The organism is Gaoshiqia sp. US2, from assembly GCF_059705485.1.
On sequence record NZ_AP048550.1, the window covers coordinates 57672 to 173014 of the forward strand.

Here is a 115343-nt window from a genome sequence, read left to right on the forward strand (position 1 = left end):
TTCCGGTATATAATCCATCTGTTAATATTATTGCATTAACACGAACCAAACCAGATTTAATTTCCTGTGAATTACTTAATGTATGCGCAAAATCAAATATTGGAGAAGATTCTTCAATCTCGTTAACGTAATCTTTGTAAATTCCCTTTCTGAAAAAATTGGCAATTCTTTTTGATGAAGTGTCAATCTCATCTTTTGAAATTTTTGCAGGTTCATCTGTGCCCCTGAAAACTGTAATGAATAAATCAATCGTTTCATAATTATCAGAAATAGAATAGGCATTTATTTTATGCTGATTCTTCGTACCTAAAGCTTTTTCATCGTATGCCACCCTTACATTTTCTGTTTCACCTGCTTCCGCCAGCAAATCAACAGCCCATTCAGTAAATAACTCTTCCATACTACCACCTTCATCGCGACTAACCTGAAGGTTTTTTATTTCCTGAAGTGTATTTTGATAAAATCTGTTTAGTTCGGAGTTTTCGTAAGTTGCCATGTTTAGTTTAGATTATTATATATTTCTGTTTCGGTTGTTAGGTATTTTTGACAATTATCGACAATGATTGAATACTTGACATCACCGACACCGGGCTTTATTTCATTTTCCTCAATTCTTGGAAATTCTCCTTCAATTTTATAAAAGGAATCTTGTCTGATGAAATAACCAGTATCCTTATATATATCACGATGATGATTAAAATAACCAACATCTAAAAGCTTGTTATTAAAGCTATTTAAAGCACTATAATCTGTTCTTAACAATTCTGAAATTGAATCAACTATCTGATTTAAAGATTCACCATCCTGATGCCGGACATCAAGCGAGATATGATATAAATAAAGATTTTGAATATTACTTAAATCAAGTTGTCTTTCGCTGCTTATATGAATTTTCTGGTGATTATTCCCATGTGTAGTTTTAACTTCCAGCGCTGTAATTCCAATTTGAAAGTCTCTGATTTCCTTTGCAGGTCCGGTCCATGAATTTAATACTTTATAAAAGTCGGGATTTGCAATTAAAAAATTTCTTAGGAAGTATAATTCACCATATAATCCTCTTTGTTCCTGAGGCGTAAGCCCAACCGAATTTAATTTATCAAATAGCGATTTCCATTTCTCAAATCTATTTAATATTGCTTTTAAAAGCTGAATTTGGTTGGTAAATGAAGAAATACTCAAAATCAAATCCTCGCATAGAACCGAAAAAATATCCCTGTGTTCAGAATTCACCAATTTAAAAATCAGATAATTCTTTTCAATATTGGCTTCATCGGGTATAATTTCAACATGAATATCCCTCAAATTTGAAAATGACGACAGATTTATATGAATTGAATTGTTTAAAGAGGCGGCAACACATCGAAAATTTTCCGGTGATTTTAACGCCACAAAAACATCCGGCAGCACATTTCCAGAATATCTTCTAATGAGCAATCCATGTGTAAATGACCTGTCATTCTCAAGATCATTCCAAATTTGTTCAATCTTCGTCATCGTCTTCTTCTTCAGATTCATAAACATCTTCTAAATCAAAGTTTTGTAGCAACTGCCGATTAACAGCATACGTTACAGCATCATCATTGTCAGTTCCGGGGAAACTGATTGCATAGCCAACTATAGGTTTGGATAAATCCGCTATTTCTGCACCTTCAGGATTTAAAAAATACAGTAAGAGTAGTACCTTGTCCGGTTTTCTTATTTGATTCCTAACCCAATCACCGTTTAGCGTTAATGGCTCACCAGTAGTAACACCTTTCTTTTCTCTCCAGATTCTGATGGAAGCTTGACTGGCTATTTCTTTTTCATTTTCTGTCAAATCGATAAATTCATCATCGGGACTTATTATGTGTGACTTTTTAATGTAATAAAGGTTGTCAGTTGATTCCTGAGCCTGAGTTCTTTTGATCAGATTAATATTAACCTGTTCATTAACCATAAAACTGATGCCTTGTTGTTTCGTAATTAATCCTATATTCCACGATTTTAGTTCACTATTACGATATTTAAAATCTATAAACTTCAATAAATTTTGCGGGGCAGCCGATTTTAAATTGTCATATAATTCAAATCCGGAAAGAAATTGTTTTACGGAGTCAATATTGATATTTCGCCATAAGTAATAATTTGAATCACGTTCAAAATTATTACCCATAGAGTTTATAAAGGCGACTGTATTTTTTAGATTCTTTTCAATGATTTCCGGCTTTTTACTTAACTCATAACTTTCAATCAATCTCCCTGACCAAGAAATCCTTACTTCTTCTGCTCTCCTGATTTTATTTGATGCTGAAATTTGTAATACTCCCGGATGAGTGCGGACTCGTAATGCATATTGTTCGGGAGTACTACCCGCAACATCGGTCATATAATCAAATTCATTTCTAAGTTCTTCACTGGCAAGGGCAATATGGCAGAACCATTCATTCAGCTCCCGACTTGTAAATAATCTGCACAAATCAACATATCCAGGCCGGTACCCAAACCATCTACCCATTTGCATGAGTGTATCGTACATTCTTGATGCCCGTAAATAGTAACTAACAGAAAGACCTTCCAATGTTAATCCTCGTGATAATTTATCCCCTCCGATTGCGATTACAGATAATCCATTCTTATTATCAAAGTAATTCAAGGCATCTGCTGAACCACCATTAATTTCTCTAACCTGAATTTTTGAGGCTGCACTGTTAAGGTGAGGAATTACTTCTTCCCAATTGTGAACTTGAATGTGTGGGTCAATCTCTTCCAGTTGAGAATCAAGTATCAATTGGGAAGTTGTAGGATATGATTTGTATGTTTCAATATCTGTTTCAAATGCATGTTTTATTTCCTCAATAACTGAAGGAATGTTCATTTCAATACCTCTCCGATAAAAATCGAAAATATTTTGGACAATATCTCTTATTTGTCGTTGCCAGTTAACAAACCTGCTAACATGAATAAGCATTGAATTGTGCACATTTTCCTGCCCCCTTAATCTTCTAATTGCACATGTAATAATAAAGCATTTTATTGCCGTCGATAAAGAATCCGGGGCATCGTGAGGTAATAGATCCGAGCTGCGGTGACCATTTGGAACAAAATTTTGAAAATCATCGATTCTTCTTACTATTGGCAAAACCGTATCAGATAATTCATCTTCTTCAACAAGTTGAAAACCAAAAACTTTATCTGGTCCGACATAATTAGAAGGAGCAGGTAAATTAATTATAAAATCTCTAGGGAAAAGTTCATCCTCCTGTATTGGAATAAAGAGATTTGCAAAAGGAGTTGCTGTATATCCTACATAACCGCTTTTATCAAATAGCCGGATTATTTCCCTTATTAATCCATTTATTCTGGTTGTACCATCATTTTCAGGTCTTGTATTTATTGACGCATTGTCTGCTTCATCATCAATTAAAAGCAATGACTTGTTTCTTATAACTCTTCTACCATCCACTTCGATTGTTTGTGCAGTAAGCCATTGTAACAAACGGTCGAGTATTCTTCCATTCTTTTTAACAACTGCAATTATTGGTTCATTTGTATTAAAATTCAATCCCAGTGAATTAAATGCTCCCTGACTAAAATCTCCTTTGTCCAAACATGACGTAATCGAATGAGCAACTTCCTTCTTACTGATTCTTCCTACTCCAATCCAAATATCCTCTTTATCAATTTTATTAAAGACCTGAGCAAATTTTGTATTAAAACCCAAAAATCCTTCATCAAGTCTTAATTGGGTTTGGCTTCTTAAATTATTATGTATCCCGGCTAAAACGATAATCAGTTTATATCCCGCATCGGTTGCCTTGCATATAAGTCCAGTGTAGTTGGATGTTTTTCCGGATTGAACATGACCAACTACCATTCCTTTTTTATCAATTACAGCATTAATAGTTGGATCAAATAAACCATCTAATGTCCTGTCGGTTAATCGGTCTAACTGATTTACCACAGTTTCAGCATAATTTTTTTCCACTGACAAATAATCCCTGTACCTGTTCCAAAAATCCCAACTTATTGAACTTTTTTTATTATTAATCCACGGAATTCGAAGTTCTGAATTTTCCAATACCCGGAAATCATCAATTCTAATATTGTAAATTGATTGAATTTCTCTTAAAAGTTTTTCTTTTTCGATATTTGAATATTGAGGAATTGAAAGTGCAATATTTATTGCAATATCTATTTGTTCAGGTGTTACACTGCCAGTATTGGGAAGCAATGTTCTTATAGTTCTGATAGCATGCCGTATCATAACAGTTTAGTTTAGAAGGTCAATTAAATGTGGAAAACTGTTGAATGGTTCAATATTTTTAATAATTGATTTAGCTTGTGAATCTGTTTTACCATTTTGAATAATTGAAAAATACATTTGTTTCATTAGATTCAAAACAGGTTCTGTATCAATTCCTTCAAAAGGTTTGGCCTGTGAATCTGCTTCCTCAGCCTCTTTGATATAAATTGACTTGGCAGGAATTGTTTCTTCAATAAATTTCAATAAAGTTTCAATTGCTTTATCAGGATCTGTTATCGCCTGTTTTTTTATATTTCCAAGGATTGGATGTTCTCTGTTAATAACATGTAACCACTTATCACCACGTTTATTTTCTTTCCAGAATGGAACAAAACTTTGTCCAGGCAAAAGACGGACAGTTTTTCCGCGATGGCGATATACTTCAACTGACTGAGAACGAACGTTTACAGCATAAGCTTTTATTTGATCTCTAAGAATTACAGGAGGTCGTGCAACTGACTTTTTTATATCAATTTGCCAGTCAGAGTCAAGACTATTAGGAAGATCAATACTTATCCGGGTGAGTTTGTAATGTTCTTCTTTTTTGAACAAACCCAACCAATCCCCGGAAACAAGCAACCTGTCATTCCGATAAATATAGAAACCTTGGTGTCCGTTCCAACCTTTAACTCCTTCAGCAATTTTGAATTTTTCAGCAGATAATTTGGATTTATGCGGAAGTATATATCCTTTTAAAACCACTTTCCCTGCATTTAAAGGTTCCGCAGGAAAAGACTGTGTAGCTTGTTCTTCCAGCATAAAAGGATTCCATGCTTCCAATATTCGCCCCTGAAAACAAATCTTTATTTTCCCTTTTTCAATAATACGATGAAATACGATTGACAAATGCTTTTTTACAAATTCCATTGTTTGCAGAAATTTATCCAAAGCTTTTCTATCATTTTCATCTGCATCTTTGACCAGTCTGTCAATATCATTCCAGATAACAATTGTTCCTGAATTCAATGTTTTCAAATTATTCTCAAATTCGTTGTCAGGCAGGTATTTTATCAATTCCCATTTGCTGGTTTGATTTACGAAATCTAAGTCCCAAGTCCAGTAAGAAATTTCAGATTCTTTGCTTTTACTTACAACTGAAAGTTTTCTACACTGCGAAAATGATGCTGTCTTAAGGCCTAATCCATATCTTCCCAAGTCATTGGCATTTCTTTCATCCAAAGGATTTTTACTACCAGGGCGCATAGCATTTATTAATTCCTCATTGTCCATCCCCCAACCATCATCCTTGATCGAAATCCACGTCTTGGAACCTTTCCATTCAAAATCTACCCATACATTTTTTGCATCAGCAGAAATTGAATTATCGATAACATCAGCAACAGAAGTTTCAATGCTGTACCCAATTGCCCGAAATGTTTCAATCATTGAGGAAGCATCAGGGATAGCAGATGCGGTTTGGAATTTGGAATAATTCATAAGTGGGCTTAAATTATTTTCCTAATAGCTTTTGCTATCTGCTCTGCTAAGAGTGGTGGTACAGCGTTCCCAATTTGCTTAAACGCTGAGGTTCTGCTTTGTCTGCTCCCTTCTCCTTCGAAGAAGAAATCATCAGGAAAACTTTGTAATCGTGCGGCTTCTCTAGGCGTCAGGGATCGGTTTTGTTTAAGGTCGGGGTGTATGTAATAATGTCCGTCTTTTGCTATATGTGCAACAATAGTTTGTGAGTATGGCTTATTTGCTGCAACAACTTTAAAACGGTCAACAAACGAAGCAGTGTTTTTGTGTGTTTTCAAATGATCAAATAAATCATTATAGTTTAAGCGTTCGCCTTTTTCCCATCTTTGAATAGCGATCCTGTAAATCTCTTTATCCTGATCGTTATGAGGGCGTGCTATATGTTGCGTTGTAAAGTCCAGGCCATTGCGTATGTGTGCTTGATAAAGGTAGTCACCCTCATAAATTTTATATTTCGATGCGTAATAATTACCCTCTCCCGCTTGGAGTGGGTTCAAGTCGTTCAGCACTTCGGAGACAGTAACATTTGGATTCCATTTTTCAAACTCAGGATAAAAGCCTTTCTCTTCCCCTCTTTTCCCAATCAGAATAACCCGACGACGATTCTGGAGGACACCAAAGTCTGTTGCTTCCTGTACTTTATATTCGGTTTCGTACCCAACATCTTTGAAAAGTTCTCGCATCTTGTCGAGATACCATTCACCATCTTTTTTTGCAGATAGTAAACCGATAACATTTTCAAAAACAAAGTACCTTGGTTGATAATATTCCAGATATTTGGCATACTGGCGAAATAAATAATTACGAGGGTCACCTTTCATCCGGTTTTTGTCTCTGGAACGCCCTACAAGCGAGTAAGCCTGGCAAGGCGGACCGCCAATAATTAAGTCAATAGTTTTGTCACCCTTTAATTCGTCGATCTGTTGAAATATTTGCTCGTTAGTTTCGTCACTAACAGGAAGGTTTATTACCGATTTCCGTTTTTCCTCAGGCAACAACTCATACAGTTCATCTCTTGTTATTCCCTCACCTTTAATGTAAGAAATGTACTTTTCAAAGTCAGCCGTATTTTTTACATGATGATATACTGTTCTGGTCAATAGCGTATTGCAAGCTGCTTTATCCATTTCGACATGTGCTATTGGATTAAAGCCCGCCCGTATAAACCCTTCGGAAAGACCACCGGCACCAGCAAAAAGATCAATAAAATTCATGCGTTTTTTATGTTATCAGTAACCTTTGAAGAACTCTTCGAAAGTTGTCTCCAAGGCGCGAATAATTCTGTCAATAAGTACGATCGATACATTTCTTTTCCCATTCTCCACACTGGTCATATAAGTTCGATCGATATCTGCTTTCAATGCCAACTGTTCCTGAGACAACTTTTTTTGAAGCCTCAGCTCCTTGATTCGCAAACCAATTTTTTGTTTCGCATTCATACCATTAAATGTATTTTTATGTTGACTATCGCACAACGGACTATAAGTCACATTGAGTGTTCGTCACCAAACACACAACAGACTATGAATCACATTGATTATCCGAAGTATATTAGTACCTTTTATTCAAGGCAAGGGCGTAAACGGAGACTATTAAATGAAGAGTATCTGCCAAAAATTCAAGATTTTCACGGAGATGTTAATTGAGAATCAACTGCCATTTTTGATTTCGTAAGTCAGATTAGCAAGGGTAGTTTCTCTTTTTTCGGGTTTCAATTCGCATTGCCAGACGGTAATCACTTTCCAACCATGAATGTTCAGGGCAATTTCGGCTTCTTTATCACGCCGTTGGGTTCCTTTAATTTTTTGCAGCCACCATTCGGTGCGGGTTTTGGGAAGAACAAAATAACGACAGCCTTTGTGCCCATGCCAGAAGCAACCGTTAATAAAAATGACGGTTTTGTATTTCGGAAGGACGATATCGGGTTTCCCGGGCAGCGATTTTATATTCAGCCGGTAACGAAAGCCGTTGGCAAAAAGGAATTTCCGTACCAGCAGTTCGGGCTGGGTGTCCCTCCCCCGGATACGGCTCATATTGTAGCTTCGGGTTTGTTTATCGTGTACATCGGCCATCATTCAAAATTAGAAATTTTATACGGCCAAAAAAGAAATCATCCAGGCAAACTAAAACCATGATAACCAACGGGCACTTGCAACTGACCTTTAAACCCTCCGGGATTTTTTATGGAAGAACAGGTTTTGAAAAGGGGGGCAGGCCATCAATACTTGTCCCGATAAAAATCAGGAATGCCCGGCCGGAGGATAATAACATAAACCAATAAAGAGCCTGCTCCGAAGAGTTACCAAATATAAATTCAATACGAAGACGCGAAGGTTTTTGATAATTTTTTTTTTTGTTGTTTATCAGCTATTTGAAATAAATACGTTCTTCGTGACTTTGTGTCTTTGTGTTGAAAACCACTTTTCGGAGGTGGCTGTTTTTCTGAGTCCACGAAAGGTATGCAGGGATATTAATGAGCTTTTGCCGGACAGTAATGATAAAATACAAAGTGCAGGCATTCTTTGAATTGAATACCTGCACTGCTTAGATCGGGATCAGAAGTTCGCCTTACGCTTCTTTACTTCATCTATTAACTTTGAAAAGGATTTACCTCTTTTACGTTTTTCATGTTCCGAAGTCGAAAAGTGCCATGCTTCCCGTTGAAGTTTCAGATAACTCTCATAAACTTTGTGGTCTAACAGGCCGCTGTTTACCGCTTCTAAAACAACACAACCGGGTTCGCTGATATGGGTGCAATCTTTAAAACGACACGATTTTGCGAAGTCGGAAATATCCAGTACTTCTGCAAGTAAATCCGGATTGTCGATAGCCAGGCCAAATTCGCGAACGCCCGGGGTGTCGATTAAAACACCTGAACGGTCCATCACAACCATTTCCCGGCGGGTCGAAGTGTGCCGTCCTTTTCCTGTGGACTGGCTTATATCGGACGTGAACAATACCGATTTTTCGCAAAGCGCATTTACCAGAGAACTTTTCCCGACACCCGAAGAACCGACAAACACAACTGTTTCGCCTTCCGATATCGACTCCCGCAACAGGAGAATAGTTTCGGGCTGACGGACACTTGTGATCAATACAGGCATTTGACGGGTAACATGTTTGATTGCTTCATCCACTCTCTGTTTATCAAAACCTAAATCGGCTTTATTGAGTACCAATACCGGTTTGATATTTGCTTCCAAAATCTGAACCATGAAACGCTCGGCCCTGCGAACATTGAAATTATCGTCAAGGCTTTGCACAATAAATGCCTTATCGACATACGAAGCGATGGCTTGTTTATCGGCAACTGTTCCGCTTTTCCTGCGATACAAGGTCCGTTCACGGGGTAGCATATCAACGATAATCCCTTTATTTTCGTCGAATGCCTGAAAAATGACCCAGTCACCAGTACAGGGTAATTCAAAATCCGCTTTCCCATACATCATATTTCCCGTTAGTTCACACTGAAACAGTCCGTTTTCGGAAACGATTTCGTAACATGTCCGGTGTACAATGGATACACGACCATGAGCAAGGGCACGATGCGTTGATTCTTGTTTTAGCTGGTTTAACCGATCATTCCAACCATAAGTATTTAAGTTAATCATTACGCTGTCTTTTTTGCGATGTAAAACACGTAGCCATAGAATTCATTATACTTGCGATACATCTCCGCTTCATAACGTTGAAAAGCGATGAATTCTTCGGCGGCTTTATTCCCGGCATACTTATTAAGAAATATCTCCCGGGCTGTATCCAGTGGGGCATAATAATGCTCTGTCCAGCAAGTTGAAGGCAGAATAAACGTGGCAACGGGAATATAGCCCGCTTTCTGTACCTGGCTTACTTTCCTGGGAATCGTATCCATCTCCGGATAAAGTTCCATCCAGTAACGATCAATTTCCGCAGGACGCTTTTCGGTAAACCACGAGCTTTCAGAAATAGCAACATATCCTCCTGTTTTCAGATATTTACGCCACTCTTTCAACCCTCGTTCAAAGCCGATGTGATAAATAGCTCCTTCCGACCAAATCAGGTCTAATTCTTCATTCTGAAAAGGAAGATTGTCCATTGAACCGACAATCCCTTTCACTTTATCCTGAAGATCCAGTTTCCCGGCATTCGTGTTTAACCGGTCGATAAATCCCGGAAAAAGGTCGAGACCTGTAAGATGCCCCGGTGCATGCTGTGCCAATACCATGGTCTGACCGCCTGTTCCACAACCGATATCGGCTATAAGGGATTTGTCGGTAAGGTTATCGATAAAGCTCAATGCTTTAAGGGTCACTTCGGGACTACCGGGGCCCTGCCGTTCTGTATTTAAAAAAAAGTTGCAAATAAAATTAAAATCGAATTCGTGAATGTTTGTGATATTCTCGTTACTCATTGTTTTAATGCATTTTGCATACACGAAAAGCAGGACAATGCTGTCATCGTTGTACGCAGATTAAAATTGAAATTATAATAACATAGAAACTGTTCCCGAGAAGAGTTATCCGGGAACAAATGAAAGGACAATCTGTATCAGAAGCACAGATTGTTTATTACACCAAATCCGATTCAAATAAAGTCTTTAACATGATGCAAAGGTATGTAATGTTTTATTTTATTGAAAACATGTTGCTAATTATTTGTTGTTCAACAGACAAATTTCAAATCTTCTCCTGCCAGGGAGGAGTACCCGTGTAGCGGGGGAGGTGGTTTGTTTGTTCGTTTGATTGAAGCGGTAACGAGGGCCGTCGGCAGTTGTTTGTAACGACCTCCACAACAGGCGTCTTCATTGTGTCATCCCGAATTCATTTCGGGATCTTTAGCGCTAACTACGAAATCAACAAATGGCAATAAATGCTGAAACACATTACCATTGACTTTTTTTGTTTACTTTTTTGTGTCAAGACAAAAAAGTAAATCCCGTCCGGAAGGACACAATCCTCTGCTGGCCTGCTTTTGTATGGAGAACCAGGTTTTGAAAAGGGGTAGGCAGGCTGGTTCGCTCCGGGTGTGCCGGTTTTTAACCGGCAATGACGAATGCGCGGTTAAAAACCACGCCACCCGGCTGGTTCGCTTGTTAGTAGCGTCACGTCAAGTTTAAAATGACGGTCCGAATCAGAACAAGGGATTTACCCTGTCGTTCGGCTGCGGCCTACGGGGATTTTGAACCCGGAAAACAAGGGAAGGGAATCCGGGCTGGGACTGGTAAGCGGCCCTGTTTGAGGAGGAACGACGAGTTGGGGCCGTGTGGCATTCGCAACCCGTCGTTTTCATTCAAAATCACCGTCAGCCTTGACTTTTTTTGTTTACTTTTTTGTGTCAAGACAAAAAAGTAAATCCCGTCCGGAAGGACACAATCCTCTGCTGGCCTGCTTTTGTATGGAGAACCAGGTTTTGAAAAGGGGTAGGCAGGCTGGTTCGCTCCGGGTGTGCCGGTTTTTAACCGGCAATGACGAATGCGCGGTTAAAAACCACGCCACCCGGCTGGTTCGCTTGTTAGTAGCGTCACGTCAAGTTTAAAATGACGGTCCGAATCAGAACAAGGGATTTACCCTGTCGTTCGGCTGCGGCCTACGGGGATTTTGAACCCGGAAAACAAGGGAAGGGAATTCGGGCTGGGACTGGTAAGCGGCCCTGTTTGAGGAGGAACGACGAGTTGGGGCCGCGTGGCATTCACAACCCGTCGTTTTCCTTCAAAATTACCGTCAGCCTTGACTTTTTTTGTTTACTTTTTTGTGTCAAGACAAAAAAGTAAATCCCGTCCGGAAGGACATAATCCCTGCTGGCCTGCTTTTGTATGGAGAACCAGGTTTTGAAAAGGGGTAGGCAGGCTGGTTCGCCCCGGGTGTGCCGGTTTTTAACCGGCAATGACCGAATCTGCTTAAACCCGGCTACAAGGTAATTTCGAATTTGGCGCGAAAGCCGAATGATGGGGCCCCCACCACCGAAGCGGGATGCACGCGCCAGATCGCTTGAATCTGAAACATGCTGAGAATGTTTTCAATACCGGCTCCCAATTCCAGATACGGATTTTGCATGGGTGTGAGCGTCGCCGGAAAATCAACAGCCTCCCGGTGTTTTTCATTCACCGAACCTACCATACATTTGGCCGAAAGCACCTCGCGCAGACGTGTTTGTTCCAAGCCCGGAATACGGCGGAAGAAAAATCCGTTCAAATGGTACTCCAGGTACGTCCGGATGTACTGGTCGTGCACAAATTCGAGGTAATTCAGCAGGTTGAAGTCGAAGGTATACAAACCATAGGTTTCGTTGCCCCGGGGGATACTCAACAGGGTGTATGGAAGTTTTCCAAAATATTTTTCGGCTTCAATGGCATAATCAAAGCGGGTTTGTCCGAAATAGGGATGCTGCTCCCAGGTGGCGATCACCCGCCCGTACCAATTGGACTTGCCGGCATAAAACGCCTGGCCCCCGGCCAGGGTAACATGAACGACCGGCTGCTCCGATTCCATGTAATACCGGTAAAACCGGTTGTCGACCACCTTTTGCTGCTTCGAAAAGCGTGTATCTAAACCCACTTCGAAAGCCGACACCGACTTTAGCGGAAGCTGGTCGCGGGTAAACGGGAAAAACTCGGGCGAATCGTGCGAGGTATAATTGGCGGTGAGCTTATTGATCAGGCCGGGAAACCATTCGTGTTCGTAAGCGGCCACGGCTTTCTGTTCCCTGAAAATCTCCAGCAGTTCCTTGTGTTTGAGCATTTGCGACACCAGGTTGTTTTCAGTGGCGGTCGAAGCATTTTCGTACAAATACAACAGCTTGTCGCTTTCGCCGTACCGGATCATCTTATCGTCATACGAAATCTTGAGCATGCGCCTGTTGACGGCCGGAAATTTGTATCCCACCCCCGCCATACCGCTGAGCTGTTCATTTCTGAAACCATAGCCCAGCCCGCCCCAAAACATCCAGTGTTCGCTGATTTCCGTACTGGTGCGGGCCCCCATAAACACATGAACCCCTTCCACCTCGTTGGTGTTAAAAAAACTGGTGTAAGGTCCCAGTTCCACCTTACCAATATCGTAGTAACCGGTCATCGACATCCGGGCCAGGTTGTTGATAAAACTTACGGCCCGGATCTGTGAAATGGAGTCGATCACGCCCGAAATCATCTGCTCTTTACCGGTTAACGGTTCCAGCCGGTGCAGGTCCCAATAATCATCTTTTTTGAAGGTGGCATCCGGCAGCTTAATGGTTTCGAACCGGGCACCAGGGGTACTCAGCCTGATGGGTTGGGCCGGGTCAATGGTCACCTGGTCGATGGTAGCCGCCTGGGTATAAAACAAACTGAGGCGTTGGGGCTGTTTGTTGTTCCGGTTGTTAAACGGAATATAATCAAACAAGGCATCAATCTGGTTGCGTTTGTAAAAGGGGGTCGAATCATTCACAAAGAAATAATTGCTTTTCAGCCTCAGGCTTTTCAGAAAGTTCAGGTTGCTGGTGTTCGACAGCTTTGCATCGATCTCAAGCACCGAATAATGGCGGTCTTCGACCAGGAAATAACCTTTGAAGGTATTCTCATATTTCCGCCGGGGCTGATAGTTTACGCGGTAAACCTTGTAACCGTCGGCCACCGAGCTGTCGGCCAGAAAGTAATTGTAAAAGAACCAGCCGTTGTCGGCAATGGGACTGATAAAGTTTTGGGTGAACAGGTTAATGCTGTTATCGTAAAAGTTGACTTCCATATCCAGCGCGCTGGTGTAACCCGAAATCTCCAGCTCATCCAAGATGCCCACGCCGGAGGTTCTGTCGGCCAACACCGTCGACTTTTGTAGCGAAGGTTCTTTCTGAACTTCGTTAAATACCAGTTGTTCTGAAAAATAAAGCGGCAGGTATTTCGAACTGTCACCTTCTTCTGTTTTAAACAACGACTGGTTATTGCTGAACGGTTTCGATTGGATGATCTTGTCGCTTACCTGGTTCAGCTGGTATTCCCATTTCGTGTATTTTTGGTACGAATAGCGGTTGTACTGATCAGGATTATTCTGCTTTTTTCGTTCAACCACCTGTTTCAGAAGCCTTCGGATGGGTCCTTCATCGGGCGCTACCCGGACTTCCGAAATATCCATGGTTTGTGGTTTCATACGCACCGAAAGCATGCCGGCTCCTGATTTCGACAGTAAACGCTCTTCGGGGTAATAGCCAACTGCCGAGAACTGAATACTATCGGCCCCGGGAAATATTTTTAGTTTAAAATATCCCAGCGTGTCGGTGATTGTTCCAGCCATGGTGCCTTTAAACGCAATATTGACATAAGGGATGGGGTGCCCGGTCTGATAATCGGCAACGGTGCCCGCCAAAAATCGGCTTTGTGCCAAACTATTTCCTGTTAACAATAAAAGCAGGAAAAGCAAATAAATATTCAGGTTGAATGAATAGCTATCCGACAAGCTGTTTTTACGCATATTCAGTTTTCTGTTTCTGTAAAAAGATCCCGTGTTCAAATTCACCGCTGGCTTTCTGGGCGCTTTTCGTTATGAATGTGTAAAATTGAAGAAAAAAACAGTCGGATGACTTCAAGGCTTCGTTTTTTAATCTAAAAAATAACATTGAGCCTGCTCCCGGTTGGCTCAAAAGGAAAAAGACTTTTGCTCCCAACACTGATCTGTAACCGGTTAGACAGAACTTTACCAAAAGAAAGTTATTGACTTTATGTTGATTTATTCTTAAATTGCACCTGCTCCGATACCGGCCGCAGTGGTCTGCCCAAACCAAAACCCGTCAATAACCTTTCCATTTTACGCGGATAACCCTTAACATCTGACAAAATATGGAATCACAGTTTATCGATTTGCACATTCATCCGGCCATCAAGGCCCTGGGAAAAAGTTTCAACCGGAAGCCGGGAATCAACAACCCGAACAAAAACCGGCAGGACAGCCTGTGGTATGCCGATTCTCCCTCGGTTACCGACAAACTGGCCAACATTACGGCCACGCTCACCAAGTTCCGCCAATCCGATTTTACCACCCTAGCCAAAGGAGGGGCACAGGTGGTCTTTGTGTCGCTGTGCGGCCTCGAAAAGGGCTTTGTAATGACCAAAATCGGCACCAAACTGCCGGGCGACCTGGTCAACAACCTGGTCATCGGCATGGGAAAAAAACGCATCGACTATGTCCAGAAAATGGATAATTACTTTACCGACCTGGAGATGGAATACAACTTCTACAAGCAACTCGACGGCCACAAAATCCGGATCGACGGCCGCTGGTACCAATACAAGCTGGTCTCGGCCTTTCACGAAATGGAAGAAAACCACGAGGCCGGGGTTACCAACATTTATGTGATCCTGACCATCGAGGGGGCGCATGTGTTCAACTGCGGCCTCGGGATGATGGGGAAAAAGGCCGATCCGGATGAAGTGCTGGCCCATGTCGACAAAGTAAAGCAGTGGGATAAACGACTGTTTTTCATCGGCATGACCCATCATTTCAACAACGAACTGGTCGGCCATGCACAAAGCCTTCACGGAATGGTTCGTAAAATATGCGATCAGTCTGAAGGCTTAAACGAGGGCTTTCACGACCTGGGATGGAAGGTCGTCCGCAAGTTGCTCGACAACACCGACGGAAAAAGAGTGCTGATCGACCTGAAACACATGAGCGTAAAAGCCCGCAACGAGTATTACCGCTTCCTCGAAGAGGAATTCCCCGACGAGATCATCCCCTTGCTGGTGAGCCACGGCGCCGTGAACGGCATGCGCTCGCACAAGGAAAAGGTGGAAGACGATTTGTTTAATTACGGCAAATTTCAGGGTACCGACATCAATTTCTTTGATGATGAACTACTTCGGGTGGCCCGTTCGGGCGGCTTATTTGGCATCCAGTTCGACGAACGCCGGGTGGCCAGTGAACTCGAACTAAAGAAAAGCGGGCCGTTTTTGGAGCGGCGGAAAATGCTGTTTCATAAGTCGAAACTCATTTGGAACCAAATTGAACACGTCGCCGAGGTACTCAACCGCAACAAGCTGTTTGCCTGGGGAATCCAATGCATTGGCTCCGACTTCGACGGGATGATTAACCCGCTGAACGGGTTCTGGACAGCCGAAGATATGCCACTGTTTGACAGCTACCTCGAAAAACACGCGTATAATTTCCTGGTTTCGGAGCAGGCAAATAAGTTGCATGATTTTAACCGCCTAAAGGCAAATGAAATTGTTGAACGTTTTATGAGAGGGAATGCCTACGGGTTTTTGAAGAAGAATTTTTAAGCGTGGAGCCAAAAAGTGGTTTTAAACACAAAGGCACAAAGAAAGTATTTATTGCAAATAGCTGAAAAACAATTATTAACAACCTTCGTGTCTTCGAGCCTTCGTGTTGAATTTACATTTCCAGGGCTTATTTCAACTCCCAGCTAAAGCCTTCTTTGGTGTCTTTTACCACGAAACCCAAATTGGCCAGTTCGTTCCGGATCCGGTCAGCCATCGCCCAGTCTTTATTGGCTTTGGCTTCCTGGCGTATCTGCAACAGCAGGTCAATGGCTGAACTGTAAGCTTTGTTTTCCCCCGCCGTTGCCTGTTCCTGTTTTTTCAAGCCAAACAGATCGAAAATGAAGGTGGCATACAAGGATTTCAAGTCAGACAGATCGGCTGCTGAAATATGGGCTTTCCCATCGGCAACCGAGTTAATCAGTTTCACCCCGTCGAACAACTGGGCAATAGCCACCGGACTGTTCAAATCGTCGTTCATGGCCGCGTAGCACTTTTCTTTTAGCCCGGCAACATCCACCGTCGACTGGTCTCCGGCCGCAAGCTGCTCAAGGGTTTCGGTCGCTTTCAGCAGACGTTCCAAGCCTTTTTCGGCCGCCAGCAGCGCTTCGTTCGAGAAGTCGAGCGTGCTGCGGTAATGGGCAGTCAGCATAAAAAAACGGATGGTCATGGGGCTGTACGCTTTTTCGAGCAGGGGATGATTCCCCTCGAAAAACTCGTCGAGCGAAATGGCATTTCCGAGTGATTTTCCCATTTTTTGCCCGTTCAGGGTGATCATGTTATTGTGCATCCAGTAACGCACGGCGTCGTGCCCGTGAGCAGCTTTAGCCTGGGCTATTTCGGCTTCGTGGTGCGGGAAAGTTAAATCCATGCCGCCGCCGTGAATATCGAAGGTCTCGCCCAGGTATTTGCAACTCATGGCGGTGCACTCGAGGTGCCAGCCCGGGAAGCCGTCGCTCCAGCGCGACGGCCAGCGCATGATGTGTTCGGGAGAGGCTTTCTTCCAGATGGCAAAATCGAGCGGCGAACGCTTTTCACCTTGCCCGTCCAACTCGCGGGTATTCGCTTGCAAATCTTCGATCTTCCGGCCCGAAAGTTCGCCGTAAGGATAGTTTTTAGCGTACTTTTCCACATCAAAATAAACCGATCCGTTGCTTTCGTAAGCATATCCCGAGGCCAGAATTTTTTCCACAGCCTCAATTTGCTCAATGATGTGGCCGGTTGCACGGGGCTCAATACTTGGAGGAAGCACGTTTAGCTTCTCCATTTTCTGGTGGTAGTCGTTGGTGTAAATCTGAACAATTTCCATGGGTTCCAGCTCGTCAAGCCGGGCTTTCCTGGCAATTTTATCTTCGCCCTCGTCGGCATCGTTGGCCAGGTGCCCCACGTCGGTGATGTTGCGCACATAACGGACTTTGTAACCCAGGTGTTTCAGGTAGCGAAACAACAGGTCGAAAGTAATGGCCGGACGGGCATGGCCCAGGTGGGCTTTACCGTAAACGGTAGGTCCGCACACGTAAAGTCCGGCTTTACCCGGGTGAAGAGGTTTAAAAACTTCTTTTTTACGGCTTAATGTGTTGTAAACCTGAAGTTGATTTTCCATGAATTACAAAATTTATGCAAAGGTAGAAATTTCCAACGAAACCGGGTTTAGGTTTTTTGAGCCGGTAAATCACTTGTTCTGATTCGGACCGTCATTTTAAACTTGACGTGACGCTACTAACAAGCGAACCAGCCGGGGGGCGTGGTTTCTAACCGCGCATTCGTCATTGCCGGTTAAAAACCGGCACACCCGGAGCGAACCAGCCTGCCTACCCCTTTTCAAAACCTGGTTCTCCATACAAAAGCAAGCCAGCAGAGGCTTATGTCCTTCCGGACGGGATTTACTTTTTTTGTCTTGACACAAAAAAGTAAACAAAAAAAGTCAATGGTAATGTGTTTCAGCATTTATTGCCATTTGTTGATTTCGTAGTTAGCGCTAAAGATCCCGAAATGAATTCGGGATGACACAATGAAGACGCCTGTTGTGGAGGTCGTTACAAACAACTGCCGACGGCCCTCGTTACCGCTTCAATCAAACGAACAAACAAACCACCTGCTCCGACAAGTGGTTTTAAACATAAAGTCACAAAGAACGTATTTATTGCAAATAATTGATAAACAGAAAAATTAATTATAACCTTCGTGTCGTGTTAACTGATATTTGGCAAATTTTCGGAATCAGAAAAAGAGAAATCCGGTTCTGCTTGTCACCTGCCTGGCCGGCTCAGTGCTGTTTTCCCCTCCTTACTGAAAGAAGGGGTGGTTTTGAGTCTGTTCGATATCAACCCCCGAAATATGATTTTCCTTATTTCTTTTCCGTTGAATTAGCTATAAATTGGCACATGTTAATTCATATGGAAAAATGAAAGCTATTGTAAAAAGTAAACCCGAACGCGGCCTTTGGATGGAAGAAGTTCCGATACCAAAAATTGGCCCGAACGATGTATTGATCCGCGTGAAAAAAGCCGCCATTTGCGGTACCGACCTGCATATTTACAAGTGGGATGAATGGGCTCAAAATACCATCAAACCACCCGTTGTGATTGGTCACGAATACATGGGCGAGGTGGTTGAAACGGGCTCGGAAGTCGACCGGGTTCATGTGGGCGAACGGGTCACGGTTGAAGGACATATCTCCTGCGGGTTTTGCCGAAACTGTCGCAGAGGCCGTCAGCACATCTGCGACCATACCTTGGGAATCGGCGTTCAGCGTGACGGCGGTTTTGCCGAATACATCGCAGTACCGGCCAAAAACGTGTTAAAAGTAGATCCGCGCATTCCCGACGAAATTATGGCTATCATGGACCCGCTGGGAAATGCCACACACACGGCCCTCTCCTTCCCCCTGCTCGGCGAAGATGTGCTGATTACCGGCATTGGCGGACCTATTGGCGCCATGGCCGCTGCAGTTTGCCGTTTCGCGGGCGCCCGGAATATTGTAGGTACCGATATTTCGAAATACCGAAGGAACCTGGCCCGCCAAATGGGAGCCACCAAGGTGATCGATCCGCTGAGAGACAGTGTAAAAGATGCCATGGGACGGCTTGGCATGATCGCGGGTTTCGACATCGGACTGGAATGCAGCGGTTCGCCGGTTGCATTTAAGGATATGGTGGAAAATATGTACAACGGAGGCAAAATTTCCTTGCTGGGATTACTCCCGGGCAATACCACAATCAATTGGAGTAAACTCATTTTCAAAGGATTAACCCTTAAGGGGATCTACGGACGTGAGATGTACGAAACCTGGTACCACATGGAAATGATGCTGACCACCGGACTGGATATTACACCAGTGATCACCCACCGTATGAAAGCTGCTGATTTTCAGGAAGCTTTCGATATCATGGAACAGGGAAACTGCGGAAAAATCATCCTGGATTGGGAATAAACAAGAATCAAAATAATACCGGATAAATCACATATCCGGTAAAGCAAAAAGGATCAGACACTTAAAGTTTGATCCTTTTGCTTATATTGAATTCAATAAAATTTGTCCCGTTCAGAATGCTTAACTTACGATACTGGACCCGTGAATTTTGCTGGTAGCGGATAAAACTTGTCCCAATAAAAAATTTTGGGAAATAATAGCCGGCCGATAGCTGGAAGACGTCGCCCCGGCTTAGTTTAGTCTGGTAGTTGGTATCCTCCCCGCTCATGTGCCACACATTTTGCTGCAAGCCCAGGCTAAAGCGGTACGAGCCGGTAATAATCCAGTTTTTGGTGGGTACCAGCGAGTAAGCATAGCCCAAATTTGCATTCAGCGTTGAAACTTCCAGATGATTCTGTTCGCGTGCGGTCTTAAAATAAGAACTTCCGATTTCGGAAGGTATAAAGGCCGAATCAGCTTCCACCTTGAGCAGGTGTATCCCTCCGCCAAACACCAGCGAGCCGGCGCTTTTAAGTTGAACATCCGTTTGTTTGAACGCCGCCTTATACGAAAACTTCCGGTTATTCAGTACATAATTCAAATTCACTCCGAAGTTTTTGGTAACCAAATCCCTGCGTTTGTAATACCGGTCTTCCCCGTGAACAAACAATTCCTGCCCGTCTTCCCGGTCGAGGTGATATCCGCGGGTTTTCAGCGCCAGAATATCGATCGTGAATTTACGGGTGTACAGGTAACTTTGTAATCCGTAGTTTGAGGTCCTGCCAAAACGGTCATCATCGCGGGAAAGAAAAGGAACTTTTGTGCCCAGCTTCAGTCCAAACCACTTGTAATCGAAGCCAAGCCCCAGATTGAAATAATCGTTCGGACGATATTTCAACCGGACCATCTCGCTCAGGTCGTGAAACTGGACAAAATTATTCTTATTGGCCGAGTATACCCTGATAATCAAATCATGATAGCCAGACTGAATATACGCGCTGTCCTGCTTTTGACCCGGAAAACGTTCCTGCTGCCGGGAAAAAGCCGGACTTACGCTTAACAGAAAAAGACAGCCAAGAGCAAACTTCTTCATAAATCCATTTCAACCCATACCGGACAATGGTCGGAATGTACGGCCCCGGGCACAATTCCGGCGTTTCTGATTTTTTCTTTTAACGGAGCAGTCACCATGTGGTAGTCGATCCGCCAGCCCTTGTTGTTTCCGCGCGATCCGGCCCGGTAGCTCCACCACGAATAGTGGTGAGGTTCCTGAACAATCTCGCGGAAACTATCGGTATAACCGTCTTCTGTGAACCGCTGAAACCATTCGCGTTCTTCGGGCAGGAAACCGGAAGTGGTTTGCTGCTTTTCCGGGTTGTGTATGTCGATCCACAAACGGCAGATGTTGTAATCGCCCGAAATGATCAGGTTTGGGCGCTCTTTTCTCAGCTCATTCAGATAAGTATGAAAATCGGCCAGAAAATCCATTTTGAAGGCCTGCCGGGTATCTCCGGTCGTTCCGGAGGGGAAATAGGCGCTAATGACCGAAAAAGCGCCAAAATCGGCGCGTATCACCCGACCCTCTTTGTCGTACTTCGGATTACCCATGCCGTATTCAACATAAACCGGCTTTTCTTTGGTTAAAAGAGCCACTCCGCTGTATCCCGCCTTTTCGGCCGAATAGCTATACATGGAATAACCAAGGGCCTCAAATTCATTCTCACTCATCTGCCCGTTTTGGGCTTTTGTTTCCTGAATACACAGAATATCCGGATCGGCTTGCTTCAGCCATGTTAAGAAATCTTTCTTTAAAGCGGCCCGGATGCCATTTACATTATAAGAAAAAATACGTTTCACAATTTTTCGTAATTTTGAATAATTAATTCCGGTTAAAATAGTTTATTTTTTTAAATCAGAAAGCAATTGAGCAAAGGTATCGTTATAAAATCAACAGGAAGTTGGTACCAGGTGAAAACTGAAACAGGAAAAATCCTTGACTGTAAAATAAAAGGTAATTTTCGCATCAAGGATATTAAAAGTACCAATCCGCTGGCGGTCGGTGATCTGGTTGAATACAGGCTAACCGATGAGGAAGAAGACCGTAAGGGTGAATTGGTTGGGTTAATTACCGAAATCGCCGACCGGAAAAACTACATTGTCCGCCGGTCGCCAAACCTTTCGAAGCAGTCTCACATTATTGCCGCCAATATCGACCAGGCGTTTATCGTGGCTACGATCAATTACCCGGTGACGACAAGCACATTTATCGACCGTTTTCTGGCATCGGCTGAAGCTTACCGCATTCCCTGCATCATCGTTTTCAATAAAATTGACCGCTATAACCACGATCAGAAACAGCAAATGGAAGACTGGATTGAGCTGTACCGCAAGATTGGCTACCGATGTCTGAAAACCTCGGTAAAAACAAAAACCGGTTTGGATGAGCTTAAAAATTTGATGGCAGGTAAAACCAATGTTTTTTCGGGGCACTCGGGCGTTGGTAAATCAAGCCTGATCAATTCGATTGAGCCCGGGTTAAACTTAAAAACAAAAGAAATATCCGATTATCATCAAACCGGAAAACACACGACGACGTTTTCGGAAATGTTTGAACTGAGTTTTGGCGGACACATTATTGACACCCCGGGGATAAAAGGTTTTGGGATGCTTGATATGGAAAAAGAAGAAATTGGTCACTATTTTCCCGAAATTTTCAAACGGCTTGAAAAATGCCAGTACTACAATTGCACCCATACACACGAACCGGCCTGCGAAGTTAAAAAAGCGGTTATGGAAGGCGAAATTGCCGAAAGCCGCTATTACTCTTACCTGGGTTTGCTGGAATCGGATGAAAAGTACCGGAATTGATCTGGTTCGCGACAATCGGGCACCTGTTTTCAGGGCCAAATTTCGCCATTTAAAAAGCTATTTTTCAACTCTTTAGATTGAAGTATTCGAAGATTTTGGCCGCACGAGAATCGCCTATTTGGGCGGCAACCGTATCGTAGGCTTGATTTTTCAGGTTCTCGAGGCTCTTAAATTCGCGCAAAAGCAATTGAATGGTCTTCTCCCCTATTCCGGGAATTTCTTCCAATTCTGATTTGATAAAACTTTTCGACCTTTTTTGCCGGTGAAAGGTAATTCCAAAACGATGGGCTTCGTCGCGGGCCTGCTGAATCACTTTTAAGGTTTCGGAATTTTTATCGAGGTAAAGCGGAACCGAGTCGCCCGGGAAAAAAATTTCTTCCAGTTTTTTTGCAATCCCGATGATCGAAATCTTTCCGCGCAAACCCAGTTTTTCGAGTGCATTTAAGGCGGCGCCCAATTGCCCTTTTCCACCGTCGATGATGATCAGCTGAGGTAAGGATTTTTCTTCTTCTATCAAACGTTTGTACCGGCGGTAAACAATTTCCTCCATCGATGCAAAATCATTCGGGCCCTCCACGGTTTTCACATTAAAGTGACGGTATTCTTTTTTTGCAGGCTTAGCCTGTTTAAAAACCACGCATGCCGCCACCGGATTTGTCCCCTGTAAATTGGAATTATCGAAACATTCGATTTGAACCGGCAATTCTTTCAACTGCAAATCTTTCTTTATGGTTTCGAGAATGCGATCGGTGTTTTGTTTCGGTTTCGACAAAACCTGTTGCTTTTCTTTTTCGAGCCTGAAATATTTGGCATTGCGCACCGAAAGGTCCATCAGTTTCTTTTTATCGCCCCGGACCGGAACTTTAAATTCGATACCGTTCAATGTTATCTTCGGTTTAAACGGCACCAGAATTTCTTTGGCGTTCGAATAAATTTTCTGTCGGATATCGGCTATCGAAAATTCAAGCAATTCTTCGGGCGATTCATCCAACACCTTTCTTAACTCGGTGGTATACGTTTGAACAATGGCCCCGTTAATCACTTTTAAGTAATTGACAAAAGCTGATTTTTCGACCACATCGATCCCAAAAACATCGACATCGGTGATGGTAGAACTGACAACGGTTGACCTGTTTTGAAACTTTTCGAGAATAATCAGTTTTTCCTTAATCTGTTCCGCCTCTTCAAAACGGTATTCTTCGGCCCTGCTTTTCATCATTTCGCGGAGGTATTTAATCACTCCCGAAATATTTCCCTTCAAAATATCTTTAATGTGATCGATGTACTGATGATACTCCTTTTCGGTTTGCAAACCTTCGCACGGACCCAGACAGTTCCCGATATGGTATTCGAGACAAACTTTGAATTTCCCCTGCCGTACATTTTCTTCCGAAAGATTGTATTTGCAATTCCTGAGCTTATACAAACGTTTGAACAAATCGAGCAAGGTGCGAACGGCGACCACCGAGGTATACGGACCAAAATAAGAAGAACCGTCGCGATAAACATTCCGGGTTTGAAACACGCGCGGAAAACGTTCGTTTTTGACAACAATCCAAGGGTAAGTTTTATCGTCTTTCAGACGAATATTATACCGGGGCTGGTATTTTTTGATCAGGTTATTTTCCAGTAAAAGGGCATCTTCTTCCGTTTCAACCACCATGTGTTTTATATCGGCAATATTCCGGACCAGCAAAGCTGTTTTCCGGCTGTCGTGGTTTTTGGTAAAGTAAGAAGATACCCGCTTCTTTAAACTTTTAGCTTTCCCAACGTAGATAATTTTTCCAGTATTATCGAAATACTGATAGATCCCCGGTTGGTCAGGAAGCACAGAAATCAGTTCTTTCAGTTGTTCAGCCCGATGATTCATACTGGAATATTTCAAACCAAAAGAAAGAAATTAGTATTCAACGATGGAATGTGTTTCGTAATTTGAAAGGATCTTTTTATTTCCGTTGTCAATAAATTTCAAATCACAAATAAAAGAAAAGTAAATCTTTTTCACATTTAATTGCTGAACAAGCTTCAACGCGGCCAAGGCGGTCCCTCCTGTTGCCAGTAAATCGTCGTGAATCAATACCACATCGTCTTTGTTTAATGCATCCAGGTGCATCTCAATGGTGTCGGTTCCGTATTCCAAATCGTACGATTCGCTGATGGTTTCTGCCGGCAATTTCCCTTTTTTCCGGGCCGGCACAAAACCTGCATTCAGGCAATAGGCCACCGCCCCGCCGACGATAAACCCCCTCGACTCCAATGAAACAATTTTAGTAATCTTCTTTTCTTTGAAGTTTTCACAAATCCGGTTCACCACTTCTCTGAATGCTGTCTCGTTTTTCAAAAGGGTTGTAATATCCTTAAAATTGATTCCCTTTTCCGGATAGTCCGGGATTTCGCGTATGATTTCCTTTAAATTCATATGTTTGTTTTATCAAAAACAGATTGCATAATTTTTTGTGATTTTAAGTGTTCCACGTGGAACACTATCTCCCGAGCATGATCAAAAGTACATTAATATCGGCCGGGCTTACTCCCGAAATACGACTCGCCTGCCCGATGGTTTTGGGCCTGATCCGGCTTAACTTCTGCCGGGCTTCCATCGAAATGGTATGAATGGCCTCGTAGTCGAAGCGGTTTTCGATATTCATATTTTCCAGTCGTTTAAACTTATCGGCCATCTGCTTTTCACGCTCGATGTAACCTGAATACTTAATCAGGATTTCGGCCGACTCCAGAATCTCATTAAAACGGTTTTCCGGTATCCTTTTCAGAAATTTATTAAAGGGAACAATTGGTTCCACCAAATCAAAAACAGACAACTGAGGTCGCGAAATTAGATCTTTCAGCTTTACCGCCTGCTTTAAAATCGAAGTGCCTTTCTCCTCCAAAATGGAATTGATGTACTGCGGTTTCACCGAGAAATCAGAAACAAAACCGATAATCTCATCCCGGTATTTCAACTTTTCTTCCAATAAGTCCATCCGCTCCTTTCTGGCCAAACCTAGCTCAAATCCTTTCGGAGTTAAACGCGCATCAGCATCGTCCTGCCGTAAAAGGATGCGGTACTCAGCCCGGGAAGTAAACATGCGGTAAGGTTCATCCACTCCCTTTGTCACCAAATCATCAATCAATACGCCCATGTAAGCTTCGTCGCGGCTCAATCGAAAATCGGGCAAACCAAAGGCCTTCTGATGGGCGTTAATCCCGGCCATCAGCCCCTGGGCAGCCGCTTCCTCGTAGCCGGTTGTCCCGTTAATCTGACCGGCAAAGAAAAGATTGCCAATCAACTTTGTTTCGAGCGTATGGTACAGCTGGGTAGGATCAAAATAATCGTACTCAATGGCATAACCAGGACGAAAAATCCGTGCATTCTCCAAACCAGGAATTAGCCGTAGGGCCTTATACTGGACATCCCAGGGAAGCGAAGAAGAAAATCCGTTCAAATAATACTCAATGGTTGTTTCACCCTCCGGTTCGAGGAACAACTGGTGCTGTGTTTTCTCGGAAAAAGTAACAATTTTTGACTCAATACTCGGACAGTATCTCGGACCTGTACCCAAAATAGTGCCATTGTACATCGGAGAATCATCAAAGCCTTCCTCCAGTAGTTTATGAACTTCTTCGTTGGTATAGGTAATCCAGCAACTGCGTTGTATTAAAGGAGATTTTTCATCCGGTAAATAAGAAAATTTATAGTGTCCTTCATCGCCTTTTTGTTCAACAAGGTTCGAAAAATCGATCGTTCTCCCGTCGATCCTCACCGGCGTACCTGTTTTCAAACGCCCTGTTACAAAGCCAGCTTCGGCCAACTGATCGCTGATAAAATAGGACGCAGACTCCCCGATCCTTCCGCCCTCCATTTGTGAACGTCCGATGTGCATCAAACCATTCAAAAAAGTACCGTTGGTCAATACCACCGTTTTCGATTTGAACTCGACGCCGATCTTCGTTTTAACTCCTTTCACCTCGCCGTCTTCAATCAGCAGGTGGACAACGGCATCCTGCCAAAGATCTAAATTACCGATCTTTTCCAGTTCATTCCTCCACATTTCGGAAAAACGCATCCGATCGCTTTGCGCACGCGGACTCCACATCGCCGGCCCTTTTGAACGGTTTAACATCCGAAACTGAATGGAAGTCCGGTCGGTAATGATACCGGTATAACCGCCCAAGGCGTCAATTTCGCGGACAATCTGTCCCTTGGCAATCCCCCCAATCGCCGGATTGCACGACATCTGGGCATACTTTCCCATATCCATGGTGATGAGTAATGTCTTCGATCCCAAATTTGCGGCCGCTGCGGCTGCTTCGCAACCGGCATGACCGCCTCCTACAACAATGACATCGTAATATGGTAACATCTCTTGAATTTTAAGCTACAAAATTAATAGAAAACCTTACATATGAAAAAGTTACCATTTAAACAGGTAATAATCTTCCTTCCGAGTCATCAATTCTCTCTCCTCCGGTAACTTGTCTTTATACCCGCATAAATGTAATACGCCGTGAATTATAATTCGATTTAACTCGTGTCCGAACTCAACCTGATACTGTTCTGAATTTTCAGCTACCCGGTCGACACTAATAAAAATATCACCTGAAATCAGTCGTTCATTTACATAATCAAAAGTGATAATGTCGGTGAAATAATCATGGTGCAGGTATTGTTTATTTATTTCCAGCAAGTACGAATCACTACAAAAAATGAAACTTAAATCGCCCGGAATTTTATCTTCTTCTTTGATTGTCGCCCGAATCCAGTCTTTAAGTTTCCTTTTCTCCAAATGAAGAGTCTTCACATCTTCACAATAAAAATTGATGCTCACGATTAAGTTTAAATTTTAATTGAACCAACGACCCGTTATTTTTGAAGTTAAGCTGATCGGCCAGATTACGGATAATAAACAAGCCTCTCCCACCCTCGTTCCTGATATTTTCCACCGCTGTAGGATCGGGCATTACGTGAAAATTAAAACCTTCCCCTTCATCTTCCACCTCTACAACTAAAAATTCATCGGCGAGCTCAGCGCGTATTCTCACCGTTTTTTCCTGATTTAATTTATTCCCGTGCAGAATCGCATTGTTCACCGATTCGCAGATACTTAAATTAATATAACCGGCAATCGAATCGGACACATGATAATGACGAAGTAATTCCCGGACAAATAAATCGACTTCCTTTAGATAAACAAAACTGGATGGTATGTTAAGCTCTCTATTCAAAATTAGTTTTTTAGTTGATTGATGTATTTTTTATATTTCTGATCATAATAATACCGCAATCTGTAATTGTCGTATCTAATCTCTTCCATCCTGTTATCGTCTTTCTGTTTATACTCAAAAAACTCCAGCGGGTTACTATAAAATAAATCGTCAGCAGTTTTCGATTCGCGCTCATCATCCAGTTCCCGTTCCATCTCCGCTTTTTCGGCTTTTAATAAGCGATCGAGAATCAAATTCTGCCGGTTGATCATCGAGTTGGTCACATTCTTATTAACCAAATCGCGTCTATTCTGTTCAATAAGATTTTCAACCTGTTTAAGTTGCTCTTTAGCAGAACTTCCCACCTCTGAGTCACTGAGCATCTCCCGAATCATCTGTTGAAGCATTTCGTGCTGCGCGAGCGATCTACCAATATTTTCATTCAATTTTCCATCGGCCCCGTTCTTCATCTGCTCAATCATCTTTTCCAATTGTTTTTTCAACGATTCCTGGGCATCCTTTAATTGGCTCATTCCACTTTTCCCCGAGCCCGGATTCTGACACTCCTGGTCGCCCGGCATCCCGTCGGCCATTTGCCTTTCCATGTTCTCAAGAACTTCGTTCAGAAACAAAGCCATTTCGTTGGCGGCAGTCAAAGCGTTCTGTTGAAACCGTTGCGCACTGCTCACCCTCCCCTCACTCAACTCCTCATTCACCTTCTCCATCGAAAAAGTCATTTTCATCAGTTCGCCGGTCACCTTTGAACTAATGGCCGGGGTGCGACCTGCAAGCGCATATAACGAATCCTTTACAACCTTACTTTGTTCAACCAGTTGTTCCTGCCTTAAGCGAACCCGGTTGATGATCGGATCACTCAAATTGAGTCCGAACGAACTGGTCAGAATTTGTTCCTGGTTCAACGACAAATATAAAAGGTTATTCAACAACTGCCGCAGATGATGAACATTTTCAGCCTGCTGCTGCTGCTGGTTATTTTCGGCCATCCGCCGGACCAAAAAAGCAAGATTTTCGAGCATTTTAGAATTCTCTTCCAAACTGCCTTTAGCCCGGTTAGTTCGTTTACCATTCAGATGATCCATTATTTCACCATATTGCCTGTAAATCTCCTCAAACTCAGGATCGAGAACAAACAAATTCATCGGCTTTTTAAGCGTCTGATTTAATTCAAACACCGCCTGCAATTCATCCCGAACCGATTTCAACAGCTCAAAATTACCGTTCTCTTTCGATAAAATATTCTGAAAATCTTTATTTCTATTCAACTCTTCACTGTTTTTTAACTCCTTTGCTGCCAAATCGTTCAAAACATCGGAAATCTGTTCCAGTTTTTGAATAATTTTCATCCGTTTCAGCAACTGTAAATTACGGTCCAACTGATCGGAAAGATCATCTAAAGGATATTTCGACTGATTTATAAGCTGATCTAATTTCTGCTGATCAAACTCACGGGCCAACTTATTAAACTCATCGAACAATTCTTTCAGCTCATCCGTCATGATCTCATCGAGCAACTGATCAATTTCCTGTTGTTGTTTAATCAGATCTGATTTTTCTTTCGAAAACGAATTCATCAGCCGGTTCATATCCGAATTTGTTCGTTTTAGCTGATCCAATTGTTTTTCAAGTTGATCTTTCTTATTCAAAATTTCCCGGATCAGTTGCTGCTTTTCCCAATCCGAAATATCTCCCACCGACTTAAATTTTAACTCTTCTATCGATCGCTTAAGCTCGTTGCTTAAATCAAAACTCTGCATCATCAAATTCTGCACGTCAGAAAACGACTGGCTATCGGCTGACAGTCGTTCATTAGCAGACGGAAAATTAAGCTGAAAAACGGCCGAATTTATTCCTTTAAAGGAGTGAAAGTAGTCGTTATCTTTCACTGTAAAATAATAGGATACCTTATCGGTAAATCCCGATAACTCATTAAAATTGAAGGTATAATAAAAATGTTGCTCGTTTAAATTCTTTAAAACAGGAAGCGAAATCAAACTGTCCGTCTTATTAAAATAAAGATTGAAAAACAAATCAGAAAATCCGTAATCGTCCGATATAGCTCCTTTAAAGTAGTACCTGAAGAAATCGAGCGAGTCGGCTAACTGAACCACATCTATCTGAGGATAAAGATCGGGTATCACATCAATTTTAAAGTGCAGATAATCTTTACTTTGAAAAAAAAGGTTAGCCAGCGAAACCGAATAGGGCACATTTCGCTTTGCCAGGTAATTAATTCTGAATCGACCGCCTTCATAATCACCATAAAGCATTTCATCATCCAATCTCACAGCGAGACTATCCGCATCCACCGTCTTAAAATTCCAGTGAATTGCCGTTCCGTATGGAACAGTTAAATCGCCGGTATTTTGAATAGTTTCTTCTTTATACCCAGTATAAGAAGGCGGAACAATATTAATTGAATACGCTATTACAGAGGGGTTTGGAAGAACTGTCAGCTGATATTTCCCCGACACATATACCAAATCAGTAAAATAAAAATCCAAGTCATTGTAAACCAACTCTAAAGGATACCTAAACAAACCTTCGTCCCCTTCCATTAAAAAATTATTTCCACCAATATTGATATACAAAACAGCAGGAACCTTTCTTCCCTCGCATTTGACTTTAATTTCAACCGAATCTCCTTTTCTGACACGCAGATCAGCATTTAATAACCGAAACGTAAAAGGACCCGGTTTTATAAATGCCTGATTAAAATGAACAATCCGGTAGCCCGCATTGGTATATAAACCCGGGAATAATGAAGAAAAAGAAAAAACAGCTAAAACTGTTACCACGAATACAAAACCAATCCATTTCAACTGTTTAAAATCAACAGCCTGCTTAAAATTAAACAGTTTAATCTGATCTATTTTCCGATCGATACTAGCCCAAACCAACGCGTTACCGCTTCCCCGCTCATCGGCCAATTCCAAAATATTGATCAGCTTATCCTCTATCGCTACAAAATGTTTACTGATGAGATCAGCCGATTGTTTATAAGACAAAGGTTTAAGCAAACCAAGCAGCTTACCTGCCGGAATCAAAATAAACCAAACAGTAATCACCGAAACAAACAGGAGGGAAATAAAAAAGAAAAAAGCACGTACATTCGTTGAAGCGTACTGAAAGTATTCGATCAGCGCCACAAAGCTGTAATAACAAAGAAACCAGACTAAAAAGCTGATTAAGCCTTTCAGAAAACGGTACAAATAAAACTTTCTTTTAAAAGTTTTCAGTTTATCAACAAGCTGTTCATAGTCTGCAGACATCTTTTCCTAAATTTCTTAAATACAGCTACAATATAAAACGTTTCATTGTTAATTATTCAAACAAAACTGTTCGTAGAATTTCTACAAAAAAGCGCTTTAAAATTTCCGGATCGGACAAATAATTTTAACGCAAATCATCCCGGTCCAAATCAAGAAAAATTAATGCGAAAGAACCAAACAAAAATAAACAGTAATCAGATAAACAACAGAGTTGAATAAACTAAAAACAAACGCTGTCAATAATTGTTAATTAAATTTGAAATTACCTTGATTTATAAAACGTAAGCCTGTTGATCGATCGTTCATAAAACTGAAAAACAAACAAGATTTCAAAATAGCAAGAATTCAAAAAAAAACTTTTCAAGCTTATCAACACCCTATCATTAAATACATATTTAATTTCATTTTAAAAGTATATAATAATACTTGATGATTTAAAGGTGCAGATGGGTTTCCTTTTTGTGAAAAATGGAATTAAATTTACACGCCAAGTTTGTGTCGTATGATGAATGAAAAGCTCTCCATACTGTTGGTTGAAGATAATGTGCTGAATCAGAGGATTGTTACATTCGGTTTGAAAAAATATAACCACGAGGTTAGTATTGCCAATAACGGTAAAGAAGCATTGGACATGTTCAAAAAAGGAAAGTTCGATGTGATTTTGATGGATATCATGATGCCGGTGATGGACGGTTTGGAGGCAACCTTAAAAATTCGCGAATACGAAAATTCGAATAATCATCCAGAACAAACACCGATTATTGCTATTACAGCGAATACGATGGACAATGACCGGGAAAAATGCCTGTCGTACGGCATGAATGAGTTTATGGCCAAGCCATTTGATGTTGAAAAACTCAAACAAATTTTCGAAGATCTCTCCATTTATTAAATAACTTACCGGTTTTCCGTTTACTCTTCCGGCTCCAATGTTGTTAACAATTCCTAACCGGAGGAAAAAATGAGAAAAAACTGTTACTTTCACTTTTTACCTAAAGAAATGAATGCAGTCTAAGTACATGCCTGTAATATGGTATGTGTATTTGTGTTCCTTTGTTTTTTACAGCTTTCGTAGTTTATGACCGAAAAAAACCAATTTAACCAAGATATAAGCGAATGAAAAAATCCATCCGTGTATCCATTACTGTTGTAACCCTGCTTTTATTGGGTGGAATCATTTTCTACCCGAAAATAAAACGCCTCTTTCAAACGAACGAAAAACAAAACGCGGCTGTTTCGCCAGCCCGCGGAGGAGGCGGTCAACAACTGTTTGCCAGTGGCTACATCATCGTTCCCACAAAAATGGACGAACTGATTTACAGTACCGGCTCGCTTATTCCCGATGAGGAAGTTGAATTATCATTTGAAACTTCGGGCAAAATAGTGGGCATCTATTTTTCGGAAGGAAGTCGGGTAAAAAAAGGCGACTTGTTGGCAAAAATGAACGATAAACCGCTTCAGGCTCAGCTTTTAAAGCTTCAGGCCCAGATAAAATTAACGAAGGAACGCGAATTTCGTCAGCGACAATTGCTCGACCGGGATGCCATCAGCCGCGAAAGTTACGACCAGGTATCGACTGAACTTCAGTCGCTGGAGGCGGATATTATGCTGATTGAAGCGCGCATTACCGAAACCGAGCTTCGCGCGCCTTTCGATGGCATTGTGGGCTTACGTATGATCAGCGAGGGAGCTTTTGCCACTCCGCAAACAAAAATAGTGCGCCTGGTAAAGGTAAGTCCTTTGAAAATTGAATTTTCGATTCCGGAGCGATATGCCGGCGAAGTAGAACCAGGCTTTCCGATCAGTTTTGTGTTGGATGGAACGCCTGAAGCATTTACAGCCAGGGTTTATGCGGTTGATCCTAAAGTAGATGTAGATACCCGTACCATCGTGGTGCGCGCTTTATATCCCAACCTGAATGAAGAGCTTAAGCCCGGACGCTTTGCCAGTGTACGCGCTCGTCTGTCGCAGATCGAACATGCCGTATCTATTCCCACCGAGGCCATTATTCCTGAAATGGAAGGTGAAAAGGTGTTCATCTACAAGAATGGGCGGGCCCAGGAGGTGAAAGTTACCATTGGATTGCGTACCGAATCGTACATACAGATACGCGACGGACTTCATTTTGGAGATACCTTACTTACTACGGCTATTCTTCAGCTCCGCCAAGGCCTTCCTGTTCAGCTTGATACGCTGATTACCAATGAACATTTAGTAAACACTACACGATGAGCTTATCCTCAGTCAGCATAAAACGTCCCGTATTGGCAACGGTGTTATCGCTGGTTATCCTGCTTTTTGGTATAATCGGAATGACCTACCTTGGTGTAAGAGAGTTCCCCAGTGTTGATCCGCCGATTATTTCGGTTGATACCTCTTATCCCGGAGCCAATTCCGATGTGATTGAAACACAGATTACCGAGCCGCTCGAACAATCGATCAACGGTATTCCGGGTATACGAACCCTTACCAGCCGCAGCAGCCAGGGCCGCAGCAGTATCACCGTCGAATTTGAGCTGTCGGTAGATATGGAAGCAGCTGCTAACGATGTGCGCGACAAGGTATCGCAGGCACAACGCCTCTTGCCGCGCGACTGCGATCCGCCAACCGTTTCGAAGGCTGATGCCGATGCAAACCCGATCATGATGATTGCCGTGAAAAGCCCCAAAAGATCGCTGCTTGAGCTATCGGAAATTGCAGATTTGACGTTTAAAGAGCAGTTGCAGACCATTTCGGGGGTGAGCGCGGTGATGATTTGGGGCGAAAAACGTTATGCCATGCGTATCTGGCTCGATCCGGCCAAGCTGGCCGGATACCAGATGACCCCGATTGATGTTAGTAATGCCATTCTTCGCGAAAATGTGGAACTACCTGCCGGGAGTATAGAAGGAACGACGACGGAACTGACGATTCGTGCCCTCGGTTTAATGACCAACCCCGAAGAGTTTAACAGCCTGATATTAAAACAAACAGGAAGTCAGGTGATTCGGGTTCGTGATATTGGGCGGGCTGAACTTGGCCCCGAAGATTTGCGTGGGATTATGAAAATGAACGGAATTCCAATGGTGGCAACCGTATTGGTTCCGCAACCGGGAGCAAATCACATCGATATTGTGGATGAAGTATACGAACGGCTGGAATACATGAAGAAAGACCTTCCGGATGATGTACAGATTGAAGTTGGTTTTGATAATACCCAATATATCCGGTCGTCGATAAAAGAGGTAAAAAGCACCATTTACCTGGCATTTTTTCTGGTAGTCATCATCATATTTATTTTTTTACGCGACTGGCGTACCACACTTATTCCCATCCTGGTCATTCCGGTTTCGCTGGTTGGTTCATTTTTCATCATGTACATGGCCGGTTTTACCATCAATGTACTCACCTTACTCGCCATCGTGTTATCGATTGGCCTGGTGGTCGACGATGCCATTGTGATGATGGAGAACATTTATGTGAAAATAGAAAAAGGGATGAGCCCGCTCGAAGCAGGCTTAAAAGGCTCGAATGAAATCTTCTTTGCCATCATATCGACCACCATCACCTTGATTGCTGTTTTTTTCCCGATTGTTTTTTTGGAAGGAATGACGGGACGTTTGTTTCGCGAATTCAGTATCGTGATTGCCGGAGCGGTAGCCATTTCGTCGTTCGTGGCGCTTACCCTGACCCCGATGCTGTCAACAAAGTTTTTGAAAACGAGGCACAAACGAAGTCGGGCTTACAATTTTACCAAAAAGTTTTTTATTGCCCTAAACAATGCCTATCAGCGATCGCTGAGTTCGCTTTTAAACCGGAGGTACCTCTCCCTGATGATCTTATTTCTGTCTTTGGCGCTGATATTCATCTTGTGGAAAAATATTCCGGCAGAGATGGCTCCGCTTGAAGACCGCTCGCAAATGAGTGTGAGCATGACTTATCCCGAAGGATCGACCTACGAATATAAACTGTCGTATATCGAGGAAGTAGCTGAAGTGGTTAACCGGTTTATTCCCGAGCGGGATAAGGTAACTACCATGATCAGGGGCGGTGGCGGTTTTGTTCGGGTAGTCCTCACAGATCCTTCGGAACGGGAACGTTCGCAGCAGGATATTGCCAACCAGCTGACCGCTGAACTTCGCAAAAAAACCCGGGCACGGGCCAATGTGATCCAGCAATCCACCTTTGGAGGACGACGCGCAGGCCTTCCGGTTCAATACGTGCTTCAGGCTCCCAACATCGATAAGTTGCGCGAGGTATTGCCGGCTTTTATGGCCGAGGTGAACGATAATCCCACCTTTGTTATGGCCGATGTGAACCTGAAATTTACCAAACCCGAGCTGCAGATTGTCATCAACCGCGATAAGGCTAATTTATTGGGCGTATCCACGCAAAATATCGGGCAAACACTGCAATTGGCTCTTAGCGGACAACGCTTTGGCTACTTCATTATGAACGGAAAACAGTACCAGATTTTGGGAGAGCTGGCCCGCGAAGACCGCAATAAACCGCTCGATCTGAAGTCGCTGTATGTCAGAAACAACTCGGGTCAGATGGTACAACTGGATAATTTTGTGACCTTGCAGGAATCTACTGCGCCGCCGCAACTATTCCGTTACAACCGTTTTGTGGCCGCAACGGTTTCGGCCGGCCTTGCCGAACGGAAAACAATCAGCCAGGGACTGGAAGAAATGGATCAGATTGCAGATAAAGTGCTTGATGATAGTTTCCGTACGGCCCTTGCCGGCGACTCGAAAGATTTCATGGAGAGTTCATCGAGCCTGATGTTTGCGTTCCTGCTTGCCATTGTGTTGATATTCCTTGTTCTTTCGGCTCAGTTCGAAAGCTTTAAAGACCCGGTTATCGTGATGATAACCGTTCCGTTTGCCCTTACGGGAGCCATGTTTTTCATGTGGTATTTCGATATTACCATGAATATTTTCAGCCAGATCGGAATCATTATGCTGGTCGGGTTGGTTTCGAAAAACGGAATCTTGATTGTTGAATTTGCCAACCAGCGGAAAAACGACGGACAAAGTAAACGCGAAGCTATCCAATATGCGGCATCGGCTCGTTTCCGCCCCATTCTGATGACCAGTTTATCCACAATTTTGGGTATCCTTCCCCTGGCGCTGGGTTGGGGCGAAGGTGCGCAAAGCCGTGTCGCCATGGGGGTAGCAGTGGTTGGAGGAATGAGTCTTTCCACCTTGTTGACCCTTTATGTGGTTCCATCGATTTATCTGATTATTTCAAGCGAAACAAAAAATACCGACCATGAAACAAACCAGTCAGACGGCCAGTAAATTCAATCCGATCATTCGCCGGTTCGTTTTGTTTTTTTTCATTTTATTTATTCTTAAACCAGCTCAGTCGCAGGAATTGTTTGATTTGAACAAGTGCATCAGTATTGGTTTGGAACGTAATTTTTCCATCCTGGTTGCCCGCAACCGCGAAGAGATAGCAGCCAATAATTACAGCCTGGGAAATGCCGGCCACCTCCCTACCCTGAGCATGACAAACCGTTACAGCGGAACGGTGAATCAGATCACGCAGAACTATACGGATGGCGAGAAAAGCACATCGTCGGGTGTGCATAACACAAGTGGAACCGCGGGCGTTAATCTGAACTGGACGATTTTCCAGGGATTTAACGCGCGGACAAGTTATCTGAAACTTAATGAACTGCAACAATTGGGAGAACTTGGAACCCAAACAGAGGTCGAAAGTTTGGTCAGCCAAATCGTTTCGGAATATTATTTCTATGTGCAACAACAACGGCTTTATCATAACCTGGCTTATGCTGTTTCCCTGTCGCGCGAACGGGTGCGTATAGACGAAGAACGCTATTTACTGGGCTCTTCTTCCAAGTTGGAACTCCTGCAGTCGATTGTATACCTGAATGCCGACAGTTCCCGTTACGCCCGGCAAAAGGAAGTGTTGCGCGCCTCTCAGGTGAGGATTAACGAGTTGATGGCTGCCGAGGATCCCGGAAGAAATATTCAGTTGAAAGACTCGGTGATCCATATCGATGAAACACTATTGTATGACCGCTTGCTCGACTTAACGCTGAACTACAATACCAGCCTGCAAATTGCATCAAAAAACCGGGTTATTTCCGAATTGGATTACAAGCTGATTGCATCGCGGGCTTATCCGTACCTTAATTTTTCGTCGGGTTACGCTTTGGCTTATAACACCTACGAGGCCAGCTCGTTAAGTAACCAGCGGACGCATGGTATGAATTACGGTCTCACCCTGGGGATGGATCTCTTTGACGGCTATAACCGCCGGCGCGAAAAAACCAACGCTACGCTTGAAATTGAAAACAAAAAATACCAGTATCAGGAAATTGAACAGCAAATCAGAGCCGACCTGATCACGATTTATTATGCATACGAGAATAACCTGCAACTGCTCAGACTGGAAGAACAAAACCTGAGTGTGGCCCGCGAAAACCTGGAAATAGCGCTCGAACGGTACAAACTCGGAAACCTGTCGGGGCTGGAACTTCGCGAAGTGCAAAAAAGCCTTCTTGATGCGGAAGAACGCCTGATTTCGGTGCAGTACCAGACCAAACTGGCCGAGATATCGCTGCAGCAGATTTCGGGCCGCATTATGAATTACCTGTAGCGGGGCCGGCAAATTATATTTTTCAAGCTTTGCAAATAAAACTATCTTTGTTTTTTCAAGCTTAAGAGTAGTTTTATGACTGATCGTTTGGATCCGCACCATCAATCATTTTCAGAGAAGGAAAACGAATTTGACAAGCAGCTGAGGCCTTTATCCTTTGGTGATTTTAAGGGACAGGCCCAGATTGTTGAAAACCTGAAAGTCTTCGTTCAGGCTGCCCGTATGCGGGGAGAGGCCCTGGATCATGCTTTGCTTTTTGGTCCTCCCGGACTCGGAAAAACCACGCTGTCGAATATCATTGCCAACGAACTGGGTGTGAGTTTGAAGTTAACTTCGGGTCCGGTGCTGGATAAACCGGGCGACTTGGCCGGCTTACTGACCAACCTCGAAGAGCGCGATGTTCTGTTTATAGATGAAATTCACCGCTTAAGCCCCATTGTCGAAGAATACCTCTATTCGGCCATGGAAGATTATAAAATCGATATCATGATCGATAAAGGGCCAAGCGCCCGCTCAATCCAGTTGGAATTAAATCCGTTTACGCTGATTGGCGCCACCACCCGTTCGGGATTGCTGACCAGCCCGCTCCGCGCCCGTTTTGGGATTAAAGCCCATTTTGAATACTACGACCTGAAGGTACTAACAGGCATCGTACAACGCTCGGCCCAAATTCTGAATGTGGAAATCGATGAACGTTCGGCTGTTGAGATTGCTTCGCGCAGCCGCGGAACTCCCCGTATTGTAAATGCTTTGTTACGCCGTGTCCGCGACTTTGCCCAGGTGAAGGGAAACGGTAAAATTGATCTGGAGATTACCCGCTATTCGCTTGAAGCGCTGAATATTGACAAACACGGGCTCGATGAAATGGATAATAAAATTCTGCGGACGATTATCGATAAATTTAAGGGAGGCCCGGTCGGATTGAGTACTGTGGCCACGGCTGTCAGCGAAGACAGCGGGACCATTGAAGAAGTATATGAACCTTTCCTGATCAAGGAAGGCTTTATCAAAAGAACCCCGCGTGGCCGCGAAGCGACCGACCTGGCATACAAACACCTCGGAATTGTCAGGTTTAACGAGAACCCGGGTTTGTTTTAACCAGCTTTACCTCGAATAATTTCGGCCAGAGTTTTCCGGTCACATACATTTTTCCGTTCCGGCGGTCAATGGCAATGCCATTCAGCACGTCAATCCGGTTATCCGGGTTGTACATGAATGATAAAAGTCCTTCAAAATTAATTTTGGCGATCACTTTACCGGTTTCCGCGTCAATTTTTACAGCATAATTGGTTGTCCAGATGTTGGCGTAAATGTAGCCGTCGTAGTATTCCAGTTCGTTTAAATATTTTACCGGACCTTTGTTGTCGTAAACAGGTAGTTTCTTTTCAAGCTGCATGGTTTCCGGGTGAATGAAATGAAGAAATTCGGAACCATCGGTTTTAATCAGGTATTTGCCGTCGTTGGTCAGCCCCCAGCCTTCGGGCGTATCGTAGCTAAAACTGTCGATCCAGGCAAAGGTGTTCAGCTCGTAAATAAATCCTGTTTTTTCTTTGTAGGTGAGCTGATAGAGTTTGTTGTTCAGGATGGTAATTCCTTCACCGAAATACTTGTCTTCCAGTTTGGCCGACTTTAAAATCTGTCCGGTTTGCAGATCGAATTGATAGATCCCGGATTTTTCGTATTCGCCGGTTCCTTCGTAAAAATTACCCTGATGAATTTCAAATCCCTGCGTAAAATGTTCGGTGTTATGCGGGTAGGTGTTTACAATTTCGTAGTTTAAAATTTCCGGTTCAATATCCGATAACACCTCGTAAGTCAAAAAGTTAACCCCTTCTACCCCATCGGTTTTTGTTGCAACCACCTTCAGCTGGTGTTTGCCGGGCGAATTTAACGTTCCGGCCGGATGAGAAAAATTCAACTCATCCGATGTTTTAACAAGTTCATTGTCCAGGTATAATTTGGCATTGTCCAGCGAACCTTCCTTTAACTTGATCTGGATGTCGAACCGGATGGAATCGCCCGTGTACAGGTTTTTCTTTTTTGGAAGAATTGAAATTTGTGATACCGGTTTGCGCGATTTTTTTGGCGGGTTATTACAGGCCGACGCGCTGAAGAACAGTAAAAGGATGATAAGAATACCAATGTTCCTGAGGTTCATGCTAAAAGGCTTAAATTTTGCCGTAAAAATAAGTAAAACTTAAAATACTGTTGTATTTTGCTTCGTTTTTAAAGGTGTGATCTGGGTGAATAGCTATCTTTGCTTAAAAAATTTCCCGTTTTGAACTCATTTAAAAAGCTTGTCGGCGAAACTGCCGTTTACGGCGTCAGCAGCATTGCCGGACGTTTTATCAACTGGTGGCTTGTACCCTACTATTCCCATATTTTTCTGACGGCCGAATATGGCGTGGTAACCAACCTGTATTCGTACATGGCTTTTTTGCTGGTTATTTTAACCTACGGAATGGAAACAGGTTATTTCCGTTACGCATCGGGCAAGGCGGATAAAGACCTGGTGTATTCCAGTTCGCTGATTTCGCTTTTTGTTACTTCGCTTAGTTTTTTACTGGTGGCATACAGTTTTTCCGATGTAATTTCGGGCTGGATGGATTATGAAAACCACCCGGAATACATCCGCTGGATTGCACTGATCATGGCTTTCGATGCCTTTACCTCCATTCCTTTCGCCCGGCTTCGGATTGAATCGAAAGCCATCAAATTTGCCGTTTTAAAGCTGATCAACATCTTCGCAAATATCTTTTTCAATATCTTCTTTTTAAGCATCTGTCCTGCCCTGCTGAAGGCCAACCCGGATCATATCGTCGGGCTGATTTATTCAGATCAGATTGGCGTGGGTTATGTCTTTATTTCGAACCTGATTGCTTCGGGGATAACCTTTGTCATGCTTTTGCCCGAACTTTGGGTGAAACTGCGCTTTGACGGCCGCTTGCTGAAAGAAATGGTTTGGTACTCTTTTCCGATCCTGGTGGTGGGTATAGCCGGAATGGTCAACCAGAATATCGATAAAATTTTAATTCCGGAATTGATTCCCGCCGACCAGGGGCCCATGGACCAACTGGGGATTTACGGAGCCAATTACAAGCTGGCTGTCTTGATGAATATGTTTATCCAGGCCTTCCGCTATGCCTTTGAACCCTTCTTTTTTTCGCAGGTAAAGTCAGAAAACAATAAACGCGGTTATGCCATCATCCTGAAGTACTTTGTGATTTTCGGACTGGTTATATTCCTGGGGATCAGTTTGTTCCTCGATTTGTTTAAAACCTTGAATATCATTGATGAAGCTTATTACTCCGGCCTGAAAGTCGTCCCCATTATCCTGATGGCCAACCTGTTCCTGGGCATTTATTACACCATTTCGCTTTGGTATAAACTGACCGATAAAACCCGTTTTGGAGCCTATTTCTCTCTGGTTGGCGCGGCCATCAGTCTGGCAATCAACATTATTTTTATCCCGGTTTATGGTTATATGGCATCGGCGGTTGCGGTGTTGATTTGCTTTATGGTTGAAACGGTTTTATGCTATATCTACGGACAAAAACATTTTCCGGTCGACTATCCCATCAAACGGATCTCCTTCTATTTTATTCTGGCCCTGGGCTTGTATTTTCTGGCGCTGCTCCTGCCTTTGGAGTCGTCGCGGGGATCGTACCTGCTGAACGCTGTGTTGCTTTTCGTTTTTCTGTTGACCGTTTACCTGCTGGAAAATAAAGAATTCAGAAAGTTTCTTCATTAAAATCAAATAAATACATTTAAGTATTATTTTTGTCCTGAAACAGGCGTACAAACTGATTTGGCCACTTATAAATTAATTGTTATGAAGATTGCATTGGCTTCCGATCATGCCGGCTTCGAACGAAAGCAGGTTGTGTTGAAATATCTGGGTGACGAAGGAATTGAAACGAAAGATTTCGGCGCGTATTCATCTGAAAGTTCTGATTATCCCGATTTTGCCCATCCCATGGCAGACGCGGTTGAAAAGGGCGAGTTTGATTTTGGTATTTCGCTGTGCGGCAGCGGAAACGGGATTAACATCGTGGCCAACAAACATCAGCAAATACGTTCGGCCATTTGCTGGAAACCGGAGATTGCCGCCTTGGCCCGCTTGCACAACGATGCCAATATTTGTGCTCTTCCGGCCCGTTTTATTACCGACGATGAGGCGATCATGATCGTGAAAACATTCATCAAAACAGAATTTGAAGGCGGCCGGCACTCTCGGAGGATCAATAAAATTCCAATTAAGTAGATCATGACTGGCGTGAAGAAGAACTTCCTGAAAAAATCGGATCAAATTGCTTTTGACAAAAAGCACCGCGAAACGATCCGGTTTAATATTTCGCGATACGACCAGGCCGTGGAGCGGGGCAAAATGCGTTATGCCGACCTGGAACTGGCCCGCGAAAGAGGTTCTTATGTGAAAGAACTGGCCATCAACAAGCTGTATGATTATTTGATCGAATTTGAGAAGAATATTACCGCCCGTGGCGCTGAGGTCGTTTGGGCCGAAGACGGAAATGAGGCCATCCGGGCCGTTCAGCAGATCCTGAAAGAAAACGGGGCAAAGTTGCTGGTGAAAAGTAAATCGATGACCACCGAAGAAATCGACTTCAACGAGCATGTGGAGGAAATCGGCGTGGAATCGCTTGAAACCGACCTGGGTGAATACATCGTGCAAATTGCCGGCGAGAAACCCTATCATATTGTAACGCCGGCCATGCATAAATCGAAGGAAGATATTGCTGAGCTCTTCCACGAAAAATTTGATACGCCCGAAAAAAGTACGCCTGAATTTCTGACGGCCTATGTGCGTAAATTGCTTCGCAATAAGTTTACCCGGGCCGAGGTGGGCGTTACCGGCTCGAACTTTTTAATTGCCGATGTTGGCGGTATCGCCCTCACCGAGAACGAAGGCAACGCGATGATGACTTTTTCGTTTCCGAAAGTGCATATTGTCATTGCCGGAATCGAAAAAATTATCCCGTCGATGAAGGACCTTGGTGTGCTTTGGCCTTTGCTGGCGGCGCATGGTACCGGACAGCAGATAACGGTGTATAATTCAATTGTTACCGGGCCCGGAAAAGCAGACGAAACCGACGGACCCGAAAAGATGTATGTGATTCTTCTGGATAATAAACGCAGCGAGTTGTACGGGCACGACGATCAGTACCTCGCGCTGAAATGTATTCGTTGCGGTGCCTGTTTAAATGCTTGCCCGATTTACAAAAACGTGGGCGGTTACACGTACGCGGCGACCTACAGCGGACCGATCGGCTCGGTGATTACGCCGTTTTATAACGGGTTTTCAGACTATAACTACCTGAGTTCGGCCTGTTCGGTTTGCGGAAAGTGTACCGAAGTGTGCCCGGTTAAAATACCTTTGCACAAGCTGTTGCTGTTTAACCGCCGCGATGCGGTCAATCAGGGAAACGGCGGCCTGATCTGGAATACGGGGATGAAAGCCTATGAATATGCCTTTATGAAACGCAGCCGGCTGGATGCCCTGAGCGGGGACATGAAGAATAAATTGAAAATTTTCGGGAAGAATGCTTTGGGAACACATAAGGAACTTCCTGAATTTGCCGAAAAATCGTTTAGCCAACAATGGAAATTAAAAAAATAAGATTATGCTTTCAAATACCTGTAAATATGCCTTGCGGGCATTGATTTACCTCGGGAAATTCAGCGACAACGGGGAAAAAATAGGGATCAAAAAGATAGCCGGCGATCTGGAAATCCCCACGCCTTTTCTTGGAAAAATATTGCAAAACCTGGTGAAACAAAAGATCCTGTCGTCAACCAAAGGTCCTAACGGCGGATTTGGCCTCGGAAAACCGGCCGAAGAGATCAGCCTGTACGAAATTGTCAAAACCATCGACGGCGAAGATTTCTTTCACAACTGCCTCATCAGTCTTGAGCCTTGTTCGGTCCATCACGAAAGCGGAAAACCTTGCGCCGTGCATGGGCGTTTCAGTGATGTTCGCGCCCAGTTGATGGAATTTTATTCGCAAACCAGCATTGCCAATGTGATTTCGGATATGAAAGGGCACGAAAACCTGATAAAAATGTAAGACCACCTGGTTGAACTGTCAGGCCATCGGTGTCTTGTAAGATGTTTTAATTTGAATAGTCAGCTATGGCCGGAATCTATATCCATATTCCTTTCTGTAAAACCAGGTGTCACTACTGTGATTTTTACAAATCAACCGATTTTGCTTCGCGGCTTGATTTTTTGTCGGCTTTAAAACAGGAAATGATACAGCGAAACCAGGAATTGGAAAACGAAAAAATTGAAAGCATTTATTTTGGCGGAGGCACGCCTTCTGTTCTAAAAATCAGTGAAATAGCTGAAATTTTGCAAATCATTTCCGACAGGTATGCCGTTAGCAGCGATTGCGAAATCACCCTGGAGGCCAATCCGGACGATTTAAACGAAACCTTTCTTTCGGACCTGAAAACCGGCCGGGTAAACCGCTTAAGCATCGGCACGCAATCGTTCAACAACCGCGATTTAAAAGGAATGAACCGCCGGCACCATGCCGAACAGGCGGTAGCGTCGGTCAGAACGGCGCAGAAAGTTGGTTTTCGAAACATCAGCATCGACCTGATTTACGGCCTCCCCGGCCAATCGCTTGATGATTGGAATCTCAATGTCGAAAAGGCCATCTCGTTGGATGTGCAGCACATTTCGGCCTATCACCTCACCTACCACGAAGGCACGGTTTTTTACGATTACCTGAAAAGCGGGAAAATAAAAGAATTGCCCGACGAATTGAGCTTTGAACAGTTTAAATTACTGAAAAACAAACTGGAAAGAGCCGGTTTCGAACATTACGAGATCTCTAACTTTGCCCGTTCATCCTTGTATTCGCGTCATAACAAGGCTTATTGGGAACGAAAAAGTTACCTGGGTTTTGGCCCTTCGGCCCATTCGTTCGATTTGAAAACCAGGCGCTGGAATGTGTCCAGTCTGCGAAAATACCTGCTGGCCTTCGAAACAGGCGCTCCGTACTGGGAACACGAGATTTTAAGCCGGCAGGACCAGTACAACGACTATCTGATTACCTCCCTGCGGACCACCTGGGGTACTTCGACTCGCTACCTGGCCAAGAATTTTGATGAGAAAATGCTGCTTCATTTTAAAAAAGAAGCAAAACCATACATCCAAACCGGTCATTTAGTTGTTGAAAATGAAAACTATAAATTATCGGCCGATGGATTGTTTATCTCGGATAAAATTATGGAGCAATTGCTTTTTCTGGAAGAGCTTTAAATATTGTTAATTGATTGAAATGAAGGCAGAGCCTTTGGATATTTCCCTATCTTTGCCGTTTGTAAAATACCGTTTTATGCAAGTAAAAATCGTCAATCGTTCAAAAAACCCGTTACCGGCATACAGCACCAGCCATTCGGCCGGGATGGATTTAAGGGCTAACCTCGATGAGCCAATCGTTTTAAAACCATTGGAACGGATTTTGGTTCCAACCGGCTTGTTTATTGAGTTGCCGGTAGGGTACGAGGCTCAGATTCGCCCGCGAAGCGGGTTGGCGTTGAAAAAAGGGATCACGGTGCTGAACTCGCCCGGGACAATTGACGCGGATTATCGCGGGGAGATCGGGATTATCCTGATCAACCTTTCAAACGAAGAGTTTAAAATTGAACATGGAGAGCGAATTTGTCAAATGGTTATTGCCAAACACGAGACTGTCAGCTGGCAGGATGTGGAATTGCTCGAAGAAACCAAGCGCGGTGCGGGTGGTTTCGGCCATACCGGGAAAAATTAACGATCAGGATATTAACGTACATATTTTCGCATGAATTTTAAAAAGAGCGGATATTTTTTATTGGTCGGTTTGTTAACAGCATCCTGTGCTGTTTCGAAAAAAGATTTGGTAAAAACGCCCGAGCCAAACAAAATAGAGCAAACACTGCTGACAGAAGATCAGCAGAACGAATTCGAATACCTGTTTATCGAAGGCTTGAAGCAAAAAAAACTGGGAAATCTGACCAATGCGGTTTCTATTTTTTCCCGATGCCTCGAAATCGATCCGAATTCGGCAGTATCGATGTTTGAAATGGCCAATATCCACTTTGCAAATAAAGACCTGACCAGCGCTGCCTTACTGCTTGAGAAAGCAACGTCCATCGATCAGGCCAATAGCTGGTACAAATTGTTGCTGGCCCAGGTATACCAGCAACGCAGGCAATACGAAGAAGCAGCGGCTTTGTACAATGAACTTTGCAAAAAAGAGCCCGAAAACCTGGAATACCTGTATTCGAAAGCGGTATTGCTGGGCATGGCCGAAAAGTACCCGGAGTCTATTGACGCCTATAACGAACTGGAAGCCAAACTGGGCCTGGTCGATCAGATTGCGGTTGCCAAGCAGCAGGCTTACCTGTCGATGGGAAAACCCGAGAAAGCGTTCAACGAAATTAACCGGCTGATTGCATCTGATCCCGACGAACCCCAGTATTACGGTTTGCTGGCCGAGTTGTACCAAACAACCGGAGATCGTGACAATGCGTTAAAAAATTACCTGAAAATACTTGAAATCGATCCGGATAACGGATTCGTCCATTTTTCGCTGGCCGGTTTCTACCAGGAAGACAGCAATTTTGAAAAAGCCTTTGAACACATTAAACTGGCTTTCGGGAATGAGGACCTCGACATTGATACCAAAATGCAATACTACCTGATGCAAACAGCAGATCCAACAAATTCAGACTGGACTGATGAACAGATCATGGAGTTGCTGGACATTCTGCACAAGGTTTACCCGGATGAGAACCGCATTTACCCGATTTATGCCGAGCATTTAATCAAACAAAACAAGCTCGAAGAGGCCCGCGAGGCTTTACGCCAGTATTTGGAAACCGATAAAAGCAGTTTTGAGATCTGGTGGCAGTTTTTGCTGATCAGTAATGATTTGCTCGATTTTGAAAGACTCTATACCGACAGCAAAGAAGCGATCGGCTTTTTTCCGAATCATGCTGCCATTTATGCTTTAAATGCCGTTGCCGCCCTTCAACTCGATAAATACCAGGAAGCGCTGGGCGTTCTCGAAGAAGGCGAGGCTTATGTGTTGGACAACCGTTCGCTGAAAATTCAGTTCGAAATTTATAAAGCGGAAGCCAATTATAAGTTAAACCGGGTTGAACAAGCGTTTAACGCTTTTGAGGAAGTGATTAAACTTGACCCGGATAATTTTATGGCCATGAATAACTACGCGTATTACTTATCGGTTCGGGGCGAGAGCCTGGAAAAGGCCGAACGCCTGAGTAACCGGGTCGTTCAGGCAAATCCGAATAATCCGACCTATCTGGATACACACGCCTGGGTTCTTTTTAAACGGAAAAACTACAGTCTGGCCAAATTTTACATCGAAACGGCCCTCGAAAACGGGGGAGATCAAAACGGGGTACTGCTCGAACACTATGGCGACATCCTGTTTATGCTCGACGAAAAGGATAAAGCCATGGAAAACTGGAGAAAGGCAAAAGATCTCGGCGAAGGTTCTGAGGCGCTCGACCAGAAAATAAGAGAATCACGCTATATTGAAAGTCAACAACCTTGAAAAACGTATTCATAAAAAACAGCCTGTTGCTCGGCGGAGCGCTTTTGTTGGTCATGGCTTCGTGTAAAGCGCCGAAAACACTGACGACTGTTGAAAAGTTAAGACCCGTCAGCGCCGGGAAACTTATCCGGAATATCGAAGAGAATACATTTAACTATGCCGGACTGGATATCAAACGGATTGCCTGTCAATACGAAACCTCCGACAGTAAAACCACCTTCAGGGCCAGTTTAAAATCGGTAAAAGATGATCATATTCTGGTTTCATTCAGCAAGCTGAATATTCCGGTGGGACGCTTGTTGCTTACCCCCGACAGTGTTAAAATGATCAATTACATCGACCGGACCTACTTTACGGCGAATTACGCTTATCTCGAAAGGTTCATCAGCGCCACGCTCGATTTTAATGTCGTTCAGGCCATTCTGGCCAATGATGTGTTTTCATTCAGGGACGATCAGCGCGAAAATTATTTCAGGGATTACGTGTCATACGCCGATTCGGGCATGTATGTGCTGCAGTCGTTCAAAAACCGGAAACTTGATAAGATTTCACGCAAAGGAAAAGAAGAAAAAATTGACCGTTACCTGAAAAAAACAGAGGAAGATGATTTTATCGTCCAGTATGTATATATCGATCCGAACACCTATAAAGTCAGGCGGTTGATCCTGGATGACGTGATGAACGAACGGAAGTTGCAGGTTAATTTTGATGAGTTCGAACGGGTTGAAGGGCAATTATATCCGGGCAGCATTGATGTTCATTTAAGCAGCCCTGAAAATAATTTGAAAATGAAAGTGAAACTCAGTAAATTTTCAACGGAAATAGACCCGGAAATTAATTTTAGTATTCCTGAAAAGTATAGCCGGATTAATTAGTTGAGACGGATATGAAGCAGTTTTTTTTCAGCCTGGTTCTGTGTTTTGCGGTTTGGTCGGTACAAGCCCAATCGCTGACAGAACTGCGCGCGAAAAAAAATGATACGGAACAAGCCCTTAAACTGACATCGGGTTTGCTGGAAGAAGCCCGGAAAAATGAAGCCGCTTCCCTGAATAAATTAAAACTCATCAACAGCCAGATTCAGAACCGCAATACGGTGATTCAAACCATCAATTCCGAAATAAGCTTGATCGATGATTATATCCGCAACAATACGGCTGTGGTCGATATGTTAAAAACCGATCTGGCCGGTTTGAAAAAAGAATATGCTTCGATGATCCGCTTTGCGCAGAAAAATAAAAACAGCTACGACATGCTGATCTTTCTGTTTTCGGCCGATAACCTGAATCAGGCCTATAAGCGTTTTCTTTACCTGCGGCAATATGCCCGGTACCGGAAAAACCAGGCGGTCATTATTCAGTCGTTAAGCGATTTGATTGATAAAAAGGTGCTTTCACTGGAAGCGCAGAAAAACCAGAAATCGTCGCTGCTGACGGGGAAAGTACAAGAGAATTTAAAGCTCGAAAAGGAAAAGAACGAACAAAACCAGAATATAAGCGCGCTGCAAAAACAACAGCAGGACTTACGCAAAAAACTTCAGCAACAGCAGAAAGTCCAGGATGAGTTGAACCGCGCCATTCAGAAAATGCTGGAGGAAGAAACCAAAAAATCGGCGACCAAGGGCGAGTTTCAGTTAACGCCCGAGCAAAAATTAATTGCCGCTGATTTTGAGCAAAACCGGGGCCGGATTCCCTGGCCGGTAGAGCGGGGTATTATTACCGACCGGTTTGGGGTGCATGCCCATCCGGTGTTGAAACAGGTACAGGTAAAAAATAACGGGATCGACATCAGCACCCAGCGGGGGACAAAAGCCCGCGCCGTGTTTAATGGCGAGGTAAGCCGCGTGTTTGCCGTATCGGGAGGGAATATGGCCGTAATTATCCGCCACGGAAGCTTTTTAAGCGTTTATTCCAACCTGGAGGAGGTGTATGTGAGGGCCGGGCAAAAAGTGGCTGTAAGGCAGGATATCGGCTCTATTTTCACCGATCAGGCTGACGGAAACAAAACCGTCCTGAAATTTCAGGTTTGGAAGGAAAACCAAAAACTTAACCCGGAAGATTGGATCAGTAAATAAAAAACCCGCCTCGAAGCGGGTTTTGTTCTATAGATTGGCTACTCTGGTCAATGCCTGAATGTCTAGTAACTTTATTTTCCGCCCCTGCAGCTCAATCAATCGGTCCTGTTTAAACTCCGAAAGCAGGCGAATCACGCTCTCGGTGGCTGTTCCCACCATGTTGGCCAGTTCTTCCCGGGTTAGCGAAATCTGAAGGGTATTGGCGTTATCGAGGTCAAAACTTTCTTTCAGCAGCAACAGGATTTCGGCCAGGCGCTCGCGAACCGTTTTCTGGGCAATATCGGTGATGTAGTCATTGGCTTCGCGCAACTCTTTGCAGACAATCTGCAGCATGTGATGCGAAAATTCCCAGTTGTTTTGAATTAAAAACAGCAAGGTTTGGTAGGGAATGTGACACAAAACGGCCTCCTCAATCACCTTGGAAGTGGTGCAGGCGAGTTCCTGGCTCAGCAACGAGCGATAAGCAACAATCTCTCCCTTTTTGGCAAAGCGGATAATCTGTTCCTTGCCGTCGATTCCTGTTTTGAAGATCTTCAGAATGCCTTTTGTGATGCAGTAAAAACCGGTTAGCCGGCTTCCTTCCCGGTAAATAATGCTCCCTTTTTTATACAGGGAACATGTTTTATCGTAGTTGAGCTGGGCTAGTTCCTGGTTCGTTAGTTTTTTAAAAAGCTGGAATCCGGATAAATCACATTCCTCTTCGGTTGGTCGTTTAATTGAACTTCTCATTGGCCCTGTATTATTAAGATTTAAATTATTTCACGGTAAATTTAACTTTAAATATAAAATGAACAGCTATATTTGCAAAACTATTTATTTAGATATTTCGATATTTAATTTTTCATCGAAATCCGCTTATAAAATTAAACATTCACACATAAAAATTAGCTTGTTATGAAACATATCGTTGATTTGGCCTGGAAACAAAACATGTCTTTTGAAACCGAGATGGATGGTCATCGGGTTGTTTTGGATGCCGGTACTGAATCTGGCGGCGACGACCTGGGCCCCCGGCCGAAAAAGTTTATGCTGACCGCGCTGGCCGGCTGTACCGGGATGGATGTGATTTCGATCCTGAAAAAGATGAAAGTTGAACCCGAGTCATTTCATATTGTTGTTGAGGGTGATGTGGCCGAAGACCACCCGAAAAAATACTATAAAATGAAGGTGATCTACCAGTTTAAGGGGAAAGACCTGCCGATGGATAAGCTGGGAAAAGCGGTAAAATTATCCGAAGAAAAATATTGCGGGGTGAGCGCCGTTTACCGCGATGCTCTTGAAATGTCAAGCGAGATACGCATCATCGAATAAGTGCGAAGAAACAAACCGACAGAAGAGGCTGTAAATTCGTTCATTTTACGAACAGCCTCTTTTTTCCCGAAACTTAGGGCCAGATTTCCGAAATTTGGTCGGGAAGCACATCCAGTCTGATCAGCTTAATTTCAAAATCGGTACGCTTTTGGCCCTTTACCTCAAAAACACCTTTAAAATTTTTCCCTCCCAGCTTCTTAAATGCTGTTTCAAACGGCTGAATACCGTCTTTATCGGTAAAATATTTGGCCAGGGCAATGTTGCCGATATCATTGTCGCACAGGAAAAAAACAATCCGGCGGCCGTCGTTCGTCACAAAACCGGCCACGCTGGCATATTCGTAATTCAGGTAATTATCGCTTCGGTTATCAAACTGAAGGACGGAGTCGTTCACCTGATATTCCAGCATACTTTGGTCAATGTGATACTTAATGCCCATTTTCTCCGTGGCAGGAACCAGAAACCGGAGGGTTTTAAACGAGCCGATAAAAATAACGTGGTGGCCCCTGAAATCTTCCATCCTGACCCGCGACGAATAGTTCATCACCGTTTGGGCCGATCCGCCGCCCAGGATATTCATGATGTAAAATAAGCCGATCGGCGCCTGGTTGTTGATGTAGGTGATATCCGATTTGGCCATTTCGCCGATTTTCGAAGGATTTAACTCCAAAAACTGTTCGTAATCGGTATCGGAGTTGATTTGATTATCGCGGACGGTACCCACTCGTCCCGTGGCAACCTGGCTGCGGAAGAAATAATGGTCTCCGAGCACCAAAAACACCGGGTAATCTTTCCTGGTGAAGGGTTTCCAGAAATCAATTGTTGCTTTCCGGGAAGGAAAATACAGCGCGATAAAAACGGACGAAACCAGTAACACAAAGCTGATGGCCAGCGCTGTAGGGGCCTTCAACAAAAGCTTCTTCCGGATAAGCCTGAGGGGTGAGTAATGAAATTGTACCCGGTATTCGCCTTTGGGAAGTTCCAGTACAAATTCATCGTTTCGGCCTTCCTGCTGGTAATATTCGTTTATTTTTTTGCGAAGGTTATGAATATACACCCGGATATTGAGCTCTTTTTCGTGGTCCATCTTCCGCCCGAAAACATCGGCAGCAATCTGGATCTCTTTGGGATTCTGACCTTTCAGCGATGCCTGGACCAGGTATTTCAGCAATTCCCGGTTAACGGTCGATTTACTGAAAGCCGAGCTTTCGAGGATTCGCTCAACACACTGCCTGATATGTTTCTGATTTGGTGCCAATACTTTGAAAATCAATTCGGTTAAAAGAAACTTTTAACCTCAAATTTACGTGTTTATAGACATATTTCTCATCAAAAGTAATAAGAAGACCCTATATTCAGTAAAAAAATAATAACAAACCAATTTTATTCATTTCATATGGACAAACTAAATCGACGTAAATTTTTAGGAACAGCCGGAGCTGTAACAGCCGGAGCTGTATTAACTAACCCGATGCAATCATTTGCCAGGCCTGCTGCAAAAAAAATGAAACTGGCCCTGGCCGGGACCGGAGTTCGCGGAACCAGTTTCTGGGGGAAAACCATTGTTGAAAATTACCGCAACGAAACCGAGTATGTTGCCCTGTTTGATCATAACCCGGGGCGGCTCGAATTTGCCAAACAATTCATGGGCGTTAATTGCCCGGTTTTTACTGATTTTGAAGAGATGATCGTCAAAACCAGGCCTGATGTGATTATTGTGACCACCGTTGATTCGACTCACCACCAATTCATCATCAAAGGATTGGAAATGGGTTGCGACATTATTACCGAGAAGCCAATGACCACGGACGAGGTAAAATGCCAGGCCATCCTGGATGCCGAAAGAAAAACCGGCCGTAAAGTGATTGTTGGTTTTAACTACCGTTACGGCATTCAGTTTACCCGGCTGAAAGAACTTTTGGCTAAAGAAGAAGTCGGGAAACTGACATCGGTCGATTTCCACTGGTACCTGAATACCTACCACGGGGCTGATTATTTTCGGCGCTGGCATGGCGAACGCGATAAGGGCGGAACTTTGCTCCTGCATAAAGCCACCCACCATTTCGACCTCTTAAACTGGTGGATCGATTCGGATCCGATGGAAGTAACGGCATACGGCGAACTGGAACACTACGGGCACAACAATAAATTCAGAGGGGCAAACTGCCGCTCGTGCGCCTATACCGACCGATGTAAGTTTTACTGGGATATCACCAAAGACAAACGGATGGTTGATCTGTATGTGAACAACGAAAAATACGACGGTTACATTCGCGATAACTGTCTGTGGCGCAACCGGATTGATATTTACGATAAAATGGCGGTTCAGATAAAATACGCCAATAACGTGCAGGTAAGTTATTCGTTAACCACTTATTCGCCTTACGAAGGCTGGACGATTGGCTTTAATGGCATGGATGGCCGGATTGACTCGTGGGAAGGTCTGCCCTGGAGACGCCAGGAAATGGTTAATCAGGCCCAGCTGCACGCACAGGAGATGAGCCAGGGCGAAAAAGAAAAATCGGAAGAATACGATGAGATCATGGTGATGAAAAACTGGAATCCTGAGCCTCAGCTGGTCAAAGTTCCCCGCGTTCGCGGCGGACACGGTGGGGGAGATGTCCGGTTACACGACAAGATATTTAAAGATCCGTCTATGGCCGATCCGTATAAACATTCTGCCGGCACCCGCGACGGGGCCATGTCGGTATTAATCGGTATTGCTGCCCGCAAAAGTATTGAAGAAGGGCGAATGGTACGGATTGACGAATTGACGGATTTGCCGGTTAGTCCGACAAGAGGTTCAGGGCAAACGCATCTAAAAAAACAATACGCCTAACTGCTTAATAATCAGTCGAATAAGTTGTTTTTGCGATGAAAAAATTGTATATTTATCTGATAATCAGATAGATGACAAAATGGATAGCAAAGGTAATTTATTGTCGTATTTTTCAGAAATGAAAGATCCACGTATTAACAGGACTAAACGTCATCTCATGGATGACATAATTTTCATCGCGATTGCTTCAGTGCTTTGTGGATGTGAATCATGGAACGACATGGAAGAGTACGGGGAGATAAAAAAGGAGTGGCTCAGCAGCTTCCTTGAGCTTCCCAACGGGATACCTTCCCATGACACGTTTAACCGCTTTTTTGCTGCATTAGATGCCGATGAGTTTGAGAATTGTTTTTTATCTTGGGTGAAGTCAATACATCAAAGAACCCATGGTGAGGTTATCAGTATTGATGGCAAAACCATGCGCGGGTCTCGCAAACAGGGATGCAAAACGGCAACCCATATTGTAAGTGCCTGGGCTGACGAGAATGAACTTGTTCTGGGACAAATTAAGGTAGAAGAAAAGTCAAATGAGATTACAGCTATTCCCAAACTGCTGGATGCCCTTTTATTGGAAGGGTGTATCGTTACGGTTGATGCCATGGGGTGCCAGAAAAATATTGCGCGTAAAATAGTGAAGAAAAAAGCACATTACATTCTTTCGGTCAAAGAAAACCAAAAGGATCTGTATGAAGATATTCAGGACAGTTTCAGGGTTTTGCCTGTAAACGATTATTTTGAAGAGCTTGATTACGGGCATGGAAGAATAGAGACAAGGCAATGTAGTATCATAGAAAACCTGAGCCTGGTAGAAAGTGCCGAAAAATGGAATGGGTTGGCCTCTGTTGTCAAAGTGGACCGTGAACGGTACTTTAAGGCAACAGGCAAAAGAGAAAACGAAACAAGTTTTTACATAAGCACATTAAAAAAAGCTGACATAATCGCCCATGGCGTCCGGAAACATTGGGGGATTGAAAACAAGGTCCATTGGGTGCTTGACGTTGCTTTTGGGGAGGACCTGAGCCGAAAACGCAGTGGCAATGCTGCTCAAAACTTCTCCAGCCTCAACCGGATTGCATTAAACCTTTTAAAAAAGGACGATACCAGGGTGGGGATTAAAAGCCGAAGAAAAATGGCCGGATGGGGCAATGAATATTTGTTAAAGCTGATTGGCAATTAAATTAGATGCGTTTGCCCTGACAAGAGGTTAATTTAGTTGAAAAATTACCTGAAAAAGGTCTATCTTTATTTCTTTTTTGGCGAGATTGTCCGCTGATCTAAGTACCGGTGAAGAGGCGATTGTACCAGGGCATCAAGATAAGGAAACATCAGAAACCTGTGATCCCGTTTTCGGGAGTGCCTGCCTCCTTGCGGCGATCTCGCTTTTTTATTTCTTTTAAAGTCAATTATCCTTTTTGTGCCGCAGGATGCTTACCGGCCCCAGCAAGCCCGAAGCAAGCAGGGGAGCATCTTGTTTAAATTCGATGTTTGTATTGGTCAGGCGTTGTCCGGGGGGCAATGCGGCGTCGCCGATCAGGCGGTTCGGCCAAAGATTGATCACTTCAATTTCGAGTTCATTGCCGGTTTCCCTGACGGCTTCAGAAATCGCCACCCGCCAGGGAGAGGTCCAGACAATTCCGAGCCTTTTCCCGTTCAGTTTTACGTCGGCGATGTTTTTCACCACGCCCAATTCGAGGAAAAGATTTTCTCCGGGCTTTTGAGCGAGGTCGAATTTTGTGCTGTACACCGCTTTTCCCGAATAATACCTGATGCGTTCGTCGGGATGTATGCTCCAATCGGTCAACTGCTTAAATTCGACAAATCCGGGGCCGCCCCATTCCGTATCAAATTTCACGGTCCACGACCCGCTGATTTCCTGAACCGCTTTTAAGCCGGAAGTATCCTGGCAAAGCAAGGCCTGCGGGCTTTGAGCCGCAGATTTTCCCGGTTTTTTTGGGAAAACGATAAAAAACGATTGAAACTCTGCGAATTCCAGCGGAATGGCTGTCCGGTCGTCAACGGCCGTAAATGCCGGCTTTAAAACCATTCCGGTAACCGCATCCCAGATTTCGGGAACGCGACCTTTCACCCGGAACAGGCATTCGGTTTTTGCCGCTTGTTTTTTTCGGTTGGCCAGGAAAAAAACTTCCGCATCGTTTGTTGTCCGGTGGATGAAATCAATCCAAACCTCTTTCCCGTTGGATTCGAAATCAGGTTTTATCCCATTCCTTAACAATACATTGCGAATGGTTTCCCCGCAAAAAACCCGGCCTTTCCCGTACCGGTTTTGTGTTATCTTTTCCCCGTCGATGTTACCCCAAACCTCAGATGCAACCCGTTTAATTTGTTCATCGCAGTGGGGGTAATCTTTCAAACCCGAATCTCTGGCCGGTTTTGGCCCGATTACCGTTGCGCCGGCCCTTACCAGTTCCCTGATTTTTTCGGCAACGGGCAGCGGCATCCGGTCGTCGTCCGGAAGCGCCAGGACACGGTAGCTCATGCCGTCGGGCAGCACGATGCGCCCTTTTTTCACCGAGAGGCGGGTCAACAGGACTTCTTCATTACAACCATCGTAATCATAACCGGGGCCGAGAGCCGGGTCGATGTGCTTTTGTTCGACCAGGTTTGGTGCTGAATCGCCGTTGTAAAAAAGCACATCGGCCATATACAAGCCCGCCTGGAGCAAGTGTTGGCACCTGGCGATATAATCGAAAAAAGGCCCGGATTTTTCCCACCAGGTCACATTGGGGTTGAAGTGGGTCCCTGCGCCGTATTCATAACCGGGCTTTCCGTCTTGCGGGCGCGTGGCCGTCGACGTATGAATGGCAATCCGGTTGATTCCTTCGCAGTAAGCCCTGTCGAGCGATTGTTTGAGCGAGCCGGGATAGTCGAGCCAATGCCTCATGGTGGTAAAAGCCTCGGCTGATGTTGTTTTTTTTCCGTAAACATGGGCCGCGGAGGCAACCATCTTCGTAACTTTATTTTGCCCGAAATCGAGGCGGGAAACGCCGTAAGTTTTATCGTCGGCCAGGGTTGACTGATCCTCGTGGTTGGGGCCCAGCCAGAATTCGCACATGGGCAGGTCGCTTCGGCCCAGGTTTTTCAGCCCGTCGAGGCAAATCGTTCCCGAACGGCTCGGGCCGGCTGCTTCGTTCTGCACCAGCAGGCCCTGTTCGTGGCATAATTCGGCAAAACGCCGGTAATGCCCGTCAGCCATACAGTCGGCGATGGTTTTGCGATAATCGGTCAGGAAGCGGTCCGACACTTCGGCATTTTCGATGATGTACCCTCTTAAAACCGGCAGGTAGGGAGTTGCCTCGTAGCCGCGGTAATCCTTGAACTTTTCAAGGATTCTGCCGGTCCAGTTCGGAAAGCCGTCTTCGAAACTGTCGTCGCAGAAATACGCCGGTTTTGCTTCTGCTTTGGCGGCTTCTTCAATCAGAATTTTCCCAAAATTTTCAAATTGAATTTCAACGCCTTTACGGTCAAACCAGTCGATGGACAATCCGTCGGCTTCCGGCTGGGCGATCATCAGGCGGGAGCCGGTCATGCGGTGGCCGGTTCGGACGATGGTCCAGTTTCCGTCAGGAACATTCCACGTCAGGTGTCCGTCGTTGGTTATTTTTGAAGTGAGGTCGATGACCCGAGTCAGTGGAATTGGCCGGTCGGCCGGATCGTTTTGCCAGGGCTCGCGGGTGGGGTTCATGATGTTGACCGCCAGCGCAAAATTGCTGGCGTCGCGGTGATTGGTTTTGGCGTCGAGCACTTTTGCCCGTTCGCCGCCGATACGGCCTGCCTGTTTGTCGGAATTCAGGAATGCCACGACGGCGGTATCGCGATAATCAAGTTCCTCCAGCGGTAAGTCGATGTATTCTTTGTAGCCGGGCGGGTTAAAAACCTTATCGTAGCCGTCGCGGTTAACGGGAAGCGGCAGTTTCGCCGAGAACTTTTGCGGCCCCTGAATATCCAGTTCCGACTGCAAATACCACCGGCCCGAATTTTCAGGCGAAATCCACGGCCCGCCCATGCACCAACCCGAACTTAAATTGATGCCCACTTCAATGTTTAGCCTTTTGGCTTCTTTCATGGCGTGGCGGTACAAGACTTTCCATTCGTCTGAAAAAAGCGTTGCTCCCTGCGGAAAAGGAACGCCTCCCAATCCGCCGGCCGAATTGACCAGCAGCACGCCTCCCATTCCTTTTGCCCGGAATTCTTCGAGGTCGCGGGTAATGCCTTCTTTGTTTACCAAGCCGTTAAACCACCACCAGTAGCAGGACGATTTGACCTTATCGGGCGGGGCCAAAAAGCCTTTCAAAAGCTCCGGATAAGCTTCGCCGGTTTCTGAAAATGCCTTCATTGCTGCCGTTCCGGCCGCGGGCAATATGGTTAAGTTTGCCGCCGTGAGCGAGCTTATTTTGATAAAAGTTCTTCTGTTTATAGCCATATGCTGAAGAATAGTTTTTCTTCTTTTGCCGTTTTTCACCTCACTGACCGGAACAAGACGATACAGGGACTTTTGCTGTACCGGAAACAACAGTGAATCTAAACGTAAAGCAAAAATAGATACGTTTCGAATAGCACAAACATAATAAAAAGATACAAAAAACAATCACTCAGTTTTGTTTTATTGATATTTCATTTGCTTTATAGAAAAATAGACTCAAAAAAGAAAGGTTAAAGAAGTAATTTGTTTGTCGCGGGGGAGTTGGTAAACCTTAAACATTTGCTTCCGGTTCATCCCTTCGCTCTTCTTTTCAGACTTACTCCCGGTTTTCGACGAATATCCCGTTGAAGGAACCACGTACCTATCTTTTCGACTACGTGTTGAATGTACAGGCATGATCAATCCGGAATACGCATGCAGCCTAACGAATCATAGTCTGTCCATTGTCTGATAGGTGATCTATCATTCGGTCATTGCCGGTTAAAAACCGGCACACCCGGGGCGAACCACAGGGCAAACGCATTTAAGAAAGTTTGGTTTAAGCCATAAGCTCCTGCCGAGGAGCTTGGTTTCCTCATAACTCTTCATTATGTTTGAATGATTAATATTTTTGAAAGGCGGGTTTTGCATGTTGTAAATGGCCCGCCTTTCGTTTTGCTAATATACTAAATATCTGTTGATTAGTTACATGATTGGATAAAAGATTTGCCAGTTTTGCTATATTAATAAGAAGACAGAAGAACAAATTTCAGAAGCATGGAAGAGTTCGCTTTTCCACCAGATTTTCAGCAAGGTGAGCGAACCAAGAAGGACAAACAGGGGTAATTTCCGGCACCAGTTGCATGACATCCTGTTGCTGGTACTGTCCGCCGTTTTGTGCGGAATGGACGAATGGGAGGAAATCGCGGACTTTGGCCTGGAACAGCAGCATTGGTTGCGCAAGTACGGCTCTTTTGTTTATGGCATTCCCTCGCACTTCTTGCAGTCAAAGGCAACCAGCCGTCGCTCGAAGAAGGTATTCTGGATACAATCCGGTTCAATAAATCCATCAGTTCCGATGTAGATGTTGATTGCGGGCATGGCCGGATCGAAACCCGCGAATGCTCTGCGTACAGCAACCTTGAGATGATCGAAGGCGCGGATCAATGGGAAGGGCTGAAAACAATTTTCCGGATCGATTCTCAAAGGGTTATCAAGTCAACCGGAGAAACTTCCCGGCAAACAAGATATTACATAGTCAAACGTGAAAAACCCTCATTTTTTCAAAAAGCGTAAAAATCAGGTTTCTGTTGAAGAGAAAAACTAAGTTTTCAAATAGCTCAAAAATATTTTTTGCTTCGGATTTTAACCTCCGGAGCATTTTTCTCAGGTTAAAACCGACTGCTGCCAGGATTGAGTTCATATTGTCCCCAATCTGGTCGAGCAGATAATTCCGAAGCATCCGGTGGTCGTGTTTCACGTGGCCAATGACGGGTTCTATCCCGGCCCTGGCCCTGAAGCGTTGCCTTGTTTTTTGTCGTTGGTATTTGTTGTGGCTTTCAAGTGGTTTCCCCGGGCAAATAATTTGTGTGCCATTTACTTGTTTGCGGCCCCGGTATCCCCTGTCAACAATTCCTGTTTCGGGCTTGTGACCGGTGATCCTTTCCACTTGCGTCAGTTGGGGAGAGAGGGTATCTCCATCGAAGGGGTTTCCGCAAAAGCTTATGATCCCGATAATGATTCCCGATTGACGGGTCTTTACGATTGATACTTTGTTCCCAAATTCGTATTTCTTGTGTTCTTTGCCTTTGGCAATGCAACTGACCTGTGGTTGATGAATGCTGTAAACCTTGTTCTTCGAACCCCGGGTTTGGGTCAGTACCCGTTTAAAAATACAGAACTGGTTTTGGTATTTCATTTTTTGGGCTTCTCCCATCTTGCGTTCCAGGTCACGAAAAATCTTTCCCGCAATCACTTTTATCCTTCGCCTGGCGGCCAACGCCTTCTTCTTTCTCCGGGGATGGTCATGGAAGCGCTGGTCGATCAGCAGTTGCTTTAATTCGCGTTGGTAGGTCTGCCTCAGGTGGATGCCTTCTTTCTTTGAGATTTTCCGGCACTTTTCGATGATTTTCTTCTGAAGTTTTACATCGGTGGGGAAGGTGATGTTTTTCTCCTGTACCGTGGTATCGATTAAAACTTCTTTTTCCCGGATTTCTTTGCTCCCAAACAAATCCACTGTTGCCTTCAAAATCTGTTCGGCTCCATTTTCCCCGATACGCCTGCGAAACTTGATCAACTCGGTCCGGTCGAACGGAAAATCGTGACGGAAATAAACTTCTCCGCAGAAATATTGCCAGTACGGGTTTTCGATCCAACGGTCAAGCACGCTTTCATCGCTCTGGTTATACATCCTGCGCAACATGACAACCCCAACGATCAACCGGATCGGGACAGATGGACGCCCGTTGTCGGCACAATAATAAACACTCAAATCATTCTCCAGACTTTTCCAGTCTATTTTCCCGGAAAGTTGAACCAGTTCATGGCTTTCATCAATAAATTGTTTCAACGGGACCCGGAACATACTTAATTGCGGATTTTTTTCTTTTTGACCTATCATTTCTACCAGCTTTTTCTCAAATTTGGCAAAAATCCGGTAGATTTTACTCCCCCAAAATCAAATTTAATCAACAATATTGTATTGATTATCAACAATGTGGAAGCATTATTTTGATTTTTCACGTTTGACTACATATCAAGTCTGGAAGCCCAGGCAAAACAGTTCAACACCTGGACACGCAACCACTGGGCTATCGAGAACAACCTGCATTGGACTTTGGATGTAGTCTTTGGCGAAGATCAATCCAGAAAAAGAAAAGGTTATGCCGCCCAGAATTTTAACACCATACGAAAAACAGTCATGGCTTTACTGGTAAACGAGCAACATTGGAAAGCCAGCAAAAAGAGAAAAAGATCAAAAGCTTTACAGAACGAAAAATACAGGGAAACTTTACTCAAAATTTAAATGCGTTTGCCCTGGGGCGAACCAGCCTGCCCACCCCTTTTCAAAACCTGGTTCTCCATACAAAAGCAGGCCAGCAGGGATTATGTCCTTCCGGACGGGATTTACTTTTTTGTCTTGACACAAAAAAGTAAACAAAAAAAGTCAAGGCTGACGGTGATTTTGAAGGAAAACAACGGGTTGTGAATGCCACACGGCGCCAACTCGTCGTTCCTCCTCAAACAGGGCCGCTTACCAGTCCCTGCCCGAATTCCCTTCCCTTGTTTTCCAGGTTCAAAATCCCCGTAGGCCGCAGCCGAACGACAGGGTAAATCACTTGTTCTGATTCGGACCGTCATTTTAAACTTGACGTGACGCTACTAACAAGCGAACCAGCCGGGTGGCGTGGTTTTTAACCGCGCATTCGTCATTGCCGGTTAAAAACCGGCACACCCGGGGCGAACCAGCCTGCCCACCCCTTTTCAAGACCTGGTTCTCCATACAAAAGCAGGCCAGCAGAGGCTTATGTCCGGCCGGACGGGCCCTTCCTTTTTCAGTCGATAAAAACGGAAGCAAAAATCTTTCCGCCACATGGATGCGTATTGGCGCATGCTGTCCGAATTGTCAGATACAGATAAATACAAGGCTCCAATATTTTCTCGGGATCTTCTCGCTTAGTTTTCAATTGTTATTTTATCGTTCCACCTGTTTGCCGGAACCCGGATGAAACATGTTCCTGCACCTTCATCCCATCTCCATGCTGCTTTTTCAATGTTGGCGGTAAGCTCTTCTTCTTTTTTTAGTTTGAAGGTTTTCAGTTTTTGCTCGCCCAACAAGACCGATGACGGCTTCTTGTTCATGTGAACCCGGTAAACCAGATTTCGTTGTTGCGGCTGGAACTCATTCGAGGCAACTTCTTCATAACTGATCTCCATCCCGCTTCGTTTTGTCAGACACTGAATTTTCCGCTTTACGAATACATCCGACTGATAATTATTGGTTTCGCCCTCGTCTTCGTAAATATCGAAAGATGCCTTTTTATTGATGCCAGCAGGAAACACATCAAGAAGCAACGGATAGTCCGGCTGCTCTCCAATGTACTGCATCACCGGCATCTGCGGGATAATGGATCCCTGCTTTACAAACAATGGAATGGTTTCGAGCTCGACAGGATAGTTCAACCACTGCCCGCCTTCGTAACTCTTTTGTGGCTGATTAAAATCGAACCAGATTCCTTTGGGCAGATAAACATGCTTGGTTGCAGCGCCTTCTTCAACTACAGGGGCTACCAAAAGCTCATCACCAAACAAGAACTGGCTGTTTAGGTTGAACGTTTCCTCCTCATCGGGATACTCCAAAACCAGCGCCCGGGCTAATGGCCAGCCAGTATCGTGAGCTTGGCGTGAGTACGAATAGATGTAAGGGAAAAGCCGGTATTTCAGCTCAATGGTCTTTTTGCTGATCGCCTCAGCTTCGGCGCCAAACAGCCAGGGTTCAACGGCATTGTTGCCCTCGTGGTGGATCCGGCTCAACGGGTTGAAAGCGCCAAACTGTAGCCAGCGAACGTACAACTCGCTCATGGCATCATAATCGTCAATGTCGCCGCAATAGCCGCTGATGTCGCAGCTCCAGAATGGAATCAATCCCATTCCCGACGATACCATGAGCGGGATCTGCGCTGCCAGCCGGTCCCAGCCATCGGTCACATCATTCCCGTTACCGGCATCGCCCGACCAGCCAAAAGTGTAACGTTGCATGCCTGCAAAAGCGGACCGGGTCATTTGAAAAACCCGGGTGTTGGGATTGCGTTTGTTGAATTGTTCAGTCACGACTTGATCCCAGGTGTACCCGTACACGTTGTGAATTTCATCGTGCATGCCCAGGTGATGCTGCTGAAACAGCCGATCGGCGCTTTCTTCGTTGCTCCAGGCGGGCTCGCCCATATCGGTCCAAAAGCCACGCACACCGGCATCGAGCGCCTTCTGCTGATACTCGCCCCACCAGTTGGCCACTTCGGGTTTGGTAAAGTCCACCACGCCACAATTGCCACCCCAGGGCCAAGACATGTCGTACGATTTACCCGTACGAACATCGGTGGTAAAATACCCCAACGAATCTGCTTCCTGCCATTGTTTTTTATTGGTCTGCGAAATGACCGGATCCTGAGAAACAATCACCTTAAATCCGTCTGCTTCAAGATCTGACAGCATCTTTTGGGGGTTGTCATACTGGTCATCGCGCCACTCAAAATCCTGTAAATGCTGTGTCCAGCCAATATCCTGGTAAATGATGTCGCAGGGAATCTGACGTTGACGGTAACCCGCCGCAATCTCACGGCTGAGCGTTTCGTTGGTCAGCAATCCGCGACACTGCGCAAAGCCAAACGCCCAGCTTGGCGGCATAATGGGTTTCCCTGTGAGTTCGGTGTAACGACTGATTTGTTGCTTCAAGGTTGGTCCGTAAATGAAATAATACATCATTTCTCCATCGGGGGCTGAAAATGAGTAGTATTGATCTGACTCTACACCAAAGTCATATTCCGTTTTATAGGTGTTGTCGAAAAAAATACCGTATCCCTCGCTGCTCATAAAAAATGGAATGCTTTTGTACAGCGGATCTTCGTTGGTTCGGTAGCAGGGCTTGTCGCTGTTCCACATACGGAATCGGTTACCCACCCGGTCGATGGAGCCATTCTTTTCGCCCAACCCATAAATCCGTTCGCCAGGTTTCAGGGTCTTGTAACTGGCCATTTTTGATGAATCGGCTACAAAGCCACGAGCCTGGTAATCTTCCATCAGTAGCTTTTGCCATTTATCGAAGATGCGGATTTGAAAAGGCGACTTTTGGATACGCACAATCAGCTCGCCGGTGTAAATTTCGTAACTGGCAGGCTGTTCGGAAAGATTGATGTTTTGATTGCGGTCGCCGGCTTGAATAACGGCAAAGGATTCGTTGTTACGCTGAAAATGATCCTGATCGTACCAGATTTTCAGGATGCCGGAAGTGATCTGCTCCACCTCAACCTGAACATTGTTTTCGCAGGTGAAGACGACCTTGTTTCCGTGTGTTTCATAAGAAAAACAACTGCCTGCACCGATAAAGTCCTGTGCATTGGCGCCCGAACCGAGCAAAAAAATAACGAGTAAATATTGAAATCGAAATAATGGTTTCATGATAGTTTAAGTTAAAAATTAAAACAAAAAAATACCGGAAAAGCAAAGATTTGCCTCCCTGAAATTGAATTATCAAAATAAAATCAGCTACTCATATTCAACGACGACCATGCTCCAGTATTTGAGCTCGGGCAAGGTAAACGCGACCTGGTTTCCGCTCTGCTCAAAATTTAGCAAACGCGACGCTCCGCCAATCAAATCCGGCGACGCTGTCCATATCTTTTTTACCTTTCCGGCGCTGGTCATGGTTATTTGAGCATCTTTTACCAAGGCCGGAATTGCCTGAATTCCCTGGTTGTCTCTCCAGTTGGAGGTTTTCGAATCTTTGAAGTTGATGAAATGAACCACTTGCTTGTTGCTCACTTTCCGGCATACTGTCGCAACGCTTCCCCGACTCGCAGGCCAGTTGGACAAAGGCAGTTTTCCATCCAAAGAGCTAAGCGAAACCAAGTTAAATGAACCGCCATCGCGCAACAAGTTTTGATAAGCTACCAGAAAATCATAATAACCGATCAGGGCATTTTTCAAATCAGGTTTCATCGCCAGGTTATTGTTCGGGAAGTATTCTTTTCCCAGCATGTGCTCTCCCAATTCAATATTCAGGTGCTCATAAACTTTCTGATTCTCCTTGGCCAGGTACTGCTGCCATTCGCTGTTCGAAGGATCGAGCAAAAAGATGTTGCTCAGGAACGGGGGCGCCGGAAGGGGATGAAAATCGCGGTTGGTGTGCGTATTGTCGGTGTAAACATACCACTCTTTTTTTGTGCCGTCGGCTTCGGCATCTTTCCATGCTCCATAAATCAGGTTATAAAACATGGCTTTCATATTCCTGCTGTGGGCCTGGGCGATGTACTTTTCGACTGTGCTGAAATAAATATCACGGTTAATGATGTCCTTCCAGCTTGTTGCGGGTGTATGATTAATAACCGGCAGTGGCTGGTGATGTTTGTTATGCCAGTCGTAAAACTGAAGCCCGTTAATGTGGTGGCGGTTCAGGTTGGCAATCACCTCCGCCATCTCTGCATCGCTAAGCTGGTGAAATTTAGACAGGAATCCGTAACGCGGAAATTTGGTCCAATCAGAAGAGACATCTACCCCAATCGTGGCATAAATGGTTTCCGTGTCACTGGTTGACGTGTAAACTTCGGCAATATAGCCCCGGAAATCGGTTGACGGAGTTTGCCACTTCCAGGTAGTGCCGGAAACAGCAGCTTCTTCAATCACTGAATCGAGGTGTTTGTATCTCACCCTGGCACCTGAGGGCAGGGAGGAGTTGTCAATGGTAAAAGTCACTTCATCTCCGGGATTGTAAGCTGCCATATTTGTTGTAATGGACAAATTCAGGAAACCGGGGGTGACCGGATTACCCGGAACTTCCGGATCGGGAACAATGTCGTCATCTGATTGCCCGCAGCCAATGAATAAGCCCGGCAACATCAAACTCAGAAATAATGTCTTAAACTTCTTTATCTGCCTATTTCTCATCGGTTGTTATCTGTTTTGATTGAAAGCTGCGGTTACCTCTCTAATGAAGTGCCCCTACGTTGGATGGGTCATCCCGTCCTGCAGTTGCCGGATCGGGAGATCCGTCTCTTTGCAAGAGGCCCTGAAACAAGTTCAGGGTGACTCCTTCGGCAACGTAATTGCTCAACGGGGCAACCACAGCTTTTCCATTTATTGTTTTGTTATCGTCATCACTTCGTTATCCAAATCGAATGTAATTACATAGTTACCGGCATCGCTTTCGTGCACACGCCACTTATTGTCGTCGCCCTGACAACCATGACGGACCTTGAATGCCTTGTTGGTAACCGGTTGGTTTGCTGTGGCGGCTATAATCCAGTCACCGTCGCACCAATCGCCTTTGTACTTGGAAAACTTAAACTCGCCGGCGGTCAATGCACCCGTAAACGTATAGATACCGCCAGCAAGGGTCATCGGTTCGGGTGTTCCAATGTTCCAACCATTCGGGCCGGCATCCCCAATCAGGTACAGCATGACCTTTTCAATTTTGATGATCCCGTTACCCGTGTTTACCGTAATGTTATAACGACCTTTCGTGTCTTCTGTCACCCGCCATTTATTATCGGGTCCGTCACATCCGTTGGTGATGATAAAATCAGTGGCGGTGAGCACCTGGTCGGCCTGCGATGGATTGAACCATTCACCGTCGCACCAGTCGCCTGTAAAGGTGGATATTTTAAAGTCACCCGGTGAAAAATTAGCTTCGTAAGTGAAAGTAAACGGATCGTCAGAATCTTGAACAAAGGCTTCCGGACTCCCAATGTTCCACCCGCTTGGAGAGGCATCGCCAACAATGTACAGGTTAGTGTACATCGGGCCGGACAGTTGCTTCACCCCGATTTTCAGGTCAAGCAAGTCCACGGTAATTTTGTAATTTCCGCCTTGCTCAATCTGCCATTGAATATCGTCGCCACTTCCTCCCTGGTTGTACACCATCAGTTCGTCGTCATCCGGATCTTTCGTATAAAAATTCTGGCACCAGCAGCCGTCCTGGCTTACTGCAAACTTAAAGCTCCCCGCTGACATCGGCCCCTGATAGACAAACACCCATGGCGCGGAGGCCGAGGCTGTCATCTGTGTCGCGTTGGAAATGTTCCATCCGTTTGGAGTGGCATCGCCTACCATGTACAGCACTTCACTGACCGGCTCATACGGAGTAACAGTAAACGATACGAACGCTGTTATTCCATCTTCCACGTCTTCCAGGGTCACATCAGCCTTAACGCGGGCTTCGAAGCTGGCCGGGGTACCGGCAGCAATCCCCCACTGGGTTCGCACCAGTTCGTTCAGAGCGCTCACGGTGAAGCTCTTTTCGAACACTCCCTTACCCATGGCGTAAACTTTAGCCGATGTAAAATCGTTCCCGGCTTTGTCAATTTCCAGCACATATGAAATGGAACTTCCGGTTCCGTGATTGGTACCACGTGTCCAGTTCAGGCTTATCGCTTTCTGGCTCATGTTACGCTGCGAAAGGATTAATTCCGAAGACGACACCGAAAGCGTGATTTCTTTCCCCATCAAGATGACGATTTCTTCCTCTTTCTGGCAGGATTGGATCATCAGACCGGACAAAAGCATGACAGTAGCCAGCCAGAATCCATTTCCGAAGGAAAAATACCTTCGCATGAATTGTGTTGAATTCTTATGATTGTTCATTTTTTTTCGATTTTGAATGAAGGTTATTTTGAATTTCCGTCACCAGGCACATCAATAGCCGGGGTTTTGAGTCAGATTTGGGTTCGATTCAAGTTCTTTCAGCGGGATAGGAAATAACAAGTGCTTTTGTGAAGCATTCAGTTTGCCAATCGAATGCAGAAAATCCAGTCCCCACTGGCCGTTATCTACCCGTATCAGATCGAACCAGCGCTGCCCTTCAAAAGCCAGTTCCATGCGGCGTTCATGTAGAATGATTTCTTTCATTTCGTTTTGCGATTTCCCGCTAACAGCCAGTAATCCGGCCCGGGCACGGACTTCATTCAGCGGCGCCTCGGCTTCGGTGACGCGATCCAGATTATTCAGCGCTTCGGCTTTCATCAGCAACACATCGGCATAGCGCAATACGGGAAAATTCATCGGGCTGTTGTCGTATGTGGGCGAAATAGCTTTGGTAACCAAAAATTTGCGTAGGTTGTAGCCGGTTGATGAATAGGCCGGATCGTAATCCACCCCGTCAAATTGCGGGCAACCATCGTAAAAAATGGTTATATCTTTACGCAGGTCATCGGCTTCGTAGGCATTTGCAAATTCCTGTGTGGGTTGGTTCCAGCCCCAGCCACCTGCCACCATGTTCGAGTTGCGGGGTCCGGTGAATGTGCTCAACCACGATGCCTGGTTTTCGTTGTCCCAAAAACCTTCGCCGGCATCACCGGTATATTGAATTTCGAAAAGAGATTCAATCGAGTTCTTATTGTTCACATTAAAATTATTGGCATAGTGGGTATTTAATTGATAGCCCAAAGCGGAAACTTCGTTGGTTAGCGTAACTACCTCGTCCCATTCACCCAACGTGAGGTAAACTTTCGCCAATAAACCGGCGGCAGCTCCCTTGGATGCACGTCCCAGATCGGAAGATGAGTAGGACGATTTAGGTGGTAACAGATTTTTAGCTGTTGTTAGGTCTTCAATAATCAGCTTGTAAACCTGTGTTTTTGCAGTACGTGGCAGGCGCAGGTCGTCACCCGGTTCCTGAGGTTCAGTAATCAGTGGCACATCACCAAAGTAGCGAACCAGGATAAAGTAATACAATCCGCGCAGGAAATGGGCTTCGCCCAATACACGATTTTTCAGGTCTTCATTGATATCCATTCCCGGAACTTTCTGTAGTACAATATTACTACGCAGAATACCGGGGAATGGACCCCTGAATAAGTCAAGCACTCCGGGATTGTCTGTTGTTGTAATAAAGTTCATCATGTCCTGGGTTTCACGCCCGTCATCGCCACCACCGGCTCCCACGATGCTGTTCCCGGCCATGATGTCGGATGTCCACATGCGCATGTTGTAAAGCTTTGGCCATTGCAAGGGTTGATACGCGCCATTGATGGCGACAATCGCATCTTCTTCGGTTTGGTAAAAGTTTTCGGTATTGATCGTGTCCAATGGCGATTTGTCCAAAAAATCCTCGCTGCACGATGTTGCTGTGACGATCAACAGGATGATTGGTATATATTTTAGAATTCTCATCGTTTAAAGTTTAATAATGGGTTAGAAACTGATATTCGCACCAACACTGATTGTTCGGGTCAACGGATAGGTATTGAGGTCAATCCCATCAGGGCTAACCTCCGGATCAAAACCGCTGTACTTGGTAAACGTCAGCAGGTTAGTCCCCGAAACATACAACCGGGCTGATTTCATATGCAATCGCTTTACCAGCAGATTTTTAAACGTGTAGCCCAGGGTTACATTTTTCAGCCGCAGGTAAGTTCCGTCTTCCAGAAACCGGTCAGAAGGCCGGATATTCTTGTTGGGGTCGTTAAAAACAGCCCGCGGTACCGAATTACTGGTTCCTTCTCCGCTCCAGCGATTAACCATTGTAATGCTCTGATTTTGGGCGACAGCCATTCCTTCACTCCAAATCCGGTTTGCATTGTAGATATCATTTCCGTAAACTCCCTGAAGAAAGATATTCAGATCAAATCCTTTAAAAGTAAACCGGTTATTCAAGGCAAAAATGAAGTCCGGATTTGGATTTCCGATATAGGTGCGGTCATCATCATCAATGATTCCGTCGCTGTTCAGATCCTTAAAGCGAATGTCGCCGGACGAGGTTCTGGAGTAAATATCATCTCCGGGAACTTGCAGGGCATGTGCATCGACCTCTGCTTGTGTTTGGAAAATACCATCGCTAACAAACCCGTAGAAGGCATCCATCGCCTTACCAGCTTCAATCCGCGCGACTTGCTGATTAAAACCAACACTTCCGCGCGCCAGTGGAATGGTGTCGTTCAGGCTTTTTACCTCATTTTTGTTGAATGAAATGTTGAAGTCGGTATCCCAGGTGAAATTCCCGGTCATGTTACGTGAGCTGACACTAAGTTCAATCCCCTTGTTCACCACTTCTCCCGCATTGATGAAGGGCACATCAACATCGGAATAACCAGTGATAATTGGCACAGCCATCGGCACCAGCATGTCTTTCGTATTTTTCTGATAAACATCAACGGTCAGGTTAATTCGCTGATCGAACAGGGTGGCGTCAAAACCAATGTTGGCTTGTTTTTGCGACTCCCACTGCACATTCGGGTTGGGCATCTTAATCGGCACCACCGCATTGACCAGGTTGTTGTTGAAATTGTATTTGATTGTGCTCAGAGCCGAGGCAAACGAGTAATTTCCGATTTCCTGATTACCAGTTACCCCATAGCCGGAGCGAAGTTTCAGATCATCGATAAACCCGGCTGACTGCATAAAATTTTCCTCCGAAATTCGCCAGGCCAGCGAACCGGATGGGAAAATTCCCCATTTGTTATTGGCTCCAAACCGGGATGAGCCATCACGACGCACAGTTGCCGTTACCAAATATTTGTCGGCAAAAGAATAATTCACACGGCCCATGTACGATAGCAACGACCATGAACTTCCGTTTCCGTTGATATTTTTCTGGCTCAGTCCATTGTCCAGTTGCTGAGTGAGGTCGCTGGCAAATTCCTGGATCGATCCGCTGATGTACTCGAACTTGTTTTCCTGGGCACTGGTACCTGCCAAAATGGTCAACCGGTGCTTTTTGTTGATGGTTGTATTGTAGGTTAGGGTATTATCCCAGTTCCAGGTAATGGATTTATTGGATGCTTCGCCCAGGTAGGACTGTTCCTGCGGGCTGGGTTTAAAATCGTACTTGGGAGCCCAGTTGCGGTTTTGCCAGAAGTTGGCTTTCAGGCCCGCCTGCGATCTGAACTTTAATCCTTTCGTCAGCTCAATCTCTCCAAAAAAGCTTCCCAAAAGATTGTAACCCAAGGTGGTGTTTTCATTGATTGTTGCTTTGCCAATGGGGTTGGTTATGTCGCCCGACCAGGCCGGAATTCCTTCGGGGCCGGAGTAGGTTCCATCCTGGTTGTAGATTGGTTGCGTTGGCAAGGCACGTAAGGCATCCAGAATGCTGTAGGAGCCGCTGTACTTGTCATCGTGATTCAGTGAAATCATGTTGCCAAATTTCACCTTGTCGAAGAGTTGGGTTTCAGAATTGAACTTCAGGGTATACCGTTTAAAACCGGTATTCAGCACGATGCCTTCCTGGTCGAAGTAATTCCCGGAAACATAGTAAGTTGTTTTTTCATTTCCGCCGGAGTACGACAGAGAATAATTCTGAATGGGAGCTGTACTAAACAGCGCGCCGGCCCAATCGGTTCCTGCGCCCAGTGATGCCGGATCGCCAAAGGCCGGATTTTTGACCATTCCCGCGTTTTCCATCATCTCGTTATGTAATGCGGCAAACTGCGAAGCATTCAGCATATCAACCATGCTTGTGGCCTCCTGTACACCGTAATAAGCATTAAAATTGATTGTACCCAGTCCTTTTTCGCCACTTTTTGTAGTAATGATAACGACTCCATTGGCTCCTCTTGATCCGTAGATGGCCGTAGCCGAAGCGTCCTTCAGAATCTGGATGGATTCAACATCATCCATATTGAGTTGGTTTAATCCCGACTCCGTTGGAACGCCATCAATTACCAACAATGGATTATTATTGTTTATCGTACCAATCCCACGGATACGGAACGTTGGGTCACTCCCGGGTGTTCCGTTCGAAATGATTTGAACACCGGCTGCCTTTCCCTGCATGGCATCACCGATGCTCGGCATCGGCAACGACTTCATATCTTCGGTTCTAATAGATGATACGGAGCCTGTTAAGTCTTTTTTGCGCTGGGTGCCATAACCAATTGCCACTACTTCTTCCAGACCGATAGCATCTTCTTGCAATACCACGTTGATTATACTCCTGCCGGCTACCTCAATTTCCTCAGTTTTCAATCCCACAAAAGAGAAAATCAGAATCGAATTTCCAGGGATGTCGGTGAACTGATAGTTTCCATCCAAGTCGGTAACCGTCCCTGTCATGGTCCCCTTTACCAACACGGTGGCCCCGGGGACCGGCCCGCCGCTTCGGCTGGTTACTTTTCCTTTTACCGGCTGCGATTGGCGCATGATGTTGGGGTTGGCATCTTCATTTTTCGGATAAAGTACAATCCGTCGGTCAATCACCTTGTAGGTAATTAGTTTGTCCCGGAACAGTTCGGTCAGGATTTCGTCGATACTTTTATTCTCTGCATTCAGGCTTACCCGTTCATCCAGTTTTACCTGTTCTGCATTGTAAAAAAACACGAAATTGGAATTGTCCTCAATCGTTCGAAAAGCCTCCTTCAGGGTGATGTTTTCGAAGTTCATGCTCAGCTTGCTTTGCTGGGAGTAAACGCTTCCCGACACTCTGAACAAGCCAACCAGCACAATAAAAAAAGTTAGTCGCATAATTCGCCACAGTTTACTTATGCCGTTCCGGGGAAGGGCACAACATTTCACCATTTTTTTCATAAATTTGTACAGCTTAATTAATTACTAATGAATAGTGTCAACTATTCGTTAATTGATTATTCCCGGGCGATGCTGCAAACATTTCCCGGGTTTTTTATCTTATTTCTTTGCCAGCCAAATATCACGGCCACTAATCCGAAAGTCAATCGAAATAGTTAAGTCAATAATCTCAAATAATTTACCGATTTCGTCACTTTGATACACGCTGCCGGAATACATTTCATTCTCAAGTCCGGAATCCTGGAAATGGATGCTTACATTGTACATGCGCTCCAGTGTTTTGGCCAATTCGCCCAACCGAACCTTTTCGAAGTAGTATTCACCGGTACGCCATAAGGTTGAAAGCTTTGGATTAATCGAAACAAGTTGCTGCTGATGGTCATTCCGGTTGTACAGCCACTTTTGTCCCGGTTTCAGCAAAACAGATTTTTCCTGATCCGGAATATCTTTAATTTCAACACTCCCCTCCAACAATGTTGTTTCGGTATGTAAATCGTTGGTGTAAGCGCGTACATCAAACTGCGTACCCAGAACGTTCACACTCATATCGCGTGTAATCACCCTGAATGTGCGTGATTTATTTTTCGTGACATGGAAAAATGCTTCTCCTTCCAGTTCAACTTCCTGCAACCTTTTGTTGTTGCCAAGATGATATTTCAGTTTGGAATCGTAATTCAAGGCAACAAACGTTCCGTCGGGTAATGTCAACTCCGATTGCTGCCCTTTAGGGGTATTGAATTCGATAACCTGAGCTTGTTGTTCCGAAACAGTTGTTATGCCGGATTTACCAATCATGTATCCCCCGAGTCCAACCAGGATTAAAATTGATGCAGCAACAGCAACCTTTCTGATGTTCATGATGCGGAATGCACCCGGTTTGTTTTGGCGGAACAGTTCAAGTGATTGTTCCCGAATATCTTCAAAATCAGGTCTTAAATCCGTCCCGAATTCTTTTCGCTTAAATTTTAATATATAGCCAATAAGCCAGGCCGGTTTTTTTTGTGGTTCTTGTTTCTCCGATTTCAGCCCGGATAAGGAGTCCTTTGAAATCCGGTCCTTGAATTTCGGATCAAACAAGTAATCTGGAATTGTTTTTTTCATTTTCGGGAATATTGCTTTCTATCATCAAAAGCAGGAAAGGAAGAAATATACCCTATGCCAAAATATGCTGCGCAGCATATTTAAAGCATTAACATTTACGAAGATATCTTTGAAAAAACAGGATAATAGAATCCGAATCGGATTGAAGAATGGACTTTAACTTATGGATGGCTTTTTGAATGTTGTTCGCAACCGACTGGTAATTCACCTGCATAACTTCGGCCACTTCAGCATTCGAAAGATTCTTGTAAAACTTCAAATAGATGGTTTCCTTTTGACGAGCCGGTAATTGGTTTACGGCTTCGGCCAGCAAATCGAGTCTGAACTCTTTTTCCAATTGATCCGAATCAGTTGCATAACTCAAAAAGAACTCGTCAGTGAGCTCAGTTTTCACCTCAATGCTGTGGTTTTTATTTTTTCGCAAGTTCCCGAAAATTCGAATTCGGAGCGATTTAAGCAGGTAAAACAAAATATTATCGGTGGGTGAAAGCTTATCTTTTTTACTGGCCAGCTCAAAAAACAAATCTTGGATGCTGTCACGAACCAACTCTTCGTTCACAGTAAACCGCCGGCCATATTCAAACAACTGCAGATGATAGGTGTCGAAGATATACGAGAAAGCCTTTTCATCACCTCTCCTAAACCTTTGCCATATTTCAAAATCGAAATTCTTTTGCATGATAAGCCTGACCCCCTCTCCACACAAAATTTTATATTTCTCACTCACTTGATTGAACTATTATGGTATCGAAAATCAAAAAATCCGGTAATCATTATGTATATCGGCGATGACCTGGAAATAATCAACTCATATTCAGCATTTCCAGACGTTCATGGTAGTGGTTCATATACTGCACTTTTGTTCCCTCATCTAAAAATGATCTCTGAACTAAAATTTCAACGCCCGCTTGTTTTTTAAGGAAAGGAGCAAGTAATTTATCAACCCTTTTCTCAGGTATTCCTATTTTTCTCCCAAATACGATAAAATCTTCCTTACATGGATGGTGTTGTGCGTTGTTTATTCTGCAATCAGACCAGTACCACTCTTTAAATAATTCGTCCGTTAAAGCAAAAAAACCTTCTTCATCGACATGGATCCTTGTATCCATCAAATCATAGGCAGGACTTAATACATAATCACCATTTACCGTCTCCAGTAAGGAGAAATTTTTCAAATGAGCATCGCCATTGGAAAACAGGAAGTTAAAGACCACCAGATTAAATAACTTCTCCATTTCAATTTTCCATGCCCCAACGTATTTTTTAATCAATTCAGCAATACCTTCATAGGAATATTCATATCTGAAATTAGTTCCCGCATTTTCTTCTGTTTTACCTGCCAGGGTCGCAAAATCTTCTTTCCCGAATTTAGTGCCATCTGTGCCAACGTCAAACCGTCTTGTCAGGTATGCCGGTTCATCGTTGCTGAAAAATACCAACCCGTTTACCGCGGTAGGAATCTGGTATATCTGGCTGGCAATTTGCATGGTCAGATGTTCATTTGCAGGAGCCATCAAGACTTTCTTAAGTCCGTGCGGTTTGGGTTTGAGGATATAGATCCCTCTTTCTTTTTCTTCTGTCAACCTGAGATTGCTTTTATCCAGCAGAACGGAATATTTTTCCTGCATTCCTGAGATTGAGATTTTTTTTCTGTTTTGCATGAACCGCTTCTGGTCTTCTTCATCAATTTCGGGGGCGTTGTAGGGTAAAATGTGACTGACTTTTCGCCCGGAAAACATCCTGCGCAGGAAAAGAGGACTGTATTCTGAATATCCTTCCGTCAGCAATCCCGGGCAATTCCTTATTTCCATAGCTTTATTAATTAATCGGTTTGATCGTTATTGCCCCAATGGTGTCGTATTGAGCTGTGGCCAGTAATAAGCCAAAAAAATCATTCTTATCAATCTTCAGTTGCCTGGATTGAACAATCCGGTTTGCTCCTTCAGATAGCATATTATAAAAAACGGGGAATAAATATCCCGAAACGAACGACAATCGATCTTTAGGTAATGTCAAACTAATGGCCGGTTTCGAATTATCATTGAAATACTCAGAAATGTATTGAAACTCAAAAGTCCGGTCATCAGCTTCTGTAAGGATGCCGGCCAATACCCCATTCCGATATACTTCTGCTTTTCTCATTTACTTATATTTTTGAGTTCCAGTCTTATTTCGAGTCCCAGGATATCGACAATTTTTTGCAGGTTCTTCAACGTAATATTCCCTTTGCCACTTTCGAACCGTTTCAATGTTGCAATTCCGACCTCTGAAAGTTCGGCTAGATTTTCCTGATTTATTGCCAGAATCTCCTTTCGGTCTTTTACTATTTTAATTATCTCTTCATTTGTCATATCCTAAATATCTACGGTATCATAAATAATACTTTTTGATAAAAGTACAACACATTTCACTAAAAAACAAGCAAATAGTATCTTTTGTGATACTATTGAGTGTTTTATGTGTCCGATAGAGTACTCAGGCTGCTTGTAGTATCATATATGATACTACAAGCAGCCTGTACCAAACAAGATACTTTGGATGACCCATTAGCAAAACATATGAAATCATGAACCAATGTCGTTTAGTTAAGAGAAGCGACTGGATTGTCTGATTTTGCTGGTATTTTGATAAAAAATAGTTCTTTGAAAAGTTTTTAATTCGCCCAACGTTGATTATTTTGTAAGGGTATAAAGGGGTCAACCCAAGTATCAACAAAAAAACCGGATTATCGGGAAACAATAACGGAACATATCGACTATGAAATTGGCAGTAAGCAATTTATCAGCCGTTTTAAAGACGGCAAAGAAGGGGTGTTTACCCGGAATAGAAAATTGCCAATCAAAACGATAATCCTGTTGGTGCTTAAGTTTAAAAGTTCTATACAGCGTGAGTTGGACCGCTTCTTCAAAGAAGCCTCCCAAAGTGACTTCAACACCAGGGAAGTTACCAATGGGGTATTTACACAGGCCCGGGAAAAACTGAAATCGGAGGCGTTTAAGCGCCTGAACGAGATCGCGGTAAATACTTTTTACGATGGAGCGTCCTACTACGAGTGGTATGGGATGCGGTTGCTGGCAGTTGACGGCACCCGGCTTGTATTGCCTAATCATCCTACTGTTGTCCAGGAATTTGGGATACATCAATTTGTTCCCAAAGCCGACAGTCCCCGTTCCCTTGCCATGTGTTCATTGCTTTACGATCCTTTAAGCCAGGTAACGATTGATTCTCAAATAGCGCCTTATGCTTCAAGTGAGCGGGACTTGCTGATGGAACATCTGTACAAGGTCAACTCAGATGACCTATTGTTGCTCGACCGGGGATATCCCAGCTTTTGGTTGCTTTTTTTATTGAAGGCCAGGGGGATTGAGTTTTGTGTCCGTCTCAAAGAAGACTGGTGGCTGAAGGTAACGGCATTTGCCGAAAGCGCTGACAAAGAGAGTATTGTAACCTTTACCTTACCCAAAAAGGATCGTAACAAACTGAAAGACTTCCCCCATATGTGGGACACGGAAATAACCTGCCGGCTAATCAAAGTTGAACTCGAAAACGGGGAGAAAGAGGTACTCTGCACATCGCTGACAGACCACAAGACCTATCTCTATCCTGATTTTGAACAACTTTACCACTTCGGTGGAACGAAGAAGAGGCCTATAAGTTGCTGAAAAGCCGCATTGAACTCGAAAATTTTTCGGGTAAAACGGCCAAGTCTGTAAAACAGGGCTTTTATGCCAAAATATTTTTGATGACACTTTGTGCAGCCTACACCCACCCTATTGAAGAAAAGGTCATTGCAGAATACCAGGCTGACAAGGACCGCAAACACGGACAAAAGATCAACCGGACCAAATGCCCTGGCAACCGTAATGGATATGCTGGTGCCAGCCTTTATCCATAAAAAATACAAGCAAGCCCTTCATGCCTTTGACTTATTGGCCTGGAACACCCGGGAAATCATCAGGCCGGGACGGAGCAACCCGAGAAATAAAAGACAAAAGAAACCGTACTCAATGAATTACAAACGATTATAAACAATCACTAACTAAACGATATTGATATATCCTTGGTAAATTCAAGTCTTTCCAGCTTAAATATGGTATTCTCCATTCTTTGCAGTTCGTCAGGTTCAAGATATCCGACTTCAACTTTTTTAAATTTGATCTGATAGTTTCTGAATGGGGCAATTTTAGGCCAGTCAAGGTTTTGAGCCAGGTTGATTACTTTCCGGAACCGCTCGATATGTTTCATTACCCCATTATTTTGCATGGGTTTCTGGTGATCGGTCGGCTTCCTGTTCCTCAGAAAGTATTCAAAGTCTGTAATGAACTTATAATTAATCGCCCGAAGATATACATCTGTTGTTTTGAACTGAGCAAGGAGAAATTCCTTTACGTACTTTTCAGTTGTCTTATAATGCTTTCGGGTATTGTCCGAAAGATCTTCCTGTGCGACCTTTTTGTGGTAATCGAAAGCGTCAAGAATTGACTTCCCTTGTTCTTCAATTCCTAAGAAACGGTTTTTTATTATGGAAGGAGAGGGGAGATCTCCATCGACCAGAAGCTCACGGTATATATTAATTAAGAAGGGTGCGTACCTGGTCCAGAAACCGGTGAGCTCCTTTATTTCCGTTTTTCTTCCTTTCCCTGTCCCGGCGACGGGATTCCAGTCTTGCGATGCGATGTTTTGTTTCAGAGAGATTTCCGAAACGGCGCTGTTAACTGTGATTCGTGCAAAAATGGTAAAGTTCTTGATCTTCTCTCTATTTTTCCTGCCCACAAACTGGATTCCAAATGTTTGTTTTTCTTTCATATCAAAAACGTTAATTGCGTTGACCTTTTTCATTTCAACTCATTTGATATGATTTGGCCTGTCCAGCCGGAAGGACAATAGTATCAAAATGAGTCAATTTCATTCAATAAAAATGGATAGTTTCAAATTCATAAAGCAATGAATTACAAACTATTACAGAGATCGCCATGAGTAAACTTACTATAAAAAAACTACTCACGGAATAGCTCACGAGTTACTTGATATGAATTGGATTATTTTGATATAAGAAAAAAATAAAAAATCCGGTAAATCAACGATTTACCGGATTTTGGTTCGATTTGTAGTCCTAAAAAGTGGGTTGTACTGGATTCGAACCAAGTGGTATAAACCGCTGAATATCTAATATTTAAAACTATCCAACTCACACAACTCACGGAATTACTCATCAGCAAAAAATGATACTTAAACTTCTGATTATTAATTCAATACAAAAATACACAAAAATTTTAAATTACATCCAATCTTTACTTTTTTTGTATCATTTTTTTGCAGATAATCTACCCATCCAAATACAAAAACTCAAACGACTTTTTGTATAAAAACACAATTATTCGAACGACATTTTAGTTGAAGTCTTTATTCGGTTTTGTGCGAAGAGAATACATCTGTTTGAGTCTTTTGGAATTCCGAATCTCATGCAATCCTTGTTTGAATTCATTCACAATATTATCACATAACATAAGAGTAATCGCACGACACAATATAAGAGCAAATGCACGGCATATTTAATATATTACAATGTTGTGTGATAAGAGTGAAGTATAATCGAACGAACTACCTTGGGACGGGCCTGGTTTCTTTGTAGTTAATTGAGTTTAGTCCTCCCAAAAGATACTCAACGCTGAGTTTTTGTAGGTTATGCAATGTTCATAAAACTTTCTTTGCAAATCTTCATCTCTAACATATTTAAAACAATCAATTGCCCAAACTTGCTCTGTTTTAAAAATGTCGGCAACATGATTGTTATTAAAATAATCGCCCATTACAGTATTTTGAGGAACAGTATTATCATTAAGCAACCATTTAAAGGGAAAATCTTCGCTTGAATGAGCCCATCTTATGGCATTATTTTCAGAATAGACCACCATGATAGGATGATTGCCAATATCTGCAAATCTTAATGCACATGCCGTTCTACTTACTTTATACTCTTCACGTAAAAAATCAATCACACCAAAAATGAATTTTTTATTTCCAATATCTTTTCGGAAGCGTAACTCAGGCATTAATAGACACGATGCAAAATAATCGGCTTCACGTTCAATAGCAACAAATTGTTTTTGATTAGTCAGTGAGGGATGTGGTTCTAATAACCCGTTCTTCAAACCTATTCTATGCGCATCAATAAAATAATGGCCAAGTTCATGTGCTAATGTAAAACGGCCTCTATCAGAGTCAGGACGATTATGTTTGTCAATATTAAGATGAATGTAGAATCTTCCTTCATCATAAATGGTCATTCCATCGAACGTGTTACTCTCATAATTGTCATAAAACACTTCCAATTCTTCTTCTACAACAATTTTTTCAAGAGGCGTAATTTTTTCTTCATACTGTAAAGCAATATATTCCGCCAATCTTTTCACTCTTGGACTATTGTTCCTCGCCATCATTATTTTTTCGATGCTTTTGTTTCATCTTGTCGATGATATGTTTAGGAACTTCCTGACCTTTTCTTGCAACCATTTTTAATTCTTCAATATCCTTAATCTCATCTTCTTTAATAATCCGAAACACCCTAGTATTAAAACAAACATTTCCGTCGATTATTGACCTTACATCAATTCTGGCATCTTTTAATTTAAAATCATAATCAGCATATAGCTCGTTAAACCTTGCCAGTTGCAGTTCATTTTGGGGAAACAAAAATCCAGAAGAACACAGCCATTCTCCCAGATTATTTAAACTAATTTTCCCTTGATATTTTTTATTTGTTGCCATTGATTTGTTCCAAATACCTTTCAATCTGTTGATTTGCTTCCATTTTATAAACCCTAATTGAATTTTGGGTTAAATCAAGTTGTTCCTGTAGTTTCTTACTCACTGAACGAGGAATATTTTTTCCATACTCTTCATACGCGTTGTATGTCAAATAGATTATTTTGTGCTTTTCAGACAACGCCAACATTGCATTATTAATAAATTCTAACTTGGCCATAAGTTCTCTTTTCTTTTCTACATCATTTCCAATGCGAACCTCAATCATTTCTTCTACACTTGAAATTATGGACAAATCTTCTTCTTTGGATGGTTCTGTGCATGTATTCTTTTTTCCAAGCAAAACTATTTGAGTGTAAAGAATAGGATACATCCACATCAATATAGCTGTGTCAATATTTTTAGACTTGGCCTTTTTAGTGTCAAACGTGGGGTATTTCCATACTCTCGCAAATGTGCAATGAGCGACTAACAGTGCATCAACTTCGCTATACCCAAATTTCGAACAATAAATTTCCGCCTTCTGTATAAGGTCTTTTTCATACCTACTACAAAATATAATAAAAGCCTGCTCAGCTTCTTGCGGGTATTCTTCTTTCCATGAAATAAGCTCAAGCAACTCTGAACCCGGCATGCTTTCAAAATCGATTTTTACCTCTTTATTCTCTTGTTTCATATATATACTCAAAAGCGTTACTAACGGAATTAGTATATGATTGAGGGCTACCTTTATTTTGTAAATATAAACATAAAAAGTTAAATAGATAATTGAAATTCCAAAGAATGTAACGTATAAATAAAAGACAATGAACGAATTGAAGTTAAATAATGAGTAAAACTAAGATTAATCTCCAAAACCAAAATCTGCTTTGGGCAATTTCCGGAGGAAGATGTGAATATGAAGGTTGCAATAAAATATTGCATACGGACATATTGACTAAAAAAAGATATAATAGCGCATATATAGCTCATATCGTTGCAGATGAAGCCATAGGGCCTAGAGGTGATGTAGTTCGTTCAAAATTACTTTCTAACGACATAAACAACTTAATGTTGCTTTGCGACAAATGCCATCGATTAATTGACCGAGTTGATGTTGCAGGCCATTCCGAATCCAGATTACTGGAAATGAAAAAAAAGCATGAGACTCGCATTAAGCGGATAACTGATATTTTTCCGAACATGTCCAGTGAAATAATACTTTATGGAGCTAATATCGGGTACAATAATTCTCCGATATCCTATCAATTAGCCAATGAGGCTTTGTTGTATGAGTACTATCCGGCAAGTGATAGCGCCATTGAGTTGGGCTTAAAGAACGCTCCATTTACGGACAATACAGATGCTTACTGGATAGCAGAAGAAACTAATCTTTGTGATCAATTTAATCTAAAAATAAAACCCAAGCTGATGTTAGGAAATACAGATCACTATTCTGTATTTGCTCTTGCACCACAACCAATGCTTATAAAATTAGGGGTATTGTTGAACGATTTGACTAACCTGAGAGTATTTCAAAAACATAGAGAACCGTCGACCTGGAAATGGCAAACATTATCTACACCCGTTCAGTACATTGTTCGTGAGCCCAAAGAAAAAACAAAAGTTCCGGTACTCATTTTCAGTTTAAGTGCAACTGTAGCGTATGAGAGAGTTGAAAAGGTACTTGGTAACAATTTGAGCATCTGGGAAATCACAGTCGATGGCACTCCAAATAACGATTTTCTGAAAACGGAAGCATTGCTTTCTGAATTTCGCCAAACTGTTCGTCACACTATGGATAAAATGAAATCTCACCATGGTTGTGTGGATTTGCACATTTTTCCAGCCATGCCCGTTTCTGCATCAGTTGAATTTGGTCGGGTATGGATGCCAAAAGCTGATATGCCTTTGGTGATATATGATGAAAACAAGTTGAAGGACGGTTTTTATAAAACGATAACAATAAAATAATTAGATATGTTAACAGTAGAAGAAAAAAAACAATTTAGTGAGATTTTGGAAACACTCGGTGACACATTGGATATAACAGAAACCCAATATAAAGCCGCAATAAGTAGTTATGGAGCAGTTGGCGAATGGTTGGCAAAGCCGGAATCATCCCTTGCTCCCTACAAGCCGGTTATTCGTCCGCAAGGCTCTTTCATGTTTGGAACAATGATTAAGCCTATATGCGAAGAAGATGATTTGGACATAGACTTGGTATGCGAATTAACAGGAAAAAATCCGCAATGGACACAATATCATCTAAAGCAAGTTGTTGGAAATCGGCTCAAAGCTAACGAAACCTACAAAAAGATTCTTAATGAGGAAGGTCGAAGATGCTGGACTCTGTCGTATTCCGATAGTGCAAAGTATCATATGGATATACTCCCAAGCCTCGTTTGTAATGGCTATAGTACAGTACTTGAAAAAGCCTTGTCCGATTCGACGCTTGTGACAAATTATGATTCATTGGCAATTCGAATCACTGATAAGAAACAAACAAATTACTACACAGATACTGTTGCCGAAAACTGGATGAAAAGCAATCCGTTTGGATATGGGGGCTGGTTTTACAACAGAGCCTCTATTGAACTGCAAAAGTCAATTTTATTATCCGAAGCAGTAAAACCTGTTCCAAAATACCAGAAAGAAAAATTGCCACTACAACGTGTCATTCAAATCTTGAAACGTCACCGGGATGTAATCTTCAATGGTGACGAAGATAAGCCTATATCAATAATTATCACGACGTTAGCCTCAGAGGCATATAATAAGGAAATCTCTATAATAGACGCATTGATGAATGTAGTTGCTAGTATGCATAATTTTATTGAAAGCCGCTATGATCCTAATACTGGTAAAATCATAAAATGGATTTCCAATCCAGTAAATCCTGAAGAAAATTTTGCAGATAAATGGGTAGAACACCCTCAAAGAGAAACGAACTTCTACAAATGGCTTAGTCAAGTAAAACAGGATATTCAAAACATCGTTCAACAACGCGGACTGCATAATATTTCTGATTCGATGAAAAGGCCATTCGGCGAATCAGCAGTAATAAAAGCATTTTCAACATTAGGAGAATGGAATCTTCAACTTCGAGAAAGTGGAATATTAAAGATGACTACTGGCACTGGAATCCTTAGTTCAGTTGGTAACGTATCTGCTGTATCTCACAATTTTCATGGTAATAAGTAAAATGAAACGTATTTCAGTACATGCTCAAGGTGGAATGCTTCGACATTTCTTTCCGGATTCTACATTGGAAATCATAGGGTATAATAAGGGATTAATTTGGGAAGGAATGCTTAAACCCTCGAATTTAAGCATAATTTATAATATAAGGATAGAGTATAATATAGGTCATGACCCTAATATCTACGTGCTTAGTCCAAATCCTTTGCCAATGGCAAAAGATTCCACCCAGCTACCGCATATTTATAATCACGAGAAACAGCATTTATGCCTGTATCGTAGGCAAATGAATGAATGGAATGAGCATAAACTGATTGCAAAAACGATTATTCCGTGGACAAGTGAATGGTTACTTCATTATGAAATATGGGTAGCTACTGGGACTTGGTATGGTGGTGGAAAACATTAAACATGGTTATAAAAGTCGACCATGTCTGCAAAATGACTTTAGCAGGAATCAATCCACCTGTATAGCTCGGATTGAAAATAAAACTTGAAAGTAATGGCTAAAAAAGTCACAAGTAAAGCCGCTGCTTCTGCTGCTTCAAAAGTTCTGAGAGATGGAAGAACAAGTGCAGCAAGTAAAACTGCTGCAGGAAGTGCACTTTCTCAAAGAGAAAAAGGTGGAAAAAGAAAATAAGCAGCAAAGTAAAAAAGAGCATAGTTCGCATGTAATGTAAAGATGACCTATGCTCTTTTATATACATTTTTAAATTTTTAGCGACCAAAAGAGAGGCGTTTCGCCTCTCTTTCCTCAGAACTTGATCTGGGTTTCAACTTCCTTGATGCGTTCATCCAAAGTCGTTTTGATTTCTTCCATCACAGCGGATACTACCGGTGTATTGGAAGTTTTAAACTCTTTTCCTGATGCGTCACGCAGGAACACTGTTGCACCCAACCCGTCAGCCCCTAGGGAGAAGGTTTGGAGGTTTCTCCGGGTTTCGGTGAGCTTGCGCCACTTTTCAATGAGCATGCTCAAATCTTCAACCTTCTGGATGCGTTTTTCCAATGAAGGAACTTCAGCAACTTCTTTTTCATCTTTCTTCACTACTTCCAAAGAAGCTTTAGGTTGTTCTACACTCTCAGCATCGAGTTTTTTAGCTGCATTATTCATATTCGTGTACTCCTGCCCTGGAGATTTGTATTGGCACCCTTCGATGTAACTCAGGGTATATCTGGCACGCCGGTTAAAATTTCGGCGTAACCAGACATTGAGCTGTCACGGATAAGGTCAACGGGGTGCATGTCATTCCGGTTCCACCGGAATGAACGCATCCGAAGGAAACGAGCCACGAAATGCGAGTTCCCCTTTACCGTTCCGTGAAGCGATCAATAACTTTGCCTACAATTTTAAATGGAGTGTTCTTACCTATTCATCAAAAAATAAAACATGGGATTTCTTTATTTATAAGCTGATTCTTGTACTCTAAGTACTAATATTGTGATATTTTTAAAGAGCCACTATTTGCGAAACTTTATCAAGACAACAAAGATTTCAATATCGAAACGAACAAAAAAGGAGCTTTTCAGCCCCTAGAATTCAAACAGTAACTGCTGCGATGCAGCCTGTTTTTTAGCAATTTCTTCTTTCTTCTCCGGCACCTTTAGCACCAGATAACTTTCTTCTTTAGTTATTTCCCTGATATATGGGACTGACTTTTCCGGATGAAGTTCTATCTCCCAACCTCCGTAAAAACTGTTCATTAGGGTATCCATCCAGCAGACTTCTCCCTGAAGCCCATTCAGACAAAGGTTAATCAAACACATCATGACACAGGTTCGGTCAATATCAGCCCCAAAGAATAACGAGTTTCGGCTTATCCTTGCTGCTGCCAGCAACATTCGGCCTGAACCACAACAACAATCAGCAACCCGCTCCCCAAAACCTGCCGGGTTCAATATCCGGACCATCATATCACATATCGGCTCCGGGGTGAAAAACTGTCCGTTCCTGCCATGGCTTAGGTATTCCATATAAAAGTCTCCAAAACCATCTTTCAGACCTTCACCATTGTTGTCCATTTCGATGACCAGTGAACCAAAAGCTTCGGCTATCAGGTAGGCATCCGGTTTCTCGTAATTACGAACAATCTCCAAATAACGATCTTCCTTTGCACCTAAAGACAACGAACAAACAACCATTTCAAGGAAATCATCAAACACCGAATGCAAACCATATTTGTAGCCGATTTGCAGAATATACTGGGAAAAACTTTTTAACTGTTCCATATCTTAAATCTTTAATTGTTTCTAACTGCGAAATTTTGAGATAAAAAAATGGCGAAGGCTAAACTGCTTCCGCCATTTGGTCGACCAGTGCAACACTGACAGCCGGGTTGGGATAGGATTGATGCTCCAGGATGTAATCCACTGCCTTTTGAGCCATCGAAGAGGCTGTCAAAAGCATCTTTTTATCCTCTTTAAATTTGCCGATCCAGCTTTTGATGTAGGCAGCACTGTTGTCTATCGTGGCATTCTGGATACCGGTCATATAGCACAGGTAAGCTGCACCTAATTCGGCAACGAGTTCTTCCTGGCTGTAATCTTTGGAACCGAATTTATGGTCGGAAAGCTTCTCATGTCTTCCAGTCCGGTTGATATGCCCAGTCGCGTGAATACATTCATGATATAAGGTTGAATAATATTGTTCGTCCCTGAAAAAAGTCCGTGGATTTGGCATCCCGATATAATCACCAGTTGGTGAATAAAACGCATGTGACTGGTCAATCTTAATTTCAGGACTGTCGCACCAGAATTCGATTAACTGCTCTGCATTGCCAATCGGGTCAAACTCATGGTCATGTGCTTCAGTTGCTGGAATCTTGTTTTCAACAATACCTTCGGTTTGTTTCAGGTTAAAAACTGTGTAATACCGAAGGAAAGGGATGTGGTCAACACTGCCGTCTTTTTCTTCCGTATCGAGTATCTTCCAGAACACAACCGGAAAACCTTTTTCACCTTTCAGTATATGACCACCCAGTTCTTTAACCTGGTTAAAGGTGAGAAAGAACGGGGACCCAAACTTATCGGCCACAGTCAGCAGCAACCAGAAATTAAAGCCGCGATATGCTTTTTTGTGAACCATGTTTTGCGGGAAACCAGTTTCTGCTTTCCAAGGCATCTGCCAAGGGACAACACCTGCTTCAAGGCGTTCAATAATCAGGTTGGTAACCATTTCATAAATATCAAATGAAGTATTCATGGGATAATGCTGCTGCCCTACAGACTTATTTTGGCTCCCTTCGATTTAACTAAGGAAATATCTGGCACGCCGTTAAACTTAAATTTTTGGCGTACCAACATTGAGCTGTCACGGATCAGGTCAACGGGGTGCATGTCAGTTTCATGCCCGAAATGGGCAATCCATGAAACTGAACGCATCTGAAGGAAACGAGCCACGAAAAGCGAGTTCCCCTTTATCGTTCCGTGAAGCGATCAATAACTTTGTCAGAAATTTGAGTGTAATAAGAAACTAAAAACAACTATAAGTTTTAGTTTGAAAGACAATATAAATTGATAAGATACATCAAAGCCAATAAAGGTTACCAACTCATCATCACTCTTTCCCGCTCAATATCTTGTCCTGAGTACCGAACATTAAAATGCTAAAATAAAAATTCTGATTATCAATAATTATCGAATAAAGTACTATATATTTGATGATATATACGTTACAAAAGAGCCGAAAAGGAACGCGCAGGTAAAATTCCTTTGAGAATTTAAAACAAAAACGTCTAACCTACATATTTACTTAATCATGAATGATTTTAGCACAACAAATTCAGGAGCAAAGTTTTATAAAGCTGATTTGCACATACATAGTTTTGGGGAGGAAGGTTCTTTTGATGTAACAGATAAGACAATGACTCCAGAGAAAATTGTAGATACGTCAATTGAAAAGGGGCTATCAATAATTTCAATAACAGATCATAATGAAGATCGCAATGTTAATAAAGCAATCAAATATGCAGAGGGTAAAAAATTGCTTGTTATTCCTGGTATTGAAGTTTCTACAACTCAAGGGCATTTATTGGTGTATTTTGAAAAATATGAAGAGTTGCGAAATTTTAGGGGAAAACTCAATATTTCTATCAAAAAAGAAACTTGTACACAAGGAATCGTCGATTGCTTAGACCTTGCAAAACAATACAATGGCATAGGAGTATTGGCTCATATAGAATTGGATTCAGGGTTTGAGAAGACTATTAATCGATTTGATCCCAAAGTCTCAGAAATATTGACACATGAAACACTGATGGCAATAGAAATCAGTGATAAAATGAGTATTGATTTATATGGTGAAAATGATATTAGTGAATATGCCCCTGAAAGAAAAAGGTTAATTAACGAAAGACGACAAATACTTGAATTAGAGAATAATTACGAATTCCCCAAATTAATGTCTTCAGATGCGCATACTCTTGACAAGCTTGGGTTGAATGCTAGTGGTGAGAAAAAACTTACTCGAATAAAATTAGATTCTCTAAATTTTCACGCCTTTCGAATTGCATTAATAAGCAGCAATTCAAGAATACGAATTGAAAATTTCATACCTGAAAGATTACCTCGTTTTATTGGATTGCATATTGAAGGTGGGTTGCTCGATAATCAAACAATTCATTTCAGCAACAACTTAACTTGTATTATTGGAGGTCGAGGTGCAGGTAAATCAACATTATTAGAGTCTCTCCGTGAATGCTCTGGTAATAAATCAGAATTGAATGTTGTTGATAGTGAAGTTTGGCCTGAGAAAATATATTTACAGTATGAAGATGAAACGGGTCAATTATTTAATTTTTCGCGAGAGAAGAATGCTATCGCAACAAATTTATCATATAGCGGTGGTCTTTCAAGGATACAAATTGAAAGCTATGGTCAAGGAGAAACTGCAAAAACAATTCAATTTAGTGAAAAAAATCCTCAATTTTTAATCGACTTTCTAAATTCATTTTTAGACTTAGAAACACTAAATGCAGAAGATAAGACATTCAGAGATCAATTGAATGACAATCAAAGTAAATTAAGAGCATTACGAATTGAGGTTTCGCAAATACCCGAGGTTACAAAAATGAAGGTAAATTTAGAAGGTAAATTACGTCAATTACAACAAGATAAGGCAAGTGAACTAGTAAATTTTCATTTAGCACTAATAAGGGAAAAAGAAATTAGGAGTAGTATTATTACTGATTTAAACGCTCTAGTTGCAAAGTATAAAGATATTCTGTCAGATAAAACCATTTTTGATGGATTTGAAAAAATAGATGGAGAAGAAATTAAAGTTGGAAAAGATAATTTTATACAGGTAAAAGAAATTGTCAGAAATTTCGCAGAAATAGTGCTATCTAAACAGTCGGAATTAAATACTGAATTATCCCAAAAAATTGTAGATTTAAAGGTGCAATTAAAGGATTGGGAGAGTAAGGAGAAAGAAATTCAAGCAAAGATTGATGCAAAGAAGAAAGAACTTGAAGAAAAAGGAATTCCATTTGATTTAGGAAAAATCAATCAAATAACTAAAGATGTCGTAACCTTCCAGACGAAGCTGAAATTGTTAAAACAAAAAGAAGTTGACCTAAAATTGTTGTTAAAAGAAAGGGATGATATTGTTACTAATAGAATTGATACAAAAAATAGAATTTATTACTTACACCATGAATTTGGGAGAACTATCAATGACAATTTAAAAAATAGTGTGGATAATTTTTTTGTATCAGTAAAATTTAAACAAGGAAAATATTCTCCGGCATTCGAAAAAGCTATAAAAGATCTATCTCAGTGGCGATTATTGAAAAAATCAGAATTATTTGTTGAAAACATAACTCCTATTGAATTTGCTCAAGCTGTTCGTAAAGGAAATCTCAACTTCATGAAGTCTATTCAAGATGAAAACGGGCGGGTTTATACTGACGAAGAGATATCCTCATTATTAATAAAAGCAATTGACAACTTTAATTATGAAGATTTTGAATCTTTAGTTTTTGATGATAAACCAAGTATTATCATCACTAAAACTGTAAGTAGTATAAGTGGAGAATCTCAAACTGTGCATAGACCATTGAATCAACTATCGTTAGGTCAACAACAATCAATCTTGCTGGCAATCTTATTACAATCAAAGAGTAAAGTTCCTCTTTTAATTGACCAACCTGAGGATAATTTAGACAGTGAGTTTATATATAAATCTATAGTTGCTAATCTTCGCAAGATAAAGGAATATAGACAAGTAATTATAGTAACTCATAATCCGAATATCGCCGTTCTTGGCGATGCAGAACTCATAATCCCGCTCAAAAGCACAAGTATTAGATCAATGGTAATGGAACGAGGTTCTATTGACAATGAGGGCACCAGGAAATTGTGTTGTGAAATTTTGGAAGGTGGAAAACAAGCATTTAAACGACGAAAGGAAATTTATAAGCTTTAAGAAACATAGGGATTAAACATTATAATAAATAAGCTGACGGAAAAAAGTTAAATCAGACTAAACTGTAGACAACTCCAGACAACCCGGGAAAGGTTCATTTTTTGCTTCTCCCCATTTTAAATTTTCAAGTCCAATGAATATTACACATTATAGGAAAAGAAATGAATGGATTAAATAAAAATTTTAATAATATTCTATCTCATATAATTCTTGTTTTTCCACCAGAGGTCGTTAAGAATGATCGATTCTTTTGTCGTTTTGAACCTGATGGAATTGCAATACTCAAAGGCTTTCTTCAGGACAAAGGGATGCGTTTTGTTGATTTAGTATATTCTCCTGTAACAACGCTCGACAGTAATATTGATTTAAATATTAAGAATTCTTTTGGCTGGACGATTTCGGTCTTTGATCAAGAGGGTATATCTTTACGATCGATTGCAAATTCCGCCTTAAACGAGAGTTTTGATTCTTCGATTGCATTGTCGCTGAGTAAACTGTTGCCAATCTCTACTTTACCGAATACTAAAATTATCGGTTTCTCGATTGGATTTCCATCACAATTTTATCATAGTCTTATACTTGCACGTATTGCGAAACAATTAAATCCTGATCTTTTTGTAGTTCTAGGTGGACCAATGATTACGTCATTTATCACATTCATCATCACTATAGATGAAATAACTTCAATAGTTGATGGTATTATCCCTGGTTATGGAGAGGAGCCACTAGCACAACTTCTTCTTTGTCTAGAAGACAAAAAAGATTTGAAGAATGTTCCTAATCTATATCTTTCAAACACAGATGGCTTCCAATTAAATGCTAATGTTTGGAAACCTGATAAGTCAAACTTGCTAACGATTCCAAACTATGGACGACCAACACTTCATCGTGAATTTGATCCCAACTTTCCTATACGCCCTTCAATTGGTTGTTATTGGGGAAAATGTGCATTCTGTGTCTATCCCAGTATGCCTACTGGAACATTACAAAAGCATCAATATATTGTACTGAAACCAGAGGAATTGGTAGAACACATAAATGGGCTTATCAAGAAAGGAAGTGGATCAAGGTTTGAATTGTGTAGTGATTCGTTACCGCCAGCTTACTTAAAAAAATTCTCAGAAGAAATTTTAAAATCAAAGTTGGAAATCAAATGGAGTGCATGGTCTTGCGTAGACAAAAGATTTGCCGACAATGGCGTACTAGAGATGATGAAGCAATCTGGCTGTGAATGTATACTATTAGGAGTAGAATCAGCTAGTCAGCGTGTTCTTAAGAGAATGAATAAGATGCAAACTCGCCAAGATATCGACTTATTATTAAATGCGTTCTCTTTAGCAGATATAGGATTGTTTTTGACTTTATTTATAGGCTTTCCAGGTGAGACAAAAGAAGAGGCTATGGAAACTATTGAATTTTTAAAAGATTTGATTGTTCTTGAAGGATCAGTGAATAAAGTAGAAGTTCGTCTTTATCGTTTTGCATTGATGGGCAATACACCAATTGCAGAAAATTTTGAAGATTATGGTATTTCATCAATAGATTGGTCTGATATGTATTATTTAGATGATGATTTTAGTTATCATTATGAAGTATCTGAGGGAATGAGTTTCAAAGAAATTAAGGATTTTGTTACTAGTTGGAGGCTTCAACTGGGGCTTCAAACAAATGATTCTCCATTCATTCAACTTCTTGATTAAAATATAGTTAATGTTTATTTAGTTCATTTTTATCTTAAAAACAAAAGATATGATCAATGATAAGATTAAAATATTACTTGTTGGTGATGTTGTAGATGACTCAGATTGTAATGTTGAACGATCTGTATTTGATGAGGATAATCCAAGTAAAAGTGAAGTTATAAATCTCGTAAGATGGATTAATGAAGCAGGTTATAAAGTAGATGTCTGTGATAATGTTAGTCGTTTTATTGAATCTGGTTTCGATAATAAAGATGTATTAGTATTTCCACTATGGAGAGGTGGTGCTTCCAGAAATCGGACAGCTATTGTTCCAGCCTATTGTGAAGCTCGCAATATTCCATTTATTGGAGGAGATGCATATGTTCAGACTGTATGCCAAGACAAGTCATTAAGCAAAATATTAGCAAGTACTATAGGTATAAATGTTCCAAATGAAATTGTAATTTGGTCTAAGAATGATCTAAGCTCCTTTAGACCTTTATCTCAGTTACGTTATCCGTTTGTTGTTAAACCTCTTTATGGTGCTTGTTCAATCGGAATAGACGAATCATCACTCTGTTATGACGAAGATCTTGCACGCACTAAAGCTGCAAACTTATTTACTAGAGGCTTAGGACCAGTTGTTTGCGAAGAGTTTATACATGGTGACGAAATATCACTTTCTCTTGTTGAAAAGGAAGGGACAATTGTCAAGAAATGTGTTGGAAACTACAGGGGGCAAGATGGTAAATCTCCTTTCTACAATCGCCTTTTTACTTTTGAAGAAAAGATTATAGAGTCGCCAACATGGAATATTTCAATTTTGCAGGATACAATTGTTCAAGATATTTGGACATTGACTGAAAGACTACTTAGTAAGTTAGGCAAGGTAAATATTATGAGGCTTGATGGACGACTTAATGAGGATGGTTTTGTCATGATTGAGTTAACACCTGATATACATATGTCTCTAGAATCAATGTTTTTGGGCAGTTTTAATGCAACTGGCTGTCCCCCTGCAGAATTACTGGATTGCATAATACAGTCAACGCTCAAAAATTATAAACTTTGAAATAGGAAGATGTCAAAACAGAAAAATAGTTCGGCGAAGCTAAATTTCTATTACGAAAAGCTTGCCTTTGAATTAAATGATGGAGATGCAGGACATTTTCTTTCGGGTTGGCAATGTGATAATCCATATGCTACTAATCTTCTTGCATCAGTAAAGGAACGCTCAAATTATGTTGACTATTGCAAATATCAATATTTTGACGAAGATGAAGAGCTTCCAGAAAAAATTCTTAATCTACATACCTCGTTTGATGGTATTCGCCCTCAAAGAGTGCTTTGTGCTAGTGGTTCCACTTCTCTTCTATATGCTTTTGTTACTTATCTTAAAAGACTTGGAGTTAAAAGGATATATTATATCTCTCCTATTTACTTTACCCTTCATATAGCTTTTGAATTATATGATATTCAACCAATTCCAGTTTCAACAAAGCAGCCTTTTGAAAAAGATTTCTCGTTAAAACTTCCAGAAGAAACCGCAAGTGTTCTTTTTCTAACAGATCCAATCTGGTATACTGGTACTAAAATTGATGATGAGACAATAAGTGAAGTTGCCAACTGGCAGAAAAGGACTTCGTCTCTCGTTTTTATTGATGGTAGCCTACAATATCTACCTTGGGACGGTGTTTTACATGAAAGCACAGCTATGCTTGATTCGGCTTTTACATTTCGTTTAGTGTGTCCTTCAAAGCAGTTGTCAATACATGGGTATAGGTTTTCCTATCTACTTTTACCTGCGTCCCATGAACGAGGTATGGCATGGTCATATGCAAATGTGGCCGGGCCTGCATCTGCAGACTCAATTATCTTTGCGCATGAAGCAATTAATGCAATTATTGATAGAAATATACCAAACAAACTGATGCAGGATGTACTTGCAAGACATAAGTATCTTCGTGCACACAAAATTATTGAATCAGAAATATCGCCTGAATGTGGATATTTTGTGTTTGAAAAAACTAAAGGCCTATTGCCTGATGGATATTTAGTAATGGATGGAAAATTTTTTGATTTACAAAATCATCCAGGTTATATGAAAATTAATCTTCTTTCTCCATCAATTAATGTGTTATTTAATATACCAATATAAACTTTGAAAATATAATTTTCTGTTAAAAATGTATTCACAACCTATAGAAGGAGTTTATTTAAGTTCGTTAGGTAATTTAAAGGAGCAATTTGATAGAGAATTCCAATCTGTATCTAATATTCTTGTGCTTAAAGACCCTAATGAGATTTCAGATCCTTTAAAGATCAGATTTGCTTTAAGTTGGGACCCCCCGGACGATGCATTTACCCCTTATCCGAATATTGAAATGGTCTCATCTATCGGAGCTGGCGTTGATAGTATTTTAAGATGCCCAAGTTTAAGTGATGATGCCATTGTTACTCGTGTTAGAGATCCACAACAAGCATTTTCAATGGCAGGATTTGTTGCTTGGCAAGTCGTCTGGTATCACAGGAGAATGAAGCAATATTTGCTCAATGAAAATAATCATACGTGGAATTGGGTAGATAGTGTGCCTTTAAAGGATTGCAAAATAGGAATTTTAGGTTTTGGTACTATGGGGCAAGCTACCGCAAAAGCATTATTGTCGCTTGGTTATCATGTCATTGTGGCATGTCGAACAAAACGAAATGATTCTGGTTATCACGGACTAATTATCGAATCTGGGGAAAAAAGTATCCAAAATACAGCAGCAAATTCTAATATATTAATCAATCTTTTACCTCTGACAAAAGCAACATGTTCTATACTTAATGCTAGTTTATTTTCATTGATGCCTAATAAGAGTGTTCTTATTCAAGTTGGCCGGGGTGATCATCTTGTTGATGAAGATCTAATAGAAGCGCTTGATAGGGGTAAATTGTCAGCAGCTTCACTAGATGTTTTTCGAAAAGAACCTTTAATAAAAAACAATCCATTTTGGGACGATCCGCGTATATTAGTCACTCCGCATATAGCGTGCGAAACTAGCAGAGTTAAGGTAGTTGAACAAGTAACTGAATGTTTACTAGATATTATTAATTTAAAAACACCGAGATATGCGATTAATCGTGAACAAGAATATTGAATTATAAGGTACTAATCGGTACAGAATCGCATCTGCAATGGTTTCTTCACAGATCACATTGTGCCAGTTGGTTATTATCACATCTCATCTGTCTGTATATCATATATATACATTAAAAAATCATCAATTTCATTTGGTTCTTTTAAATCTAGTAGTTTCGCCTTGTTTTGTATTGTTAAATCACAGACTCCAAAATTCTTGACATAGTTTTTAGCTAGTGAGAAGAATTTTCCGGAATAAGGTTTACTAGTGTACTTAATGTAGTACCAAAATATTTTTGACATTAATATCTTTTGAAGAACCTTTAATTCTATTATTGAATCTGATAGAATTGCATAACCATTATAGAACAGGAAATCTTTATCTTCAGTAAAGACAAAACAAGGAGCACTGGAAATGTATGGAAAGAGCAATTTATAGCCATGAAGTGTTAAAGCTTGATTTCGTCCAAAAGCATACCATGTTTCATAATCTCCTTCTCCTTTATCACGTTTTGACAATTCATCCTTATGGAACAAAAGGTACTTATAAGCATTCGGATGAGCCTTTTGAAAAACATCTTCGTCAATAATTTTTAGAGTTTTTATGACTTCTTCAAATAAATCAACTTCCCCATTCATTACTTTATACGGAAAAATCAATTTTTCAGTGTTTTTTTCAATTTCTGATTCAGATTTTAAGGTGTTTGGTTTAATTGCGTTCCTGCAAATGCCTTTTTCTATTTTGAATTCTTTGCCCCCTTTTTCAAGGAAATAAAAGTCTTCTGACTCCTGTGTTGGCTTAAACACATATAAATCGTTGTGAAGAGTTGCAAACCCATTTCTTATTTCAAACTTTTTTCCAAGTGGAACTCCTGTATTTTCAATTTTGGAAATGACTTTCTTTTTCTTTTCTGAAATTAAATGCCACCCATCGAAATCATTTAGGCTTTCATATTTAATTGAAATGAAGTCCTTGGATTTAAGATTACCAATATTGTCACTTGCGGTTTTGACATAAGAAATACTTTTCGCGGGAGTTTTACCAATAATACAGATACAGGTGTAAGTTGATCTTTTTTTGAATAATTGTTCGCCGCCGAAATCGACTATCGATAAGTCGAACTTATTTCTCGAGAAATAACTTCTTACGCTTCTGCCATTTAGGCTTCTATAAAAAGTGTTTACCGTAATATAACCAAGAATACCCGTATTATTCAAGTTCTCCATTCCGATTTCGAAGAATGGGATGTATAAATCGGATTTTCCGGTGGAAGATACACTCCATTTTTTTAATAATTGCTTCGATTCATCATCAATTTTGGTTGATCCAACATAAGGAGGATTACCAACAATAATATCAAATCCATTATTCTCATTAATTGCAGGTACAGATTTCCATTCAAAATCTAAAGCATTTCCTAGAAATAAGTTAAAATCAAATTCAGTACAATCTTCACCGTTTAAAATAGCTAATAATGAAAGTAATATCTTAGTTCTTTCAATGCTGTATGATTGAATATCCAACCCGAAAATGTTGTCTTTAAAAATTTCAAAGTAGCTTTTATTGGTGTTCTGCCTAATTGTATTTACAATGGTTATAAAAAAACCTCCACAACCGCAAGCGATATCCCCGAACTTAAGATTAGAGATAGACTCACGCTCTCTAACTTTATTTATAGCCTCAGCTACAATATATTCTCGTATATACTGAGGTGTATAAACAGCCCCATTTACTTCTTTATCAGCAGGTGAAATCACAAATTCAAAAAGCCTTATTAAGTCTTCTAAACTAAATGAATCATTCTGAAATAGTGAATTAAATTTGCTGAGTTGTTTAAATTCTTCACCTTCCGATATAAAATAATTACTTATGAAGTTATTTTGAACTATTGAGATATTATTAATTACCAGGAACGAGGATACCAAAAGACGATTTACATCGCCTGTATTATATGAATAACCATTTAAGTATTTTAGTAGATTTTGATTCATACTAATTAATGTACAGCGGGAACATTTTATTTATTGTAAAATCTTGATGAGTACAGGCTGGATTAAATCCATTAAAATAAGGTGTCCATAATCTTTCTTGTGCTCTTTTTATAATTTCTTTGTACTCGTAGTCATAAAGTAAAGAATTTACAAATGGAAAGTTTCTATTGTTAAAGAAATTTGAAAGAATAAAATGAAAACCTAAAAAAATATCCATGGGAGGGTGTGGTATTCTAGGACAAGATAAAACAGACATTTCTTCATCGATTAGTTCCATTTTCTTGCCACCAAATTGAAAATGATATGTGGGATGAGTATATTTAACATTTTGAGTATTGAAATGCCTATCCAAATGCCAACTAGAGCAAAGTGATTTAGTCGTATTCTGTTCAGTTTTATAAGCTTCAATAAAGAGATCTAAATAATAACCAAAAAGAGGATCTTCATCTTGTGTCAAATTATCTTTAACCATTAACATATTACTAAACTTGAGCTGAAAATAATTCATATTATCAGGCTGTGTTCCTGCAATAGGTCCTCTGATATAAAAACAAATATCATTAACCTCGTATTCAACTAGATCTTTATTGTCTAAATCCTCTCGCAAATCTCGTAATTTTTGAAAATCACCTGTAACTCCATGAAAATCAATTAACGAAATAAAGAGAGACAAATCATTTTGAAAATTTCTCAAATTCCAACTAGTCATTTGCTCTTAATTTATTAACTAATTCACGAACAGCTTTTTTATCAATCTGACTTACTAAATTTTTAAAGTCTTCCAACTTTTCTAATGCAGAATCAAAACTCAAATATTCTTTTTCTTGCCATGGCAAATATTCTTTTAATAATTCTATGCCATCAAAAGGGTCTATAGGTGCGTTGGAATATTTACAAATAGTCCAAAAGTTAGTACTCTTTGATTGAGGTGTTTTTTCAACAACCAATAAATTATCCAGCGAAAGTTTATCTTTAATAATTGCCACTCTTTCTTCTGCATTTAACCGACGCAATGGAGTTTCACATTTTATCGTTTCTTTCCACCATGTATCTACTTTATTCATCCACCAACGATGGTGGATATCTGAAAAAACACCAGTATAAGCACAGTCGTTTAAGCTTTCTAATATCTTATCCCAGTTGACAGAAGTCTTTGATATGCCAAGCCTAGCAGACAATAAATCCTCTCCAATTAAAACCCCAATGGAGCGGATAATCTTAGAATATATAAAATTACTAATTGAAAAAACATTATCTTTTATGTTTAGTATCTTTAAAGTAATTCTTGAATGTATTAAATCATTTTCAACGTTTAATATTACTGCAATCTTTGAATTAATAGTTTCAAAATCAGCAGAGATCAAATCAGTTGCTTTAATCTTTTCATATGAGTTGATAAAGGATTTTAACTTATGTCCAAACCCTTTTTTATTATCATTAAACTCTTTTTTTGTAAATACAAAATCGAATAAATCCTGACTGGTAAAATCTTTTTTGTAATAATCTGTAATAACTTCTTGATTTGACATTAGAATTATAGGAATTTCAAGGTGGTCAAATGAATGCATCGATCTCAAAGTTTGGGCAATAGTAGGGGCATCATAACAAGCATTATTAGCACCTTCGGTTAACTTATAATCTAGAACCAAAACGTTTGGTTGGTATTGATTAATTTTATCTAAGATCTTACTAATGTCAGAAGAAGGGTCAAGGGAATTTACATTAAATCCCAATTCTTCAAAATCACTAATGCGACTGCTAGGATCTTGATCTTCTATATACAATATTTTATAAGCCATAATCATCTAATTCTTTATCGTTTGCTTTTGCTATTTCAACTCGTAAACATGTATTAAAACCTTCTTTCGGTGAAACTACTTGAATGCTACCTCGATAACTAGAAACAATATCTTTAACTATTTTTAAACCGAGACCTGTTCCTGTTATTTCATTACTTATATTAACGTTATCAAGACTATTAGGTGAAGTTGTTGTAAAAAATTCATCAAATATCTTTTCTTCATTTTCTTCTGAAATGCCATCGCCAGTATCAGAAAACTCTAGATAAATATTATTCTCAGAAAATCCACATTCTATATTTATTTTTCCTGGCCTTTTTGTTCTCTTTATAGCCTTTTTCGAATTTGTATAGAAATTGAACAATATTGAAGACCATTCTGAAGGGTGCATTGGTACTGTATAAAGGTAATGCCGCCCATTTCGTTGTGGCAAAAGAAAAGTTATATCGCTCTTTTCTGCATCATGGTGTATTGCATTCCAAAACTTCTCAATGGTATTCTGCAGTTCAATCGGTCTTAACTCACGAATAACATTTTGCGAAATTACACCATCAAAATATGATGTGTATGTTTGAAATGAAGCAACATTCTTCTCAAGTATTAAAACTCGTTGTAAGGATATATTGTCAGCTTGCAGTTTTTCAATCAGAAAATTAATATCAGATTCCATATTAATTATATAGTCTCTAACTTCATGTATGAATTGTCCAATCGTTATGCCTACACTACTTAACACGCGTAACATCGACTTTTCTTTAAGAACCTTACTTTGCTCTTCTTTTTGGAGCTTCACGACTTCTTTAATATCAGCCTGTAATTTTTGTAATTTCTTTTTTCTTTGTTGTTTTACTTGTACATTACCTTCTTCCTTCTCTAATTCCCTATCTAATGCTTCTAATGTAAATGCAATATCTTTGATACGGACATTAATTTTTTCATAAATTCCTTTTTCCTCTCTTTGACCTGAAACTATCTTAACATTTCTTACTTCTGCGGTTTTAATGACACCAGTAAGAATTGTTCTGTAAACGAAGTTCTTAAGTTGTATTAATGCCTCATTTTCCATTAATCCCTCTCTACTTGACGTTTCATTAAAAACCTTATTCTTATCATTCAGCTCGACGAATCCAAAAAAGTTAAAGTTTCCATGCACTGGAAGCAAAGATCGTTGTCTTATTGATGCATCTAACCGAAGCCAGTCATCACTGGGTTCTCCATAGGGCAAAACCCTAAATCCATTTCTGTAAAGCCTAATTCCACTTTGTGTCCGAGCTAAACTCCTTATACTGGACTCATGCATTTTAGGGATTAAATCCAACCCATAAATGTAATAGTAGGCTCTGAATTTTATGTTTTTTAATTGGGTAAATGGAGTATCTTCATTATCAGGATCACTTCCAATTTGACCAATTTCATTTATCTCAAGTTTTTTACTCTCAACAGAATACAATCCATGACCATTTTCGTCAATCCAACCTTCAATAACAGCTAAAGCATGATCGTAAATCATACTCCGTTCATCTGCAATTGTGATTAATTTATTTCCATCAGATTTTTTGAAAATTGTTTTAAACCCGGGATCACTTGTTTGAGATAATCTACTTGCATCCTCTGCTTCCTTTTCTATTGATAAAGGGAATGGTTGAATTATATCACTGACATATCTATAAATTCTTTTAATTGAAGCTTGCGACCATCGATCTCTTAGATGTTCAATTTTTAAGGTAGTCCCTTCTTCTTTTTGTTTATCTACTTCTGCAATTTTATTTGTGATATTAACCAAATCCATATCACCTTTATAGTTGTCCCATTCAATTGTTAATTCAAGTGCTCTTTCACTAATTAATGTCTGTGTTGTAATTGTTAGTTTACCTCCAAGGCGTTGAACCGCAAATCGACCAATTCCTTTTTGTCCAGATCGCTTTCTTTTATACCGTTCAGAAAGAGGATTGTGTAGCTTATCCGTTGAAGAGATTCGCATAAATCCATTTAAAATTTGCTCTCTGGTCATCCCAATTCCGTCATCATCAATTATAAGTGTCCCTCCGATTGAATCGGAATTCTCAAATCGAAGTATGACTTTTTTTGCGTCAGCATCATAAGAATTTTTAACCAGTTCGGAAACTGCAGTTTCTTGCCGAGCAACTAATTCTGTACCTAACCGATCAATAACACCCGCATCCACACTGAATCTAATATTATCATTGTCGAAACTTGCTAGTTTTGATGATAACTCCAGTATTTTACTGTAATTAGTTGGATTGTCTGCTAACGTTTTAGATAGTTCTTCTCTTATTTGTTTTTCATCCATATTATCCAGCATTAATTCTGTTGTTAATATTCACGATAATACTATAAATTCATTTTACGAAGGTGTCTTTGAACTTCCCTTTCCACTTTATCAAAATCAGGTAAATCCTTTATTTGATCATTCATTGATTTTTGCCATCTCCCTTTATATGAAGCCATTCTCTGCCCTAATTTTTCATTAAATTGTAATGGGTTTAATCCTTTGCTCTCACATTTCGCCATAAATTCTGGAACGTAGAATTCTATTTTCATTCCATGAATTTCGAGCAAATACCAAATATCGTAAAAATCACGTGCCTGCATACGCTGCATCACCGAACGTAGTTTTTCCACTAAAACTTCCTCCAAAGGATAGCAAAGAAGTTTGTGTTCTTCCTGATCGGTATAATTTAGAATCATATTTTGCATTACAGGAGCAAATACAAGTTTCTCACTTCTTGAAATATCTACTTTAACTCGTTTATTGTTACCTTGCCCTCCTAATGGACCTATGTAGCTGATATAAAAGTTAATGCCTCCATCTTCATGCTCATTATCGTCAATTATTTCTAAAGGAATGTTAGCCTCTTCCCGTATATATCCAAATATCTCTTCAAACCATTGAAAAATCTGGGCATTTGTAATTTCATCATTTAATAAGGTGAAATCAAGATCTTCTGAAAAGCGATAGTCTTTAAAATACGCCTTTTTCAAAACTGTTCCTCCTTTAAACACAAGAGATTTTGCTAAATTTTCATTTTCAGCAACCCCTTGTAAAATCCAAGAAAGGATATAATCCTTTTCAATTTGTTGGTCACGCACAACAACTGCTCGTGCTTTATTTTGTATTTCGCTTGGTTTAATCATGTGTAAATAGCTGATTTTATCGTTTCGATATCAATGTTCTGCATAATACTCCATTTGCTTAACAGCTTTCCTTCCTTGGGCAATTCAGTATCAAGAACAACATACGATGCTGTTTTTAAATTTTGTAGATCATTAACAATCGGATTATTAATTTCCAGTGTTTCCAATAAAAACCCTAGTCTTTTAATGACTGCCTGAGAATTAAATTGTTGTGTATACTCAATTAATTTGTCAAACTGTATTTTATCTTTTGATATGTAGATTGCTCTGGCAATCTCTACAATACCACCAGCATAATCTGGTTTAAAAAGGCAGTCAATAAATGTTTTTTCTAAATCCGAACATTTTACCTTATGAAAGTTGTCAACCCACATTTTTTTTACTCCAAAAAAGTGATCTTGATTATGGTAGATGAATTGAAAAGGAACATCTTTTACATTAATTGTCGAAGGCCTAATTTGTTTGGCAACAACGATTTGCTGCTTTAATGAAGGTTGAGTTATTAGGTTGTGTATTTGAAGCGCTGAATAATACCCGATGTAGTGATCTGCCCCATTTACTAGATTTTCTGCCAGAAGGTGCCAATCGGGCATAAAACTTTCCGGGTCTTTCTCATAGGGAATAATATAATATACTCCATCTTTTATTCTCATCAATAAACCGCGCTTTGTCATATCGCTCAAAAGCTGATTTACCGTTGGTTTTGACGATTTAGATAGAATCTCAAATGCTTCTGAACTTTTAAAGCAAGGTTTCTCAATCCCATTAAAATGGGTCAAAAGTTCGTTGGATTGAGTTGAAATGTTTTTACTTCTCATAGCTCTAATGTCAGATGTCGTCTCATTACAATGATACAAATAATAATTTATTAAACACTATATTCTTTAGATAAATTATTTTTTCATAGTTTATTTGTCAGCTATAAGCTTATTATTGAGATATGAAAGATAGCTCGTGTACAAAAATCTTACCGTTATTTCATGCTATGTATACTTGCTCATTGCCTCTTGAAAAATTGTTCTGATCTTAATTTCTATAAATTGGCAGCAAATTAAGATTGCTGCCAAAAATTTGACATGCCACTATCATATATGATTATTGTCTTGAAGAATGTTTTCCGTCTTTTGAATTAACCCCTAAAATTTTCTTCTGAATTTGTTTTTTTTCAATTTATCGTTATACCTTTTGCTTTTGAACCCTGAGCCATCATCCAATTGTGTTTTTACTTGTCGTATCAATTCTTTCAAAACCAGTGTTTTTAAAACTCCAGAGCTTAATATTATTTGATCCGGACTGAGATATAGTTTTGCATTTTGATCTAAAGTCTGTTGCTCAGACAAATAAAATCTTGGTCTTTCCTTAAAATCCCACATCCTTACCGGATGCCTTACCGGATTTCCATTTTCATCCGTCACTAAAGCAGAGTATCCCCGACCTGCTTTTCTGACCTCCACATTAAACAACTTCAGCGCTTGATCATACATTTCTTTGGAGGTGATAAAGTCCATCCGATTAAGTTGCCCAAATAAGCTTTCCAGATTCTGCTTCAGATTTTTGCTGGAACCGGAAAAACGATAGTTCATTTTCTCCTGTAGTTCGTCTTTAGTAAGCTGATATTTCTGCTCCAGCTCTTTGATGAACCGTTGCGTCTTTTCTTTTTCGTAACTATCACTGATCTTTTTACTGGTATCACAATCAATACGGGTAGATACAATATGAAAATGCACGCGCTCCAAATCGGCATGTTTATATACAAGGTAAGGCTGGTTCCCATACCCTAAATGTTTCATCAGGTTACCGATCTCAGTTTTGACACCGGCATCACCCAACCGGACTAAATCACTGACTGTCGGATTAACCGATATGTGCAATCCGGGCTTTCGAACCCGGGTGTTTCGATCCTCGATCTCTTTGAAAATCCGATAACGAATATTCTTGTCTCCGAAAAATGGATTGATCTCCGGCGTGTTTTTGCTCTGGTAAAAGGTTGCATAATGTCGTTCGACTTTTCTCTCATTGTAAAACATCGCATTTTTTGTGCTGCAAGCCTGGTGGATTTTTATAATCATGATATTTAGGCTTTAAGGGGTCTGTGAAAGAAAATTAGTGCATTAATTTTTGAACGACGATCAGACAGTGTCGCATCATTTCAAATGCTCGCTTCAGCAGCTGCCGGTCATTGTCGCCGACATTGTAACCCGAAAACGAATTCATCCTTTTTGAAAGCTGATTCAGGTTAACCCCGATCCTATTCAATTCGTAGTCCAGGTTTTTGATTTGTTCTATGGCTTCATTGTCGAGCGAAAGGGTTTTCCTTTTGGATTGATCGAATATCTTATTTCGCATGAAATCACTCATGCAACCATACTTTCCCTGTTTGGTCAGGTTTTGCAGTCTGATTTTCTCTTCCTTGGACAACCGGATAATTAGCTTCTCAGTTCGTTTGTCAGTATCGGACAGCTTTGGGCGCATGAATTGTTTTCTGTATTCTTGTTTCTGTGTTCTCTTTTGTTTGCATGGTACCAACGACCTGTTCTGTTCCTTTTAAAATCGGTTCAAAGTGGGGAATCAGCTTCCAAAAGATGGGGAATGGCCTGTTGTCCCTTCGGGCAAGATGAAAGGTTTTTGTGCATACAAAAACACATCTTGCATTCCCCACTTTGAGTTAGATTTCCTCCCTGATTCTTTGCTTTTTCTCTTTGAACTTTCGTCTTCATTTTTTCATTTCTTTCCAAAAAGAAAGGGAAACCTGCACTTCAGAATTTCCCCTTCCGGTTTTGAAAACGAGACCTGTTATTTAATCAATGGACTTTCTGTTTAGCCCCTTGTTTTTCCGATTGTTTGGCATCCATCTTTAAATCTTCAGCCTTCTCTTGCTTAAACTGCGAGAAACTGATATTCCGGTTAGCCGCATCCACCTGAAGCGTGGCTGAAAACTTCTTGTCATTTTTGCCAGTCATTCCGTCCACGGTTACTTTTTCTCCCGCTGCCAGTTTTTCTTTTTGCTCGGAAGAAAGATTAGCTCCTTTAATTTTATCCGGCACCTGAATATAACTGGAGCGAAGGGGTATCATCTCATTGGTTTTGGAATCAATGCTCAGGTAGTAATTATCTTTCTTTCCATCCCGTCCGGTCAGTTCCACTGTTTTGCCCAGATTTTTATCATTGAGCAAAGCTCCCTTTTCTTCCTTGGAAAACTTATGCCCCATATACTCATCCGGCACATTCAGCCGCTGGATCGGGTGAACTTTAATCCCGACCGATCCGTCCTCATTGCTTTGCAAACGGATTTTGGCCGGAATCCTGTAATCCTCTCCATTGATCTTTGCATTGACTGTGTAGAGTTTGTCCGAACGGAATCCGTTCAAAAAATCGGCCATTTCCTGTTTTTCCATTTGTTTAATCAGATCGGATTTAATACCTACTTTTTCGAGCTTGTCAAACGGAATCTGGTCCATGCTCATGCGTGTTTTCTGTTGTTCCATGATTTTTAATTTTAAAAGGTTAATCAACTTCAAATACATGTTTCTCCCTGCGGTTCAGTTCCACCAAACCACGAAGGATTGTATATTTTTCTTCCGGTTCACTGATGGCATTCAGATGGAGTACCGGTGTAGTCTTATCAGAGGTATAGATAGTCAGGTTCCCAAGGCCGAACATGCGGTAAATCAAAGGTCGTTCTATTAAAAAATCCTTTACACGATAAAGCTCAATAAACTCATGCTTGCGGGTCAGAACTCCGGAATAATACCTTAATTCTTCGGGGTCGATTTCATAGCGGACATAATAAACCCGCAGGATTTGCCAGACCAGGTTCAGCATTGCCAGAATTGAAAGATACACCGGAAGCCTGTTCACATGGACAGCCAGTTTTTCCGGAAGAAGAAAAGCCAGATAGTGCTCTTTCAGCATCATATCCATCAGGATAACTACCGGAATAAATAAAAGAGTCAGCAGGAAATTCTCCAGATTGAGAAGCTGAGACGGCCTGCATTTGAAGTAAAGTGTTTGTTCAATCATTGTTTTTGGATTTTTTTATTCGTTAAAGATTTTGGATTTGATTGATCTTTTTGATCTGATTCTGAGCTCAAAATGGTTAAAGTCCGGATGTCATTCTGGATTTTGGTACGGTTGCGTTCCAGTACTTCCGGGATATTGTCAAACCGGTAAAAGTCCGGGATGGGAACAAAGCGGCCCTCCTCCCACTGCTGTGCTTTGACATCAACATGAACCAGGCAATTAAAATTTTTCTGCGCGATGGCTTCTCCAAAGTTGTCGGCAACCTGGCCAACCATATATCCTTGCGGCAAAGTGGCAATCTTCCCTTCAGGCACCAGAAAGTCCAGTTGGGTTGAAAAGGTCGAGGATTGGGTGTTACGGTTAATATTGACAGATTGGCGTTCCTGAAGGATTTTGCCCATCCGGTTCTGGATAAACTTGGCAGTCTCACCGGCAGCCTGTCCGCAAAACACATTGCCGATGTTGCTGGTGATAGCATTGGCCTGTTCTTTCCCGTAATCACGGATCAGTTGATCGATGGTCTGGACACCCAATAAGGTAGATATTCTGTTACTCCTTGCTGTTGCAATCAACGTGTCCAGTCCCCGAAAATAAATAGTAGGCAACTCGTCAAAGATCAGTGAGGATGGCCGTTGCCCTTTTCTATTAATAACCTTCAGCATCCTGGTGATGTAAAGAGACAGTACTGCACCGTACATCTCTACCCGAAGCGGATCGTTTGCCAGGCAAAGGATTTTGGGAGAGTCAGGGTTATTGATGTCCAGCGAGAAATCATTTCCAGAACAGATCCAGTAAATCTCCGGGCTGATGATCTTTGAAATGGCAATCTTAAGGCTTCCCAATTGTCCTTCCAGTTGCTCCCTTGCCCCACGTTTATGGGCATTGATAAACGGGTTGATGATGTTTTCCACATCTTTTTCCTGTTCCATTACCGCAAACAGATCGTCGTAGTCTATCTGAAGCAATTCAATGGCATGGGGCAAAGTGCAAAACCGACCATCCTTGTATTTTTTCAAAAACCAGATCACGGCTGCAAAAAAAGAAACGGCGGATTCGGAGAAAAACTCTCCCTGCTGGCGTATCCATTCCCTGTTCAGATTGTACAGTACCGTCCGGGATGATTCAAAAGCATCAATGGGGCTTTCCATCCACTCCGGCGCCAAAGGATTGCAGCGAAAAGATTTTTGAATGTTCTCAAAATTGATCACATAGAACCGGGTGGATTCTGGCAGTTTCCCACTTTTCTTTGCCTTCAGAAAATGGTTATAAGTAACCAAGGATAAATCCGGATACTTGAAATCATAGACACACATCGAGAACCCTTTTCTTAAATGCTGCCGAATAAATGGAAGTACAACTGAAAAAGATTTTCCCGAACCGGGTGTTCCAATAACCATCGATGCCCGGAATGGATTGACAATGTTGATCCAACCATTGTGCTCGCTGCCTTTATGCTGGTAAACTGTCGGCAGGTTGACAGAGTACTCGTTCTTCCTTAAAACTTCTTCCTGTGGAAAACTTTCGTTCTCCACATTAAACCGGTCTTTCATCAGATTGACGTTGATCAGCTTGGAGATGTTGTCAAATCCGATGTTCAAGAGAACAAAGCCAAAAAACGTCAGGGTCAGGTAAACTGCCGGAAACGATTTGAAAACTATAAGGCTTCCCCAATAAAGGATTAACCCGGCGATTGTCTGTCCGACAATGGTTGAAACCAGCAATTCCCTGTCTTTGTGAGCCTTGGTCCCGATACAGGTTATGGCTAGAAAAACCAAACAAATGACCTTGGATGGATAAAGGCTTGCCAGGAACTTCAGATTCTGCATCTTTTCAACCAATGGATGAAAAGCAGGTATTTGTATTCCCTTCAGAACAAAATAATTCAGCTGGGTCAGGAACATCGATAAAAAAAGAAGTACATAGCTGAAGAACCGAAAGCCTTCATGCAATTTAACCAGTTCATGAGATTCGTGTTCCATTTTCAGGGTTATAAAGCCCCTGTGTCCCCTTTCGGCGAAGCGCAGGGAAACAGGGTAAAGAAATGTGTGTGGTTTTATGATTGGATTTTCCTCTCGCTTGATTTATTTCAGGGATCTGGCTTTGAAAATATCCTTGTTCTTCAGGTTGAAGCTGAGTTTTCGACCGGTGTTGCCCAGAGCTTTTTCATTGAGTTCGATCTTCAGGATACGCTGATCAGGAATGGTCATTTTTTCAATCACAAATACTTCCCGAACAGTAACCTCGCCCGGAATTCGTTGAACCTTGTTTTGCTGGTACTGCGGAAAAACCTGGTATTCTTGCACATTGGTTGCTTTGGCTTTTTTCTTATCGGTAATCCAGAAGTTAAAGCTTTCTACATCATACGCCATGTTGGTTTTATTGGTAACCTGAAGTTCAAAAAAGAGCGCATCGTTTTTCAGGCTGATCGAGTTTAGACGAACCTTGATCCCGTCTTTTTCCGATTGGCGTTTGCCAAACTTATGCCTGTGCTTTTCCAAAACCTGATTGCAAAGGTCTTTCAGCACATAGTCTGGCATCATCTTACCGGAAAAGGTCATGGCCTTTTGCGAATCAAAAGCTTCAATCGGGTAAGTGATCGGTGCATCGTTGCCATACTGTAATTCGAAAGAATAAATCTTGTCGGCACAAACAACGGTCAGGGAGGTCGGTTTGTCAAAAGGTTGCACGGCTTTGACCCGGATCAGGTTTGAAAGTTCGGGAACAACCTCTGCCTGGATTATCGAATAGTCACCAGCCTGTATATAGTTGACTTTATCGGGGCAAACCAGATGGCTGGTTTTACTATCAGAAATTTTTAAGATATTTTGTGCGCTAACTGAAATCTGGGTCAGTGAACAAATCAAAATGATTAAAAAGGTTTTCATGGTTATTTGCTTTTGTTGATTAAATAAACGAGGGTATTTTTCTTGATGGTGACTTTTTTGATTCGTATCATTTTTAGCAGGGATTGGGCTGTCCGGTCGGCTGCCTGCATTCCCATATAAGTCAGCGGATTGTTGCTTACACCGAACATAGAGGAAGTGTTGGCGCTGCTGCCGACCTCTTTGGCAACTTTTCGGGAGGCATTGTCGGGAACATACAGGCCGGGTAGGCCGTCCAGATCACAAACGGTGATGTCGACCGGAACAAACTTTTCACCTACCGGGATTTGCATCACCTCGATCTGAAGGCGTTCGTTGCTGACTTCACAGATGCCATACAAAAAAGTGTTGGCCGGGATTTTAACTCCATTTAGCCAGGCTTCTTCCAGAAGCCGCAGCTTCACCCTGTTGCCAGTTAATACCGTGGTGGTTTCATAAACTTCAGCTTCAATAACCGGGACTGCTGTATCTTTGGGTTTAAACCCTGACTTGCCACCTTTTTCTAGGGTAAAGTGCTTGTTCTTTTCTGCTTCCAGTTTCTCATTTTTAGCGGAGGTTTCCTTTAATCGTATGTTCAGGGAATCATTCTGCTTGGCCAGTTTGCTGTTTTGCCGAAATACCTTGTCCAGTTCTTCAATGCCGGTCGGAGCAATTGAAGCTGATCCTTTTTGATCATTGGAATCCCTTTTGCCTTTATCTACCTGATTTGAGTCTGCATCCTCATTTTGTGATTTTGTTTCTGTTTGGCTATTTTCCAGATCTTCCCTGACTGTCTTTTCCTTTTGCCGGATATGAGCCAACAGATCAGTGGAAACATCAGCATTCAGTTCAGGAACCGGATCGTTCTTATACAGATTCCTTTTCCCAGAAAGCAGCTTTTCTTCCGACAGGGATTCTTGTGCCAAAGTTTCCTCATTGGTGGAATCGGTTTCGCCTGCAATGTTATAATCGTGACTGGTGGTGGCTTCCTTTTTCGAGGAATAATTATCCATCTTGTCGTAAATCACGACGCTTTTATCAGCATCAGGAAGGGTGTAATTGGCACCCTTTGCCACTTGCTGCTCTTTTTGTTTCTGTTCTTCCTTTTCCTTCTTTTCGCCACCTCCCAGCACATAAAAGATCAGAACAATAAAAGGGATCAAAACCAAAGGAAGGAACAGCAGAGGCTTATTTCTTTTCAGGTATGCTTTCATGTATTTCTTGTTTTAGAATAGTTTCAAAAGAGTCAACGGGCATTTCAAAAGAGAGGGATTTCTTATGCTCTAGGGTTTTCGCTATATCCGGGTTTCCTTCACTGACCGGCTGGATGGGTTCGTACGTGATTGCCGGTTTTGGGAAAACAAAGAATGAAATCAGGTATAGCAAGAATGATGCACCCAGGATGATGGCCCACTTCTTCTTTCGTTTGGCCGGATCGAGTTTTTGATCCTTCTGGTCCAGCCTGTTGATCCATTCATTAAACCGACTGGCTTCACTGATCCGGGTCACAAGGCTTTTGGATTGTTTATTTTCTGTATTCATAATCGTTGTTTTTTAGAATTAAAAGGACTTGCGTTTCATCGTTTCCAAATCTTTATTGTCCGTTATCAACCAATCCTCGATCATAAACCCGTGCGGGTTATTGTCAGTCCGGGAGATGTTCCGGAGCCGTCCGGAGGTTTCCATGTTGCGAATGGTAATGTTGGATTTGCGGACAATCTTTTGGCGACCGAAAAACCGGAACTGGTAGGGATATGCCGAAAAATCGATTTGCACCGAATCGGTCGTAAGGGTCATGCTGATGTCGGAAGCAATGATCTGGTTATAGACGTTATTTTCCTTGTAAGACTGGTACTGTTTCATGGCCGAACCATCGGCCAGGTACAGCGCTTCCCGTGCATTGTTTTCGATGTACTGCTTGTCGGGTTCCATCGTAAAAAACAGCTCATGAAAGCGTTTCACATGGTCTTTGGCCTCTGAAGGCCGGTTGTCCGTGATGTCGGCACGAAGGGCCAATAAAAGGGATTTGCCGTTGTCCAGCACATAGATTTTCTGGCGGGACCGTTCAACCAGTCCGATTGAACGGGTGAAAACATAAGTGCTAAAGCCGATCAAAAGCAGGCTGACGGCCAAAAGGATATAAACAGTAAAGCGGAATTTGCGCTGTATGTCAAAAATCTTATTCATCTTGATTTTGGATTGATTGTTTGTGGATTGGATTATTTCATTGCCCCTTTGGTGATCATCATCATGGCCGCAGTTTTCACCATCCGTCCCCCGCCGCTTCCAGTTCCTGATGCACTGACAATCCAGGATGCGATTTTGGGCACCATTACCAATCCCACAATGCCACATACCGGCACAACCATGTTGGAAACGTAGTACAGTGAAGGCTGGTAGATCAGCGAGGCTTTAGTGGCGGCTATCTCTGCATCAAGTACATAAATCAGTACTTCCTGAACCAAGGAAAGAACAATCAGGGCTATGGGCAGATACAGGTTCACGTTCACAAACCGGGCAATCCATTGAAGGTAATTCTCCTGAAATCCGTCGAAAATGGAGACAGCAAATACCAGTGGCCCGAAGATGATCAGCAGCACACAAAACACCGTTCGAAGGAAAGCGATCAGGTAAACTAGCGCCTCAAAAAAGGATTCCAAAAGCTGCCGGACACTATCCATCAGGTAAAAATTGATCTGATGCTGCAATGCCCTTCCGGAAACAATGTTGTAGGTAGTTAAAAGCAGGTTGACCCCTTTATCCCACAGTGATGCTTCTTTCTCTTCGTTTTCCTGAAATGAAGGCAAGTCAACAGCAAGGATGGCATCCTGCTTTTCTTCGAGTTTGGCAGCCACGATGTGTTTTTTGTCGGCATAAATAGCTTCCGAGAGTTTGGTCAGCCCTTTGGTGGGAACCATCAGCAGTTGAACAAAGGGAGCCCAAAAGGTAATCACCAACACCAGCGCAAATGGCCGGAGAAGTGGTAATAGTGAGATAGGATTATCAGCAATCAGCTGTTCGTAGATGCGTTTGGAGATGTACAGAAAAGCGGCAATGCCACCAATGGCGCGGGCCATATTGACCAGCAACTGGGCATTGTCCAGGCCTCCCCGGACCAATACATCGGTAAATTGAAAAAAGCTTTGGGTACTCATTACTTGTAAAAGCATGAATCAAGTTTTAAATGGTTAATGATCAATGGTTAATTGTTAGTCCTTCAGGAAAGCATAGGACTGAGGCACATTGTTGTTAAAAGCCTGCAGGTGCAATACCTTTCGGTAGGTGTAGTCTGTCTCTCCGATTTGCTTGTTTAGTTCGCAACGGATTTCGTCAAAGGCTTCCAGTTTTTTGCCGTGGTCAGTCAGAAACAAGTTGACGGAAATAAACCGGGTCAGTAATTCGTCGGCCTCCTTTTGGTAAGTTTGCCGGAGCCATTTGCAATTGGGCAGCTTGTCCAGGTTGTCGATACTGATGTAAAGCCTGACAAATCCGGAAGCGATACTGTAAACGTCGGGCAATTGGTCGGAATTGGCATCGAAGATCTTCTTTTCAATGTCCCGCTGGGTTTCTGTATTGTTTTTGATCTGTTCCGTTTCCTCATGCCTTTTCTGCATCTGCGATTTCTCAATCAGCCTTTCGATGATCTTCAGCAGGTTGGTTTTCAGCATTCCGGCGTATTCTTCCGTGTCGTATACCAAAGCCGCATCAACTTCTATATAGTAATGAGTTGGCCAGGTACGGATAAACACATGGGGGACCGGTATTAACCAGCCTTTGAATGCCATAAAAGAAAGCGGATAGGTTCCTTGCATGTCGGGGTAAGAGCCGTTCCAAGGTTTGATGTCAAATACCTGGGCTTGGAGTTCCTTCCCAGGCAGCAATGCTGCCAAGGGAAAGATGAGTATGAAAAGTATGGTTTTCATGGGTTGTTAATCATAAAGGGTATAGTAAAAGGCGAACTTTTCGATCTGTCCGGCATTGAAACTGCGTTGGTAGGAAGCCCAGGCCAGCTTGTTGTAGAGGTAACAGATGGTTCCGTAGTGTTTTTTCACTTCGTTATAAATCCCGTTGATGGTGTCGTACCGCTGTTTGTCATCCATCATAAACAGGTCGTCTTCCACGATGGTATTCAAAATGGTAGTGACCAGTTGACGGCTGTCATCCAGCACCAAATCAAAGGATTCGACAATCACTCCAGCCTGACGGGTGGTGAAGTTTTCGTCCTGAACCAACAGTGGTAATTTGGTGGTGTAGATGTAGATGATCTTGTCCAGCATCTCTTTGGTCTGCTTGATGCGCTTGTAATCTTTGATCAGGTAAGAAACCTTTTGAAGGCTTGCCAGCTTCTTTTGATCAATCCCGACCAGTTCGGAGGTTAACCCTTTGATGTCGCCGTTCAGTACTTTGATCAGCACATTGTACCAGTTAATTTCAGACAGGATTCCCTTTTCCTGATCCCAAAGAGCTTCGCGTTGAATACCTGCCCCAACGTCGGTCACCGGAGCCTGGGCAAAACTGTTTTTGGGGATGAGTATGTTGAATAAAACAACTATCCCGAGAATTAAAATTGTTGCTTTTGTTTTCATTGTTGTAACTGTTGATGTTTTACATGGATTTGAGGATTTCGACAAAGGTTAAGTCCTGCGCTTCATGGAGTTTTTTCAGGATCATTTCCTTTTCGCTTTGTTCAGAGGTGTAGCAGTAGTATTCGGGTTTGCTGACTTCCAGGGCATAAACCTGGGAATAGCTTCCCAAACCGATAAAGACTTCCTTGAGTTTTCGTCCTGATGGCAGGTTTTTGTTTATCGACAGAATCTGGTCTTTCTGGAACTCGGATAACCCAAGGGTGTCACTGATGCTCTGGAACTTGTTCCGGAACTTGCTCATGTCAAGCAATATCCGGGTATCGGCGTTGTTGATAATTGCATCCCGGATCACCGGCGAGGAAATCACATCGTCCACTTCCTGGGTGACCACCATCGCCTCTCCAAAGAATTTGCGGATGGTCTTATAGAAATATTTGATGTAACTGGCCATTTGGGGAGTTGCGATTGCTTTCCAGGCCTCTTCGATGCACAGGACCTTCCGAACACCCTTTAACCGCCTCATTTTCTGCATAAAAATGTCGATGATGATCAGGGTAGCGACCGGAAAAATTGTTGCGTGGTCCTTAATATTGTCCAATTCAAAGACAATAAAAGGGCAACGGAAAAACTCATCGGTGTCCATCTGCTTGTTCAGCAAATAGTCATATTCCCCTCCCCGGTAGTATTTGCCCAGGATGAAGAAAAACTCATTGCTGTTGAACTGGATGGATTGTTCTTTAACCAGTGCCGGAATGTAGCTTTGACAATACACATAAAAACCATTGAAAGACCGTTCATTTGAGTCAGATTCAAAAAAGGCTGTCAACGAATGGGCAATCACGTCCTTTTCCATCTCCGATAGGTTTTCCTTGTAAATGGTGTAGATCACAGATAGTATGGTTTGTTTGCGTTCTATGTCAAGTTCTCCTTCCAGGATAAATGGATTAAACGAAATCGGGTTTTCAGTGGTAAACTCCACCATCATGGCACCGCCCTGATCTTTGAGCCGTTCATTTAGATAGATGGTCAATAGTTCATAGCTTCGGCCTACGTCAAGTAGTACAATGTGACAATTGCCACTTTCAGCATACTGCCGCAGCAGATGGTTGGTAAAAAAGGATTTTCCGGAACCTGACCCACCAATAATGATTTTGTTGCGGTTATGGATCAGGTGTTTGTGCATCGGCTCATCCGAAATGTCAATCTTCACCGGGCAACCTTCCAGCCTATCAGAAAGCCGGATGGTAAAATCTGATTGACTGTTTTTTAACTCACCTTCGAAGTTGGTCAGGCAACAGGCTTGTGGAACCTGGGTGATGAACAGTTCTGTTTCCGGAAGCTGCGTGGAGAAAGGCACACAGGAGAAAAAGAGCATCGGCAGATCATGTGTGTGCTGGTATGGAAAACAGTTCATCATCGAAAAAGCGGAACTGGTTTCGCTCTTGTGTTGCTTCAAATCTTTCAGGGCTGAATCGAAAAGCATCACATTAAAGTGGGTCTTCACAATCTTTTCTCCTGATGTCTGTACCTGATCTAAAAAGGATTCAATCAGCCCGGCATTGACTTTGTTCTCTGAAGAAAACTTGGACAAACTGAAGATTTTTTTGTAGCTGCTTTCCAGAAAGCCTTTGATCTCCTGCTGATCGGGAATGTAAATAAACTGGTTGGTGATGTGTGAAAAAGGCAGGTGATAACTTACCGGGTAAACCAGCGATACGGGTAGTCCGGTCTGCGGATGCTCCGAAGCTGGCCTGAGTTCTGCCGGAATGTGAGAATAATCGCTTAATGACAATACTTCCACAAACTGATCCATCACTTTCAGCCGGTCACGAAAATCAATGCCTCCCAATGCCGGATGGTTCTCTGTAAAATTAAGGCTCAGAAAGCGTTCGATCAATCCAAGGGAATGTTCATCTCCAATGGCTTCTTTCCTTGATATGGGTTCACATCCAATTCCATTTTGGGTGAAAATGGCGATCACATTACTCCGCAGTTCATTGATCTTGTCGTACTGCAATTTTTCCAGGTTGCGTTCTTTCCGGGAAAAGATTAAAGCGGATTCGAGGTAGTTTTTCAGAAGGCCTTTATTTAGCAGACTGATGTAAAAACAGCAGTTGTGTTTCAAATATCGTCTTCCGTCAAAGTGCTCCAGATAGGATTCATTCAGGCTTTCCTTTGCTCCGGTTGTTTCTGATTCCGATTCCGATTCCATCGGATGGAATTCTTTAACCAGGAAAAAATCCTGTTTATGGATAAAACTTCCGGCAGGCAGCAGGTTGATCATCCTCTGAAAGGTATCGTGCAGCATATAAAGTTGTTCGGTACTGCATGACAGGACTTCTGGTAATTGAAGCCGGAATCCAATGGTCAGATCCAGGTTATTGGAGACCTGAACATCACCGTTAAATCCCATTACAGGCAGTATACTTTCGAGGTTCTTGATCTTCATGTGGCGTAAATTTGATGGATTCTTCGTTTGCAACTAATAAATTGAGGCAGTTTCCGGGCGGTCTGTTTCTTGCCCCACCCTTCCGGACCGTACTTCTTCTGAATGGTATTCAGCCGATAGAGGTATCCGAAAAAGGCTGGGACCCCGATCAACACTGCCGGAAAAACCCCAACCAGAATGTAGAGCGCAGAGAATAAAAAGAAGGTAGCGATGATGCCATACAATGCCCGGAATACCAAAGGGCCGGAAAGCCCTTTGATATACAACCGGATATCCACCTTTTTGACTGGATAGCCCTGCATCAGACAAAGAATGCCTTGATCACTACTCCCACCAGAATCAGGAACAGACATGCACCAAACCAGCCCATGATGGCTTTCTGGGTG

95 protein-coding genes (2 of these 95 cut by a window edge) are annotated in these 115343 nt (G+C 42.1%); 33 read left to right on the forward strand and 62 right to left on the reverse strand.

From position 1 onward, the window contains the following. From AC6H3C_RS00215 to AC6H3C_RS00260, 10 genes are all read right to left on the reverse strand, one after another. Window positions 1–496, reverse strand: the 5' end (the start) of a protein-coding gene (locus AC6H3C_RS00215; RefSeq protein ID WP_497518476.1) for an AIPR family protein. Its footprint begins 1838 nt before the window's first position; only the first 496 of its 2334 coding nucleotides appear in the window; its start codon is at window positions 494–496; its stop codon lies beyond the left edge, outside the window. Window positions 497–498: 2 nt separating this feature from the next. Continuing rightward, window positions 499–1494 carry a PD-(D/E)XK motif protein gene (locus AC6H3C_RS00220; protein WP_497518477.1) on the reverse strand — a complete coding sequence of 332 codons (996 nt, stop codon included), beginning with the start codon at window positions 1492–1494 and terminating at the stop codon, window positions 499–501. Then, window positions 1481–4243, reverse strand: coding sequence for a Z1 domain-containing protein (locus tag AC6H3C_RS00225; RefSeq protein ID WP_497518478.1), 2763 nt, complete (start codon window positions 4241–4243; stop codon window positions 1481–1483). The genes AC6H3C_RS00220 and AC6H3C_RS00225 overlap by 14 nt, the downstream gene beginning before the upstream one ends. A gap of 6 nt (window positions 4244–4249) precedes the next feature. Further along, on the reverse strand, window positions 4250–5719 hold the full coding sequence (locus tag AC6H3C_RS00230) for an ATP-binding protein (protein WP_497518480.1): 1470 nt from the start codon (window positions 5717–5719) through the stop codon (window positions 4250–4252). Window positions 5720–5727: 8 nt separating this feature from the next. After that, entirely contained in the window at window positions 5728–6972 is a 1245-nt protein-coding gene (locus AC6H3C_RS00235) for a DNA cytosine methyltransferase (protein WP_497518481.1), read from the reverse strand. A gap of 15 nt (window positions 6973–6987) precedes the next feature. Further along, on the reverse strand, window positions 6988–7197 hold the full coding sequence (locus AC6H3C_RS00240) for a helix-turn-helix domain-containing protein (protein WP_497518482.1): 210 nt from the start codon (window positions 7195–7197) through the stop codon (window positions 6988–6990). A gap of 210 nt (window positions 7198–7407) precedes the next feature. Then, window positions 7408–7833, reverse strand: a complete 426-nt coding sequence (locus AC6H3C_RS00245) for a very short patch repair endonuclease (protein ID WP_497518483.1) — start codon at window positions 7831–7833, stop codon at window positions 7408–7410. Between the two features lie 480 nt (window positions 7834–8313). After that, the gene (rsgA, locus tag AC6H3C_RS00250) at window positions 8314–9369 is read right to left on the reverse strand and encodes a ribosome small subunit-dependent GTPase A (protein WP_497518484.1); all 1056 of its coding nucleotides are present in this window, start codon (window positions 9367–9369) and stop codon (window positions 8314–8316) included. Further along, window positions 9369–10148 (reverse strand): class I SAM-dependent methyltransferase, encoded by a 780-nt coding sequence (locus AC6H3C_RS00255; protein ID WP_497518485.1) that lies wholly within the window; start codon window positions 10146–10148, stop codon window positions 9369–9371. Before AC6H3C_RS00255 ends, rsgA (AC6H3C_RS00250) begins: the two co-directional genes overlap by 1 nt. Window positions 10149–11643: 1495 nt before the next feature. Beyond that, window positions 11644–14175: a DUF5686 and carboxypeptidase-like regulatory domain-containing protein gene (locus AC6H3C_RS00260; RefSeq protein WP_497518486.1), complete on the reverse strand. Its 2532-nt coding sequence runs from the start codon at window positions 14173–14175 to the stop codon at window positions 11644–11646. 365 nt (window positions 14176–14540) lie between these two features. Here AC6H3C_RS00260 and AC6H3C_RS00265 point away from each other — a divergent pair, with 365 nt between their 5' ends. Continuing rightward, window positions 14541–15980, forward strand: coding sequence for a membrane dipeptidase (locus AC6H3C_RS00265; protein ID WP_497518488.1), 1440 nt, complete (start codon window positions 14541–14543; stop codon window positions 15978–15980). 127 nt (window positions 15981–16107) lie between these two features. Here the strand turns inward: AC6H3C_RS00265 and cysS are convergent, their stop codons facing one another. Then, on the reverse strand, window positions 16108–17580 hold the full coding sequence (gene cysS / locus AC6H3C_RS00270) for a cysteine--tRNA ligase (protein ID WP_497518489.1): 1473 nt from the start codon (window positions 17578–17580) through the stop codon (window positions 16108–16110). A gap of 801 nt (window positions 17581–18381) precedes the next feature. Here cysS and tdh point away from each other — a divergent pair. Beyond that, window positions 18382–19410, forward strand: coding sequence for an L-threonine 3-dehydrogenase (gene tdh / locus AC6H3C_RS00275; protein WP_497518490.1), 1029 nt, complete (start codon window positions 18382–18384; stop codon window positions 19408–19410). Between the two features lie 61 nt (window positions 19411–19471). Here tdh and AC6H3C_RS00280 read toward each other — a convergent pair whose 3' ends face one another. Further along, window positions 19472–20482, reverse strand: coding sequence for a DUF4421 family protein (locus AC6H3C_RS00280; protein WP_497518491.1), 1011 nt, complete (start codon window positions 20480–20482; stop codon window positions 19472–19474). Next, on the reverse strand, window positions 20479–21246 hold the full coding sequence (locus AC6H3C_RS00285) for an exodeoxyribonuclease III (RefSeq protein ID WP_497518493.1): 768 nt from the start codon (window positions 21244–21246) through the stop codon (window positions 20479–20481). Before AC6H3C_RS00285 ends, AC6H3C_RS00280 begins: the two co-directional genes overlap by 4 nt. Window positions 21247–21312: 66 nt before the next feature. On the opposite strand from AC6H3C_RS00285, the gene rsgA (AC6H3C_RS00290) reads away from it, so the two are divergent. Next, on the forward strand, window positions 21313–22257 hold the full coding sequence (rsgA, locus tag AC6H3C_RS00290; RefSeq protein WP_497518494.1) for a ribosome small subunit-dependent GTPase A: 945 nt from the start codon (window positions 21313–21315) through the stop codon (window positions 22255–22257). 64 nt (window positions 22258–22321) lie between these two features. On the opposite strand, the gene uvrC is transcribed toward rsgA (AC6H3C_RS00290), so the two are convergent. The 6 genes from uvrC to AC6H3C_RS00320 form a co-directional block, all read right to left on the reverse strand. After that, window positions 22322–24127 carry an excinuclease ABC subunit UvrC gene (gene uvrC / locus AC6H3C_RS00295; protein ID WP_497518495.1) on the reverse strand — a complete coding sequence of 602 codons (1806 nt, stop codon included), beginning with the start codon at window positions 24125–24127 and terminating at the stop codon, window positions 22322–22324. A gap of 30 nt (window positions 24128–24157) precedes the next feature. Next, complete coding sequence (locus AC6H3C_RS00300; protein WP_497518496.1) at window positions 24158–24676, reverse strand: adenine phosphoribosyltransferase; 519 nt, start codon at window positions 24674–24676, stop codon at window positions 24158–24160. Window positions 24677–24740: 64 nt separating this feature from the next. Then, window positions 24741–26618: a tRNA uridine-5-carboxymethylaminomethyl(34) synthesis enzyme MnmG gene (mnmG, locus tag AC6H3C_RS00305; RefSeq protein ID WP_497518497.1), complete on the reverse strand. Its 1878-nt coding sequence runs from the start codon at window positions 26616–26618 to the stop codon at window positions 24741–24743. A 51-nt stretch (window positions 26619–26669) separates the two neighbouring features. Beyond that, window positions 26670–27083 (reverse strand): rRNA maturation RNase YbeY, encoded by a 414-nt coding sequence (gene ybeY, locus AC6H3C_RS00310; protein WP_497518498.1) that lies wholly within the window; start codon window positions 27081–27083, stop codon window positions 26670–26672. Beyond that, on the reverse strand, window positions 27061–27480 hold the full coding sequence (locus tag AC6H3C_RS00315) for an ATP-binding protein (protein ID WP_497518499.1): 420 nt from the start codon (window positions 27478–27480) through the stop codon (window positions 27061–27063). The genes ybeY and AC6H3C_RS00315 overlap by 23 nt, the downstream gene beginning before the upstream one ends. 2 nt (window positions 27481–27482) lie before the next feature. Beyond that, a complete protein-coding gene (locus AC6H3C_RS00320; RefSeq protein ID WP_497518500.1) occupies window positions 27483–30749 on the reverse strand; it encodes a hypothetical protein in 3267 nt (1088 codons plus the stop codon). 502 nt (window positions 30750–31251) lie between these two features. Between AC6H3C_RS00320 and AC6H3C_RS00325 the strand changes: the two genes are divergently transcribed. From AC6H3C_RS00325 to ruvB, 5 genes are all read left to right on the forward strand, one after another. Beyond that, on the forward strand, window positions 31252–31641 hold the full coding sequence (locus AC6H3C_RS00325; RefSeq protein ID WP_497518501.1) for a response regulator: 390 nt from the start codon (window positions 31252–31254) through the stop codon (window positions 31639–31641). 224 nt (window positions 31642–31865) lie between these two features. Continuing rightward, the gene (locus AC6H3C_RS00330) at window positions 31866–32981 is read left to right on the forward strand and encodes an efflux RND transporter periplasmic adaptor subunit (protein WP_497518503.1); all 1116 of its coding nucleotides are present in this window, start codon (window positions 31866–31868) and stop codon (window positions 32979–32981) included. Beyond that, the gene (locus tag AC6H3C_RS00335) at window positions 32978–36031 is read left to right on the forward strand and encodes an efflux RND transporter permease subunit (protein WP_497518505.1); all 3054 of its coding nucleotides are present in this window, start codon (window positions 32978–32980) and stop codon (window positions 36029–36031) included. Before AC6H3C_RS00330 ends, AC6H3C_RS00335 begins: the two co-directional genes overlap by 4 nt. Then, window positions 36003–37358, forward strand: coding sequence for a TolC family protein (locus AC6H3C_RS00340; RefSeq protein ID WP_497518506.1), 1356 nt, complete (start codon window positions 36003–36005; stop codon window positions 37356–37358). Before AC6H3C_RS00335 ends, AC6H3C_RS00340 begins: the two co-directional genes overlap by 29 nt. A gap of 75 nt (window positions 37359–37433) precedes the next feature. After that, window positions 37434–38456, forward strand: coding sequence for a Holliday junction branch migration DNA helicase RuvB (gene ruvB / locus AC6H3C_RS00345; RefSeq protein ID WP_497518507.1), 1023 nt, complete (start codon window positions 37434–37436; stop codon window positions 38454–38456). On the opposite strand, the gene AC6H3C_RS00350 is transcribed toward ruvB, so the two are convergent. Further along, window positions 38431–39516: a glutaminyl-peptide cyclotransferase gene (locus AC6H3C_RS00350; RefSeq protein ID WP_497518508.1), complete on the reverse strand. Its 1086-nt coding sequence runs from the start codon at window positions 39514–39516 to the stop codon at window positions 38431–38433. The genes ruvB and AC6H3C_RS00350 overlap by 26 nt on opposite strands. 120 nt (window positions 39517–39636) lie before the next feature. Between AC6H3C_RS00350 and AC6H3C_RS00355 the strand changes: the two genes are divergently transcribed. The 9 genes from AC6H3C_RS00355 (at window position 39637) to AC6H3C_RS00395 (ending at window position 49019) form a co-directional block, all read left to right on the forward strand. Then, the gene (locus AC6H3C_RS00355) at window positions 39637–41109 is read left to right on the forward strand and encodes a lipopolysaccharide biosynthesis protein (RefSeq protein WP_497518509.1); all 1473 of its coding nucleotides are present in this window, start codon (window positions 39637–39639) and stop codon (window positions 41107–41109) included. Between the two features lie 81 nt (window positions 41110–41190). Further along, on the forward strand, window positions 41191–41622 hold the full coding sequence (gene rpiB / locus AC6H3C_RS00360) for a ribose 5-phosphate isomerase B (RefSeq protein ID WP_423129851.1): 432 nt from the start codon (window positions 41191–41193) through the stop codon (window positions 41620–41622). A gap of 3 nt (window positions 41623–41625) precedes the next feature. Beyond that, window positions 41626–42996 (forward strand): lactate utilization protein B, encoded by a 1371-nt coding sequence (locus tag AC6H3C_RS00365; protein WP_497518510.1) that lies wholly within the window; start codon window positions 41626–41628, stop codon window positions 42994–42996. Between the two features lie 4 nt (window positions 42997–43000). Continuing rightward, window positions 43001–43444, forward strand: a complete 444-nt coding sequence (locus AC6H3C_RS00370; protein ID WP_497518511.1) for an RrF2 family transcriptional regulator — start codon at window positions 43001–43003, stop codon at window positions 43442–43444. Window positions 43445–43509: 65 nt separating this feature from the next. Then, window positions 43510–44646: a radical SAM family heme chaperone HemW gene (gene hemW / locus AC6H3C_RS00375; RefSeq protein ID WP_497518513.1), complete on the forward strand. Its 1137-nt coding sequence runs from the start codon at window positions 43510–43512 to the stop codon at window positions 44644–44646. Window positions 44647–44722: 76 nt separating this feature from the next. Then, a complete protein-coding gene (gene dut, locus AC6H3C_RS00380; protein WP_497518515.1) occupies window positions 44723–45157 on the forward strand; it encodes a dUTP diphosphatase in 435 nt (144 codons plus the stop codon). A 30-nt stretch (window positions 45158–45187) separates the two neighbouring features. Beyond that, on the forward strand, window positions 45188–46948 hold the full coding sequence (locus tag AC6H3C_RS00385; protein ID WP_497518516.1) for a tetratricopeptide repeat protein: 1761 nt from the start codon (window positions 45188–45190) through the stop codon (window positions 46946–46948). Next, the gene (gene lolB1 / locus AC6H3C_RS00390; protein WP_497518517.1) at window positions 46945–47823 is read left to right on the forward strand and encodes a lipoprotein insertase outer membrane protein LolB1; all 879 of its coding nucleotides are present in this window, start codon (window positions 46945–46947) and stop codon (window positions 47821–47823) included. Before AC6H3C_RS00385 ends, lolB1 begins: the two co-directional genes overlap by 4 nt. An 11-nt stretch (window positions 47824–47834) precedes the next feature. Then, a complete protein-coding gene (locus AC6H3C_RS00395; protein WP_497518518.1) occupies window positions 47835–49019 on the forward strand; it encodes a murein hydrolase activator EnvC family protein in 1185 nt (394 codons plus the stop codon). A gap of 27 nt (window positions 49020–49046) precedes the next feature. Here the strand turns inward: AC6H3C_RS00395 and AC6H3C_RS00400 are convergent, their stop codons facing one another. Further along, window positions 49047–49748 carry a Crp/Fnr family transcriptional regulator gene (locus tag AC6H3C_RS00400; RefSeq protein WP_497518519.1) on the reverse strand — a complete coding sequence of 234 codons (702 nt, stop codon included), beginning with the start codon at window positions 49746–49748 and terminating at the stop codon, window positions 49047–49049. 165 nt (window positions 49749–49913) lie between these two features. Between AC6H3C_RS00400 and AC6H3C_RS00405 the strand changes: the two genes are divergently transcribed. Then, on the forward strand, window positions 49914–50330 hold the full coding sequence (locus tag AC6H3C_RS00405) for an OsmC family protein (protein ID WP_497518520.1): 417 nt from the start codon (window positions 49914–49916) through the stop codon (window positions 50328–50330). Between the two features lie 73 nt (window positions 50331–50403). On the opposite strand, the gene AC6H3C_RS00410 is transcribed toward AC6H3C_RS00405, so the two are convergent. Then, the gene (locus tag AC6H3C_RS00410; protein WP_497518521.1) at window positions 50404–51588 is read right to left on the reverse strand and encodes a hypothetical protein; all 1185 of its coding nucleotides are present in this window, start codon (window positions 51586–51588) and stop codon (window positions 50404–50406) included. 138 nt (window positions 51589–51726) lie between these two features. On the opposite strand from AC6H3C_RS00410, the gene AC6H3C_RS00415 reads away from it, so the two are divergent. Together AC6H3C_RS00415 and AC6H3C_RS00420 are read left to right on the forward strand one after the other, a co-directional pair. Beyond that, on the forward strand, window positions 51727–53169 hold the full coding sequence (locus AC6H3C_RS00415; protein WP_497518522.1) for a Gfo/Idh/MocA family protein: 1443 nt from the start codon (window positions 51727–51729) through the stop codon (window positions 53167–53169). Between the two features lie 79 nt (window positions 53170–53248). After that, a complete protein-coding gene (locus tag AC6H3C_RS00420; RefSeq protein WP_497518523.1) occupies window positions 53249–54346 on the forward strand; it encodes an ISAs1 family transposase in 1098 nt (365 codons plus the stop codon). A 222-nt stretch (window positions 54347–54568) separates the two neighbouring features. Here AC6H3C_RS00420 and AC6H3C_RS00425 read toward each other — a convergent pair whose 3' ends face one another. Then, complete coding sequence (locus tag AC6H3C_RS00425) at window positions 54569–57610, reverse strand: glycosyl hydrolase (RefSeq protein WP_497518524.1); 3042 nt, start codon at window positions 57608–57610, stop codon at window positions 54569–54571. Between the two features lie 793 nt (window positions 57611–58403). On the opposite strand from AC6H3C_RS00425, the gene AC6H3C_RS00430 reads away from it, so the two are divergent. Further along, entirely contained in the window at window positions 58404–58673 is a 270-nt protein-coding gene (locus AC6H3C_RS00430; RefSeq protein WP_497518525.1) for a transposase family protein, read from the forward strand. Between the two features lie 174 nt (window positions 58674–58847). Here the strand turns inward: AC6H3C_RS00430 and AC6H3C_RS00435 are convergent, their stop codons facing one another. Beyond that, on the reverse strand, window positions 58848–60209 hold the full coding sequence (locus AC6H3C_RS00435) for an IS5 family transposase (protein WP_497518526.1): 1362 nt from the start codon (window positions 60207–60209) through the stop codon (window positions 58848–58850). 141 nt (window positions 60210–60350) lie between these two features. Here AC6H3C_RS00435 and AC6H3C_RS00440 point away from each other — a divergent pair, with 141 nt between their 5' ends. Then, the gene (locus AC6H3C_RS00440) at window positions 60351–60614 is read left to right on the forward strand and encodes an ISAs1 family transposase (protein ID WP_497521236.1); all 264 of its coding nucleotides are present in this window, start codon (window positions 60351–60353) and stop codon (window positions 60612–60614) included. 650 nt (window positions 60615–61264) lie between these two features. On the opposite strand, the gene AC6H3C_RS00445 is transcribed toward AC6H3C_RS00440, so the two are convergent. The 10 genes from AC6H3C_RS00445 to AC6H3C_RS00490 form a co-directional block, all read right to left on the reverse strand. Then, window positions 61265–63763: a glycoside hydrolase family 31 protein gene (locus tag AC6H3C_RS00445; protein ID WP_497518527.1), complete on the reverse strand. Its 2499-nt coding sequence runs from the start codon at window positions 63761–63763 to the stop codon at window positions 61265–61267. Between the two features lie 87 nt (window positions 63764–63850). Continuing rightward, window positions 63851–65248, reverse strand: coding sequence for a glycoside hydrolase family 66 protein (locus tag AC6H3C_RS00450; RefSeq protein WP_497518528.1), 1398 nt, complete (start codon window positions 65246–65248; stop codon window positions 63851–63853). Window positions 65249–65437: 189 nt separating this feature from the next. Continuing rightward, on the reverse strand, window positions 65438–66943 hold the full coding sequence (locus AC6H3C_RS00455) for a SusE domain-containing protein (RefSeq protein WP_497518529.1): 1506 nt from the start codon (window positions 66941–66943) through the stop codon (window positions 65438–65440). Between the two features lie 51 nt (window positions 66944–66994). Beyond that, complete coding sequence (locus tag AC6H3C_RS00460) at window positions 66995–68470, reverse strand: RagB/SusD family nutrient uptake outer membrane protein (protein WP_497518530.1); 1476 nt, start codon at window positions 68468–68470, stop codon at window positions 66995–66997. A 21-nt stretch (window positions 68471–68491) separates the two neighbouring features. Beyond that, on the reverse strand, window positions 68492–71755 hold the full coding sequence (locus AC6H3C_RS00465; RefSeq protein WP_497518531.1) for a TonB-dependent receptor: 3264 nt from the start codon (window positions 71753–71755) through the stop codon (window positions 68492–68494). Between the two features lie 162 nt (window positions 71756–71917). Next, window positions 71918–72919, reverse strand: coding sequence for a FecR family protein (locus AC6H3C_RS00470; RefSeq protein WP_497518532.1), 1002 nt, complete (start codon window positions 72917–72919; stop codon window positions 71918–71920). Window positions 72920–73007: 88 nt separating this feature from the next. After that, window positions 73008–73646, reverse strand: coding sequence for an RNA polymerase sigma factor (locus tag AC6H3C_RS00475; RefSeq protein WP_497518533.1), 639 nt, complete (start codon window positions 73644–73646; stop codon window positions 73008–73010). Between the two features lie 76 nt (window positions 73647–73722). Then, a complete protein-coding gene (locus AC6H3C_RS00480; protein WP_497518534.1) occupies window positions 73723–74580 on the reverse strand; it encodes a HipA domain-containing protein in 858 nt (285 codons plus the stop codon). Between the two features lie 157 nt (window positions 74581–74737). Beyond that, a complete protein-coding gene (locus tag AC6H3C_RS00485; protein ID WP_497518536.1) occupies window positions 74738–75061 on the reverse strand; it encodes a HipA N-terminal domain-containing protein in 324 nt (107 codons plus the stop codon). Beyond that, window positions 75058–75270, reverse strand: coding sequence for a helix-turn-helix domain-containing protein (locus AC6H3C_RS00490; RefSeq protein WP_497518537.1), 213 nt, complete (start codon window positions 75268–75270; stop codon window positions 75058–75060). The genes AC6H3C_RS00485 and AC6H3C_RS00490 overlap by 4 nt, the downstream gene beginning before the upstream one ends. Before the next feature lie 429 nt (window positions 75271–75699). Here AC6H3C_RS00490 and AC6H3C_RS00495 point away from each other — a divergent pair, with 429 nt between their 5' ends. Then, window positions 75700–76581 carry an IS4 family transposase gene (locus AC6H3C_RS00495; RefSeq protein WP_497521237.1) on the forward strand — a complete coding sequence of 294 codons (882 nt, stop codon included), beginning with the start codon at window positions 75700–75702 and terminating at the stop codon, window positions 76579–76581. A gap of 80 nt (window positions 76582–76661) precedes the next feature. After that, entirely contained in the window at window positions 76662–76814 is a 153-nt protein-coding gene (locus tag AC6H3C_RS00500; RefSeq protein WP_497518538.1) for a hypothetical protein, read from the forward strand. A 140-nt stretch (window positions 76815–76954) separates the two neighbouring features. Here AC6H3C_RS00500 and AC6H3C_RS00505 read toward each other — a convergent pair whose 3' ends face one another. The 4 genes from AC6H3C_RS00505 to AC6H3C_RS00520 form a co-directional block, all read right to left on the reverse strand. After that, the gene (locus AC6H3C_RS00505) at window positions 76955–77758 is read right to left on the reverse strand and encodes a phage integrase SAM-like domain-containing protein (RefSeq protein ID WP_497518539.1); all 804 of its coding nucleotides are present in this window, start codon (window positions 77756–77758) and stop codon (window positions 76955–76957) included. A gap of 803 nt (window positions 77759–78561) precedes the next feature. Then, window positions 78562–79332 carry an ImmA/IrrE family metallo-endopeptidase gene (locus tag AC6H3C_RS00510; protein WP_497518540.1) on the reverse strand — a complete coding sequence of 257 codons (771 nt, stop codon included), beginning with the start codon at window positions 79330–79332 and terminating at the stop codon, window positions 78562–78564. A 7-nt stretch (window positions 79333–79339) separates the two neighbouring features. Continuing rightward, complete coding sequence (locus tag AC6H3C_RS00515) at window positions 79340–79687, reverse strand: hypothetical protein (protein WP_497518542.1); 348 nt, start codon at window positions 79685–79687, stop codon at window positions 79340–79342. Beyond that, on the reverse strand, window positions 79674–80360 hold the full coding sequence (locus tag AC6H3C_RS00520) for a hypothetical protein (RefSeq protein ID WP_497518543.1): 687 nt from the start codon (window positions 80358–80360) through the stop codon (window positions 79674–79676). Before AC6H3C_RS00520 ends, AC6H3C_RS00515 begins: the two co-directional genes overlap by 14 nt. 152 nt (window positions 80361–80512) lie before the next feature. Between AC6H3C_RS00520 and AC6H3C_RS00525 the strand changes: the two genes are divergently transcribed. The 4 genes from AC6H3C_RS00525 to AC6H3C_RS00540 all read left to right on the forward strand — a co-directional run bounded on the left by AC6H3C_RS00525 (window position 80513) and on the right by AC6H3C_RS00540 (window position 83504). Next, window positions 80513–81637, forward strand: a complete 1125-nt coding sequence (locus AC6H3C_RS00525) for an HNH endonuclease (protein WP_497518544.1) — start codon at window positions 80513–80515, stop codon at window positions 81635–81637. A 6-nt stretch (window positions 81638–81643) separates the two neighbouring features. Then, entirely contained in the window at window positions 81644–82867 is a 1224-nt protein-coding gene (locus tag AC6H3C_RS00530; RefSeq protein ID WP_497518546.1) for a nucleotidyltransferase domain-containing protein, read from the forward strand. A gap of 1 nt (window position 82868) precedes the next feature. Next, window positions 82869–83273: a type II CBASS E2 protein gene (locus AC6H3C_RS00535; protein ID WP_497518547.1), complete on the forward strand. Its 405-nt coding sequence runs from the start codon at window positions 82869–82871 to the stop codon at window positions 83271–83273. A gap of 93 nt (window positions 83274–83366) precedes the next feature. Then, complete coding sequence (locus AC6H3C_RS00540) at window positions 83367–83504, forward strand: hypothetical protein (protein WP_497518548.1); 138 nt, start codon at window positions 83367–83369, stop codon at window positions 83502–83504. Window positions 83505–83618: 114 nt separating this feature from the next. On the opposite strand, the gene AC6H3C_RS00545 is transcribed toward AC6H3C_RS00540, so the two are convergent. From AC6H3C_RS00545 to AC6H3C_RS00555, 3 genes are all read right to left on the reverse strand, one after another. Next, window positions 83619–83978 carry a hypothetical protein gene (locus tag AC6H3C_RS00545; RefSeq protein WP_497518549.1) on the reverse strand — a complete coding sequence of 120 codons (360 nt, stop codon included), beginning with the start codon at window positions 83976–83978 and terminating at the stop codon, window positions 83619–83621. A 419-nt stretch (window positions 83979–84397) separates the two neighbouring features. Continuing rightward, the gene (locus tag AC6H3C_RS00550) at window positions 84398–85093 is read right to left on the reverse strand and encodes an N-6 DNA methylase (RefSeq protein ID WP_497518550.1); all 696 of its coding nucleotides are present in this window, start codon (window positions 85091–85093) and stop codon (window positions 84398–84400) included. A 58-nt stretch (window positions 85094–85151) separates the two neighbouring features. After that, entirely contained in the window at window positions 85152–86066 is a 915-nt protein-coding gene (locus AC6H3C_RS00555; protein ID WP_497518552.1) for an ArdC family protein, read from the reverse strand. Window positions 86067–86621: 555 nt separating this feature from the next. On the opposite strand from AC6H3C_RS00555, the gene AC6H3C_RS00560 reads away from it, so the two are divergent. The 5 genes from AC6H3C_RS00560 to AC6H3C_RS00580 all read left to right on the forward strand — a co-directional run bounded on the left by AC6H3C_RS00560 (window position 86622) and on the right by AC6H3C_RS00580 (window position 94113). After that, window positions 86622–89288: a TrlF family AAA-like ATPase gene (locus tag AC6H3C_RS00560; RefSeq protein ID WP_497518553.1), complete on the forward strand. Its 2667-nt coding sequence runs from the start codon at window positions 86622–86624 to the stop codon at window positions 89286–89288. A gap of 161 nt (window positions 89289–89449) precedes the next feature. Beyond that, complete coding sequence (locus AC6H3C_RS00565; protein WP_497518554.1) at window positions 89450–90988, forward strand: B12-binding domain-containing radical SAM protein; 1539 nt, start codon at window positions 89450–89452, stop codon at window positions 90986–90988. A gap of 49 nt (window positions 90989–91037) precedes the next feature. Beyond that, the gene (locus AC6H3C_RS00570; protein ID WP_497518556.1) at window positions 91038–92042 is read left to right on the forward strand and encodes a D-alanine--D-alanine ligase family protein; all 1005 of its coding nucleotides are present in this window, start codon (window positions 91038–91040) and stop codon (window positions 92040–92042) included. Between the two features lie 9 nt (window positions 92043–92051). Next, window positions 92052–93128, forward strand: a complete 1077-nt coding sequence (locus AC6H3C_RS00575) for an aminotransferase class I/II-fold pyridoxal phosphate-dependent enzyme (protein ID WP_497518557.1) — start codon at window positions 92052–92054, stop codon at window positions 93126–93128. A 28-nt stretch (window positions 93129–93156) separates the two neighbouring features. Continuing rightward, on the forward strand, window positions 93157–94113 hold the full coding sequence (locus tag AC6H3C_RS00580) for an NAD(P)-dependent oxidoreductase (RefSeq protein WP_497518558.1): 957 nt from the start codon (window positions 93157–93159) through the stop codon (window positions 94111–94113). 77 nt (window positions 94114–94190) lie between these two features. Here the strand turns inward: AC6H3C_RS00580 and AC6H3C_RS00585 are convergent, their stop codons facing one another. The 21 genes from AC6H3C_RS00585 to AC6H3C_RS00685 form a co-directional block, all read right to left on the reverse strand. Further along, window positions 94191–96086: an Eco57I restriction-modification methylase domain-containing protein gene (locus tag AC6H3C_RS00585; protein WP_497518559.1), complete on the reverse strand. Its 1896-nt coding sequence runs from the start codon at window positions 96084–96086 to the stop codon at window positions 94191–94193. A gap of 1 nt (window position 96087) precedes the next feature. Then, the gene (locus tag AC6H3C_RS00590; protein ID WP_497518560.1) at window positions 96088–96795 is read right to left on the reverse strand and encodes a hypothetical protein; all 708 of its coding nucleotides are present in this window, start codon (window positions 96793–96795) and stop codon (window positions 96088–96090) included. Next, window positions 96788–97885 (reverse strand): hypothetical protein, encoded by a 1098-nt coding sequence (locus AC6H3C_RS00595; protein ID WP_497518561.1) that lies wholly within the window; start codon window positions 97883–97885, stop codon window positions 96788–96790. Before AC6H3C_RS00595 ends, AC6H3C_RS00590 begins: the two co-directional genes overlap by 8 nt. Beyond that, window positions 97875–100196: a sensor histidine kinase gene (locus tag AC6H3C_RS00600; protein WP_497518562.1), complete on the reverse strand. Its 2322-nt coding sequence runs from the start codon at window positions 100194–100196 to the stop codon at window positions 97875–97877. The genes AC6H3C_RS00595 and AC6H3C_RS00600 overlap by 11 nt, the downstream gene beginning before the upstream one ends. Before the next feature lie 41 nt (window positions 100197–100237). Further along, window positions 100238–101041: a nucleotidyl transferase AbiEii/AbiGii toxin family protein gene (locus tag AC6H3C_RS00605; RefSeq protein ID WP_497518564.1), complete on the reverse strand. Its 804-nt coding sequence runs from the start codon at window positions 101039–101041 to the stop codon at window positions 100238–100240. Next, on the reverse strand, window positions 101038–101859 hold the full coding sequence (locus AC6H3C_RS00610; RefSeq protein ID WP_497518565.1) for a type IV toxin-antitoxin system AbiEi family antitoxin domain-containing protein: 822 nt from the start codon (window positions 101857–101859) through the stop codon (window positions 101038–101040). The genes AC6H3C_RS00605 and AC6H3C_RS00610 overlap by 4 nt, the downstream gene beginning before the upstream one ends. 318 nt (window positions 101860–102177) lie before the next feature. Further along, on the reverse strand, window positions 102178–103110 hold the full coding sequence (locus AC6H3C_RS00615) for a relaxase/mobilization nuclease domain-containing protein (protein WP_497518566.1): 933 nt from the start codon (window positions 103108–103110) through the stop codon (window positions 102178–102180). 34 nt (window positions 103111–103144) lie between these two features. Then, a complete protein-coding gene (locus AC6H3C_RS00620) occupies window positions 103145–103513 on the reverse strand; it encodes a plasmid mobilization protein (protein ID WP_497518567.1) in 369 nt (122 codons plus the stop codon). Between the two features lie 329 nt (window positions 103514–103842). Next, on the reverse strand, window positions 103843–104526 hold the full coding sequence (locus AC6H3C_RS00625) for a DUF3945 domain-containing protein (RefSeq protein WP_497518568.1): 684 nt from the start codon (window positions 104524–104526) through the stop codon (window positions 103843–103845). A gap of 19 nt (window positions 104527–104545) precedes the next feature. Further along, window positions 104546–105061 carry a PH domain-containing protein gene (locus AC6H3C_RS00630; protein ID WP_497518569.1) on the reverse strand — a complete coding sequence of 172 codons (516 nt, stop codon included), beginning with the start codon at window positions 105059–105061 and terminating at the stop codon, window positions 104546–104548. Next, on the reverse strand, window positions 105058–107040 hold the full coding sequence (locus tag AC6H3C_RS00635; RefSeq protein WP_497518571.1) for a type IV secretory system conjugative DNA transfer family protein: 1983 nt from the start codon (window positions 107038–107040) through the stop codon (window positions 105058–105060). The genes AC6H3C_RS00630 and AC6H3C_RS00635 overlap by 4 nt, the downstream gene beginning before the upstream one ends. 102 nt (window positions 107041–107142) lie before the next feature. Further along, window positions 107143–107946 carry a conjugative transposon protein TraN gene (gene traN / locus AC6H3C_RS00640; RefSeq protein ID WP_497518572.1) on the reverse strand — a complete coding sequence of 268 codons (804 nt, stop codon included), beginning with the start codon at window positions 107944–107946 and terminating at the stop codon, window positions 107143–107145. A gap of 2 nt (window positions 107947–107948) precedes the next feature. Then, the gene (traM, locus tag AC6H3C_RS00645; protein WP_497518573.1) at window positions 107949–109136 is read right to left on the reverse strand and encodes a conjugative transposon protein TraM; all 1188 of its coding nucleotides are present in this window, start codon (window positions 109134–109136) and stop codon (window positions 107949–107951) included. After that, window positions 109111–109464 (reverse strand): hypothetical protein, encoded by a 354-nt coding sequence (locus tag AC6H3C_RS00650; RefSeq protein WP_497518575.1) that lies wholly within the window; start codon window positions 109462–109464, stop codon window positions 109111–109113. The genes traM and AC6H3C_RS00650 overlap by 26 nt, the downstream gene beginning before the upstream one ends. Window positions 109465–109482: 18 nt before the next feature. Then, the gene (gene traK / locus AC6H3C_RS00655) at window positions 109483–110109 is read right to left on the reverse strand and encodes a conjugative transposon protein TraK (RefSeq protein WP_497518576.1); all 627 of its coding nucleotides are present in this window, start codon (window positions 110107–110109) and stop codon (window positions 109483–109485) included. A gap of 32 nt (window positions 110110–110141) precedes the next feature. Further along, complete coding sequence (locus AC6H3C_RS00660; RefSeq protein ID WP_497518577.1) at window positions 110142–111092, reverse strand: TraJ family protein; 951 nt, start codon at window positions 111090–111092, stop codon at window positions 110142–110144. 39 nt (window positions 111093–111131) lie between these two features. After that, window positions 111132–111845 carry a hypothetical protein gene (locus AC6H3C_RS00665; RefSeq protein WP_497518578.1) on the reverse strand — a complete coding sequence of 238 codons (714 nt, stop codon included), beginning with the start codon at window positions 111843–111845 and terminating at the stop codon, window positions 111132–111134. 6 nt (window positions 111846–111851) lie between these two features. Continuing rightward, window positions 111852–112508, reverse strand: coding sequence for a hypothetical protein (locus AC6H3C_RS00670; protein ID WP_497518580.1), 657 nt, complete (start codon window positions 112506–112508; stop codon window positions 111852–111854). A 19-nt stretch (window positions 112509–112527) separates the two neighbouring features. Then, window positions 112528–114957, reverse strand: a complete 2430-nt coding sequence (locus tag AC6H3C_RS00675; protein ID WP_497518581.1) for a TraG family conjugative transposon ATPase — start codon at window positions 114955–114957, stop codon at window positions 112528–112530. Further along, window positions 114954–115259: a DUF4133 domain-containing protein gene (locus AC6H3C_RS00680; protein WP_497518582.1), complete on the reverse strand. Its 306-nt coding sequence runs from the start codon at window positions 115257–115259 to the stop codon at window positions 114954–114956. Before AC6H3C_RS00680 ends, AC6H3C_RS00675 begins: the two co-directional genes overlap by 4 nt. After that, window positions 115259–115343: the 3' portion of a DUF4134 domain-containing protein gene (locus AC6H3C_RS00685; RefSeq protein WP_497518583.1), read on the reverse strand. Its footprint extends 230 nt past the window's final position; only the last 85 of its 315 coding nucleotides appear in the window; its start codon lies off the right edge, out of view; its stop codon occupies window positions 115259–115261. The genes AC6H3C_RS00680 and AC6H3C_RS00685 overlap by 1 nt, the downstream gene beginning before the upstream one ends.

Coding starts and splice junctions, on each gene's coding strand:
- AC6H3C_RS00220 (WP_497518477.1), bottom strand. CDS start 1,494: ATGACGAAGATTGAACAAATTTGGAATGATCTTGAGAATGACAGGTCA.
- AC6H3C_RS00225 (WP_497518478.1), bottom strand. CDS start 4,243: ATGATACGGCATGCTATCAGAACTATAAGAACATTGCTTCCCAATACT.
- AC6H3C_RS00230 (WP_497518480.1), bottom strand. CDS start 5,719: ATGAATTATTCCAAATTCCAAACCGCATCTGCTATCCCTGATGCTTCC.
- AC6H3C_RS00235 (WP_497518481.1), bottom strand. CDS start 6,972: ATGAATTTTATTGATCTTTTTGCTGGTGCCGGTGGTCTTTCCGAAGGG.
- AC6H3C_RS00240 (WP_497518482.1), bottom strand. CDS start 7,197: ATGAATGCGAAACAAAAAATTGGTTTGCGAATCAAGGAGCTGAGGCTT.
- AC6H3C_RS00245 (WP_497518483.1), bottom strand. CDS start 7,833: ATGATGGCCGATGTACACGATAAACAAACCCGAAGCTACAATATGAGC.
- rsgA (WP_497518484.1), bottom strand. CDS start 9,369: ATGATTAACTTAAATACTTATGGTTGGAATGATCGGTTAAACCAGCTA.
- AC6H3C_RS00255 (WP_497518485.1), bottom strand. CDS start 10,148: ATGAGTAACGAGAATATCACAAACATTCACGAATTCGATTTTAATTTT.
- AC6H3C_RS00260 (WP_497518486.1), bottom strand. CDS start 14,175: ATGCGTAAAAACAGCTTGTCGGATAGCTATTCATTCAACCTGAATATT.
- AC6H3C_RS00265 (WP_497518488.1), top strand. CDS start 14,541: ATGGAATCACAGTTTATCGATTTGCACATTCATCCGGCCATCAAGGCC.
- cysS (WP_497518489.1), bottom strand. CDS start 17,580: ATGGAAAATCAACTTCAGGTTTACAACACATTAAGCCGTAAAAAAGAA.
- tdh (WP_497518490.1), top strand. CDS start 18,382: ATGAAAGCTATTGTAAAAAGTAAACCCGAACGCGGCCTTTGGATGGAA.
- AC6H3C_RS00280 (WP_497518491.1), bottom strand. CDS start 20,482: ATGAAGAAGTTTGCTCTTGGCTGTCTTTTTCTGTTAAGCGTAAGTCCG.
- uvrC (WP_497518495.1), bottom strand. CDS start 24,127: ATGAATCATCGGGCTGAACAACTGAAAGAACTGATTTCTGTGCTTCCT.
- AC6H3C_RS00300 (WP_497518496.1), bottom strand. CDS start 24,676: ATGAATTTAAAGGAAATCATACGCGAAATCCCGGACTATCCGGAAAAG.
- mnmG (WP_497518497.1), bottom strand. CDS start 26,618: ATGTTACCATATTACGATGTCATTGTTGTAGGAGGCGGTCATGCCGGT.
- AC6H3C_RS00320 (WP_497518500.1), bottom strand. CDS start 30,749: ATGTCTGCAGACTATGAACAGCTTGTTGATAAACTGAAAACTTTTAAA.
- AC6H3C_RS00325 (WP_497518501.1), top strand. CDS start 31,252: ATGATGAATGAAAAGCTCTCCATACTGTTGGTTGAAGATAATGTGCTG.
- AC6H3C_RS00330 (WP_497518503.1), top strand. CDS start 31,866: ATGAAAAAATCCATCCGTGTATCCATTACTGTTGTAACCCTGCTTTTA.
- AC6H3C_RS00335 (WP_497518505.1), top strand. CDS start 32,978: ATGAGCTTATCCTCAGTCAGCATAAAACGTCCCGTATTGGCAACGGTG.
- AC6H3C_RS00340 (WP_497518506.1), top strand. CDS start 36,003: ATGAAACAAACCAGTCAGACGGCCAGTAAATTCAATCCGATCATTCGC.
- ruvB (WP_497518507.1), top strand. CDS start 37,434: ATGACTGATCGTTTGGATCCGCACCATCAATCATTTTCAGAGAAGGAA.
- AC6H3C_RS00350 (WP_497518508.1), bottom strand. CDS start 39,516: ATGAACCTCAGGAACATTGGTATTCTTATCATCCTTTTACTGTTCTTC.
- rpiB (WP_423129851.1), top strand. CDS start 41,191: ATGAAGATTGCATTGGCTTCCGATCATGCCGGCTTCGAACGAAAGCAG.
- AC6H3C_RS00365 (WP_497518510.1), top strand. CDS start 41,626: ATGACTGGCGTGAAGAAGAACTTCCTGAAAAAATCGGATCAAATTGCT.
- AC6H3C_RS00370 (WP_497518511.1), top strand. CDS start 43,001: ATGCTTTCAAATACCTGTAAATATGCCTTGCGGGCATTGATTTACCTC.
- hemW (WP_497518513.1), top strand. CDS start 43,510: ATGGCCGGAATCTATATCCATATTCCTTTCTGTAAAACCAGGTGTCAC.
- dut (WP_497518515.1), top strand. CDS start 44,723: ATGCAAGTAAAAATCGTCAATCGTTCAAAAAACCCGTTACCGGCATAC.
- AC6H3C_RS00385 (WP_497518516.1), top strand. CDS start 45,188: ATGAATTTTAAAAAGAGCGGATATTTTTTATTGGTCGGTTTGTTAACA.
- AC6H3C_RS00395 (WP_497518518.1), top strand. CDS start 47,835: ATGAAGCAGTTTTTTTTCAGCCTGGTTCTGTGTTTTGCGGTTTGGTCG.
- AC6H3C_RS00400 (WP_497518519.1), bottom strand. CDS start 49,748: ATGAGAAGTTCAATTAAACGACCAACCGAAGAGGAATGTGATTTATCC.
- AC6H3C_RS00405 (WP_497518520.1), top strand. CDS start 49,914: ATGAAACATATCGTTGATTTGGCCTGGAAACAAAACATGTCTTTTGAA.
- AC6H3C_RS00415 (WP_497518522.1), top strand. CDS start 51,727: ATGGACAAACTAAATCGACGTAAATTTTTAGGAACAGCCGGAGCTGTA.
- AC6H3C_RS00420 (WP_497518523.1), top strand. CDS start 53,249: ATGGATAGCAAAGGTAATTTATTGTCGTATTTTTCAGAAATGAAAGAT.
- AC6H3C_RS00425 (WP_497518524.1), bottom strand. CDS start 57,610: ATGGCTATAAACAGAAGAACTTTTATCAAAATAAGCTCGCTCACGGCG.
- AC6H3C_RS00435 (WP_497518526.1), bottom strand. CDS start 60,209: ATGATAGGTCAAAAAGAAAAAAATCCGCAATTAAGTATGTTCCGGGTC.
- AC6H3C_RS00445 (WP_497518527.1), bottom strand. CDS start 63,763: ATGAAACCATTATTTCGATTTCAATATTTACTCGTTATTTTTTTGCTC.
- AC6H3C_RS00450 (WP_497518528.1), bottom strand. CDS start 65,248: ATGAGAAATAGGCAGATAAAGAAGTTTAAGACATTATTTCTGAGTTTG.
- AC6H3C_RS00455 (WP_497518529.1), bottom strand. CDS start 66,943: ATGAACAATCATAAGAATTCAACACAATTCATGCGAAGGTATTTTTCC.
- AC6H3C_RS00460 (WP_497518530.1), bottom strand. CDS start 68,470: ATGAGAATTCTAAAATATATACCAATCATCCTGTTGATCGTCACAGCA.
- AC6H3C_RS00465 (WP_497518531.1), bottom strand. CDS start 71,755: ATGCGACTAACTTTTTTTATTGTGCTGGTTGGCTTGTTCAGAGTGTCG.
- AC6H3C_RS00470 (WP_497518532.1), bottom strand. CDS start 72,919: ATGAAAAAAACAATTCCAGATTACTTGTTTGATCCGAAATTCAAGGAC.
- AC6H3C_RS00480 (WP_497518534.1), bottom strand. CDS start 74,580: ATGCAAAACAGAAAAAAAATCTCAATCTCAGGAATGCAGGAAAAATAT.
- AC6H3C_RS00485 (WP_497518536.1), bottom strand. CDS start 75,061: ATGAGAAAAGCAGAAGTATATCGGAATGGGGTATTGGCCGGCATCCTT.
- AC6H3C_RS00490 (WP_497518537.1), bottom strand. CDS start 75,270: ATGACAAATGAAGAGATAATTAAAATAGTAAAAGACCGAAAGGAGATT.
- AC6H3C_RS00500 (WP_497518538.1), top strand. CDS start 76,662: ATGACACTTTGTGCAGCCTACACCCACCCTATTGAAGAAAAGGTCATT.
- AC6H3C_RS00505 (WP_497518539.1), bottom strand. CDS start 77,758: ATGAAAAAGGTCAACGCAATTAACGTTTTTGATATGAAAGAAAAACAA.
- AC6H3C_RS00515 (WP_497518542.1), bottom strand. CDS start 79,687: ATGGCAACAAATAAAAAATATCAAGGGAAAATTAGTTTAAATAATCTG.
- AC6H3C_RS00520 (WP_497518543.1), bottom strand. CDS start 80,360: ATGAAACAAGAGAATAAAGAGGTAAAAATCGATTTTGAAAGCATGCCG.
- AC6H3C_RS00525 (WP_497518544.1), top strand. CDS start 80,513: ATGAGTAAAACTAAGATTAATCTCCAAAACCAAAATCTGCTTTGGGCA.
- AC6H3C_RS00530 (WP_497518546.1), top strand. CDS start 81,644: ATGTTAACAGTAGAAGAAAAAAAACAATTTAGTGAGATTTTGGAAACA.
- AC6H3C_RS00535 (WP_497518547.1), top strand. CDS start 82,869: ATGAAACGTATTTCAGTACATGCTCAAGGTGGAATGCTTCGACATTTC.
- AC6H3C_RS00540 (WP_497518548.1), top strand. CDS start 83,367: ATGGCTAAAAAAGTCACAAGTAAAGCCGCTGCTTCTGCTGCTTCAAAA.
- AC6H3C_RS00545 (WP_497518549.1), bottom strand. CDS start 83,978: ATGAATAATGCAGCTAAAAAACTCGATGCTGAGAGTGTAGAACAACCT.
- AC6H3C_RS00550 (WP_497518550.1), bottom strand. CDS start 85,093: ATGGAACAGTTAAAAAGTTTTTCCCAGTATATTCTGCAAATCGGCTAC.
- AC6H3C_RS00555 (WP_497518552.1), bottom strand. CDS start 86,066: ATGAATACTTCATTTGATATTTATGAAATGGTTACCAACCTGATTATT.
- AC6H3C_RS00560 (WP_497518553.1), top strand. CDS start 86,622: ATGAATGATTTTAGCACAACAAATTCAGGAGCAAAGTTTTATAAAGCT.
- AC6H3C_RS00565 (WP_497518554.1), top strand. CDS start 89,450: ATGAATGGATTAAATAAAAATTTTAATAATATTCTATCTCATATAATT.
- AC6H3C_RS00570 (WP_497518556.1), top strand. CDS start 91,038: ATGATCAATGATAAGATTAAAATATTACTTGTTGGTGATGTTGTAGAT.
- AC6H3C_RS00575 (WP_497518557.1), top strand. CDS start 92,052: ATGTCAAAACAGAAAAATAGTTCGGCGAAGCTAAATTTCTATTACGAA.
- AC6H3C_RS00580 (WP_497518558.1), top strand. CDS start 93,157: ATGTATTCACAACCTATAGAAGGAGTTTATTTAAGTTCGTTAGGTAAT.
- AC6H3C_RS00585 (WP_497518559.1), bottom strand. CDS start 96,086: ATGAATCAAAATCTACTAAAATACTTAAATGGTTATTCATATAATACA.
- AC6H3C_RS00590 (WP_497518560.1), bottom strand. CDS start 96,795: ATGACTAGTTGGAATTTGAGAAATTTTCAAAATGATTTGTCTCTCTTT.
- AC6H3C_RS00595 (WP_497518561.1), bottom strand. CDS start 97,885: ATGGCTTATAAAATATTGTATATAGAAGATCAAGATCCTAGCAGTCGC.
- AC6H3C_RS00600 (WP_497518562.1), bottom strand. CDS start 100,196: ATGGATGAAAAACAAATAAGAGAAGAACTATCTAAAACGTTAGCAGAC.
- AC6H3C_RS00605 (WP_497518564.1), bottom strand. CDS start 101,041: ATGATTAAACCAAGCGAAATACAAAATAAAGCACGAGCAGTTGTTGTG.
- AC6H3C_RS00610 (WP_497518565.1), bottom strand. CDS start 101,859: ATGAGAAGTAAAAACATTTCAACTCAATCCAACGAACTTTTGACCCAT.
- AC6H3C_RS00615 (WP_497518566.1), bottom strand. CDS start 103,110: ATGATTATAAAAATCCACCAGGCTTGCAGCACAAAAAATGCGATGTTT.
- AC6H3C_RS00620 (WP_497518567.1), bottom strand. CDS start 103,513: ATGCGCCCAAAGCTGTCCGATACTGACAAACGAACTGAGAAGCTAATT.
- AC6H3C_RS00625 (WP_497518568.1), bottom strand. CDS start 104,526: ATGGAACAACAGAAAACACGCATGAGCATGGACCAGATTCCGTTTGAC.
- AC6H3C_RS00630 (WP_497518569.1), bottom strand. CDS start 105,061: ATGATTGAACAAACACTTTACTTCAAATGCAGGCCGTCTCAGCTTCTC.
- AC6H3C_RS00635 (WP_497518571.1), bottom strand. CDS start 107,040: ATGGAACACGAATCTCATGAACTGGTTAAATTGCATGAAGGCTTTCGG.
- traN (WP_497518572.1), bottom strand. CDS start 107,946: ATGAAAACCTTTTTAATCATTTTGATTTGTTCACTGACCCAGATTTCA.
- traM (WP_497518573.1), bottom strand. CDS start 109,136: ATGAAAGCATACCTGAAAAGAAATAAGCCTCTGCTGTTCCTTCCTTTG.
- AC6H3C_RS00650 (WP_497518575.1), bottom strand. CDS start 109,464: ATGAATACAGAAAATAAACAATCCAAAAGCCTTGTGACCCGGATCAGT.
- traK (WP_497518576.1), bottom strand. CDS start 110,109: ATGAATAAGATTTTTGACATACAGCGCAAATTCCGCTTTACTGTTTAT.
- AC6H3C_RS00660 (WP_497518577.1), bottom strand. CDS start 111,092: ATGCTTTTACAAGTAATGAGTACCCAAAGCTTTTTTCAATTTACCGAT.
- AC6H3C_RS00665 (WP_497518578.1), bottom strand. CDS start 111,845: ATGAAAACCATACTTTTCATACTCATCTTTCCCTTGGCAGCATTGCTG.
- AC6H3C_RS00670 (WP_497518580.1), bottom strand. CDS start 112,508: ATGAAAACAAAAGCAACAATTTTAATTCTCGGGATAGTTGTTTTATTC.
- AC6H3C_RS00675 (WP_497518581.1), bottom strand. CDS start 114,957: ATGAAGATCAAGAACCTCGAAAGTATACTGCCTGTAATGGGATTTAAC.
- AC6H3C_RS00680 (WP_497518582.1), bottom strand. CDS start 115,259: ATGCAGGGCTATCCAGTCAAAAAGGTGGATATCCGGTTGTATATCAAA.